Source organism: Ruegeria sp. BF8 (assembly GCF_056538625.1).
In genome coordinates this window covers 1,288,794-1,401,003 of sequence record NZ_JBQFTL010000001.1, presented here as the reverse complement: position 1 = coordinate 1,401,003, position 112,210 = coordinate 1,288,794, and the positions used below count along the sequence as shown (strand labels likewise).

At 60.9% G+C, this 112,210-nt stretch carries 110 protein-coding genes and 3 tRNA genes (2 of these 113 only partly in view); 63 read left to right on the top strand and 50 right to left on the bottom strand.

Annotated elements, in window-relative coordinates; genetic code table 11:
• From ACR0LD_RS06975 to ACR0LD_RS06965, 3 genes are all read right to left on the bottom strand, one after another.
• Positions 1-744 carry the 5' portion of a TRAP transporter small permease subunit gene (locus ACR0LD_RS06975; RefSeq protein WP_480636152.1) on the bottom strand. It extends 99 nt beyond the left edge of the window, so the window shows 744 of its 843 coding nt (coding positions 1-744); it begins with the start codon at positions 742-744; its stop codon lies off the left edge, out of view.
• 16 nt (positions 745-760) lie between these two features.
• Positions 761-1,930 (bottom strand): mandelate racemase/muconate lactonizing enzyme family protein, encoded by a 1,170-nt coding sequence (locus ACR0LD_RS06970; RefSeq protein ID WP_480636150.1) that lies wholly within the window; start codon positions 1,928-1,930, stop codon positions 761-763.
• Between the two features lie 78 nt (positions 1,931-2,008).
• Entirely contained in the window at positions 2,009-3,022 is a 1,014-nt protein-coding gene (locus tag ACR0LD_RS06965) for a TRAP transporter substrate-binding protein (RefSeq protein WP_093961716.1), read from the bottom strand.
• A gap of 198 nt (positions 3,023-3,220) precedes the next feature.
• Between ACR0LD_RS06965 and ACR0LD_RS06960 the strand changes: the two genes are divergently transcribed.
• On the top strand, positions 3,221-3,871 hold the full coding sequence (locus ACR0LD_RS06960) for a GntR family transcriptional regulator (RefSeq protein WP_170389667.1): 651 nt from the start codon (positions 3,221-3,223) through the stop codon (positions 3,869-3,871).
• On the opposite strand, the gene denD is transcribed toward ACR0LD_RS06960, so the two are convergent.
• Both denD and ACR0LD_RS06950 read right to left on the bottom strand, forming a co-directional pair.
• Positions 3,868-4,836 (bottom strand): D-erythronate dehydrogenase, encoded by a 969-nt coding sequence (gene denD / locus ACR0LD_RS06955; protein WP_480636147.1) that lies wholly within the window; start codon positions 4,834-4,836, stop codon positions 3,868-3,870. The genes ACR0LD_RS06960 and denD overlap by 4 nt on opposite strands.
• Positions 4,833-5,717: an NAD(P)-dependent oxidoreductase gene (locus ACR0LD_RS06950; protein ID WP_480636145.1), complete on the bottom strand. Its 885-nt coding sequence runs from the start codon at positions 5,715-5,717 to the stop codon at positions 4,833-4,835. Before ACR0LD_RS06950 ends, denD begins: the two co-directional genes overlap by 4 nt.
• Positions 5,718-5,911: 194 nt before the next feature.
• Between ACR0LD_RS06950 and ACR0LD_RS06945 the strand changes: the two genes are divergently transcribed.
• From ACR0LD_RS06945 to ACR0LD_RS06930, 4 genes are read left to right on the top strand one after another with little or no spacing between them, the layout of a single operon-like run.
• Entirely contained in the window at positions 5,912-6,670 is a 759-nt protein-coding gene (locus ACR0LD_RS06945) for an SDR family oxidoreductase (protein WP_170366877.1), read from the top strand.
• The gene (locus ACR0LD_RS06940; protein ID WP_480636143.1) at positions 6,667-8,463 is read left to right on the top strand and encodes an IlvD/Edd family dehydratase; all 1,797 of its coding nucleotides are present in this window, start codon (positions 6,667-6,669) and stop codon (positions 8,461-8,463) included. Before ACR0LD_RS06945 ends, ACR0LD_RS06940 begins: the two co-directional genes overlap by 4 nt.
• An 11-nt stretch (positions 8,464-8,474) precedes the next feature.
• Positions 8,475-9,323 carry a fumarylacetoacetate hydrolase family protein gene (locus tag ACR0LD_RS06935; protein WP_480636141.1) on the top strand — a complete coding sequence of 283 codons (849 nt, stop codon included), beginning with the start codon at positions 8,475-8,477 and terminating at the stop codon, positions 9,321-9,323.
• Positions 9,316-10,239 (top strand): 2-hydroxyacid dehydrogenase, encoded by a 924-nt coding sequence (locus ACR0LD_RS06930; RefSeq protein ID WP_480636139.1) that lies wholly within the window; start codon positions 9,316-9,318, stop codon positions 10,237-10,239. The genes ACR0LD_RS06935 and ACR0LD_RS06930 overlap by 8 nt, the downstream gene beginning before the upstream one ends.
• Positions 10,240-10,256: 17 nt before the next feature.
• Here ACR0LD_RS06930 and ACR0LD_RS06925 read toward each other — a convergent pair whose 3' ends face one another.
• The 4 genes from ACR0LD_RS06925 to ACR0LD_RS06910 all read right to left on the bottom strand — a co-directional run bounded on the left by ACR0LD_RS06925 (position 10,257) and on the right by ACR0LD_RS06910 (position 16,017).
• The gene (locus ACR0LD_RS06925) at positions 10,257-11,258 is read right to left on the bottom strand and encodes a HupE/UreJ family protein (RefSeq protein WP_480636137.1); all 1,002 of its coding nucleotides are present in this window, start codon (positions 11,256-11,258) and stop codon (positions 10,257-10,259) included.
• Entirely contained in the window at positions 11,255-12,085 is an 831-nt protein-coding gene (locus ACR0LD_RS06920) for a peptidyl-prolyl cis-trans isomerase (protein WP_170389682.1), read from the bottom strand. Before ACR0LD_RS06920 ends, ACR0LD_RS06925 begins: the two co-directional genes overlap by 4 nt.
• A gap of 149 nt (positions 12,086-12,234) precedes the next feature.
• Positions 12,235-14,160 (bottom strand): DUF3604 domain-containing protein, encoded by a 1,926-nt coding sequence (locus tag ACR0LD_RS06915; protein ID WP_244952398.1) that lies wholly within the window; start codon positions 14,158-14,160, stop codon positions 12,235-12,237.
• Between the two features lie 195 nt (positions 14,161-14,355).
• Complete coding sequence (locus tag ACR0LD_RS06910) at positions 14,356-16,017, bottom strand: Na/Pi cotransporter family protein (protein WP_480636135.1); 1,662 nt, start codon at positions 16,015-16,017, stop codon at positions 14,356-14,358.
• A 169-nt stretch (positions 16,018-16,186) separates the two neighbouring features.
• Between ACR0LD_RS06910 and ACR0LD_RS06905 the strand changes: the two genes are divergently transcribed.
• On the top strand, positions 16,187-17,020 hold the full coding sequence (locus ACR0LD_RS06905) for a DeoR/GlpR family DNA-binding transcription regulator (RefSeq protein WP_480636133.1): 834 nt from the start codon (positions 16,187-16,189) through the stop codon (positions 17,018-17,020).
• Between the two features lie 137 nt (positions 17,021-17,157).
• Here ACR0LD_RS06905 and ACR0LD_RS06900 read toward each other — a convergent pair whose 3' ends face one another.
• The 3 genes from ACR0LD_RS06900 to ACR0LD_RS06890 all read right to left on the bottom strand — a co-directional run bounded on the left by ACR0LD_RS06900 (position 17,158) and on the right by ACR0LD_RS06890 (position 19,840).
• Complete coding sequence (locus tag ACR0LD_RS06900; RefSeq protein WP_480636131.1) at positions 17,158-18,135, bottom strand: oxidoreductase; 978 nt, start codon at positions 18,133-18,135, stop codon at positions 17,158-17,160.
• 139 nt (positions 18,136-18,274) lie between these two features.
• Positions 18,275-19,156, bottom strand: a complete 882-nt coding sequence (locus ACR0LD_RS06895; protein WP_480636129.1) for an AraC family transcriptional regulator — start codon at positions 19,154-19,156, stop codon at positions 18,275-18,277.
• A gap of 255 nt (positions 19,157-19,411) precedes the next feature.
• Entirely contained in the window at positions 19,412-19,840 is a 429-nt protein-coding gene (locus ACR0LD_RS06890; protein ID WP_480636127.1) for an RrF2 family transcriptional regulator, read from the bottom strand.
• 105 nt (positions 19,841-19,945) lie between these two features.
• On the opposite strand from ACR0LD_RS06890, the gene ACR0LD_RS06885 reads away from it, so the two are divergent.
• The 6 genes from ACR0LD_RS06885 to ACR0LD_RS06860 are packed head-to-tail and all read left to right on the top strand — an operon-like array spanning position 19,946 to position 24,628.
• Positions 19,946-20,425 carry a hemerythrin domain-containing protein gene (locus ACR0LD_RS06885; RefSeq protein ID WP_254437057.1) on the top strand — a complete coding sequence of 160 codons (480 nt, stop codon included), beginning with the start codon at positions 19,946-19,948 and terminating at the stop codon, positions 20,423-20,425.
• Between the two features lie 12 nt (positions 20,426-20,437).
• Positions 20,438-20,971, top strand: a complete 534-nt coding sequence (locus ACR0LD_RS06880) for a DUF2478 domain-containing protein (protein WP_480636125.1) — start codon at positions 20,438-20,440, stop codon at positions 20,969-20,971.
• Positions 20,972-21,010: 39 nt separating this feature from the next.
• On the top strand, positions 21,011-21,547 hold the full coding sequence (gene ubiT, locus ACR0LD_RS06875; RefSeq protein ID WP_254435634.1) for a ubiquinone anaerobic biosynthesis accessory factor UbiT: 537 nt from the start codon (positions 21,011-21,013) through the stop codon (positions 21,545-21,547).
• Positions 21,544-22,542 carry a ubiquinone anaerobic biosynthesis protein UbiU gene (ubiU, locus tag ACR0LD_RS06870; protein ID WP_170357486.1) on the top strand — a complete coding sequence of 333 codons (999 nt, stop codon included), beginning with the start codon at positions 21,544-21,546 and terminating at the stop codon, positions 22,540-22,542. Before ubiT ends, ubiU begins: the two co-directional genes overlap by 4 nt.
• A 4-nt stretch (positions 22,543-22,546) precedes the next feature.
• On the top strand, positions 22,547-23,458 hold the full coding sequence (gene ubiV / locus ACR0LD_RS06865) for a ubiquinone anaerobic biosynthesis protein UbiV (RefSeq protein ID WP_170366887.1): 912 nt from the start codon (positions 22,547-22,549) through the stop codon (positions 23,456-23,458).
• 9 nt (positions 23,459-23,467) lie between these two features.
• Positions 23,468-24,628, top strand: coding sequence for an NnrS family protein (locus tag ACR0LD_RS06860; protein ID WP_480636122.1), 1,161 nt, complete (start codon positions 23,468-23,470; stop codon positions 24,626-24,628).
• Here the strand turns inward: ACR0LD_RS06860 and ACR0LD_RS06855 are convergent.
• The 14 genes from ACR0LD_RS06855 to ACR0LD_RS06790 form a co-directional block, all read right to left on the bottom strand.
• Entirely contained in the window at positions 24,616-25,713 is a 1,098-nt protein-coding gene (locus ACR0LD_RS06855) for a M56 family metallopeptidase (protein WP_170357489.1), read from the bottom strand. The two genes, ACR0LD_RS06860 and ACR0LD_RS06855, sit on opposite strands and share 13 nt — an antisense overlap.
• Positions 25,700-26,095, bottom strand: a complete 396-nt coding sequence (locus ACR0LD_RS06850; protein ID WP_170339764.1) for a BlaI/MecI/CopY family transcriptional regulator — start codon at positions 26,093-26,095, stop codon at positions 25,700-25,702. The genes ACR0LD_RS06855 and ACR0LD_RS06850 overlap by 14 nt, the downstream gene beginning before the upstream one ends.
• A 68-nt stretch (positions 26,096-26,163) precedes the next feature.
• On the bottom strand, positions 26,164-26,433 hold the full coding sequence (locus ACR0LD_RS06845; RefSeq protein ID WP_370797609.1) for a DUF2160 domain-containing protein: 270 nt from the start codon (positions 26,431-26,433) through the stop codon (positions 26,164-26,166).
• Between the two features lie 146 nt (positions 26,434-26,579).
• Positions 26,580-27,377, bottom strand: coding sequence for a carbohydrate ABC transporter permease (locus ACR0LD_RS06840; RefSeq protein WP_170339760.1), 798 nt, complete (start codon positions 27,375-27,377; stop codon positions 26,580-26,582).
• Positions 27,374-28,237 carry a carbohydrate ABC transporter permease gene (locus ACR0LD_RS06835; RefSeq protein WP_005983941.1) on the bottom strand — a complete coding sequence of 288 codons (864 nt, stop codon included), beginning with the start codon at positions 28,235-28,237 and terminating at the stop codon, positions 27,374-27,376. Before ACR0LD_RS06835 ends, ACR0LD_RS06840 begins: the two co-directional genes overlap by 4 nt.
• Positions 28,234-29,310 carry an ABC transporter ATP-binding protein gene (locus ACR0LD_RS06830; protein ID WP_480636119.1) on the bottom strand — a complete coding sequence of 359 codons (1,077 nt, stop codon included), beginning with the start codon at positions 29,308-29,310 and terminating at the stop codon, positions 28,234-28,236. The genes ACR0LD_RS06835 and ACR0LD_RS06830 overlap by 4 nt, the downstream gene beginning before the upstream one ends.
• Before the next feature lies 1 nt (position 29,311).
• Entirely contained in the window at positions 29,312-30,361 is a 1,050-nt protein-coding gene (locus ACR0LD_RS06825) for an ABC transporter ATP-binding protein (RefSeq protein WP_480636117.1), read from the bottom strand.
• Between the two features lie 93 nt (positions 30,362-30,454).
• Complete coding sequence (locus ACR0LD_RS06820; protein WP_170357493.1) at positions 30,455-32,194, bottom strand: ABC transporter substrate-binding protein; 1,740 nt, start codon at positions 32,192-32,194, stop codon at positions 30,455-30,457.
• 319 nt (positions 32,195-32,513) lie between these two features.
• Positions 32,514-32,588 (bottom strand) — tRNA-Glu (locus ACR0LD_RS06815).
• 24 nt (positions 32,589-32,612) lie between these two features.
• Positions 32,613-32,687 (bottom strand) — tRNA-Glu (locus ACR0LD_RS06810).
• A gap of 109 nt (positions 32,688-32,796) precedes the next feature.
• The gene (gene recJ / locus ACR0LD_RS06805) at positions 32,797-34,539 is read right to left on the bottom strand and encodes a single-stranded-DNA-specific exonuclease RecJ (RefSeq protein ID WP_480636115.1); all 1,743 of its coding nucleotides are present in this window, start codon (positions 34,537-34,539) and stop codon (positions 32,797-32,799) included.
• Positions 34,540-34,608: 69 nt separating this feature from the next.
• Entirely contained in the window at positions 34,609-35,592 is a 984-nt protein-coding gene (gene glpX, locus ACR0LD_RS06800; RefSeq protein WP_170403815.1) for a class II fructose-bisphosphatase, read from the bottom strand.
• 72 nt (positions 35,593-35,664) lie between these two features.
• Complete coding sequence (locus tag ACR0LD_RS06795) at positions 35,665-36,951, bottom strand: homoserine dehydrogenase (protein WP_170339748.1); 1,287 nt, start codon at positions 36,949-36,951, stop codon at positions 35,665-35,667.
• Positions 36,952-37,083: 132 nt separating this feature from the next.
• The gene (locus ACR0LD_RS06790; protein WP_480636112.1) at positions 37,084-37,332 is read right to left on the bottom strand and encodes a hypothetical protein; all 249 of its coding nucleotides are present in this window, start codon (positions 37,330-37,332) and stop codon (positions 37,084-37,086) included.
• A 100-nt stretch (positions 37,333-37,432) separates the two neighbouring features.
• Here ACR0LD_RS06790 and ACR0LD_RS06785 point away from each other — a divergent pair, with 100 nt between their 5' ends.
• Positions 37,433-38,020, top strand: coding sequence for a TetR/AcrR family transcriptional regulator (locus ACR0LD_RS06785; RefSeq protein WP_170363720.1), 588 nt, complete (start codon positions 37,433-37,435; stop codon positions 38,018-38,020).
• Positions 38,021-38,051: 31 nt separating this feature from the next.
• Here the strand turns inward: ACR0LD_RS06785 and ACR0LD_RS06780 are convergent, their stop codons facing one another.
• The gene (locus ACR0LD_RS06780; RefSeq protein WP_170368282.1) at positions 38,052-38,963 is read right to left on the bottom strand and encodes a pirin family protein; all 912 of its coding nucleotides are present in this window, start codon (positions 38,961-38,963) and stop codon (positions 38,052-38,054) included.
• A 158-nt stretch (positions 38,964-39,121) separates the two neighbouring features.
• On the opposite strand from ACR0LD_RS06780, the gene ACR0LD_RS06775 reads away from it, so the two are divergent.
• Entirely contained in the window at positions 39,122-39,592 is a 471-nt protein-coding gene (locus ACR0LD_RS06775; RefSeq protein ID WP_170339740.1) for a hypothetical protein, read from the top strand.
• Positions 39,593-39,595: 3 nt separating this feature from the next.
• On the opposite strand, the gene ACR0LD_RS06770 is transcribed toward ACR0LD_RS06775, so the two are convergent.
• From ACR0LD_RS06770 to ACR0LD_RS06760, 3 genes are read right to left on the bottom strand one after another with little or no spacing between them, the layout of a single operon-like run.
• Positions 39,596-40,180, bottom strand: a complete 585-nt coding sequence (locus tag ACR0LD_RS06770; protein ID WP_170357497.1) for a TadE/TadG family type IV pilus assembly protein — start codon at positions 40,178-40,180, stop codon at positions 39,596-39,598.
• Positions 40,167-40,673, bottom strand: a complete 507-nt coding sequence (locus tag ACR0LD_RS06765; protein WP_254429306.1) for a TadE/TadG family type IV pilus assembly protein — start codon at positions 40,671-40,673, stop codon at positions 40,167-40,169. The genes ACR0LD_RS06770 and ACR0LD_RS06765 overlap by 14 nt, the downstream gene beginning before the upstream one ends.
• A gap of 50 nt (positions 40,674-40,723) precedes the next feature.
• Entirely contained in the window at positions 40,724-42,493 is a 1,770-nt protein-coding gene (locus tag ACR0LD_RS06760; RefSeq protein WP_480636109.1) for a pilus assembly protein TadG-related protein, read from the bottom strand.
• Between the two features lie 328 nt (positions 42,494-42,821).
• Between ACR0LD_RS06760 and ACR0LD_RS06755 the strand changes: the two genes are divergently transcribed.
• The 9 genes from ACR0LD_RS06755 to rpoD all read left to right on the top strand — a co-directional run bounded on the left by ACR0LD_RS06755 (position 42,822) and on the right by rpoD (position 54,890).
• On the top strand, positions 42,822-44,252 hold the full coding sequence (locus ACR0LD_RS06755) for a Glu/Leu/Phe/Val family dehydrogenase (RefSeq protein WP_093961747.1): 1,431 nt from the start codon (positions 42,822-42,824) through the stop codon (positions 44,250-44,252).
• A gap of 93 nt (positions 44,253-44,345) precedes the next feature.
• Positions 44,346-45,251, top strand: a complete 906-nt coding sequence (locus tag ACR0LD_RS06750; protein ID WP_480636107.1) for a hypothetical protein — start codon at positions 44,346-44,348, stop codon at positions 45,249-45,251.
• A gap of 134 nt (positions 45,252-45,385) precedes the next feature.
• Positions 45,386-46,639: a sarcosine oxidase subunit beta family protein gene (locus tag ACR0LD_RS06745; protein WP_480636105.1), complete on the top strand. Its 1,254-nt coding sequence runs from the start codon at positions 45,386-45,388 to the stop codon at positions 46,637-46,639.
• A gap of 53 nt (positions 46,640-46,692) precedes the next feature.
• Positions 46,693-46,956, top strand: a complete 264-nt coding sequence (locus ACR0LD_RS06740; protein WP_149776784.1) for a sarcosine oxidase subunit delta — start codon at positions 46,693-46,695, stop codon at positions 46,954-46,956.
• Positions 46,953-49,886, top strand: coding sequence for a sarcosine oxidase subunit alpha family protein (locus ACR0LD_RS06735; RefSeq protein ID WP_480636103.1), 2,934 nt, complete (start codon positions 46,953-46,955; stop codon positions 49,884-49,886). The genes ACR0LD_RS06740 and ACR0LD_RS06735 overlap by 4 nt, the downstream gene beginning before the upstream one ends.
• The gene (locus ACR0LD_RS06730) at positions 49,879-50,424 is read left to right on the top strand and encodes a sarcosine oxidase subunit gamma (protein ID WP_170357502.1); all 546 of its coding nucleotides are present in this window, start codon (positions 49,879-49,881) and stop codon (positions 50,422-50,424) included. Before ACR0LD_RS06735 ends, ACR0LD_RS06730 begins: the two co-directional genes overlap by 8 nt.
• A gap of 33 nt (positions 50,425-50,457) precedes the next feature.
• Positions 50,458-50,754 (top strand): hypothetical protein, encoded by a 297-nt coding sequence (locus ACR0LD_RS06725; protein ID WP_170357503.1) that lies wholly within the window; start codon positions 50,458-50,460, stop codon positions 50,752-50,754.
• 80 nt (positions 50,755-50,834) lie between these two features.
• The gene (gene dnaG / locus ACR0LD_RS06720; RefSeq protein WP_480636101.1) at positions 50,835-52,787 is read left to right on the top strand and encodes a DNA primase; all 1,953 of its coding nucleotides are present in this window, start codon (positions 50,835-50,837) and stop codon (positions 52,785-52,787) included.
• A 114-nt stretch (positions 52,788-52,901) separates the two neighbouring features.
• Positions 52,902-54,890, top strand: coding sequence for an RNA polymerase sigma factor RpoD (rpoD, locus tag ACR0LD_RS06715; protein ID WP_170357505.1), 1,989 nt, complete (start codon positions 52,902-52,904; stop codon positions 54,888-54,890).
• Positions 54,891-55,077: 187 nt separating this feature from the next.
• On the opposite strand, the gene ACR0LD_RS06710 is transcribed toward rpoD, so the two are convergent.
• Positions 55,078-56,055 carry a helix-turn-helix domain-containing protein gene (locus tag ACR0LD_RS06710; RefSeq protein WP_480636099.1) on the bottom strand — a complete coding sequence of 326 codons (978 nt, stop codon included), beginning with the start codon at positions 56,053-56,055 and terminating at the stop codon, positions 55,078-55,080.
• A 454-nt stretch (positions 56,056-56,509) separates the two neighbouring features.
• Here ACR0LD_RS06710 and ACR0LD_RS06705 point away from each other — a divergent pair, with 454 nt between their 5' ends.
• The 4 genes from ACR0LD_RS06705 to ribD all read left to right on the top strand — a co-directional run bounded on the left by ACR0LD_RS06705 (position 56,510) and on the right by ribD (position 59,035).
• Entirely contained in the window at positions 56,510-56,911 is a 402-nt protein-coding gene (locus ACR0LD_RS06705; RefSeq protein ID WP_170363710.1) for a hypothetical protein, read from the top strand.
• A gap of 22 nt (positions 56,912-56,933) precedes the next feature.
• Positions 56,934-57,347, top strand: a complete 414-nt coding sequence (locus ACR0LD_RS06700; protein WP_170340078.1) for a secondary thiamine-phosphate synthase enzyme YjbQ — start codon at positions 56,934-56,936, stop codon at positions 57,345-57,347.
• 120 nt (positions 57,348-57,467) lie between these two features.
• Positions 57,468-57,938, top strand: coding sequence for a transcriptional regulator NrdR (gene nrdR / locus ACR0LD_RS06695; protein ID WP_039534475.1), 471 nt, complete (start codon positions 57,468-57,470; stop codon positions 57,936-57,938).
• Positions 57,935-59,035, top strand: a complete 1,101-nt coding sequence (gene ribD, locus ACR0LD_RS06690; protein WP_480636096.1) for a bifunctional diaminohydroxyphosphoribosylaminopyrimidine deaminase/5-amino-6-(5-phosphoribosylamino)uracil reductase RibD — start codon at positions 57,935-57,937, stop codon at positions 59,033-59,035. Before nrdR ends, ribD begins: the two co-directional genes overlap by 4 nt.
• A gap of 9 nt (positions 59,036-59,044) precedes the next feature.
• On the opposite strand, the gene ACR0LD_RS06685 is transcribed toward ribD, so the two are convergent.
• From ACR0LD_RS06685 to ACR0LD_RS06675, 3 genes are all read right to left on the bottom strand, one after another.
• A complete protein-coding gene (locus tag ACR0LD_RS06685; RefSeq protein WP_480636094.1) occupies positions 59,045-61,045 on the bottom strand; it encodes a capsular polysaccharide biosynthesis protein in 2,001 nt (666 codons plus the stop codon).
• 3 nt (positions 61,046-61,048) lie between these two features.
• Complete coding sequence (locus ACR0LD_RS06680; RefSeq protein WP_315901692.1) at positions 61,049-62,182, bottom strand: polysaccharide biosynthesis/export family protein; 1,134 nt, start codon at positions 62,180-62,182, stop codon at positions 61,049-61,051.
• 92 nt (positions 62,183-62,274) lie between these two features.
• Positions 62,275-63,573 (bottom strand): capsule biosynthesis protein, encoded by a 1,299-nt coding sequence (locus ACR0LD_RS06675; protein WP_480636091.1) that lies wholly within the window; start codon positions 63,571-63,573, stop codon positions 62,275-62,277.
• A 152-nt stretch (positions 63,574-63,725) separates the two neighbouring features.
• Here ACR0LD_RS06675 and ACR0LD_RS06670 point away from each other — a divergent pair, with 152 nt between their 5' ends.
• The 5 genes from ACR0LD_RS06670 to ACR0LD_RS06650 all read left to right on the top strand — a co-directional run bounded on the left by ACR0LD_RS06670 (position 63,726) and on the right by ACR0LD_RS06650 (position 66,948).
• Complete coding sequence (locus ACR0LD_RS06670; protein ID WP_480636089.1) at positions 63,726-64,313, top strand: riboflavin synthase; 588 nt, start codon at positions 63,726-63,728, stop codon at positions 64,311-64,313.
• Between the two features lie 116 nt (positions 64,314-64,429).
• A complete protein-coding gene (gene ribB, locus ACR0LD_RS06665; RefSeq protein WP_480636087.1) occupies positions 64,430-65,551 on the top strand; it encodes a 3,4-dihydroxy-2-butanone-4-phosphate synthase in 1,122 nt (373 codons plus the stop codon).
• A gap of 2 nt (positions 65,552-65,553) precedes the next feature.
• Positions 65,554-66,105 (top strand): 6,7-dimethyl-8-ribityllumazine synthase, encoded by a 552-nt coding sequence (locus ACR0LD_RS06660; RefSeq protein ID WP_170508683.1) that lies wholly within the window; start codon positions 65,554-65,556, stop codon positions 66,103-66,105.
• A complete protein-coding gene (gene nusB, locus ACR0LD_RS06655; protein WP_149776798.1) occupies positions 66,102-66,584 on the top strand; it encodes a transcription antitermination factor NusB in 483 nt (160 codons plus the stop codon). The genes ACR0LD_RS06660 and nusB overlap by 4 nt, the downstream gene beginning before the upstream one ends.
• Before the next feature lie 67 nt (positions 66,585-66,651).
• The gene (locus ACR0LD_RS06650; RefSeq protein ID WP_170508682.1) at positions 66,652-66,948 is read left to right on the top strand and encodes a hypothetical protein; all 297 of its coding nucleotides are present in this window, start codon (positions 66,652-66,654) and stop codon (positions 66,946-66,948) included.
• A gap of 141 nt (positions 66,949-67,089) precedes the next feature.
• Here ACR0LD_RS06650 and ACR0LD_RS06645 read toward each other — a convergent pair whose 3' ends face one another.
• Entirely contained in the window at positions 67,090-67,623 is a 534-nt protein-coding gene (locus tag ACR0LD_RS06645) for a hypothetical protein (RefSeq protein ID WP_170508681.1), read from the bottom strand.
• On the opposite strand from ACR0LD_RS06645, the gene ACR0LD_RS06640 reads away from it, so the two are divergent.
• A complete protein-coding gene (locus ACR0LD_RS06640) occupies positions 67,624-68,415 on the top strand; it encodes a PIG-L family deacetylase (RefSeq protein WP_170366913.1) in 792 nt (263 codons plus the stop codon).
• Between the two features lie 349 nt (positions 68,416-68,764).
• A complete protein-coding gene (locus ACR0LD_RS06635; RefSeq protein ID WP_170357518.1) occupies positions 68,765-69,196 on the top strand; it encodes an MmcB family DNA repair protein in 432 nt (143 codons plus the stop codon).
• 2 nt (positions 69,197-69,198) lie between these two features.
• Here ACR0LD_RS06635 and ACR0LD_RS06630 read toward each other — a convergent pair whose 3' ends face one another.
• On the bottom strand, positions 69,199-69,387 hold the full coding sequence (locus tag ACR0LD_RS06630) for a DUF6324 family protein (RefSeq protein ID WP_093961768.1): 189 nt from the start codon (positions 69,385-69,387) through the stop codon (positions 69,199-69,201).
• A gap of 70 nt (positions 69,388-69,457) precedes the next feature.
• On the opposite strand from ACR0LD_RS06630, the gene ACR0LD_RS06625 reads away from it, so the two are divergent.
• The 7 genes from ACR0LD_RS06625 to ACR0LD_RS06595 all read left to right on the top strand — a co-directional run bounded on the left by ACR0LD_RS06625 (position 69,458) and on the right by ACR0LD_RS06595 (position 76,505).
• Positions 69,458-69,949, top strand: a complete 492-nt coding sequence (locus tag ACR0LD_RS06625; protein ID WP_480636084.1) for a GNAT family N-acetyltransferase — start codon at positions 69,458-69,460, stop codon at positions 69,947-69,949.
• Between the two features lie 47 nt (positions 69,950-69,996).
• Positions 69,997-70,073, top strand: a tRNA-His gene (locus ACR0LD_RS06620).
• Positions 70,074-70,437: 364 nt separating this feature from the next.
• Positions 70,438-71,421 carry a glycosyltransferase family 2 protein gene (locus ACR0LD_RS06615; protein ID WP_480636082.1) on the top strand — a complete coding sequence of 328 codons (984 nt, stop codon included), beginning with the start codon at positions 70,438-70,440 and terminating at the stop codon, positions 71,419-71,421.
• A 5-nt stretch (positions 71,422-71,426) separates the two neighbouring features.
• Positions 71,427-72,362: a hypothetical protein gene (locus ACR0LD_RS06610; protein WP_480636080.1), complete on the top strand. Its 936-nt coding sequence runs from the start codon at positions 71,427-71,429 to the stop codon at positions 72,360-72,362.
• Complete coding sequence (locus tag ACR0LD_RS06605; RefSeq protein WP_480636079.1) at positions 72,359-74,353, top strand: hypothetical protein; 1,995 nt, start codon at positions 72,359-72,361, stop codon at positions 74,351-74,353. The genes ACR0LD_RS06610 and ACR0LD_RS06605 overlap by 4 nt, the downstream gene beginning before the upstream one ends.
• A 164-nt stretch (positions 74,354-74,517) precedes the next feature.
• Positions 74,518-75,522: a glycosyltransferase family 2 protein gene (locus ACR0LD_RS06600; protein WP_480433931.1), complete on the top strand. Its 1,005-nt coding sequence runs from the start codon at positions 74,518-74,520 to the stop codon at positions 75,520-75,522.
• Between the two features lie 173 nt (positions 75,523-75,695).
• Positions 75,696-76,505 (top strand): hypothetical protein, encoded by an 810-nt coding sequence (locus ACR0LD_RS06595; protein WP_480636076.1) that lies wholly within the window; start codon positions 75,696-75,698, stop codon positions 76,503-76,505.
• A gap of 18 nt (positions 76,506-76,523) precedes the next feature.
• Here the strand turns inward: ACR0LD_RS06595 and ACR0LD_RS06590 are convergent, their stop codons facing one another.
• Positions 76,524-76,826 (bottom strand): DUF6476 family protein, encoded by a 303-nt coding sequence (locus tag ACR0LD_RS06590; protein WP_093961773.1) that lies wholly within the window; start codon positions 76,824-76,826, stop codon positions 76,524-76,526.
• On the opposite strand from ACR0LD_RS06590, the gene ACR0LD_RS06585 reads away from it, so the two are divergent.
• Complete coding sequence (locus ACR0LD_RS06585; RefSeq protein WP_480636074.1) at positions 76,825-77,868, top strand: RluA family pseudouridine synthase; 1,044 nt, start codon at positions 76,825-76,827, stop codon at positions 77,866-77,868. The genes ACR0LD_RS06590 and ACR0LD_RS06585 overlap by 2 nt on opposite strands.
• A gap of 124 nt (positions 77,869-77,992) precedes the next feature.
• Positions 77,993-78,889: an RNA polymerase sigma factor RpoH gene (gene rpoH, locus ACR0LD_RS06580; RefSeq protein ID WP_170339682.1), complete on the top strand. Its 897-nt coding sequence runs from the start codon at positions 77,993-77,995 to the stop codon at positions 78,887-78,889.
• A 60-nt stretch (positions 78,890-78,949) separates the two neighbouring features.
• Here rpoH and ACR0LD_RS06575 read toward each other — a convergent pair whose 3' ends face one another.
• Entirely contained in the window at positions 78,950-80,128 is a 1,179-nt protein-coding gene (locus ACR0LD_RS06575; protein WP_480636072.1) for a dipeptidase, read from the bottom strand.
• Positions 80,129-80,275: 147 nt separating this feature from the next.
• On the opposite strand from ACR0LD_RS06575, the gene ACR0LD_RS06570 reads away from it, so the two are divergent.
• Genes ACR0LD_RS06570 through ACR0LD_RS06560 form a run of 3 tightly spaced genes read left to right on the top strand, consistent with a single transcriptional unit; the run spans position 80,276 to position 82,461 of the window.
• Positions 80,276-81,250: a Gfo/Idh/MocA family protein gene (locus ACR0LD_RS06570; RefSeq protein ID WP_170366921.1), complete on the top strand. Its 975-nt coding sequence runs from the start codon at positions 80,276-80,278 to the stop codon at positions 81,248-81,250.
• A gap of 57 nt (positions 81,251-81,307) precedes the next feature.
• Positions 81,308-81,577 (top strand): DksA/TraR family C4-type zinc finger protein, encoded by a 270-nt coding sequence (locus ACR0LD_RS06565; protein WP_093961778.1) that lies wholly within the window; start codon positions 81,308-81,310, stop codon positions 81,575-81,577.
• On the top strand, positions 81,574-82,461 hold the full coding sequence (locus tag ACR0LD_RS06560) for a DMT family transporter (protein ID WP_480636071.1): 888 nt from the start codon (positions 81,574-81,576) through the stop codon (positions 82,459-82,461). Before ACR0LD_RS06565 ends, ACR0LD_RS06560 begins: the two co-directional genes overlap by 4 nt.
• Before the next feature lie 18 nt (positions 82,462-82,479).
• Here the strand turns inward: ACR0LD_RS06560 and ACR0LD_RS06555 are convergent, their stop codons facing one another.
• The 4 genes from ACR0LD_RS06555 to ACR0LD_RS06540 all read right to left on the bottom strand — a co-directional run bounded on the left by ACR0LD_RS06555 (position 82,480) and on the right by ACR0LD_RS06540 (position 85,871).
• The gene (locus ACR0LD_RS06555) at positions 82,480-82,716 is read right to left on the bottom strand and encodes a hypothetical protein (RefSeq protein WP_170339106.1); all 237 of its coding nucleotides are present in this window, start codon (positions 82,714-82,716) and stop codon (positions 82,480-82,482) included.
• Complete coding sequence (locus tag ACR0LD_RS06550; RefSeq protein ID WP_170371431.1) at positions 82,713-84,533, bottom strand: M3 family oligoendopeptidase; 1,821 nt, start codon at positions 84,531-84,533, stop codon at positions 82,713-82,715. The genes ACR0LD_RS06555 and ACR0LD_RS06550 overlap by 4 nt, the downstream gene beginning before the upstream one ends.
• A gap of 70 nt (positions 84,534-84,603) precedes the next feature.
• Positions 84,604-85,581, bottom strand: coding sequence for an alpha/beta fold hydrolase (locus tag ACR0LD_RS06545; RefSeq protein WP_480636069.1), 978 nt, complete (start codon positions 85,579-85,581; stop codon positions 84,604-84,606).
• Positions 85,581-85,871 carry an SCP2 sterol-binding domain-containing protein gene (locus tag ACR0LD_RS06540; protein WP_480636067.1) on the bottom strand — a complete coding sequence of 97 codons (291 nt, stop codon included), beginning with the start codon at positions 85,869-85,871 and terminating at the stop codon, positions 85,581-85,583. Before ACR0LD_RS06540 ends, ACR0LD_RS06545 begins: the two co-directional genes overlap by 1 nt.
• A gap of 68 nt (positions 85,872-85,939) precedes the next feature.
• Between ACR0LD_RS06540 and ACR0LD_RS06535 the strand changes: the two genes are divergently transcribed.
• The 6 genes from ACR0LD_RS06535 to ACR0LD_RS06510 all read left to right on the top strand — a co-directional run bounded on the left by ACR0LD_RS06535 (position 85,940) and on the right by ACR0LD_RS06510 (position 91,794).
• A complete protein-coding gene (locus ACR0LD_RS06535) occupies positions 85,940-86,509 on the top strand; it encodes a tetratricopeptide repeat protein (RefSeq protein WP_254439758.1) in 570 nt (189 codons plus the stop codon).
• A 20-nt stretch (positions 86,510-86,529) separates the two neighbouring features.
• Positions 86,530-89,331, top strand: coding sequence for a helicase-related protein (locus tag ACR0LD_RS06530; RefSeq protein WP_480636066.1), 2,802 nt, complete (start codon positions 86,530-86,532; stop codon positions 89,329-89,331).
• 6 nt (positions 89,332-89,337) lie between these two features.
• Positions 89,338-89,709 carry an RNA-binding S4 domain-containing protein gene (locus tag ACR0LD_RS06525; RefSeq protein ID WP_170357533.1) on the top strand — a complete coding sequence of 124 codons (372 nt, stop codon included), beginning with the start codon at positions 89,338-89,340 and terminating at the stop codon, positions 89,707-89,709.
• Between the two features lie 66 nt (positions 89,710-89,775).
• Complete coding sequence (fdxA, locus tag ACR0LD_RS06520; RefSeq protein WP_093961788.1) at positions 89,776-90,114, top strand: ferredoxin FdxA; 339 nt, start codon at positions 89,776-89,778, stop codon at positions 90,112-90,114.
• 282 nt (positions 90,115-90,396) lie between these two features.
• Positions 90,397-90,906, top strand: a complete 510-nt coding sequence (locus tag ACR0LD_RS06515; protein ID WP_093961789.1) for a CarD family transcriptional regulator — start codon at positions 90,397-90,399, stop codon at positions 90,904-90,906.
• A 126-nt stretch (positions 90,907-91,032) separates the two neighbouring features.
• A complete protein-coding gene (locus tag ACR0LD_RS06510; protein WP_170357534.1) occupies positions 91,033-91,794 on the top strand; it encodes an ion channel in 762 nt (253 codons plus the stop codon).
• Here ACR0LD_RS06510 and cobS read toward each other — a convergent pair.
• Complete coding sequence (cobS, locus tag ACR0LD_RS06505; RefSeq protein WP_170442424.1) at positions 91,791-92,555, bottom strand: adenosylcobinamide-GDP ribazoletransferase; 765 nt, start codon at positions 92,553-92,555, stop codon at positions 91,791-91,793. The two genes, ACR0LD_RS06510 and cobS, sit on opposite strands and share 4 nt — an antisense overlap.
• Before the next feature lie 79 nt (positions 92,556-92,634).
• Between cobS and cobT the strand changes: the two genes are divergently transcribed.
• Positions 92,635-93,648: a nicotinate-nucleotide--dimethylbenzimidazole phosphoribosyltransferase gene (cobT, locus tag ACR0LD_RS06500; RefSeq protein WP_480636063.1), complete on the top strand. Its 1,014-nt coding sequence runs from the start codon at positions 92,635-92,637 to the stop codon at positions 93,646-93,648.
• 27 nt (positions 93,649-93,675) lie between these two features.
• Here the strand turns inward: cobT and ACR0LD_RS06495 are convergent, their stop codons facing one another.
• Together ACR0LD_RS06495 and ACR0LD_RS06490 are read right to left on the bottom strand one after the other, a co-directional pair.
• Positions 93,676-95,553 carry a monovalent cation:proton antiporter-2 (CPA2) family protein gene (locus ACR0LD_RS06495; RefSeq protein WP_170433157.1) on the bottom strand — a complete coding sequence of 626 codons (1,878 nt, stop codon included), beginning with the start codon at positions 95,551-95,553 and terminating at the stop codon, positions 93,676-93,678.
• Positions 95,554-95,572: 19 nt separating this feature from the next.
• The gene (locus tag ACR0LD_RS06490) at positions 95,573-96,028 is read right to left on the bottom strand and encodes an Lrp/AsnC family transcriptional regulator (protein ID WP_093961793.1); all 456 of its coding nucleotides are present in this window, start codon (positions 96,026-96,028) and stop codon (positions 95,573-95,575) included.
• 145 nt (positions 96,029-96,173) lie between these two features.
• Between ACR0LD_RS06490 and hppD the strand changes: the two genes are divergently transcribed.
• The gene (gene hppD / locus ACR0LD_RS06485) at positions 96,174-97,271 is read left to right on the top strand and encodes a 4-hydroxyphenylpyruvate dioxygenase (protein ID WP_480636060.1); all 1,098 of its coding nucleotides are present in this window, start codon (positions 96,174-96,176) and stop codon (positions 97,269-97,271) included.
• Between the two features lie 61 nt (positions 97,272-97,332).
• On the opposite strand, the gene ACR0LD_RS06480 is transcribed toward hppD, so the two are convergent.
• The gene (locus ACR0LD_RS06480) at positions 97,333-99,363 is read right to left on the bottom strand and encodes a hypothetical protein (RefSeq protein WP_480636059.1); all 2,031 of its coding nucleotides are present in this window, start codon (positions 99,361-99,363) and stop codon (positions 97,333-97,335) included.
• A 164-nt stretch (positions 99,364-99,527) separates the two neighbouring features.
• Here ACR0LD_RS06480 and ACR0LD_RS06475 point away from each other — a divergent pair, with 164 nt between their 5' ends.
• Positions 99,528-100,223 carry an SIMPL domain-containing protein gene (locus tag ACR0LD_RS06475; protein WP_480636057.1) on the top strand — a complete coding sequence of 232 codons (696 nt, stop codon included), beginning with the start codon at positions 99,528-99,530 and terminating at the stop codon, positions 100,221-100,223.
• Positions 100,224-100,225: 2 nt separating this feature from the next.
• Here the strand turns inward: ACR0LD_RS06475 and ACR0LD_RS06470 are convergent, their stop codons facing one another.
• The 3 genes from ACR0LD_RS06470 to ACR0LD_RS06460 form a co-directional block, all read right to left on the bottom strand.
• Complete coding sequence (locus tag ACR0LD_RS06470) at positions 100,226-100,936, bottom strand: GNAT family N-acetyltransferase (protein WP_480636055.1); 711 nt, start codon at positions 100,934-100,936, stop codon at positions 100,226-100,228.
• Between the two features lie 6 nt (positions 100,937-100,942).
• Positions 100,943-102,235: an O-acetylhomoserine aminocarboxypropyltransferase/cysteine synthase family protein gene (locus ACR0LD_RS06465; protein WP_480636053.1), complete on the bottom strand. Its 1,293-nt coding sequence runs from the start codon at positions 102,233-102,235 to the stop codon at positions 100,943-100,945.
• Positions 102,236-102,307: 72 nt separating this feature from the next.
• A complete protein-coding gene (locus tag ACR0LD_RS06460; protein ID WP_480636051.1) occupies positions 102,308-103,303 on the bottom strand; it encodes a hypothetical protein in 996 nt (331 codons plus the stop codon).
• A 151-nt stretch (positions 103,304-103,454) separates the two neighbouring features.
• Here ACR0LD_RS06460 and ACR0LD_RS06455 point away from each other — a divergent pair, with 151 nt between their 5' ends.
• From ACR0LD_RS06455 to preA, 3 genes are all read left to right on the top strand, one after another.
• Positions 103,455-104,087, top strand: a complete 633-nt coding sequence (locus tag ACR0LD_RS06455) for a cupin domain-containing protein (protein WP_480636049.1) — start codon at positions 103,455-103,457, stop codon at positions 104,085-104,087.
• A gap of 160 nt (positions 104,088-104,247) precedes the next feature.
• On the top strand, positions 104,248-105,582 hold the full coding sequence (locus ACR0LD_RS06450; protein WP_170357545.1) for an NAD(P)-dependent oxidoreductase: 1,335 nt from the start codon (positions 104,248-104,250) through the stop codon (positions 105,580-105,582).
• Positions 105,583-105,651: 69 nt separating this feature from the next.
• A complete protein-coding gene (gene preA, locus ACR0LD_RS06445; RefSeq protein WP_170368317.1) occupies positions 105,652-106,956 on the top strand; it encodes an NAD-dependent dihydropyrimidine dehydrogenase subunit PreA in 1,305 nt (434 codons plus the stop codon).
• 44 nt (positions 106,957-107,000) lie between these two features.
• Here the strand turns inward: preA and ACR0LD_RS06440 are convergent, their stop codons facing one another.
• Entirely contained in the window at positions 107,001-107,609 is a 609-nt protein-coding gene (locus ACR0LD_RS06440; RefSeq protein ID WP_093961802.1) for a TetR family transcriptional regulator C-terminal domain-containing protein, read from the bottom strand.
• Positions 107,610-107,780: 171 nt separating this feature from the next.
• On the opposite strand from ACR0LD_RS06440, the gene ACR0LD_RS06435 reads away from it, so the two are divergent.
• The 5 genes from ACR0LD_RS06435 to ACR0LD_RS06415 all read left to right on the top strand — a co-directional run.
• A complete protein-coding gene (locus ACR0LD_RS06435) occupies positions 107,781-109,031 on the top strand; it encodes a Zn-dependent hydrolase (protein WP_480636046.1) in 1,251 nt (416 codons plus the stop codon).
• Positions 109,032-109,103: 72 nt separating this feature from the next.
• Positions 109,104-110,558 (top strand): dihydropyrimidinase, encoded by a 1,455-nt coding sequence (gene hydA / locus ACR0LD_RS06430; RefSeq protein WP_170339070.1) that lies wholly within the window; start codon positions 109,104-109,106, stop codon positions 110,556-110,558.
• 51 nt (positions 110,559-110,609) lie between these two features.
• Positions 110,610-111,407 carry an ABC transporter ATP-binding protein gene (locus tag ACR0LD_RS06425; RefSeq protein ID WP_480636044.1) on the top strand — a complete coding sequence of 266 codons (798 nt, stop codon included), beginning with the start codon at positions 110,610-110,612 and terminating at the stop codon, positions 111,405-111,407.
• A complete protein-coding gene (locus ACR0LD_RS06420) occupies positions 111,407-111,838 on the top strand; it encodes an N-acetyltransferase family protein (protein ID WP_480636042.1) in 432 nt (143 codons plus the stop codon). The genes ACR0LD_RS06425 and ACR0LD_RS06420 overlap by 1 nt, the downstream gene beginning before the upstream one ends.
• On the top strand, positions 111,835-112,210 hold the beginning of the coding sequence (locus ACR0LD_RS06415; RefSeq protein WP_170439566.1) for an ABC transporter permease. The gene runs 542 nt beyond the window's last position; only the first 376 of its 918 coding nucleotides appear in the window; the start codon lies at positions 111,835-111,837; the stop codon falls past the right edge of the window. Before ACR0LD_RS06420 ends, ACR0LD_RS06415 begins: the two co-directional genes overlap by 4 nt.

The following is a 112,210-nucleotide window of genomic DNA, read 5'->3' as shown; positions in this document are numbered from 1 at the left end:
CAGAACGGCCTGCATGGCGACCAGGGTGATCACGATCAGGACCATGGGCTGCAACGTCGCCGGGATCGGCGGGTTGAAGGCCGAGCCATATAGCTCCCATTTGTAGAGTTTGTTGACGAAAACCTGCTGATAGCTGCCGTAGACCAGAAAGAACGCGAACATCACGATCAGGATGGTCGAGATCGTGTCGAACACCCGCTGCAACCAGCGAGGAACCGCATCATACAGCAGAAAGATCCGGATATGGCTGCGTTGCTGCATGGCATAGTAGCCGGACATCAGGAATACGAAGCTGGCGAACCACAGCGTCATCTCGTTGGCCCATTCGGTCGGCTTTTCGAGGATGTAGCGCATGAAGACTTCGTACAGCATCACCACCGTCATGATGGCGATCATCATCATCGTGACCCGGCCGATGAACAGGGCGAAGCGGTCCATCGCAGCCGTACCCTCGTATTCCATCGCGGCCGGCTGGACGGTCTTGGTTCCGATCACCGCAAGGATCGGCAACAGTATAAGCGCGCCGATATCGACAATATCGACAAATCCGCCGAAAACCCCGGTCATTTCGGGCGTCACGTCGCTGCGCAGATAGATTTCCGTTACCTGGCTTTTCAGAGATTCGGACGTGTAGGGCAGCCAGTCCAACAGGAAGGCCGGCAGATGCCAGACGAGCCAACTGGCCGTCGCGACGAAGGCGAGCGGGATGAGCCACTCCAGTATTCCGCCTGAGTTTTTTTGCATCACGTAGCCCTCGTCCTTATCCGTCGATCCGGTGGTGATCGATAAATTCCAGGTCCGGCTCGACGCCCAATCCGGGGCCGGTCGGGATCGTCACGCGGCCGTTGTTGGCCTTGACTTGTTTCTGTATCTCCAGCGGAACGGTCAGCAGATCGTCGCGGAATTTGTTGTCCGTGGTGTCGAATTCCAACATCGGTTCCCACGGGTGCAGACCGCCCGGCATTGCCGGCATTGCCGCGAGCAGATGCAGGTTGGTAGCCACAGCAACCGCACTTCCCCAGACGTGATTGACGACCGGGGTGAAGTGCGCGTGGCACAGCGCAAGTACCCGCAGATACTCAGAGATTCCGCCCAACGCGCACACTTCGGGCTGAGCGATATCGACACTGCGGTTTTCGAGAAGCGCGCGCCATGCCCAGCGATTGAACACAGCCTCGCCGCCGGAGATATTGACCTTCAGCCCCGCGCGCAGTTCGCGATAGCCGTCAAGATCCTCAGGGGCCACCGGTTCTTCAAACCAATAGGCGTCAAGCTCTTCCAAGGCACGGCCCACATAAAACGCGTCCGAGGTCGTGTAGGCATGATTTGCGTCGACCATGAAGGGGAAGTCTTCTCCAACCCCGCGACGCACCGCCTCGCAGAGCTGCACGTCCGGTTTGGGTCCGAACCCGGTCTTCATCTTGGTGGCGACAAACCCCATGTCCTTGATCGTTGCGGCTTCGTCCTTGAACCGGGCGGCAAGGTCGGCGATCAGCTCATCCCGCAGCATCATCCCGTAGCCGTAGCAGGGAACGCTTGTCCGATGCGCGCCGCCGATGAGTTTGTGCAGCGGCAAACCGGCCACCTTGCCGACGATGTCCCAAAGGGCGATGTCCACGCCGGACAGCGCCTGTATCGGCATTCCGCCTTGCCCATGATCTCGCAGAAGGTTGTACACCTTGTGCCAGATCACGTCCTTGTCCAAAGGGTCCAGCCCCAGAACCATCGGCTGAATGACCTGTTCAACGATGGATTTGTTGGCTCTTGCTACGTTGCCGGGGCCAAAACACTCTCCCCAGCCGGTCACGCCTTCGTCGGTTTGAACCTCGACCAGATGGGTTGTGCGCTTGTCATAATACTGCTGCGAATACCCCAGGACTTCGGGCATCTCGTACTGCAGTACATGGCTGGTGATCTTGGTGATTTTCATGAAATGCAGGGTCCCGGGCACATTCGGAGAGGCCGTCAGCACGGCCTTTCCGATTGTCGTTGAATGGCCGAAGCCCGATTATTGCATTGCGCCCAGATCGCGCAGGAAGTTGATGTGGCTTTCCAACAGCGCCTTGGCCTCTGGGGTCGTGGCGAACTCGGTCCACCCGACCTGAACGGCTGCGCGGTAGGCGGCCAGATCTTCCGGCGACCACTCATACAGCTGAACGCCTTTGGCCTTCAGGTCCTTGGCGGTCTGAGCGTTCTGCACTTCGTTGATCGTCGCATTGTGCAGCGCCAGACTGTCCATCGCGACTTCCATGATCTTTTTGTGATGTGCAGGCATCGCGTCCCAAACGTCCTTGCGGCAGGCCAGGTGGTCTGCGGGCATCGAGTGGAAGCCGGGATAGTTCGTGTGACCGGCGATTTCGTACAGACCCAGCCCCACGTTGTTGGTCAGGTTCGCAGCATCCGCGCCGTCGATGATGCCGGTTTCCAGAGCGGTGAAGATTTCGTTGAAGTCCATCACGATCGGCGATGCGCCCAGCTCGGCAAAGACCTTGGTGGCCAAGCCCGGGGGCGAACGGAATTTCCAGTCTTTGAAGTCATCGACCTTGGCGATCGGCTTGGTCGAGGCCAGCGATTCCGGTCCCGGGATCCACCAGCCGATGAATTCCATGTCGTAGCCGTTGTACAGGTCATTGACCGCATCTCTGCCGCCACCGTGCAGCAGCCATGCCATTTGCTGATAGGGGTTCTGGTAACCGCCCAGCAGATCGCCCGCGAACTGGAAGGCCGGGTTTTTACCGGTTTGATAGCCGCCGCCGGTCATGTCGCAGTCGAGGATGCCTGTCGCCGCGGCATCGAAGGTTTCGACCGATTTGACCACCGAGGACGAGTAGAACATCTCGACTTCGATCTCGCCGTTCGACATTTCCTGGATGTCTTCGACGTATTTTGCCGCCATCTGCCCGGACAGCGTCTCGGGCGAGAAATGGGTTTGAATTCTCAGCTTGGTCGTTTCAGCCACCGCGAAACCGGCCGCCATCGTCGTTGCTACGGCCGCAACAGCCGCTGTCTTGACTATTTTCATATTGTCCTCCCAGACGTTGAGCAGTGCGCCGGGTAGGAGATCTTGCCGCCTCCCTTGTCGACACGCTGCTAGACGTTAAGCGGTCGAATCGAATGCAACAAGTAAAATATGAAATTTTCAAGAATTTCGAGATTATTGCAATAAATCGAAAATATGATTAGGACACTAAGTGGCCAGACCTGAAAGGTGCAAACCGGAATGAATGAAGAAGTAGATATTTATCAGCACCTTAAAATGCGTCTGATCTCGAACGGATTCGAGCATGGTGCCAAGGTTCGGGCCGAAGAGTTGCGCAAGGACTATGGGTGCTCGGCCAGCACGGTTCGCGAAGTTCTTTTTCGTTTGTCATCGGTGGGTTTGGTGGACTTTCAGGAGCAGAAGGGCTTTCGCGTCCCGAAGCGTTCGCCGCAAAAACTGATCGAGCTGACCCACATCCGCGTTTTGCTGGAGGGAGAAGGCACCGCAATGTCGATCCGCAACGGCGGGGTGGATTGGGAAGCCAGACTGACCGCGGCGCATCACAAACTGAGCCATATCGAAAAGCGCATTCATGCCACCGACGACCCCAGCGAGCTGATCGAGATCTGGTTTGCCTCGGAAAAGGAATTCCATCAAACGCTGATCTCGGCCTGCGGATCGGAAACGTTGAAGCAGATGCACGGCCGAATTTACGCGCAATTCCGGCAGCAGCTGATGGTGGCGGACCGGCGGTTCGAGTTCATCTCAGAGAACATCCGGCATCACGCCGACATCCTCGAGGCCGCATTGTCCGGCGATGAGCAACTGACCAAGCAGAAGATTCATGACCACCTCAAGCGCCACCTTACAGGCAAGACGATGGGCGACTAAGCGCGGAAGTCATCCTCAAGATAAGCGCGGATGATGTCTTCAAAGCTCGACTCTGCGCGGAAGCCCAGCTCAAGCGCGCGGTCGGTTTGAAAGTCGCGTGGCCAGCCTTTGACAATGCGCTCTATGTCCGGGTCGGGAACATGCTTTATCAGGTTGACCGCGTCTTGACCGGCGACAGTGCGCAGAGCTTCGATCTGTTCGGCGACCGTACAACTGATGCCGGGCATGTTCAGGGCGCGCCGGTCGTTCAGCAGCTTCGTATCAAGATCGGCCGCGCGGGTCAGAAATCTTGCCGCTGCCCGAGGGCTGGCGTGCCAGTGGCGAACGGTGTCGTCGACCGGCAGAACCGCCTCAAGCCCGTTCAGGGGCTCTCGAATGATACCCGAAAAGAAGGAGGAAGCGGCGGCATTTGCCTTGCCGGGCCGCACGCACAGCGTCGGCAGCCGCAGGGAGATGCCGTCGATGTATCCTTTTCGACTGAAGTCGGAAATCATCAACTCGGACGCAGCCTTCTGCGCCCCGTAGCTGGTCAGAGGGGCGCACAGGAATTCATCGTCGATCCTTACGGGGAAAGGGGCGCCAAAGACGGCTATGGACGAAGCGAAGACCAGCCGCGGGCGGTAGGCGCCGCTGGTGGCGTCATGCTCGTCCTTCAATGCGTTCAACAGTGCCCAGGTCGTCATCAGGTTGACGTCCCAACCAAGGCCAAAATCAGCTTCTGCCTGACCCGAGACAATCGCGGCCAGATGAAAGATCACGTCAGGGCGCTGAGCGGCCAGAAGCTTGGCCGAGTTTGGGACCGCGATGTCGCCAACGGTTTTTTCTCCCGGTGCACCCTCGGCCGGAAATGAAAGGTCGAACAATGATACACGGGCGTCCGGGCCAAAGGTCTGTTCGGCCGAAATGTGATGCGCCAGTTTCTGCCCCAGCATTCCACCGCCGCCGATGATGAGGATATGCGTCACGACATGCCATTCCGTTTTCTGAGTTCGAGGTAGAGCGCAGAATGATCCAGCCCGGCCCCATCCATTTCGTTTATCAGGTATTCGAACCGGTCGCGTACGGCTTGCGTATTGGGCAGTTCCAGGCCCAGACCGCGCGCCTCAGCCAAGGTGTTGTCCAGATCCTTCAGCTGAAACTTCGAGAGTCCGCCGGGAACGAAGTCCCGGTTGGACATGCGTTCCCCGTGCTGCTGCAGGATCACGCTGTCGGCAAACCCACCGCGAAGCGCGGCGCGCAAAGCAGCCGGGTCTGCGCCACCTTGTTCGGCCAGCAGGGTTGCCTCGGCAACGGCGGAAATCGTGACGGCCACGATTGTCTGATTGGCTAGTTTGCACAATTGTCCGGCGCCGCTGGGGCCGACATGCACGGGGCGCCCCATGGCGGACAGGATTGGCAGTACCTCCCGCATGACCTTCTCGTCGCCGCCCACCATGATCGCCAGCGAGCCCGCCTCGGCCCCCTTGGTGCCACCGGAGACTGGGGCATCCAGATGCCGCAGGCCGAGGGTTTCGAGTTGGGCAGACTGCGCGCGGGCATGTTCAGGCTTGGCACTGGACATGTCGATCCAGACGGCACCAGATTTCAACTGGTCGCAAAAGGAAGGGTCTTCCAGCAGCGCGCCGGTTGCGTATCCGTCGGCCAGCATGGTCACGATCACATCGGCTTGGGAAACCGCGTGGGCCGGAGTGTCCGCAACCGTGGCACCTTGGTCCGCCAATGGCCGTGCCTTTTCGGCGCTACGGTTCCAAACGGTCAGGGGAAAGCCTGCCGCAAGCAGGTTTCGTGCCATCGGCGCCCCCATTAGGCCGGTGCCCAAAAGGGTCACTTTGCGCTGTTCACTCATGCTTGCTTGTCCTCCTTCGGGCCGCACCACGCATGGTTATAGCCAAACCAAAATCTCTGTCATACGCTAACGGCATCAAGTTCCTGCGCCAAAGCCTGTCGCGTTTCCGTGCAGAATTTTTTGGTGCTGCCCGGTCGCACTCGGGCCCGGGGTCCTGGTGTTTGATCGCAAGTAGTGAAAGGTAAATTTTACATATGTCAGAAAGACTTGTGGGGAAGCGCGTCCTTGTGACGGCCGCCGGACAGGGTATCGGTCGTGCCAGCGCAATTGCAATGGCGCGCGAAGGGGCGCAGGTGTTTGCGACGGATATCAACCTCGAAAACCTTTCTTCGATTCGGTCCGAGAATCTCGAAAATATCGAAATTTTCGAGATGGACGTCACCGATGACGCCAGCGTCGCTCAGGGGGCTGAGCGGGCAAATCCGGACGTGTTGTTCAACTGTGCGGGCTTCGTGCATCACGGGACCATCCTGGACGCCACCGATGAAGAGTGGGATTTTGCGATGGACCTCAACGTGCGGTCCATGATGCGCACGACGAAGGCTGTGCTGCCGGGGATGGTCGAACGGGGCGGCGGCTCGATCATCAACATGTCTTCCGCTTTGGGGTCGATCATCGGCGCGCCCAACCGCTTTGTCTATGGCGTGACCAAAGCTGCGGTTGTGGGGCTGACGAAATCGGTTGCGGTTGATTTCATCACGAAGGGCATCCGCTGCAACTGCATCTGCCCCGGAACGGTCGACAGCCCCAGTTGGCGCGATCGGGTCGAGGCTTTGGCCCAAGAGCTGGGCAGCAGGGAAGAGGCCATGGCGCAGTTCGTGGCTCGCCAGCCCATGGGCCGCGTCGCCAAGGCGGAAGAAATAGCGGCACTGGTCGTCTACCTGGCAAGCGATGAGAGTGCTTTCACCACAGGACATACACACATAATCGATGGGGGGTGGTCAGGCCAATGACGAAGATAACAAAGGACGATCTGCGGTCGCGGAAATGGTTCATGAACTCGGACAACCTCGAGATGACCGCGCTGTATCTGGAGCGGTATCTCAACTACGGCCTGACCCGCGCCGAGCTTCAATCCGGCAAGCCAATCATCGGCATTGCGCAAACGGGTAGCGATCTCAGCCCGTGCAACCGCCACCACCTGGAATTGTCCAAACGTGTGCGCGACGGGATCATCGCGGCTGGTGGCACGTGCATCGAAATTCCGGTGCACCCGATTCAGGAAACGGGTAAGCGGCCCACTGCCTCGCTGGATCGCAATCTGGCCTATCTTTCGCTGGTCGAGAGCTTGTTTGGTTACCCGATCGACGGCGTGGTGCTAAACATCGGTTGCGACAAGACCACGCCGGCGCTGTTGATGGCGGCCGCCACCGTCAATATCCCCGCAATCGCTCTGTCGGTCGGCCCGATGCTGAACGGCTGGTGGAAGGGTGAACGCGCGGGGTCGGGAACCGTGATCTGGAAGGCTCGGGAAGACCTTGCTGCCGGTGAGATCGACACTGATGAGTTCATGGAAATCGCGGCGGCTTCGGCGCCTTCGGTTGGCTATTGCAACACGATGGGAACGGCGACCACGATGAATTCCCTGGCCGAAGCCTTGGGAATGCAACTGCCCGGGTCCGCCGCGATACCAGCCCCGTACCGGGAACGCGGACAGATCAGCTATGAAACCGGAAAGCGCATCGTCGAGATGGTGTGGGAGGATCTGCGCCCAAGCGATGTCATGACGCGGGCGGCATTTGAAAATGCGATCGTCATCAACTCGGCGATCGGTGGATCGACGAACGCGCCGATCCATTTGAATGCGATCGCCCGGCATCTTGGCGTTCCTCTCAACAACGATGACTGGCAAAGCCTGGGTCACGACGTACCGCTGCTGGTCAACATGCAGCCGGCCGGAAAATACCTTGGAGAAGATTACCAGCGCGCCGGCGGTGTCCCTGCCGTGGTCGGTGAGTTGATTGATGCCGGATTGCTGCCCAACCCCGATGCGCTGACGGTCAACGGCCGGTCGATGGGCGAGAACTGCCGGACACGCCGGTCGCTGAACGACGACGTGATTAAGCCGGTGAGAAATCCGGTCAAGCATCAGGCCGGGTTCATCAACCTCTCGGGCAACCTGTTCGAAAGCGCGATCATGAAGACATCGGTGATCTCGTCCGCTTTCCGCGAGGCCTACCTGTCGAACCCGGATGACCCCAATGCATTCGAGGGCCGGGCGGTCGTTTTTGACGGGCCTGAGGACTTTCATCACCGCATCGATGATCCGGCAGAAAACATCGATGCAGACTGTATCCTGATCATGCGCGGGGCCGGACCCAAAGGTTACCCGGGCGCGGCCGAGGTGGTGAACATGCGGCCGCCCTCATACCTGTTGAAACAAGGGGTCGATGCGCTGCCCTGCATCGGTGATGGGCGCCAGTCCGGCACGTCCGGAAGCCCGTCGATCCTGAACGCCTCGCCCGAGGCGGCCGAAGGCGGCGGGCTGGCGCTGGTGCGAAATGGCGACCGGTTGCGCATCGATCTGGGCAAAGGGACGGCGGATATGCTTGTTCCGCTGGAGGAGCTGCATGAACGCGCCCGCGAACTGGAAGCTGCAGGTGGCTATTCGGTCCCGCCCGACCAGTCACCGTGGCAGGAGATCTTCCGCGAGAAGGTCGATCGTCTGGATCGCGGCATGACGCTGAAGGGCGCCGACAAATTCAGGGACATCGCGCGGCAATTCCTGCCGCGGGACAATCACTAAAAGGAACCGAAATGAAACTTGTTCGCTACGGAGCCGCAGGGTCGGAAAAGCCTGCGTTGGTCGACTCTGCGGGTCAATTGCGGGATTTGTCCGCCCATGTCACCGATATCACCGGTGAAACGCTGGGCGACGCCGTGCTGGACAGGCTGCGCGCAATTGATCCCGAAAGCCTGCCGATTGTTGAAGGGGATCCGCGGATCGGAGCTTGCGTGGGCAAGATCGGAAAATTTCTGTGCATCGGACTGAACTACTCGGACCATGCTGCCGAAACGGGCGCGGATATTCCCAAGCATCCGATCCTGTTCTTCAAGGCAAATTCCGCCATCGTGGGGCCTTATGATGACGTTGTGATGCCGCGCGGGTCCACCCATACCGATTGGGAATGCGAGTTGGGTGTGGTGATCGGGAAAACGGCGAAATACGTCTCCAAGGCCGATGCTTTGGACTATGTCGCCGGTTATTGCATCGTCAATGACGTGTCCGAGCGGCATTTCCAGACGCAACTGACCGGACAATGGACCAAGGGCAAGTCCTGCGACACGTTCGGTCCGACCGGTCCGTGGCTGGTAACCCGCGATGAGGTTCCCGATCCTCAGGCGCTGGGCATGTCCCTGGATGTGAACGGCCAGCGGATGCAGACCGGAAACACGGCCACCATGATCTTTACGGTTGCCGAGATCATCGAGCATCTGAGCCAGTTGTTCACCTTTCATCCCGGTGACGTGATTTCGACCGGCACACCGCCCGGGGTCGGCATGGGGATCAAGCCCGATCCGGTCTATTTGAAGAAGGGCGACGTGATGGACCTGAGGATCGACGGGCTGGGTTTGCAGCGGCAGAAGGTCAGTCAGGATGACTGAGCTGTTGCAGATCGGCGGGATTACCGACCGGATGAAAGATCGGCTGTCCGCCGCATTTGATATTCGCCGGCTGGACGATTTTGATGCCGCGCGCATCACCCATGTGGTCACGAACGGACATGACGGCGTGCCGCCCGACCTGATGGCCCAACTGACAAACCTGAAGATGATCAGCGTCTATGGGGTTGGATATGATGCGGTCGATGCAACGGCTGCTGCAGCCCGCGGAGTTGTCGTCACACACACACCGAATGTGCTTAACAACGAGGTCGCAACCACCGCCGTTCTGCTGATGCTGGCCTGCTACCGAGAGCTTGTGCGCGACCATGAATACGTCCGATCGGGGCGATGGGAAACAGAAGGCAATGCCCCTTTGACCCGATCAGCCGACAATCAAAAGGTTGGAATTCTGGGGCTTGGCCGCATCGGCCAGGCGATTGCCGACAAACTGGCGCCGTGGTCGCCCGAAATCTCCTATCACACCCGCAGTCCCAAGGATGTGCCATACCGATATTTCGACAATCTGGTCGACATGGCCAAACACGTGGATGTGCTGATTTGCATAACACCGGGCGGGCCGTCGACCAACAAGCTGGTCAACGCCGAAGTGATGCAGGCGTTGGGGGCCGGGGGCACGCTGATCAATGTCAGCCGAGGGTCCGTCGTTGACGAGGCGGCTTTGATTGAAGCGCTGCAAAGCGGTGCGCTGGGCTGGGCGGGGCTGGATGTTTTCGAGGATGAACCTCGCGTTCCACAAGCGTTGCGCGAGTTGCTAAACGTGGTTCTGTTGCCGCATGCGGGCAGTGCTACTGTCGAAACGCGTGCCGCGATGGGCGACCTGACGGTCGACAATCTGTTGCAACATCTCAAGGACGGATCGGTTCTGACCGCCGTGCCGGAATGCAAAGATCTGTGAATTGACCGCTTGGGCGCTCAGAACCCGTTGACCCGCTCGATCAGCCAATAGAGCGATATGCACCCGATGGCATAGCCTGTCACCGGGGTGGCCAAGTGGGTCACCCAATCGGCGTTCCGTGGTGCGATAAGGCGCCACATCGCAATCAGAAGCGCGAGCACTGCGATAAAGGCAAGCTGACCGGCCTCGACGCCGATGTTGAAAGCCAGCAGCGCTGCAGGGATCTCTTGCGAAGGCAGGCCGATTTCAGCCAGAGCACCGGCAAAGCCAAGCCCATGCAGCAGGCCGAAACTGAAGCAGACGATCCACGGGTATTGCTCGGATAACCGCAGCTCGCCCTCTTTGTGCCTCAGGATTTCCAGAGCAAGGAATACGATGGACAAAGCAATAACGGCTTCAACGGGGCCGGCGGGCACGTTGAGAAACCCAAGCGTCGCCATCGCCAGCGTCAGCGAATGCGCGACTGTGAACGCGGTTATCGCACCGACCAACCGCCATGGGTTCCGCACCAGAACAAAAAGCGCAAAAACGAACAACAGGTGGTCCCAGCCGCCCAAAATGTGTTCGAACCCAAGCAGAAAGTAGCTGCTGAAAACCGACCAGATCGTAGGCTCCGCCGGAACCATCAATTCGGCCTCATCAGGCGTAAATCTGAGCGTCACGGGTTCAGTGTTCAGCGGTCGAACGCGCAGCAAGACATCGTTCTGCTGGCGCTCCAACCCGTCTATGGCCACAACATGGCCCGCGATTTCGGCATCACATTCTGCAATCCAAGAAGACACCCAAGCCTGGTTTTCCGCTGTTGGCTCCGGGCCATTTGCCGGCGCGCAATGGTCGGGCAGAACCGCATCGATCTCCATGGGTTGTCCGTTCACGTCGGGAATACGCCAAAGGATTCTCCAAGTGCCCGGCGCCAGTTCGTTCAGGTCCAGATAGCCGGGGTCAAGCGCGTGTGCTCGGCCGAATTGCGGAACCATGCCCAGCCAGAAACTCAGCAGAACAAAGAAGACCGTCTTCACGAGCCGCCCTCTGCGGATTCGGGTGTCTCGACACGGTACTGGGCGGCGAGGCTTTCGTATTGAGCCTGCGCCAGGTCCTGAGCCGTCGCCCTGCGCCAATCGTTCAGAACGGAGTCGTAGATCTCGGCGAGCGGCGGAAGATAACCGGGCTTTGCTTCGGTCACGCGGACAAGATGTTGCCCGTATCCCGAGTTGATCGGACCGATCCAAATCATCGGCTCGCTCCCGTCAAGCTGTGACGCAAACCCGCGACCAAAGGTTGTGTCGATTGCACCCGCGGCTGTCAGTGGCATCGACCGCGCCAGCAAGGACGAAACGCCAAGGCTGGACCAATCCGCGCCACCGTTCAGCGCCTGCAGAGTATCGTCGACGACGTCCGGGTCTGGGGCATCACCCAGATAGATCTGATCAAACGCGATCAGGGTAGGGGTCGTGAAGCGGTCTGCGTTCTGGGCCAGATGCTCTTCTAAAACAGCCTCCTCGGGGGCGACCGAGGACGCAATTGCGGTAGTCAGAAACTCCATTTTTCGGGCAAGGCGGGCCCGGATCACCTGATCACCACGGTCCAAGCCCAGCTTTCGGGCCTCGCGCACAAGAATTTCTTCGCGGGTCCAGGAATCGATCAGCGCCTGCAACTCGGCGTCGGTGGGTTGGCGTTTCCAGCTGGCCTCGAACCGTGTTCTCAAAAGCGCGATGTCGTCGCTGTCAATTGTGATCGTTTCGGCCTCTTCCGGGGGCTCGGCCTCGTCGGATACAAGATAGAACCAGCCGAAAATGGCCAGCCCGATCAGAATGAAATGGAACAGCGGTTCTTTGTAAAAGCGCATGAAAGATCTGACCTGCTGGCAATTCGATACCCGATCGTTGATCCCAACGGCCCGTCATGTCAAATCGCCGATTTCAACTTGGGTGAAGATGTTGCAGCAACGACCCCGGCCCAAGGGCGCGATCCCGCGCCCCCGGTTTCGGTCTTGGTTCATTCGCTGGCAGGCGTGTACCAGATCGGTGACGAATACGCACGTTCCTGATGGATCAACTGGGCCTCGGCCGGCAGATCGATTCCAAAACGAAGCTTGTCGTACAGCACCCAGCGCGGGGTCGGGATTTCCAGAACCCGCACGTAGTAGAATGCCCGCGCGTTGGGATCGAAGTCGGGATCCGTCCAAACGGTCACCAATTCCGATGCGCCGATCGAGTTGCTCCAGCTGGCGGTATCCAGATCGACGGTATTGCCGACTTCGGGAAGGTTGCCATTGGCATCCAGCGCACGATCGTCGGACCAGGCCACGTTGTAGACCTTTTCCTGAAGCGCGCCGTCTGCATCCAACCAGCCCTTGACGACCTGAACTCGATCAAGGTTCGCACCGACGGGGTCACGCAGCGCGCCGATCAGGAAAGTCGGTGCGCCTTCGCCCTCGGGCGGACGCAGGTCACCGCCCATCGGCACCCCTTTGGTGTATCCCACATCGGCCACCAGACGCGTCAGCAGGTCGGACTCATCGAAATCCCATCCGCCGAAGAAACGAAGCCCGATGCGAGGCCCGGTCGTGGCGTATGTCTCGCGCCGCTTGAACGCGTCGAAAATGGCCGAGCGCGTATTCTCGGACGCCCAGACTGCGGTGTAGCCCGATGCGACCAGCGTATGCCCCTCAAAGGCGCCCAGATCGCTTTCGACAAAGGGGTGCAAAACGCGCGTGGCCGACGGCTCGGCACTTACGGATTTGCCGAAATAGTTGTCTTCCTCGGCCGTGGCCAGCGACGTATGGCTGTCCGTCGCGCCGCCCATCCCGAACTTGTAGGGGTTCACGCCGAATTTTTCTTCAAGCATCAGCCCACGCTTCAGCGCCTCACGCGCATATTCGCCGGCCAGCATGTCATCAGTTTTCAGCTCGGAGATATCGAGGTTCCCGACATCCCAGTTTTCATAGTCGGCAAATGGGTCGTCAGGGCTGAGATAGGGATGGGCTTCGCCGTCACCCTTGATCTGGGTGACCTCGTAATGCGGTTCCCACTTGGCGCGGTTCTGTACGTATTCCTCATCCACCTTGCCGCCGTGATAGGTGTCTTCGGTCGGGAACATCCAGCCGTTCGACAGATTGCCGTTATGCGCGAAGGCAACGGCACGGCCTCCGGTCTTGGCCTGGTACTCCTCGAGCCACTCGTAAAGTGCCTTCGGATCCGTGTTCCCATAGGGCGGCTGCGTGACCGGCGGCACCATCTGCAACGCACGGATCGGGCCATCGCGCAGCATGACGTTTCTATGCAGGTTGAATCCCTTGGGCACCGAGGTCCATTCGAAACCGATGAACGCTGTGAAATTGCCCGGGTCGTTGTGCCGTTCTGCGGCCATCACGATATGTTCCCAGGTAAACGCAAAGGCGTCCGCTCCGGGGCTGTATGATTCAAGCAGGTCTTCCGGAAGGGTCATCTGCGAGAAATTGGAAATGATGTCGAACGCCGCTTTGGCAGCTTCGTCTCCGCCCGCAGAGTACCCTTCGTACCATTCCAGACCCTTGGGATGTGCCAAGACCCCCGGCTTTCCGGCCTGCAGGTCCGGGGCAAACCCCATCAGGTCGGTGTGATCCGTGAGAACCATCCAATCCAGCGGGCGCGCAAGCCGAACCGGTTGTCCTGTCGACGAGATGACCTGTTGGCCTTTCGCAAATCGCCAGGCGTCATCCGGCAGCAGCGTGTTCCCGAACGTTCCGGCGTCCAGTGACAACCCGGTGTGCAGGTGCGTGTCCCCCCAAAGAGGGCGCTCCGGGAATGTCCGGTTGGCATAGGGCGAGAACGGACGCTCGGCAAAGGTTCCCTCTGCGGCTTCTTTGGTCGGCACAGCGTCGGCGAGAACGCCTGCCGGGCCGAGTGTCAGCAGCATTGAACAGACGTATAGTCGCAGCATGAGAACCTCCCAATTCAACAGCTTCGAATTCAAAGAAACGGTTTTATGTCATAACATTCTGATATGACGATAGCATGTGGGTGGGGCCAACTGTCAATTCTGCCGGGTTCAGGAAGCCAGAAAAGCCTTGTAATCACGGAAGGGCGGGAGCCTTAGCTGCCGGTCTAAAAAAGTACAATCCGAAGAATGCTGTGACTAAGGCGCGTCCGAGATTATCCGCGGTTTGGCCAGGCGGCTTTCCAGAAGATCTCCCGTCTCTTCGGCGATCGGGTAGGCCACAAAGGCCAGCGCCGCGTTGATTTGCTTCAATAGGCGCAGCGTCTCCTGGTGGATATTGGTTGTTTCGATGCTGGCCGGACCCCGACTTTGCAGGCGCTTCAGGTGGCGCTCCTGCAGGTATTGCTCTTCAATCCGGATCCGATCCTTTTCGGCCACCAATTGGCGGGCCGCCTCAGCGTCGCCGGTGGTCAGAATGCTCAGAGCCAACTGGCCGTTCGTTGTGATCTGATCGTGGAACTGTTCAATGTCGGTCAGACCTTCCTTGGAAAATGTGATGCCCTCGTCAGCCATTTTCTTCGCCAGGGCCACAAGGTTGACCGCGATCCGGTCGGCGGCCTCTTCAAGGTTGTTGGCCATCGACACCAGCTCGAGTGTCTTTTTCTCCTGCTGAGGTGTCAGATCGCCTTCCCGCAGGCGCGAGACGTAGATTTTGATATCAAAATGCATGCGGTCGACATCGTTTTCCCGCAATTCGATGGTGCGGGTAAGTTCGGGGTCCCAGTTCCGGAACAGGTGAATGGTCGGCACCAGCATCGCCTGAACCGTTTCAGCCATGCGCAGCAGTTCGCGCTGTGCGCAGGCCAGCGCCAGAGGCACGTGGTCCAGTGCGCTGGGGTCCAATGCTGTCACGTTGTCGGCGGTGATGCTGGAGTGGCGGGGAACGAACGTGTCGGCCAACCGGATCAGCAGGTTGGTGAATGGCAGCGCAACGACCAGAAGGGCGACATTCATCGCAATGTGCAGCATCACCACCTGTTGACCGGGCGCTGTGCCGAACGCGGATATGTTCAGTACGCCGGTCAGCAGCAGGGCCAGCGCCACCAAAGTGACACAGGCCCGAGCCACCAGGTTGGCAAGGACGATCAACTTGGCCGGGCGCTCCTGAGACCAGAGCAGGGCGAATGAGATCACGGCGCCACCGAGATTGGCACCGATGACCAGTGCGGCGGCCACCGTGCCGCCAACCAGTGCTGACGCCGCGAATGTGGCAAAGGTCAGCACCGCGGCAAGGCTGGAATGCATGAGCCACGCCAGAATTGCGCCGACCACATAGGCGCTGATCAAGTCGCTTTGAAAATATGCAGCAATGCTTTGAACGATTGGGCTGGCCCCGATTGGCACTGTGGCTTCGCGGATCATTCCAAGCGACAACAGCACCAGGGCAAAACCGATGGTGATGCGCCCGATTTGTTTCGTCCGCCGTCGACCGGCTTTCAAAAACACCACGACGCCGACCAGCAATGCGAATGGCATCACCGCCTGGACGGGCAGGGTCAGCACCTTTGCCATCAGGGCGGATCCCACCTCTGCCCCCAGCAGCAGCGCAAGGGCCGAGGGTGGGGCCAGCATGCCCGATACCGCAAATCCGGCTCCGATCAAAGCAACCGCAGTCGAACTTTGCATCAGCATCGCTGCCATACCGCCGCCCAATGCAGCGGACATTCGATTTTCAGAAAGGATTTTCAGGCCGCGTTTCAACTCGGGCAGGAACGCTCGTTCCACTCCGGTCCGGATCAACCGGACAGACCACAAAAGCAGGGCGACGCCGGCCGCCAGATGGGTGGCCAGCACGATCATGCGTTCAATACCTTGTTTGCGCTGCGCCGTTGCATGGCCAACATTTTGCCTTCCACAATGGGGTGAGTCCGACGATTTTCATCACCAGTTTGAGGGTAATGCAACAAAATATTTGCAAAAATGAGGCAAACGCCACAAAAGTTGATTGTCGTCTAGCCGGGGCAATGAGATGTCAAAGGCCAAAACTCGTCAGAAACACAGCAAGAAAGGGCGGGATCGGCTGAAAAAGTCCGATCGTCGCCAACGTATCCTGCTTGAACTCAAGCTGCGCCCGCATGTGCGCATCAGTGATCTGGCCCGCAGTTTCGACGTATCCACCGAGACCGTCCGCAGGGATTTTGACGCGCTGGCCGAAGATGGCCTGATTGCGCGTGCGCACGGTGGCGCGTCGGCGCCGGTACAAGGGCATTATCTCAGTCTGGACGAGCGCAATGCGGCCCGGGTTGCCGAACGCGAGCGGATCGGAAACGCCGCCGCTGGCCTTGTGCGTGAAGGTGAGACGGTCATGATCGACTCGGGCTCGACAACCGCTCAGCTGGCGCGCTCATTGGCATTTCGCGACATACGTTGCACTGTCATCACGAATTCGATTCCGGTGGCCGTGACACTGGGCGGCAGCGCGGCCGAGGTGATTGTTTGCCCCGGTGCTTATCTTGCCGCCGAGGCTGCCGTCGTTGGTTACGAAACGCTGGAGTTTCTGGGCCGGTTCAACGTCGATCGCTGCATGATCGGCGCGTCGGGATTGTCCGATGATGGCCCCAGCGAGCCGATCGGTGATATCGCCGCTGTCAAACGCGCGATGCTGGGCCGTTCTGCGGAACGTCATCTTCTGCTGGATGCCCAGAAGTTCAATCAGAAGCAGTTGCACAAAGTGTGCGAACTGTCGGATTTGGACACGTTGATCGTCGACACGGTCCCGCCAAGCCAGTTGGCTGTGGCGCTGAGCGTGGCAGATGTCGAACTGTTGATCGCCGATCCTGCGCCCGAGCAGGCTTTGGCCTGAACCGTTGAGGTCCAGCCCGGGCCGGGACCGGCAGCGCAGAGGGCCAGGGGGCGAAATTGCGGTCTAAAACCTTGGCGCTGCCTTATCCCTAAGAAGCGTAGTCCGGCCGGGATCATCCCGACCGGATTGCGTGGGTATCAGGCCTCTTGCAGTAACCGTTCGCTTATGTCCCACAGCTTTTCGGCTGATGCGTCATCGCAGGCATGTGCGTTGACCCCAAAATATCGGGCCGTCGGGCTGTTGGGGTCGGTCGGGGCAGCAATGTCGGCGTCCTCGCAATACACTCCTGGTTTGCCAACCAGCTTTGGCGAAGTCGCCGCCCAAACCGTTGTTGACGCGCCCTGTTCGGGCGTCTTGAAACCCTCCTTGGCCAATGCGGACGGCTCGCCATCCTCGTTCAGCCAACCCAGTGCGATCATCTCTTCCTTCGGCAGGTGCCGTTGCAGAGGGGTGAATATCCCACCGGGATGTACCGAAAACGCCAACCCGCCGGTCGCTGCCAAACGGCGGGACAGGGCGTTGGCAAACAACGCATTTGCGGTTTTTGCTTGGCCATAGGCCTGCCATTTGTCGTAGTCCGTCTTTTCGAACTGGATATCATCCCAATGCACGTCGCAAATCTTGTGTGCGGTCGAGGAAAGAGCAACGACCCGCGCGCCCGGCGTTTGCTCCAAAAGCGGCAGCAGCAACTTGGTCAGGGCAAAGTGGCCCATATGGCAGATACCGAATTGGGATTCCCAACCGGGTCCAACACGGGCCTCGGGGCACGCCATGATCCCGGCGTTGTTGATCAGCAGATCCAGGTTTTGCAGGTCGCTGGATACCGTTTCGGTAAACCGTCGGACCGAACCAAGATCCGCCAGGTCCATCGGTGCGGTTCTGACATTGCCATCCACGCTCGCCAGGCTCTCTTGCGCTTTGGCTTCCGAGCGTACCGGAACGATCACCGCGGCCCCCTTGTCGGCAAGGGCGCGGACGGTTTCGAGGCCAATACCGCTGTAGCCACCGGTTACGATTGCGGTCTTTCCGGTCAGGTCGATATCGGCCAGCACTTCGGCCGCCGTGCTTTTTGCGTGAAATCCAGAATTTGTAGGAACTTGGTCGGGAACTGCCATCAGGTATCCTTGCGATTTCGGGGGCAACATCGCCCGGTTGCATCATGGATGAACCTAACCTGTCCGCCTCGGGTGGGACACAGAGCTTCCTCCTCAACTCTTGCTCGATTCTCCGAAACCCAAGAGCAAAGCGTGCAGCTCAGGTCACGTGATCCCGGGTCAGTTCTCGGGGCGGAAAGCCAAATTTCTTGGCGAACTCACGGCTGAATTGGGCCGGGCTTTCATACCCAACTGCATGCGCAACACTCGATACAGGCGTTCCCGTCTGCTGAAGCAGTTGGAAGGCCTCGGTCAGGCGTAGGTCTTTCTGGAACTGCAGCGGACTGTTGGCCGTCACCCGTTTGAAAGCGTCATAGAATACCGACGCGCTCATGCCCGAGATCGCGGCCAAGTCCGAGGCTTTGATCGTCGAGCGGTACTCTTTGCGGATATGCGCGATTGCCTTGGCGACCTGGTTGGCCTTGCTGTCCGCGCGGATGATACGGCGCAGCGCGCGCCCTTTGTCGCTGCGCAGAACCCGGAAATATACCTCGCGGACGGCGGCGGCCCCCAGCGTTTGATCTGCGATCGGATCTCGGCGCAGACGGAAAAGACGTATAAATGAATCAATAACTTCCGCGTCGGCCTGACCGCTTTCCAGGGCCGGACCCGCATCGTCCAGCGAGGTGCCGCCCATGTCGGTGTAGACGCCCCGCAATACGCGCATGTCGATGCCGATATACAGGGCGATGTAGGGGTTTTCGGGCGAGGCATCCACAAGGCCCGAGACCATTGGCAGGGCGCTTCCCACGACAATGACGTCCCCTGCGTCATAACGGACATGCTCGGTTCCGTACTGCACCGACTTGCTGCCCTGAAGCACCAGCCCGATCATGGGCTCAACGACCGAGCATGACGGGCGTTTGGATTGGCGCGTCTGGGCCAATACCATGTCCCGCACACCACAGGGCCAAAAGCCGTCATCCAGCTGGGCCTCGGTAATCAGCGCCTTGGCGTCGTCAAGGAGTCTCTGCAGTTCCAATGGGGTCTCTCCGGCCAGTCTGCCAAGACTACAACCTGCATTTTTCCGCACAAGAGTTTTGGTCTGACATTCGGAGGATCAGGCAAGTCCGCCGGAGAAACAGCTGACTGAATTTCCAGAGGCGTGCGGTTGACCGTCGCTGCCGAGATTGGGGGGCATCTGATCTGACCGGTCTAAGCACAAAGGTAACAGTGGTCGCAGCCTGATTGGTTCTAAGAGAACCCAGGCGAATTGTCCGAAGGGGCAGACCGGCTGCTATTCCGCCGCCGAAATCTCCCACGGTGGGCGATAGATGCAATCAGCCAGTGTTGCCCGGTTCAGGTCGTCAAAAAACGCTTGCTCGGCTTGCTTCAGCCGATCCTTCAAAAGGCAGCATGGAGTCAGAGTGCACGCACTGCCATCGGCCGAGAAACACTCAACGATTGGTTGCCCGGTCTCCAGAGTGCTCACTACGTCGCCCAAGCGGATGTCCGACGCCGGGCGAGACAGGACGGCCCCGCCGCCACCGCCCCGTCGCGTTTTGAGGTATCCGGCATTGGCCAATGCTGAAATGACCTTGGCGAGATGGGCGCGTGACACCTTGAATTCATCCGCAAGTTCGCCAGTTGAGAACGGGCGGTCCGGGCTGCCAGCCAGCCGCATCAGAATGCGGAGACCATAGTCAGTGAATGAGGTGAGGCGCATGGTCGCGTTTTCCAATCGGTATTTTCTATGCGTATTAGCAAAACAGAATGCGCAAATCAAATTCCGATTCGGGGTGCTCGGGTCGTGAACCTGAAAGCACGGACCATGACGAACTTCGATATGCACGAAGCTGATCTTGAGACAGACGCTCTGATTGATCACATCCTCACACGGTATCACGAAACACACCGGACCGAGCTTGAACAGCTTCAACATCTTGCCGAACGCGTGGCCTTGGTTCACCGAGACGACCCCCAAGCCCCCCGAGGGTTGGTCCGCGCGCTGGCCGAACTGGCGGCCGAAATGGAAACGCACATGGCAAAAGAAGAGATCGTCCTGTTCCCCGCCATGCGCATGGGCGGCATGGAAGGGATCGAAAACCCGATCCGGGTTATGCGCGCCGATCACGATGGCCACGCCGAGAGTATCGCTCTGATCCGGCATGTCACCCTTGACCTGACACCGCCCGCACATGCCTGCGGGTCTTGGCGACGGCTTTACGATGGGCTGCGGAACCTTTTGGCGGATATTGACCGGCACATGATGCTTGAAAACCAGGTCCTGTTTCCACGGTTCGAACGGTAGAGGGGATCAATCATGCTTCTTGCAGGTGTCGACGCAAGTGAGGCAGGCGGAACGGATCATTTGCTGGCGACAGTGGCCGCGCGATTGCAGGAAGAAGGTCTGCGCTTGCTCGGAGCGTTGCGTGTGAACATTCCGGATACTGGCGCCCAGTTTTGTGAGACAACGCTTGGACTGCTGCCGCATGGTCCCAATATCCGGATCACGCAGGATCTGGGTTCGGGCTCAGGCGCGTGTCGCATGGATGCCGGTGCGATCGAGGACGTGGTCGGCATCGCGACCGCTCGGTTGCAAGATGACGGTTGCGATATCGTTCTGCTGAACAAGTTCGGCCTCAGCGAGGCCGAGGGCCGCGGATTTCGCACCCTCATAGCCGAGGCCTTGGCGCGAGATACTCCGGTCCTGATCGGCGTGAGCAAAACCCATCGCGCCGCCTTCGATCAGTTTGCCGGTGGAACCGCCAAGCTCCTGCCGCCCCTTGAGGGCGTTGTTGTCGAATGGTGCCGATGCTCCGTCGCGCAAGGCCGAAACACGGCGGCACCGGGTTGAACCCGCACAAATACAACAGCCAAACGGATGAGGCAGTACATGCAGCATATGGTGAGCCCAACACAGACATCGAACAGGCCAAGGCCGCCGGGACAGGCAGTCGTCTCGCGTTTGGCCTGCTTGGCGGTTCAGCCCATTCTCGCGCGTGTGGTCCGTAGGGTCGCGCAGGAACATCCTGCGCTGTTTGCCCGACTTGGCCCGTATCAAAGCGCCGATTTCCTGATCGACCCGATCGAGCTGCCGTTCGCGCTGCATCTGCGTCCAGATCCTCAGAACCTGAGCTTTCGTGCCGTACCGCGGTCGATGCTGCCTGACGCAACAGCCATTATCCGAGGGCGGTTCCTGCTGCTGTTGGAGCTGGTTGATGCGGAACAGGACGGCGACGCGGCCTTTTTCTCGCGCGATTTGGAGATCACAGGAGATACCGAGGCCGTCGTCCGTTTGCGCAATGCATTGGACGACATGGATGGATCCATCGCTCAGGAGGCTGCGGACATGTTCGGCCCGCCTGGCCGCGCGATCCTGTCCCGGTTGCGCCGAAATTACCAAGAAGTAGAAGGAGCGACTGCTTCATGAGCCTCGCCGAATTGATATGCCCCGCCGGAACTCCCGCTGCCCTGCGCACAGCGGTCGATGCCGGGGCCGACGCCGTCTATTGCGGCTTTCAGGACGCCACCAACGCCCGAAATTTTCCGGGGCTGAATTTCACGCCGCAGGAATTGGAGGAGGCGGTCGCTTATGCCCATGCCAAGGGTGCCAAGGTCCTTCTGGCACTCAACACTTATCCCCCGGCGGGCAAGGTCGACCTTTGGCGGCACGCTGCCGACACCGGTGCGCGGATCGGCGTTGATGCCTTCATCGTGGCTGATATGGGCGTGGCCGACTACATCGCCCGAACCCATCCACAGATGCGCTTGCACCTGTCGGTACAGGCTGCAGCGTCGTCACCCGAGGCGATCCGCTACTATTGCGAGAATTTCGGTGTCAAACGCGTGGTCCTGCCCCGTATTTTGACCATTCCCGAGATCCGGCAGATCCGAAAAGAAATCCCCTGTGAGATCGAAACCTTCATCTTCGGAAATCACGGTCTGATGGTCGAAGGGCGCTGCAGCCTGACGAACTATCTGACCGGGCAGTCCACGAACCTCGATGGCGTCTGTTCGCCGGCGTCCGACGTGGAGTACGTGCGCGATGCCGATGGTTCGATGTCATCGAGGTTGGCTGGCTTTACCATCGACCGGTTCGGGCCAGATGAGAAGGCCGGTTATCCGACGATTTGCAAAGGCCGCTATCAGGTCGCACATCGTCCGGACGGGTACTATGCGTTCGAGGAACCGATCAGCCTGAACCTGGCCCGCCTTCTGCCTGAGTTGATCGATGCCGGGGTGCATGCGTTCAAGATCGAAGGGCGGCAAAGGTCCAAGAGTTATGTCCGGTCCGTGGTGTCTGCATTTCGAAACGCTGTCGACGATATCCGGGCGGGTCGCGAAGCGGATATCGGGAACCTCGTCGCACTGACCGAGGGTCAGAAACAGACGCAAGGCGCTTTTGCCACGAAGAAATGGCGGTGAAACGATGACGAAACTTACATTGGGCCCGATCGCCTATCACTGGTCGGCCGACCAACGCCGGGATTTCTATGCGCGTGTCGCCGACGAAGCTCCGGTGGATGAGGTCTATCTGGGCGAGGTCATCTGTTCAAAACGCGCCCCGTTCCAAGAGGCTGACCTGCCGTCCATCATCGAAAGGCTCGAACGGGCGGGCAAAAAGGTGATTTTGTCCTCCTTGGCCGAAGTGATGCTGAAGCGAGAGCGCAAGGCCACCGAAGACCTGTCTGAGATGGAGTCGCCCGAGATCGAAATCAACAACGCTGCGGGACTGTATGCACGCGGTACGCGACCGCATCGCATCGGCCCATTCATGAATGCCTATAACGAGGCCACAATCCGCTGGATGGCGTCAAAGGGGGCGACGCATGTCTGCCTGCCCACCGAGTTGCCAGCGCCCTCGATCGCCGTCGCGGCGCGAATGGCGCGCGACTTGGGTCTCGGGGTTGAAGTGCAGGTCTTTGGCCGGGCGTCGCTGGCCGTTTCGGCGCGGTGCTATCACGCGCGCTCGCACGGGCGGACAAAGGACAATTGCCAATTCGTCTGCGAAGAAGACCCCGACGGGATGCCACTGCGTACGAGGGATGAGCAGCCGATCCTGCGCATCAACGGGATCCAGACCCAATCCGAAGGGTATCTGATCCTGCTGCAGGAACTGCCCCAACTGGTTGCCGATGGTGTGAGCCATCTGCGATTGATGCCTCAGGCCGTGGACATGGTCGCCGTCGCCGAGGTTTACCGGGCGGTGCTGGATCAAAGCATGTCGACCGAGGCGGCCGAAGCCCGGTTGCGGCAGGTTTGTGCAGATACGCCGTTCAGCAATGGGTTCTATCACGGTCAAGCCGGCTATCGCAGGATAGCCCAGGCGTCCCTTGCATGATCGGAAACCATGCTGTCCTCGCCTCATCGGATAATGTTTCCTGCGGCGGGGGCGGCTGCCCTTCTGGGGGTGAGCGGTCTGTTTCTGGGGCAGGATTTCATCACCCATTGGTCGCCGTTGCCGGGGCTGTACGCCTGGCATGCGCATGAGATGTTGTTCGGCTTCGTCGGCGCGGCATTTGCGGGCTATTCGCTGACGGCGATGCGCAGCTGGTCGGGGGGCGATTCTGTCTCGCCAACCGGCACATTGTTGCTGTTTGCGATTTGGGCGATGTCCCGGTTTGCCGCCATCGGTGCGCTTGGGGGCGAACCCATGTTCATCGTCCCAATGGGCACGGCGTTCTTGCTCTTTCTCGCCGGTCGTCTCGCTTGGGCTGCACTGCGCGAGCCCGCGGTTGCCGGAGGGCTTCAGGCGCTTTTCGCCCTTTTGTTGTTCATCTGCCAGATTGCCTTTCTAACTGGGTCTGCGCCGTCCTTCTCCTCAGTTTTGCTTGTGGCACTTTTAGTGTCGGTTGTCGGTGGGCGCATGATCGCTGCTTTCACATGGAATTGGACGCACCAAAGCCCAACCGCCGCGCAAAAGTTTCGGTGCGCGAGGGCATTGGGGGACGCTTCGGCGGCAGCTCTGGCTTTGACTGCGGTGCTTTTCGGACTTGTTTCCGTCGCCGATGGTCCGCTTATCGGCGTCCTTCTTGTGATCTGCACCGGGTGCGAAGGTGGGCGTCTGTGGCTCTGGCATTCAACGGCAGTTCTTCAGGATGGATTGCTGGCGATGCTTCATATTGCCTTTGCGTGTTTGCCCGCTGGTCTGTCCCTGTTGGCGGCTTCGCTGTACTTCCCCGACTTGCTGGCGGCCCATGATGCGTTGCACGTTCTGACGGTCGGAGCGGTCAGCTGCGCGATCTATGCCGTAGCTGCCCGTGCGGTCGCGCGCCGTTGCGGCCGGCTGCGCCCCAGCGCGATCGATAGTATTGGATATGCTTTGCTGTGCCTTGCCGCGGTTTTGCGGGCGTCCTCTGCAGACGTGCCCGCGGCCCTGGCTTGGGGAGCATGTTGGGCAGTGTTCCTCTGGCGGCACGTCCAAGCGTTGGGCCGCCCGCTCGAGCGACCCGTGTTCAGCGGTCGGGCCAGCAACAGGATAGATCCGGGCGTCGCCGATCAGTTGCCCTGATTGCGTGCCTCGAGCCGTTCAAGGTTCACGACGGTCGACAGCATCAGCCGGTCATGGCTCCAGTCCTGAGTCTGGCGGATCGTGGCTGCACCCAAGGCCAGGAGAACAGCGAACAGCAGGGCTGAACCCAGGAACATTGCCGGCAACGGTGCCGAGAACGAGGGCGCATCGGCCAGCGCGATCACGCGCTGTTTCAGAACCCGTTTGGCCTTGCCACCAGAGACCAGCGCCACGTTCAAAACCCGTGGCCGGCCTTGTGCGACGGTGCGGGCGCAATAGCTCAGCAGGCAATCGGTATAGTCGCGCGCGTCGATCCCGCGCCGGGTGACGACGGACTGGTCGCAGGCCAGTTCGCGCAATCGGCTGAACTGGTATTTCAACACCCAGTAGGCAGGGTTCCAGAACAGCAGCGGTCGCAAGGCCTCAAACGCAATCTCCCATTCGACATCCCGGGCGCGAACGTGCTGCAATTCATGCGCCAGGGCAAATCGCAGTTCACGGGGGGTGTCCAGTAGATGGCTGGGCAGAACAACGTGGCGACGACGCGCCCCGCGCACGGCAAATGGAACCGTGATCCGATCGGACAAGCGGATGTCCACGTTGGCCGAACGCCGCCACAGGAAGCTTGAAACCACCGTATCGCGGATCGCCAGCGCATCCCGGACGGTGCGGACCAGCATCCGGAGGGCGGCCAGGGCCAGCAGCACCAGCACGGCCGTCACAAGGGCGCTTTGTCCGGACAGAACCGTGTCGACCCAACGTTCGCGCGTGTTCAGCAGAGCTTCGAATTGTGTGGCCGGCATCGCGATTTCACCGCGCAAATACGCCGCTACCGCAATATCACCGATGGAAACGGCCTGACCCGGCCAGAAAAAACCGGCGGCTGCCGTGACCCCAAGGGCCAGAACAGGGCTGAGCATGACGCAGACGCAAAGAACCTTCAGCACGCGCAGCTGTGTCATGTAGTCGTGCCGCAGACGCGTTCGGGCCACGGCCATGCGGGCGCACAACCAGATGAGTGCTGAAAGAACCAGCACCACGTTCAGGTCGAGAAATACATCGAGAACCGGTTTAACCGCTGTCATTTTGCAGTCTCCTCTCTACCAGTGCTCGAATTTCCTCCAGATCAGCTTCGGTCAGGCCGGCGTCGTCGACAAGTCGTGCCACCAGCGAGGCCGGGGTGTCATCGAACAACGTGCGGGACAGGTTCTGCAGCGACCGCGCCTGATAGGTGTCCTTCTCAAGCAGCGGGCGGTAGATCAGGGTTTTGCCATTCTTGCGGCTTTGGACAAATCCCTTTTCATCCAGGATACGCAGGATCGTCGCGCCCGAGGTGTAGGCTAGGTTCCGCTCGGGCGGCAGCCGGTCCAGCACGTCGCGCACCGAGCCTTCGCCAAGTGCCCAGAGCTCGTTCATGAACTCCAGTTCGACCTCGGTCAGCAGATTTCCTGTCTTTCTCTTTCGCATCGGTCTCGGTGTCACCATTTTGCCTGTTATGCTTGCCAGACAAGCATCCTTTCGCGGTTACGCAAAGCCTAAACTTTCCAGAAAACGAAAATGCCCCAGCCGATCGACAGGAAAAGCGGGGTCCAGACCGGTTGGCCGACCAGCCCCAGCCACGCCAGAAAGATGTAGGCCGAACCCAGCAGGGTGATGAACAGCCGGTCGCCCAACGTGGTGGTCAGGCCCAGCACGCCCCGGCGTTCGATCCCGTCGCGGAACTTGACCACCTCGAGCACGCCGATCAGGGCGATGGCTGAGAAGATGCCCACGAAAACCGCCAGCGTTGCCGGGGTCCAGGCCATCCAGAAATCGGGCCACAGCGGGTCGGTCCATGAAAAGCCCTTGGGTTCTTCCTGACCGACATTGCCCCAGCCGGCCTTGGCTTGCGCCAGCGCCGAGGACGGGGCGAGCAGGGAGAGGGAGAGAAGGAGTTTGCGCATGTCGAACCTCATACACGTCCCATCGCGAAGCCGCGCGCGATGTAGTTGCGGACAAACCAGATGACGATGGCGCCGGGGATGATGGTCAGGGTGCCGGCGGCGGCCAGCAGGCCCAGCTCGTAGCCGGCGCTGGACGCGGTACGGGTCATCACGGCGGCGATGGGTTTGGCCTCGACCGCTGTCAGGGTCTTGGCCAGCAGCATTTCCACCCACGAGAACATGAAGCAGAAGAACGCCGCCACGCCCACGCCCGCCTTGATATTGGGCAGGAAGATCGTGACGAAGAACCGGGGGAAGGAATAGCCGTCGACATAGGCGGTTTCATCCAGCTCTTTCGGGATGCCGCGCATGAAACCTTCCAGGATCCACACCGCCAGCGGTACGTTGAACAGCGTGTGCGCCAGCGCCACCGCCAGGTAGGTGTCGAACAGATGGATCGACGAATACAGCTGGAAGAAGGGCAGGGCGAACACGGCCGCCGGGGCCATGCGGTTGGTCAGCAGCCAGAAGAACAACTGTTTGTCGCCCAGGAACCGATAGCGCGAGAACGCGTAGGCCGCAGGCAAGGCCACGCAGACCGATAGCACCGTGTTGATCGTCACGTAGGTGATCGAGTTGATATAGCCCCAATACCACGTCGGATCGGTGAAGATGGTGATGTAATTCTCCAGCGTAAAGGTCTGGGGAAAAAGGGAAAAGCCTGACAGGATCTCGTTCGTGGTCTTGAAGGACATCGCCACCAGCCAATAGATTGGCAGCATCAGGAACGCGATATACAGGATCGGGATGAGAGACCGCTTCTTCATTGCGCGTCATCCTTTGTCATGAGGGTGTAGAAGACCCAGGAAACCAGCAGCGTGATGGCGAAATAGATCAGGCTCATCGCGGCCGCGGGGCCAAGGTCGAACTGTCCCAGCGCGATCTTCACCAGGTCGATCGACAGCAGAGTGGTCGAGTTGCCGGGGCCGCCCCCGGTCAAAACGAAGGGTTCGGTGTAGATGTTGAAACTGTCCATGAACCGCAGCAGCACCGCGATGGTCAGAACCGTCTTCATCTTGGGGAGTTGGATATAGCGGAACACGGACCAGGGGCTTGCCCCGTCGATCTTGGCCGCCTGGTAATAGGCGTCAGGGATCGAAACCAGACCAGCATAGCACAGCAGCACCACCAACGAGGTCCAGTGCCAGACATCCATCACCACGATGGTGATCCAGGCCGACAGCGGCTGTTGGGTCATGTCATAGTTGATGCCCAGCACGTCGTTCAGGAAATACCCCAGCAGGCCGATCTTGGGCAGGGTGAAGATGTTCCACATCGAGCCGACCACGTTCCACGGGATCAGCATCGGCAGGGCCATCAGGACCAGGCAGACCGGCACCCAAAAGCCCTTGCGCGGCATCGACAAGGCCACGATGATGCCCAGCGGCACCTCGATCATCAGGATCAGCGCGGTGAACAGGAACTGCCGCCCCAGCGCCGCCTGGAACCGGTCGGACCGCAGGATCTGTTCGAACCAGCCCAGCCCTTCCCAGAAGAACTGGTTGTTGCCAAAGGTTTCCTGCACCGAGTAGTTGACCACCGTCATCATCGGCACCAGCGCGTTGAACGCCACCAGCGCCAGCACCGGCAGGACAAAGAACCACGCTTTCTGGTTTTCCGTTCTCATCGGGCGCGCTCCTCGGTTGCGATCCAGCCGTCGCGATACACGCGCGTCTGTTCAGGTTTGAATTTCAGAAAGACTTGCGATCCGGGCTCGGGGGGCGCGTGTTCGGTCACCGCCTTCAACGCGGTGTTGCCGACCATGGCACTGACCACAAAATGCCGGCCGATATCGGCCACCTTGGTGACATGGGCCGGAATGCCCTCGGGGCCGAAACCCACATATTCGGGCCGGATGCCCAGATCTGTGCGGCCGCCACTGCCGCTGACCGGACCTTCCAGCGCCACCTCGTGCCCTTCGAACAGGGCACGATCGCCGCGGGCTTCGCAGGGCAGAACGTTCATGCCGGGCGAGCCGATGAAATGGCCCACGAACGTGTGCTGCGGGCGTTCGAACAGCTCGACCGGGGTGCCGATCTGGACCACTTCGCCTTCCTGCATCACCACGACCTCGTCGGCGAAGGTCAGCGCTTCGGTCTGGTCGTGGGTGACATAGATCATCGTCGCCTTGACGCGCTGGTGCAGCTCTTTCAGCTTGGACCGCAGCTTCCATTTCAGATGCGGGTCGATCACGGTCAATGGCTCGTCGAACATCACCGCGTTCACGTCGTCGCGGACCAGACCGCGCCCCATCGAGATCTTCTGCTTGTTGTCCGGGCTGAGGCCGCTCGCGCGGGTGTTCAGCATGTCGGTGACATCCAGCATCTCGGCGATCTCGTCGACGCGGCGCTTGATCGTCGCGGGATCGACGCCGCGGTTCTTGAGCGGAAAGGCCAGGTTTTCGCCCACGGTCATCTTGTCGTAGATCACCGGGAACTGGAACACCTGCGCGATGTTGCGCTGATCGGGGGGCAGGGCGGTCACGTCGCGGTCGTCGAACAGGATCTGCCCCTCGGATGGGGTCAGCAGCCCCGAGATGATGTTCAGCAGCGTGGACTTGCCGCAACCCGACGGCCCAAGCAGAGCATAGGCCCCGCCATCACGCCAGGTTACGTCGATTTCCTTCAGCGCATAGTCCTGTGGGCCTTGCGGCGATGGCATGTAGCTGTGTTTGAGGTTTGCAAGCTTGATCTGTGCCATGTCAGGCCACCCTTTTGCCGTCTTGGCCGAAATACCGGCAATGGGCCGGGTTCATGTAGAATGTGTGGTCCTCGCCCACCTGATAGGGGTGGACCCCTGCGGCCAGAGACACCCAGGCGTCCTCGCCATGTTGGAAATGCGCGCTGGAGTCGGACCCGGAGAGCTCGGTCACGATCACGCGGCCGGTCAGTTCAACGTCGGCGTCAGAAGCCTTGAGCGGAGTAACACGGTGCGGACGCACGGCGACCATGTATTCGCCATCGGCAATTCCGGACACAGTCCATCCACCTCCGCCAGCCAGGCGCGCTTGGGCACCGGCGACCGTGACGCGGGCCACGTTGATGGGCGGGTCAGAAAACACCCGCGCGGCGGCGAGGTTTTCGGGATTGCGATAGATGTCCGCCGTCGGGCCGAACTGGGTCACGCGGCCGTCTTCCATCAAGGCGGTGTAGCCGCCCAGCAGCAGCGACTCTTCGGGTTCGGACGTGGCATAGACGACCACGGCGCCGCGCCCGGCGAACAGCTCGGGCAGTTGCTCGCGCAGTTCCTCGCGCAGCTTGTAGTCCAGGTTGGCCAGCGGCTCGTCCAGGAACACGGCGCGGCTGTCCTTTGCGATGGCGCGGGCCAGTGCGGTGCGCTGCTGTTGGCCGCCCGACAGTTCGTGTGGACGACGGTGCAGCATCGGGCGCAGTTGCAGCAGGTCGGCGGCTTCTTCCACGCGGCCTTCGATCTCGGATCGCGCCATTCCGGCCACGCGCAGCGGCGAGGCGATATTGTCGAATACAGTCATATGCGGGTAGTTCACGAAGAACTGGTGCACGAGGCTGATCTTGCGTTTTTGTGTGCTCAGCCGGGTCACGTCCTGCCCATCCATCAGAACTTTGCCCGAGGCAATCGGATCCAGGCCGGCCATCATCTTGATCAGAGAGGTCTTGCCCGACCCGGTCGCGCCCAGCAGCACGTTGAAATGGCCGGTCTGCAGCGTCAGGGACGTGGGTTTGATATGGGTAACGGTGCCGACCCGCTTGGTTGCGTTTTGTAGTTCGATCATGTCCGTGGGTTCCGATCCCGCAGCGCGTGGCAACGCTGTTTGGTCTTGGTTGGTAAGGGGCGCCGGTACCGGCGCCCCCCGGGGAGTAGTGGCTTACTGGGACTGCCAGCGTGCCACCAGTTCGTCGTAGTTGACGGTCTGGCCTTGCGGCTTCTCGTTCTCCAGCTTGGCTTTCGGCGCGCCCGGCTTCTCCAGCCAGAAGGCCGGATCCTGCGGTTCGTTCAGGCGCGGACCACAGCCGCCGTAGACGCCGGCGCTTTCATCCGCGGCCTGCATGCGGGCCATGGTGATGTCCATCTCTTCAGCCAGACGGTCCATCGCCTCTTGCGGGGTGAAGGCGCCCGAGTTCACGTCACCGATCTGCTGCCACCAGATTTGGGCCAGCTTCGGATAGTCGGGAACGTTGATGCCGGTCGGCGACCACGCCACGCGGTCGGGCGAGCGGTAGAACTCGACCAGGCCACCCAGCTTGGATGCGCGTTCGGTGAACGACTCGTGGTTGACCGAGCTGTCGCGGATGAAGGTCAGACCCACATGGGACTTCTTCACATCGACAGTCTTGGACGTCACGAACTGAGCGTACAGCCACGCGGCCTGTGCCCGATCCGACGGGGTGGACTTCAGGAAAGTCCACGATCCCACATCCTGATAGCCAACCTTCTGGCCTTCTTCCCAATAGGGGCCATGCGGGCTGGGCGCCATCCGCCACAGCGGGTTGCCCTCATCATCGACGGTATTGTTGCCTTCGGACTTGGGCTTGACCATGTCGGCGGTAAAGGCCGTGTACCAGAAAATCTGTTGGGCCACGTTGCCTTGCGACAGGGCGGGCAGCGATTGGTAGAAGTCGTAGGACGCCGCACCCGGAGGCGCATAGGCCCGCAACCACTCGTCCCATTTGCGGATCGCGTAAACGGCCGCCGGGCCGTTTGCGGCACCGCCCCGCGACACCGAGGCGCCGACCGGGTTACAGGTGCCCGCTTCCATGCGGATGCCCCATTCGTCGACGGGTACACCGTTCGGCTCGCCCTTGTCGCCGGCACCGGCCATCGACAGCCAGGCGTCGGTCATCCGCCAGCCAAGATCAGGCGCGCGCTTGCCGTAGTCCATGTGGCCATAGATCGCGACACCGTCGACTTCCTTCACGTCATTGGTGAAGAACTCGGCGATATCCTCGTAGGCAGACCAGTTGACCGGAACGCCCAGATCATAGCCGTATTTTTCCTTGAATGCGGCCTTGTTGGCTTCGTCATCGAACCAGTCCTTGCGGAACCAGTACAGGTTGGCGAATTGCTGGTCGGGCAGCTGGTACAGCTTGCCGTCGGGACCGGTGGTGAACTGGATACCCATGAAGTCATCCAGGTCCAGCGTCGGCGAGGTTGTCGCCGCCCAATCACCCGCCATCATGTCCGACAGGGGATAGGCCAGTTGCAGGCGCGAGTGCGTGCCGATCAAGTCACTGTCGTTGACATAGCCGTCATACAGGTTCCGTCCGGTCTGCATCTGCGTCTGAACGGCCTGAACGACCTCACCTTCACCCAGGATCTGGTGGTTGACCTTGATGCCGGTGATTTCCTCGAACGCCTTCGTCAGAACTTCGGATTCATACGAGTGGGTCGGGATACCTTCGGACAGAACGTTGATCTCCATCCCGGCATACGGTTCGGCAGCCTTGATGAACCACTGCATTTCCGCCATCTGCTCGTCTTTCGACAAGGTGGATGGTTGGAATTCATCGTCGACCCAGCGCTGTGCTGCGGCTTCGTCGGCCCAAACAGGACCGTGCCCCGCAATGACGGCAGCCGCCGCCACTGCGGACAAAAGATGTTTCCGCATCTTTCTCCTCCCAAAATTTATGGTTCTCCGGCGCGAACCGGATGACGAACAGCATCAGCGATTTTTCGCGAGTCTGTCAAACTAAAAAATTAGTAAATGGCGAAATTGGCCTGTTCGACCCAACGAATTCAACGACTATAGAATTGAAAATATATGGTTTTTATCCCACCCGACGTGGCGTCATCGGCTAGGCGAAAAGAGCATACCAATGACGCTTCGTTATGGATTTTTTGGCGTCACCGCTTGGTCGAGCTGCAAATCTGGATGCAGAAAGTCGCCGCAGTGGTAGCGCGCGATTTGCGTTTCTCGGGGGTGAAAATGGCAGCCCGTAGGGGAATCGAACCCCTCTTTCCAGGTTGAAAACCTGGCGTCCTAACCGATAGACGAACGGGCCACGTCAGCATTGCCCAAGCACAAGTGGCAGCCCGTAGGGGAATCGAACCCCTCTTTCCAGGTTGAAAACCTGGCGTCCTAACCGATAGACGAACGGGCCACGCTGGCTTGTGGAGGGCCTTTTACGGATTACGCCCCCCACCCGCAAGACGAAAAACGCACGGCCAGGAAACTTTTTTGCGGGTCAAAAAAGGCAGTGGCGTCAGCGGTCAATTTGCATCGGCCGCGTCTTCCAGGCGCAACTGCACGCTTTGCCTTCCACCCCATGTATTGACCTCGAGCCGACCGGCAAAATGGAACCGCGCGCCACCGTGATTTGACAGCCTTTCGCCCATCGGTCCGTCAAAGGCACCAAATGCAATCGCGTCCAGCCCACCACCCATTCCGTCCGACAGCGACAGCTTCAGATGGGTATCTCCGACCCGCTTGGCAAAGCGGACCTGCAGGTCGGGCATTGCAAATCGAGGGGCAGGGGCCCCGGCGCCAAATGGGCCGGCCTGCTCGATCTTTTCGATCAGATCAACCGAGGCCGCCCCGGGCATCAGCGCACCGTCCAACTTGAGGTCGGCAGGACCGGCTTGGCCCGCCCCCTGTTTTGCCAGCAACTCCGAGAGTCTCTCCATCGCCGGTTCCAGCTGGTCGCGCATCACGGTCAGACCTGCGGCCATCTTGTGACCGCCGCCCTTGACCAACAAACCCTCGGCGGCCAACCGGTGGATTGATGCACCAAGATCGACACCCGAGACCGAACGGCCCGAGCCTTTGCCTTCGTCACCGTCGAAACCAATCACGACGGCGGGACGGTTCGACGCCTCTTTCAGGCGAGCCGCCACGATCCCAACGACGCCGGGATGCCAGCCGTCACCTGCAGCCCACACCAGCGGCGCATCCAGTCCACGTTCTTCGGCCTGCGCCAGCGCCGCGGCGCGGACCGCATTTTCGATGTCGCGCCGTTCGGTGTTCAGGTCATCAAGGCGCCGGGACAAGGCCTCGGCCTCGGTCACCGAGTCGGTGCTGAGCAGCCGCGCGCCCAGGTCTGCCTGTCCAACCCGGCCGCCTGCATTGATGCGCGGCCCAAGCAGAAAACCCAGATGGTAACTGTTGGGCGCCGAATCCATACGCGCCACTTCGGACAGCGCAACCAGGCCGGGGCGTTGCCGCTGCCCCATCACTTTCAAGCCCTGCTGAACAAGCGCCCTGTTGACCCCGATCAGAGGTGCCACGTCTGCCACGGTCGCCAGCGCGACCAAATCCAGCATCGCCATCAGGTCCGGGCCTTGGGCGTTGGCCTCGCGCAGTTGGCGCCCGGCCTCAACCAGCATCAGAAAGACCACGGTTGCTGCACACAGATGGGCCAGGTCACCGCTTTCATCCTGGCGGTTGGGATTCACCACCGCCACGCAATCCGGCAGCGTTTCGGCGCCCAGGTGGTGATCGAGAACGATCACATCAGCCCCCTTGGCTGCGGCAATTGCTTCGTGGCTGAGCGTGCCGCAGTCCACGCAGATGATCAGATCATGCGTTTCAGCAAGCTGGCTCATGGCGGGGGCGTTGGGGCCATAGCCCTCGTCGATACGATCAGGCACATACAAGGTCGCCTGAAGCCCCATCTGCCTGAGCCAAACCAGCAACAGGGCTGCCGAGCTGCCGCCGTCGACATCATAATCGGCGAAAACGGCGATGCGCTGGTTGTCCCGCACCGCTTTCAGGAACCGCGTTGCCGCGATCTCCATGTCGCGCAGGCTGCGAGGATCGGGAAGAAGGTCGCGCAGTTTTGGAGATAAAAAGCTCTCGGCCTCCATCGGTGGGACACCGCGCCGTGCCAGCACGTGGCACAGGGGGCGGGGCAGGTCGGTCTGCTGGGCCAGCATCTCGGCGGCCCGGTCCAATTCAGGCGATGGACCAATCCACCGGCGGCCCGTCAACGACTGTTCAACACCCAGAAAGCTCAATCCACTTCTCCTGAAAAGGGCCGAATCCTGTCGGACCCGGCCCTTGAACGGTTGTGTCTGCGGGGTCCCTCAGCCTTCGACATGCGGCCAAATGGGGGTGCGGTAGGACATGCGCCGCACCGATCCGGTTTTCGAGCGCATCAGCAGGGTCGTCGTCTCGACCCAACCCGGTTCCCGCTTGATCCGCGGCAGCAGCGACCCGCCGGTGACACCGGTCGCCGCAAAGATCACATCTGCGGTGACCATCTCGTCGCGGGCATAGACACGATCCAGATCGGTAATACCGGCTTTGGCCGCCCGACCGCGTTCGTCATCATTGCGGAACATCAGGCGTCCAAAGATCTGGCCACCCATGCATTTCAGCGCGGCGGCCGCCAGAACGCCTTCGGGCGCGCCACCCTGGCCCATGTACATGTCGATGCCGGTCGTCTCGGACTCGGCACAGTGCATGACGCCTGCAACGTCACCGTCGGTGATCAGGCGGATCGCAGCGCCGGTTTCGCGTACCTCGGCTATCATCGCCTCATGGCGCGGACGTTCCAAAATGCAAACGGTAATGTCCTCGGGGGTGCAGCTTTTGGCCTTGGCCAGTGCTTCGACCCTTTCCCGCGGGGACATGTCCAGTGTCACCACGTTCTCGGGGAAGCCGGGGCCGATCGCCAGCTTGTCCATGTAGACGTCTGGCGCGTGCAGCATCGAACCGCGCGGACCCATCGCGATGACGGTCAAGGCGTTGGGCATATCTTTTGCGGTCAGCGTCGTACCCTCGAGCGGGTCCAGAGCGATGTCCACGCCCGGGCCGTTGCCGGTGCCGACCTCTTCGCCGATATACAGCATCGGCGCTTCGTCGCGTTCGCCTTCACCGATGACTACCACGCCAGCGATATCCAGCAGGTTCAGCTGTTCACGCATCGCGTTGACCGCGGCCTGGTCGGCGGCTTTCTCGTCTCCGCGTCCGACCAGCGAGGCCGAGGCCAGAGCGGCCTGCTCAGCCACGCGCGCAAGTCCAAGGGACAGAAGGCGGTCGTTGAAATCGATTTTGGCAGCGCTCATGCGATGTAATCCTTTGGTAAAGCGAAGACGTCCTGACTGGCATAGCCTGCTCGTGGCGCAGGCCGCAAGGGTTCAAACCTGCTCGATACGCAGAGCTACCGGTTCGCCCGCAACCACATCCGTGGTGCGCAAGTCCTCCAACGCAACGTCCAGCGTGGCGCGTGTGGTCTTGTGTGTAACGATCAGTACCGGTGCCGTGTCCTCGGCATGTGCGTATTGGCGCATCCGGTCGATTGAAACGCCGGCATTTCCCAGAATCGCGGCCACCTTGGCCAGCGCACCTGGTTTGTCCAGCAATGCAAGGCGCAGATAATAAGGGGCAGGCAGGCCGGTGATTGCGGGCTTGGAGTCGACCAGCGACGTGGCGGGTTGACCAAAGGTGGAAATCCGCAGGCCCCGAGCCAGGTCGCAAACATCCCCCATCACCGCACTGGCCGTCGGGCCTTCGCCAGCGCCGGGTCCGCGCAAAACGATCTGTTCGACGGCGTCGCCCTCAATGACCACCATGTTGGTGCCGCCTTCCAGCTGCCCCAAAGGCGAGTCACTGGGTACCAGGCAGGGTTGCATCCGTTGTTCAAGCCCGCGCGGCGTGCGCTGCGCAACGCCAAGCAGCTTGATGCGGTAGCCCATATCGTCGGCCTGATGGATGTCGTCCAGGCTGATATGCTGAATGCCCTCGATCTCGATCCCGTCGAAATTCGGCTTTGTTCCAAACGCGATCGAGGCCAACAGCGCCAACTTGTGCGCCGCGTCGATGCCGCCAACGTCAAGGTTGGGATCCGCTTCGAGATACCCCAACTGAGCGCACTCCTCGAACAGGGCGTTGTAGCCCAATCCCTGCGACTGCATTCGGGTCAGGATATAGTTGCAGGTGCCATTCATCACGCCCATGACGCGCTTGATGTCATTCCCGGCCAACCCTTCGGTAAGGGATTTTATGACCGGAATTCCTCCGGCCACGGCGGCCTCGAACCGGATCACGCGGCTCGCGGCTTCGGCCTGTTCCGCCAATGCCTGGCCGTGAATGGCCAGCAGCGCCTTGTTTGCGGTGACCACATCCTTGCCGCTGGCCAATGCCGCCTCGACCGAGGCCTTTGCCGGGCCATTTTCACCCCCCATCAGCTCGACGAACACATCGATGTCGTCGCGCTTGGCCAAGGCCACAGGGTCGGTTTCCCACGCGAAGCCGGACAGGTTCACCCCGCGATCTTTGGCGGCGTCGCGCGCCGAAACGGCAACGATCTCGATCGGACGACCAGTGCGTGCTTGGAGCAATTCGGCATGACGGCGCACGATCTTGACGACGCCCACACCCACGGTTCCCAAGCCAGCAATTCCAAGCCGTAGCGCCTGTGTCATTCCGTGGGTTCCTTTCCGCTCGAAGTCTGCCTGTTGGACGCAAGGTCCTTTGTCGGCTGCCATAGCTGGTTCAACGCGGCGGCGCAATCCGTCAGGGACAGAGTTGTTGCGCAGTGGGCGAGCGTACGGGGCTTACTGGGTCTCGGCGTTCTGGAGTGCCTGTGCCTTTTGCGACAGCCGCTTGGCCCGTTGTTCCAATTCTTCTTCCACGGCGGCTGCCTCATTCACCGGGTCGACGGGCGGCACGTTGACCTGGGTCAACGGGATCAGCTTGGGGTACGGCGCGGCCTTTACCGAGGCCGCTTCGCTTCCCTCCAACTCGGGAATATCTGCGCACGCGGCCAAGAGAAGCAGCGGCAGGATGACGGAAACAGCTTTCATTTCGCGACCCGAACAGTGAGGAACCTGAACGTGATGCACTTTTTGCATGAACGGTTCAAGCGGGGTTCTATATGAACGTACGTTCATATACGATGGATCCATGGCACGTACTCAAGGCTCTCATTCCGATATCACCGGGCCCCGCATTCGCGAGGCCGCCCTGGGATTGTTTGCACGGCATGGCTATGCCGCTGTTTCCATGCGTCAAATCGCGGGGGAGGTCGGAGTGCAGGCCGGCGCGCTCTACAATTACACTCCGGACAAGCAAAGCCTTCTGTTCCGCCTGATGCAGGACCACATGCAAGAGCTGCTGGCGGCCTATGAAGCGTTGGATTCACAGGCGGATGCATTGGGCGCCCTGCGGCAATTCGTGGGTTTCCACATCCGGTTTCACATGCAGCGGCCGGACGAAGTGTTCATCGCCTATATGGAGCTGCGAAATCTGACGCCTGAAAACTTCGCCGAAATCGAAAAGCTGCGCCGACGGTATGAGGATGCGTTACAGAGCATCCTGCTGGCCGGCCAGAAGGACGGTCTATTCTCTGTTCAGGATGCGAAGATCGCGACGCTAGCGGTGATTGCCATGCTGAATGGTGTCATGACGTGGTACAGGGCCGGTGGACGGCTTTCGCTGGACGAGGTCGAGCAGATTTATTGGGATATGGTACGCAAGGCGGTCGCGGCCTGATTGGCCGCGCCACGTTACCGGTTGTCTGGAGTCAGTGCGCCGGCTTGATGAAAGTACCGTTGCGCAACTCCCGAAACGCCTGCTCGAGTTCGGCGCGCGTGTTCATCACGATCGGGCCATGCCATGCTACCGGTTCATTGATCGGCGCACCCGAGATCAACAGGAATCGCACGCCTTCAGGCCCGGCCTGAACGGTTATTTCGTCTCCGGTGCCAAACCGCACCAGCGTCCGGTTGCCCGACATGTCGCGAATGTTCAGCTCTTGCCCGGCGACTTCCTTCTCAAGCAGAACACCGGTCGGCTGCGAGGCGTCGGCGAAAGCGGCCTGCCCATCGAAAACATAGGCGAAAGCACGGCGATAAGTATCTATCTTGAATGTCTTTTTCACCCCTGCAGGAATCGATACGTCCAAGTATTGCGGGTCCGCGGCGATACCGTCCACCGGCCCGGTCTTACCCCAGAACTTGCCGACGATGACCCGCACCGTGGTGCCATCATCATCGATCACTTCAGGAATGTCCTTGCCCTGAACGTCCTGGTACCGAGGAGCCGTCATCTTTTGAGCCGAGGGCAAGTTGCCCCACAGCTGAAACCCATGCATCTGCCCGGATGCATTTCCCTTGGGCATTTCCTGATGCAGAATTCCGGACCCCGCCGTCATCCACTGGACGTCTCCGGCACCCAGTTGGCCGCTGTTGCCCAGCGAGTCGCTGTGATCGACGGTTCCCGACAGCACGTATGTGATGGTTTCAATGCCGCGGTGGGGATGCCAGGGAAAGCCGGCCTGGTAGTCCTGCGGGTGCTCGTTGCGGAAGTCATCAAACAAAAGGAAAGGATCCAGTTCGGACGGATCCTGAAATCCAAAAGCGCGGTGAAGCTTTACACCAGCGCCTTCCATCGTCGGAACGGCCTTGCGGGTTTCGAGTGTTGGTCTGAGCGACATTTGGATCTCCTGTCTCTGGACCAGTTATCTAATTTTCGCTGAAGTACGGTCAATTCGCGAGAAAGCACTGCCTCTGTGCAAAATTGCGCCGGGTGAGTCTTGGCCTGTTGCTTGACGCTGAAAGCGGGTATGGGGGGCAGGCAAAGGCGGAGTTGGAAATGCAAGAAGACGTACTGGCAACGATTCAGGCTTCATCGGCACGGCGGTGGATGGGCGTGGGAATGCTCGTCACCGTGGGCGCGTTCGTGACTTATGTCGCCCTGGCCGCACCGCCCGCGCCGGAATGGCAGCTGTTCCTGTTCGTGGTCGGAGGTGGCGCGCTTTGGCTTGCGCATCGCGTCTGGCATGCGACCGCGGACCGGATCGAGCTCACGCGCACGGAATTGCGGACAGGCAGCGGCAAGCTGATTGCCGAGGTTGGTGAAATCGAAGGGGTGGATCGGGGTGTGTTCGCCTTCAAACCGTCAAACGGCTTTCTGCTGACGACCCGTAGCAAACGGGGCAGGGCTTGGGCCCCGGGCCTTTGGTGGCGCGTCGGGCGACGTATTGGCGTCGGCGGCATGACGTCCGCCGCTGAGACCAAGTTCCTGTCAGAAATGCTTTCCGCGATGCTGGCCGAGGCCGAATAGCTCTCAGCACCCGCCCGGTGCGTCGATCTTGTCGTAGACGCGCGGGTGGGTGAATACGAAATTGTCCATGGCAAATTCGTTTTCGCCGTATCCGATGCGGAAGGGACGGCGATAGAAGTCCTTCACTTCGACCAGGATCATCTTGCCGTTGTCCGGCATGATGGGCAGCTTGTCCCGGATTTCGCTGATGGTGCCATCGGTCCACGCCTCAAAGCTTTCGCCGCGAATACAGGACCACTGCACATAGTGCCGGTCATCCGGCAGGTCGAAGCGAAGGAACGAGATGCGCATCGACACGTCGGAGCGGTCCGACATCATCTGCTGCAGCAGGTCGTACAGCGTATCCATGTAGGTCGCGTTGATGTCATTGCGTTCGCGGGAAATGACGTCGGCGATCGCATAAGACGCCTTGAGATTCCGCGAGCTCTGCTTGTACCCGTCGAAGAACGTATAGGACGCACACATGCCCCAGAAGAGCAAGGGATAGATCATCACGGCCTCGACACTGATCACGCCGGATTCCTTGCGCGAAAACCGTTTCAGATACCGGACAGCCAGCGGGAAGATTGAGCGATCAGGTCGGTTCATAGACAAACACCGTTGTTGCGTGCAGTTCGTACATACCGTTGGGCTTTTTCCGCGCGATGGCGCCCAGAATGGTACCCCACCACAGCGGCTTTACCTCGACGCAGGCGCGGACGATCATCAGTTCGTCCGACGTGCCGGGCTCGAAGATCTGGCTGTTGCGGATCGTTGCCGGGGTATCGATGCAGTAGGGGTTGGGATCCAGCGTGGTCCCAATAAACGGATCGACGCGGGTCATTTCCAGGATCAGGTTTTCCTTGCACTCAGGAATGTAGCCTGCCTTGTCGCAGACGATGTCCTTCAACAGAGTGTGGGTCCAGCCATCCTGAACGTTGGTGGTATACTTGTCGAGGTTGTTCAGGCGAACGTCGCGGATCGTTTCGTCCAGACCACGCTCGAGATTGGCGTGGTTGAAGGCCCCGATTCCGACTTCGACGGCCGAATAGGTCGTCATGATGAAGATGGGGAACCAGAAGACGAACTCGATCGTCGCCATCCCATCTTCTTTCCGCCGGAACGTGCGGAATTGATGAAGCAAACGCTTGATCATTGGGTCAGCCTCAAATTGCGGATGGTCGATCCGATCGATGCAAATACGTCGACGATTTCGTCACCGGTCGCCTCGTAGTAGGCGCCATCATCGCTTTTGCAGTCTTTCAGAAGGGCCTTGCCCTGATCGGGAGCTTCGAAAGCGATAGTGAAGACTACGATGCCATTGGCGCGAGCGGCGGCACACATTGCGCGCGCGCGCGGGTCCTTGGTGCCCGACCCGATCGAAGTGACCGCGTTGTTGTACCAGGTGTTGCCTTTCGTGCTCCCCAGCGCTTCGCGGAACAGGTCGCGGATCGCGCGACGGGTCGTGCGTTCCCAGACCTGAACCCAGGTCAGGTTGACCGATGTCGCGGGGTCGCCATTGTTGTCCAGAACAGTGCGGGTCTCGCTTCTGCTGTAGTCAAAGTTGTAGCAGACGCCGCCGGACCGGTAGGTGCACCGATAGACAGTATACTCGTCGTTGCCATAGGGATCGTCCTGCCAGATCTCGCGACCCCAGTACCAACCCTTGCTGCTGTCCCATTCGGTATAATCGACATCGTGCCAGAAGTACTTCTCGGTCTCGTAGTCATAGGTCGAATAGGTGGACTTTTTGGCATTCCACCACAGAATGGACGCACCCTCACGGTAGGGGTCGTTTACCATGTACTGAGTGGTGTTCGCGCCGTCCGTCATCAACACCAGAACCTTCATCGAGTCGTTGCTGGAGTAGCTGTTGGGACGGGTGGCGAACTCTGCAGGCACTTCATCACCCGCCAGACGTGCGATCACCGGCTGAATGCTTTCGTCAAGCAGGGCAAGACCCCATTTCAGACCGACGTCGATCGACGTGTTTCCGCCGGCAGTAAAGCTTTCGATGTGATCTTTGAGAACCTGCGGATCCTTTTGCAGGACCGAGACCTCACGGTTGGCGAGTTCGTCACAGACTTCGCTGTAGACGTAGCCGTTGCTGGGGCGCCGGTCATAGGTGCTCCACGGCGTGAAGTGCAGTGTGCGTTGGCGGATCGTATCGGGGTCCAGCGCGGTGGTGTTGAACTCGCTGCTGGTGAAGTTGATGCAGTTTGCCCGGTTATTGGTGCCGGTCGTGCTGAATTCGTCCATCAGATAGTCGGGCAGCGACACCTGAGTTGCGTAGGGGATGATCGAGATCGACAGCTTCCCGTCCTCGGTCTTGTCCGCCATCTCTTGCACGAAGTTTTTGGCCGCCACTTTTAGGTTGGCCAGGCGATTGTAGCTGTTCATCGAGCCAGAGACGTCGAGAACCAAAGAAATCTCAACGTCATCAATGGCTTCCTCGGCAACGCTGGTTGCCGCGCTCACGATCGAGTCAACATCCCACCACTGCATGAAGTGCATGCCGACATCCATCTGGGCGCTCGCTTCGACCTTGCGGTAGCCTTCGATCGTAACGGCGGTCGCGCCGCAGACATTGGGTTCCACGATCGGGTCACCAACCAGGTACTGGTCCAGGCCTTCCTTCGCGAGGTAGTCGACAACCACGTCCTTGGGGCAAAGGTCCTGATCCAGGTCGGCAGCCGCCAGTACGGCGCGGTCCAGAGCATATTGCAGGCGCGCACGTTCGCGATCGTACCGCATAACGTCCACGGCGAAGCCCGCCGCGGTGAAGATGATCATCAGAAGGAAGAGGGCGAAGATGGTCATCGTCCCGCTTTCCGAGGTCACGAAAGACTCGACGGCGCCCCGGCAGCGGTCTGCCTGGCGCGGTTTCTCCGACCGGGTCGATGTCCATTCAAAATTGCGCATAACGAAATCCTTTTGCCGGCCAAAAGCAGCGAAGCCAGTTCTTCGGAACTTGAATAATTTAGATGTGGATCGTGGCGAGAATTGGGCGTGATCGTCACTATGGTGCTCTTTTTGAATGAAAATCGGCGGCAGTCTGGCCGGGAAGGGCATCTTTGTTTCGTTGCTCGGGACAATTTCCGCAAATTGTAAACGCCCGCGACTCGGCTCGGATGGTCGAAACGCGCTGTTCATAAATTGATGAAAAAAAGTGCAAATCGCGATTGCAGCTGCTTGCCAAGGGTGCGACAAAACGTCATGACGCTCGACGTCAACCGGCATGGAGGATTTTATGACGGCCATCAAGGAACCCAGCTTTCGGGAGAGTGTAGATCTGATGTTCAACAGGGCGGCTGCCCTGATGGATCTTCCGCCCGGGCTTGAGGAAAAGATCCGGGTCTGCAATGCGACCTACACCGTTCGGTTTGGCGTGCGTCTGCGGGGGCAGATCCATACTTTCACCGGCTATCGCTCGGTTCATTCCGAGCATATGGAGCCGGTAAAGGGCGGTATCCGCTATGCGATGGCCGTGAACCAGGACGAGGTCGAGGCGCTTGCTGCGCTGATGACCTACAAGTGTGCTCTGGTCGAGGCGCCTTTCGGCGGGTCCAAGGGTGGCCTACGCATCGACCCGCGCAAATACGAAGAGCATGAGCTGGAGCAGATCACCCGCCGTTTCGCCTATGAGTTGGCCAAGCGCGACCTGATCAACCCGTCGCAGAACGTCCCGGCCCCCGACATGGGCACGGGCGAGCGTGAAATGGCTTGGATGGCTGACCAGTACGCGCGGATGAACACCACAGACATCAACGCGCGGGCCTGCGTTACCGGCAAGCCGTTGAATGCCGGCGGCATCTCGGGCCGGGTCGAGGCGACGGGGCGTGGCATCCAATATGCGCTGCGCGAATTCTTCCGGCATCCGGAGGACGTCAAGAAGGCTGGCATGTCAGGCTCGCTGGACGGCAAGCGGGTCATCGTTCAAGGCCTCGGCAACGTCGGCTATCACGCGGCCAAGTTCCTGAGTGAGGAAGACGGCTCTCTGGTTGTGGGCATCATCGAACGTGACGGTGCGATCTATAACCCCGAGGGGATCGACGTCGAAGCGGTTCACCAGTGGATCGTCAAACATGGCGGTGTGAACGGCTACCCGGATGCGACGCACACCGCCGAGGGCACTGCTGTGCTGGAAGAGGAATGTGACATTCTGATCCCGGCCGCGCTGGAGGGCGTGATCAACCTGTCCAATGCCGAGCGCATCAAGGCGCCGTTGATCATCGAGGCCGCGAACGGTCCGGTGACCGCCGGGGCCGACGAAGTGCTGCGCAAGAAAGGCACCGTGATCATTCCAGACATGTATGCGAACGCTGGCGGTGTGACGGTATCGTATTTCGAGTGGGTCAAGAACCTCAGCCACATCCGTTTTGGCCGGATGCAGCGCCGTCAGGAAGAGGCGCGGCACGAGTTGATCGTGAAAGAGCTGGAGCGGTTGGACCGCTATCTTGGCGATGCATGGTCGATGTCTCCGGACTTCAAGGCCAAATACCTCAAAGGCGCGGATGAGCTTGAGTTGGTGCGCTCGGGCCTGGATGACACGATGCGCATCGCCTACCAGGCCATGAGCGAGGTCTGGCACGATCGCGACGACGTCGATGACCTCCGCACCGCGGCATACATCGTGTCCATCGACCGTGTCGCCAAGAGCTATCGGGCCAAGGGCCTCTGACGTCTCGGAAACCGGGCAATCGGGCTTTGACAAAAAGTCCGGTTGCCGCACATCCTGCGCTGGAGTTCAGGCAGTGAAACCAGCGAGGATCTCATGCAAATTACCCGTTCTGTAGCTTGGGCCGCGGCGATAGGATCCGCGACCCTGGCGCATGCGACTGCTGCCATCGCCCAACCCCGGCAGGGATGGACGCCGACTGTGGAAGGGTTGGCTGTCTATCAGGGCAGCGCCGATCTTGAGGACGGCGGTAATTTCAGCGCATCGCGCGCGTTTCTGCGGGCAGGCGGCATTTACAGCTATGGTGACGGGTCCTTTGTGGGTTTGCTGGCGAGTTTCGGTCAGTTTTCCTACGATTTCGGGTTGCCCGGAAACCAGCCGTGGGACGACATCCGCGACATTCGCCTGAGCGTTCCATTGCGTTTCACTCTGGACAACGGGGCTGCGGTGATCGTCTCGCCCCAATTGAGATGGGACTATGAGACCGGCGCCAGTGCCTCGGACGGCTTCACCTATGGTGCCTTCGCCGGCATTTCATGGGCGGTGAACTCCAATCTGCGCATCGGCCCGGCATTTGGCGTGTTCTCCGAGGTTGGAACCAATGATCTCGAAGTCTTTCCCGCGCTTCTGGTCGACTGGACCTTTGCCGAGCGCTGGCGTCTGAGCACCGGGCGCGCGTTGGGGGCCACTCAAGGCCCCGGGGTCACGCTGGAATACAAGGCTTCGGAAAGTGTCAGCGTGGGGCTTGCCGTTCGGTCCGAGAGGGTCCGCTTTCAGTTGAACGATAACGGGTTGGCACCGGGCGGCGTAGGCGAGGACAGCAGCATCCCGGTTGTTCTGTCGGTTGAATACGCGCCAAACCCCGGAGTTTCGCTGTCGGCATTTGCAGGCGCCGAGTTTGACGGCGAGTTGCGCCTCGACAACGCGGCAGGGCAAGAGGTCAGCCGGCAGGGCTATGATACCGCTCCGATCGTCGGCTTTGCCTTCCGTCTGCGGTTCTGAGGGCGATTTCGTTTGCGACGGGTTTGGTCGCGCGTTGACAAGTTCTTGTCGAAAACGGATGCGGAGCCCCGAGCCCGGATTGCTACTCCTGTTGGAAGTTGGTTTGATGCCAGCAAACCCGCAGGGAGATCTGAATGCGCTTTTCCGGCTTTCGCGTCCTGAAGGAAGGACTGACGGGCAACAAGGGTTGGACGGCGCATTGGCGTGATCCCGAGCCCAAAGCCGAGTACGACATCGTCATCATCGGCGGTGGGGGGCATGGTCTCAGCACCGCGTATTATCTGGCGAAAGAACACGGCCTGACAAATGTCGCCGTGCTGGAAAAGGGTTATATCGGCGGCGGCAATGTGGGGCGCAACACGACGATCGTGCGCGCCAACTATTTTCTGCAAGGAAATTCCGAGTTCTATTCACATTCCCTCAAGCTGTGGGAGGGGTTGGAAGAGGACCTGAACTACAACGTGATGCATTCGCAGCGGGGCATCATCAACCTGTTCCATTCGGACGGGCAGCGGGACGCGGCCGCGCGCCGGGGCAACATGATGATCAGCCAGGGCGACGATGCCATCCTGCTGGACCGCGATGCACTGCGCGAGATGCTGCCCTATCTGAACTATGACGATCTGCGCTTTCCCATCTATGGCGGTCTGTACCATCCGCGTGGCGGCACGGCCCGGCATGATGCCGTGGCCTGGGGCTATGCCCGCGGGGCGGACCAGCGCGGGGTGGATCTGATCCAGAATTGCGAGGTCACCGGCATCGACATCGAAAACGGCGCCGTGCGCGGGGTGCAGACGACGCGCGGGGCGATCCGGGCCAGGAAGGTCGGGATCGTGGTTGCGGGCCGGTCCAGTCAGGTCGCGGCGATGGCCGGGATGCGTTTGCCGATCGAAAGCCACGTGCTGCAGGCCTTCGTGACCGAAGGGCTGAAGCCCTGTATCGACCATGTCGTGACCTTCGGCATGGGGCATTTCTACATCAGCCAATCCGACAAGGGCGGGCTGGTGTTCGGCGGCGACCTGGATTTCTATGCCTCCTACGCGGCGCGGGGCAATCTGCCGACGGTCGAAAGCGTGATGGAAGCCGGCGTGGCCCTGATGCCGATGATCGGCAAAGCCCGGGTACTGCGGTCCTGGGGCGGGATCATGGACATGTCGCCGGACGGGTCGCCGATCATCGACCGCACCCCTATCGACGGGCTGTACCTGAACTGCGGCTGGAACTACGGCGGGTTCAAGGCGGTTCCTGGCTCGGGCAACGTGTTTGCCCACCTGATGGCCACCGATCGGTACTACGAGAACGCGACAGGGTTCCGGCTGGATCGTTTCCGCACCGGGCGCGGGATCATCGATGAAGAGGGCAAGGGCTCTCAGCACAATCTGCATTAGGGGCGGGCCGGGATGTTTCGTTCGAATATTTGTGAAAGCCAGGAGGCGCGGCCATGAGGATCACCTGTCCGTATTGCGGCGAGCGCGACCGCCGCGAGTTCTACTATCGCGGGGCCGCCGTCGATCTGGACCGGCCCGCCCCGGATGCCGGGCCTGACGCTTGGGACGATTTCGTCTATCTGCGCGACAACCCCGCGGGCGAGACGCGGGATCTGTGGTATCACGAGGGCGGCTGCGGCGCATGGATCGTCGTGACACGCAACACGCTGACCCACGAAATTTCGGCGACCGAACCTGCGTCCGGGGGCAAACGATGAGGGTCGCTGGCAGGGGGCTGATCGACCGCGGCACACCGGTCGAGTTTTCCTTTGACGGAATCCGGTATTCGGGCTTTCAGGGCGACACGCTGGCCTCGGCGCTGCTGGCCAATGGCGTGCGCCTGATGGGTCGGTCGTTCAAGTATCATCGCCCGCGCGGCGTCCTGACCGCCGGCAGCGAAGAACCGAATGCGCTGGTCACCATCGGCCGAGGCGCCGCGCAGGACCCGAATGTGCGGGCCACGATGCAAGAGATCTATCTGGGCCTCGAAGCGCGCAGCCAGAACCGCTGGCCCAGCCTGAGTTTAGACGTGATGGCGGTGAACGATCTGGCCGCGCCCTTCCTGGGGGCGGGCTTCTACTACAAGACCTTCATGTGGCCCCGCAGCTTCTGGGAGAAGCTGTACGAGCCGATGATCCGCCGCGCCGCGGGGTTGGGCGCGCTGTCCGGGCAGGCCAACACCGACAGGTATGAAAGTGCCTATGCCTTCTGCGATCTGCTGGTGATCGGGGCTGGTCCGGCGGGATTGATGGCCGCCCTGACGGCCGGCCGGGCCGGGGCGGATGTCATTCTGGCCGACGAAAGCAACCAGATGGGCGGGCGTCTGCTGGCCGAGAGGCTCGAGGTGGATGGCAAGCCGGGTCACGTCTGGGTGGACGAGGTTCTGGCAGAACTGCGGGCGATGGAGAACGTGCGGCTGATGACCCGCACGACGATTGCCGGCGTCTACGATCAAGGCACTTTTGCCGCGCTCGAACGGGTCTTGCACCATACGGGCGACCGCGCCGCCGGTGCGCCGCTGGAAACCTATTGGCGGATCGCCGCCCGCCGCTCGGTTCTGGCGGCCGGGGCGCTGGAACGCCCGGTGGCGTTTCGAAATAATGACCGGCCCGGCATCATGACCGCCGGTGCCGTGCGGGCCTATCTGAACCGCTGGGGCGTCGCGACCGGCCGGAGTGTCACGATCTTCGGCAACACCGATGACATCCACCAGACGGCCCGCGACCTGTTGGCCGCCGGGGTCCACGTTGCCGCCGTGATCGACAGCCGCCATGACGGGCCGGTGTCGACCGACTATCCGGTGCTGCGCGGGGCGCAGGTCTGTGGCAGTTCGGGGCGCAAGGGGCTGGAGTCGATCACCGTGCGCCGCGCCAGCGGAGAAGAGCGCATTCAGACCGACTGCCTGGCGATGACCGGCGGATGGAACCCCTCGGTCCACCTGACCTGCCACATGAACGGGCGCCCGACCTGGCGGCGTGACATTGCCGCCTTCGTGCCCACGCCGGGCGCCGTGCCCGGGATGCGCCCGGCCGGGGCCTGCAACGGCGCGTTCTCGACCGCGGCTTGTCTGAGCGAGGGCATTTCGGCTGCGACCGAGGCGCTGGGTGATCTGGGCCTTAAGGCGTCCAAACTCGAGCCGCCGCAGGCCGAGGATCAGCTCTATGAAATCGCGCAGCTGTGGGCGGTGCCGGGCAAGGGGCGCGCGTGGCTGGATTTCCAGAACGACGTGACCGTCAAGGATGTCAAACAGGCCGCGACCGAGAACTTCCGCTCGGTCGAGCACATGAAGCGTTATACCACGCAAGGCATGGCCACCGATCAGGGCAAGAACTCGAATGTCGCGGCGCTGGCCATTCTTGCGGATGCCACCGGGCGGGCGATCCCCGAGACCGGAACCACCACCTTCCGCCCGCCTTACGCGCCGATTGCCATCGCCGCGCTGGGCGCGGGGGCCGAGGGGGCGGGGTTCAAGCCGCAGCGCTTCACCACCTCGCACAAGGCGTCAGTGGCGCGCGGGGCGCCGATGGTCGAGGCCGGGCTGTGGTATCGGCCCAGCTATTTCCCGCAGCCGGGCGAGACCACGTGGCGCCAGTCCTGCGACCGCGAAGTGCAGATGGTGCGCACGGCGGTCGGCGTGTGCGATGTCTCGACCCTGGGCAAGATCGACATTCAGGGGCGCGACGCCGCGCAGTTTCTGGATTTCGTCTATACCAACACGTTTTCGACACTGAAGGTCGGGCGCGTGCGCTATGGGCTGATGCTGCGCGAGGACGGGTTCGTCATGGATGACGGCACCACCGCGCGATTGGGTGACAGTCATTTCCTGATGACCACCACGACCGCCGCCGCTGGTGACGTGATGAAGCATCTTGAATTCGTGCGTCAGGGTCTGCGGCCCGATTGGGACGTGTCGCTGGTTTCTGTGACGGAGCAATGGGCGCAATTCGCCGTGGCCGGCCCCAAATCGCGCGAGGTGCTGAACGGCCTGCTGGACACCCCGCTGGATGATGCTGCGTGGCCGTTCATGGCCTGCGGGCCGGTTTCGGTTCTGGGGGTGCCGGGGCGTCTGTTCCGGATCTCGTTCTCGGGCGAACACGCCTACGAGATTGCGTTGCCTGCGCGGTATGGGGCCAGCCTGTTCGACATCCTGACCCGACAGGCCGAGGCGCTGGGCGGTGGCCTCTATGGGATGGAGGCGCTGAACGTCCTGCGGATCGAGAAGGGGTTCATCACCCATGCAGAAATCCACGGGCGGACGACGGCCTTTGACATCGGGATGGGCCGGATGGTGTCGCAGAAAAAGGACTGTATCGGCAAGACCATGTCCGAACGCCCGGGGCTTGAGGAGCCGGGGCGCGAGCGGTTGGTCGGCCTCAAACCCATCGGGGAAAGCCGCCAGTTGCTGGCCGGCGCCCATCTGTACAACGAAGAGGACGCGCCGGTGCGCACCAACGATCAGGGCTATGTGACCTCGGTCTGCTACTCGCCGACGCTGGGCAGCATGCTGGGGCTGGCGTTTCTGGCCGATGGCCCCGACCGTCATGGCGAGATCGTCAAAATGGTCGATCATCTGCGCGGCGTGACCACGCTGTGCGAGGTGACTGACCCGGTGTTTTTTGACCCAGAGGGAGAGCGTGTACGTGGATAAGCTGATTGCCCAGACCCTGTGCGACGGGCTGCTGCCGCTGACCATCGGAACGGTCTCGGTCACCGAGGTCGACCCGGGCGCGATACATGCGGTTTCGGCCTTTCAAGGGCAGGCCAAATCGCTGTCCGAGGCGATGAAGGCGGCGCATGGCATGGCGCTGCCGGCCCCGAACCGGGCCACCGGGAAGTCGGGCGCGCGGGCGGTCTGGTTCGGCCCGGGTCAGGTCATGCTGATCGGCTCCACGCCGGACCCGTTGCTGTCCGCCCACGCCGCGGTCGTCGACCAGTCCGATGCCTGGGCCGTGGTGCGGCTTGAGGGCGACGGGGCCGAGGATGTTCTGGCCCGTCTGGTGCCCGTCGATCTGCGCCCGCAACAATTCAAGCGCGGACATACGGCGCGCACGCTGCTGTTTCACATGACGGCGTCAATCACTCGGGTTGGCGAGAAAGCCTTTCAGATCATGGTGTTCCGGTCGATGGCCACATCGTTGGTGCATGATCTGCAGAGGGCAATGGAAGGTGTGGCAGCACGCGGTTAGACTGTTGCAAAGAACTGATTCCAAGGGGACCTTATGCTGCGCATCGCACTTGCCGCCACACTGCTTGCCACACCGCTGGCTGCCGCTGAAACCAAGGAGCAAAGCTGCCGCTATCAAGCAGACGTTGTGGCGGCGGTACAAAAAGCCCGTCTTGATCGCGTGAAAGAACGGGACGTTCCGGAAGCGGTGGCCGAGGCCGGCCCAACCTGGCCCGAGAACTACAACGCTGCGATCCCGTTGATCACACCGTGGGTCTATGAGCAGAAGATGCGCGACATCCGCAAAAAAGACCTTGGCGCCGCCTGGATGGAGCTGTGCCTGCAGCAGTAATCCACAGGGCCGCGAATTGGCTGTGGACAAAGGCCTGCCGCGCCCTTGGCGGGCGGCCCGGTTTCTGCCATGTATGACACATGTCTTTGCCCCCTGGATTTCTGGATGAGCTGCGCACCCGTCTGAGCCTGTCTCAGGTCGTCGGACGCAAGGTCATGTGGGACAATCGCAAGTCCAATCCGGGCAAGGGCGACATGTGGGCGCCATGCCCGTTCCATCACGAAAAAACCGCCTCGTTCCATGTGGATGACCAGAAGGGGTTCTATTACTGCTTCGGGTGTCACGCCAAGGGCGACGCGATCAGCTTTGTGAAGGAAACCGAGAACGTCTCGTTCATCGAGGCGGTCGAGATCCTGGCGCGCGAAGCCGGATTGCCGATGCCCGCGCGCGACCCAAAGGCGCAGGAAAAGCAGGACCATCGGGCGCAATTGGCCGATGTCATGGAGCAGGCGGTACAGTTCTTTCGCCTGCAACTCAAGACCGGGGCAGGGGCCGAGGCGCGCGCCTATATGGACCGCCGCGGTCTGGACGCTCAGGCGTTGGATCGCTGGGAAATCGGGTTTGCGCCCGATGGCTGGCAGGCGTTGTGGGACCATCTGCGCGGCAAGAACGTGGCCGAGGACCTGATCCTGGGCGCCGGTCTGGCCAAGCCGTCGAACAAGGGCAAAAAGCCCTATGACACCTTCCGCAACCGCATCATGTTCCCGATCCGCGATCCGCGCGGCCGGTGCATCGCGTTCGGCGGGCGGGCGATGGACCCCAATGACAACGCCAAGTATCTGAACTCGCCCGAAACCGCGCTGTTCGACAAGGGGCGAAGCCTCTACAACCACGGACCAGCCCGTCAGGCGGCGGGCAAGGGGCAACCGCTGGTCGTGGCCGAGGGCTATATGGATGTGATCGCCCTGTCTGAGGCAGGCTTCGGCGCCGCCGTCGCGCCGCTGGGCACCGCGATCACAGAACACCAGTTGCACATGCTGTGGCGTATCGCCGATGAGCCGATCATCGCGCTGGATGGCGACACGGCAGGCCTGCGCGCGGCGATGCGGGCCATCGACCTGGCGCTGCCCCTGCTGGTGGCCGGAAAGTCGCTGCGGTTTGCCCTGATGCCCGAGGGCAAAGACCCCGACGATCTGCTGCGCGCCGAAGGCCCGGAGGCGGTTCAGGCGGTGCTGGACGCGGCCATTCCGATGGTGCGGCTTTTGTGGCGGCGCGAGACCGAGGGCAAGGTGTTCGACAGCCCCGAGCGCAAGGCGGCCCTCGACAAGGCGCTGCGCGAAAAGATCCAACTGATCCGCGATCCCTCGATCCGGTCGCATTACGGGCAGGAAATCAAGGACCTCCGCTGGCAGCTTTTCCGCCCGCAGCGGCAAGGGGCAGGGGCTCGAAACTGGCAGCCGAAAGGCAAATGGCAACCGCCAAAACCGTCGGCAACGCCCGATGCGCGGGCCTCGTTCCTTGCGTCCTCGGAGAATGCGGATATCCAACTGCGTGAAGCGGCAATCCTTGCGATTGCAATCCTGAACCCCGAGGTGGTCGTGCAATTCGAGCACCAACTGGAAGAGATGGAATGCCTGAACCCCGATCACGCGGCCCTGCGCGATGCGATCCTGCGGCACGCGATCGACGATCCCGACAACCTCAGAGAGCACATTGTTCAGTCTTTGGGGCCGGCCCCTCTTGAAAACCTGCTGGCCCTTCGCCATGTCGCTGTAATCCCCTGTGTGCACAAACCGGGCGACGTCGAAAAGGCACAGATGACTCTGGCCGAGGAACTCGCAAAAATCAAAGCGCTCCGGGGGCTGGATGCCGAGATTGCCGAAGCCGAAGAGGAGTTGTCCGATCTGGCGGACGAAGCGTTGACGTTCCGGTTGGCCCAGGCCGCCGAAGAACGCAACCGCGCAAGCCGCAGCCAGAACGAGGACAGGGCCATTTTCGACATTGCTGACAACGGGGCGCGAATCAATCGTGACGAGAAAGACGCGTTTCAGGCGATCATGTCCGGCATCAAGTTCGAGCGGAAACGCCGCTGAAGTGGTGTTTTCATAAAGCACTGGAAAAGAAAAACGGGTAAACGGGTGGCCGAATCACTTCTACGCGCTAATGATTCGGTTCCATCGAATCACCCATCCCTGCAGGAGCACTGAATGGCCGCCAAGGATACCAACGAGGAACGGAAGTCCGACGACCAGGAACAGGAAATCTCGCTGGACATGAGCCAGGCCCAGGTCAAGAAGATGATCGCCGAGGCTCGCGAGAAAGGCTACATCACTTACGATCAGCTCAACCAGGTCCTGCCGCCGGATCAGGTCAGTTCGGAACAGATCGAGGACGTGATGTCGATGCTGTCCGAGATGGGCATCAACATCATCGAAGACGAAGAGGCCGAAGAGGAAGAGCAGAAGGGCTCGACCGATCTGGTCACCACCGACAGTAACCGTGAGGTTGCGCTGGCCGGTGCGCAAACCGAAAAGCTGGACCGGACCGATGACCCGGTGCGCATGTATCTGCGCGAGATGGGGTCGGTAGAACTGCTGAGCCGCGAGGGCGAAATCGCCATCGCGAAACGGATCGAAGCCGGTCGCAACACCATGATCCTCGGGCTTTGCGAAAGCCCGCTGACCTTCCAGGCGATCTCGATCTGGCATGACGAACTGTTGTCCGAGGACATCCTGCTGCGCGATGTCATCGATCTGGAAGCGACGTTCGGCAATCAGATGGACGAGGATGGTGACGTAGAAGAGCCGGTGGTGGATACTTCGGCTGTCACGGCCGCCAAGCCCGCCAAGGACACGGGTCCCGAACTGGATGCCGACGGCAACCCGATTGCCAACGACGATGACGATGATGAAGACGATCAGGCGAACATGTCTTTGGCCGCGATGGAAGCGGCACTGAAAGATCAGGTTCTGACTCAGCTTGAGCGGATCTCGACGGATTTCGCAAAGCTCTCGGAGATGCAGGACAGCCGGATCTCGGCAACTCTGAACGAGGATGGGTCGTTCAGCGACAAGGATGAGCAGACCTATCAAAAGCTGCGCGCCGAGATCGTTGAACTGGTGAATGGCCTGCATCTGCACAACAACCGGATCGAAGCCCTGATCGATCAGTTGTACGGCATCAACAAAAGGGTGATGTCGCTGGACAGCGCCATGGTGAAGCTGGCCGACCAGGCCCGCATCAACCGCCGTGAGTTCATTGACGAGTATCGCGGTCGTGAACTTGATCCCAACTGGCTGTCCGACATGGCCCAAAAGCCGGGTCGCGGCTGGCAGATGTTCATCGAACGCTCGTCCGACAAGGTCGAAGAACTGCGCAACGACATGGCGCAGATCGGTCAGTATGTCGGTCTGGACATTAGCGAATTCCGCCGCATCGTGCAGCAGGTCCAGAAAGGCGAGAAAGAGGCGCGTCAGGCCAAGAAGGAAATGGTCGAGGCCAACCTGCGCCTGGTGATCTCGATCGCCAAGAAATACACCAACCGTGGCCTGCAATTCCTTGATCTCATTCAGGAAGGCAACATCGGCCTGATGAAGGCGGTGGACAAGTTCGAATACCGCCGTGGCTACAAGTTCTCGACCTATGCGACCTGGTGGATCCGTCAGGCGATCACGCGCTCGATCGCGGATCAGGCGCGCACCATCCGTATTCCGGTGCACATGATCGAGACGATCAACAAGCTGGTGCGGACCGGCCGCCAGATGCTGCACGAGATCGGCCGCGAGCCGACGCCGGAAGAACTGGCCGAAAAGCTGCAGATGCCGCTGGAAAAGGTCCGTAAGGTGATGAAGATCGCCAAGGAGCCGATTTCTCTGGAAACTCCGATCGGGGACGAGGAAGACAGCCAACTGGGCGATTTCATCGAGGACAAGAATGCCGTGCTGCCGCTGGACAGCGCCATTCAGGAAAACCTCAAGGAAACCACCACGCGTGTACTGGCCTCGCTCACCCCGCGCGAGGAGCGTGTTCTGCGGATGCGTTTCGGCATCGGCATGAACACCGACCACACGCTGGAAGAGGTTGGTCAGCAGTTCAGCGTGACGCGCGAACGTATCCGGCAGATCGAAGCCAAGGCCCTGCGCAAGCTGAAACATCCCAGCCGAAGCCGAAAGCTGCGGTCCTTCCTGGATCAGTGATCAAAAAGGCGCCTCGACCGAGGCGCCTTTTTTCATTTGAGCTGCGGTTTGGTTCACGACGGCCAAACGTGAATTCAGTTTGGCGGGAATTCGCAAGTGGTCAGAGCTTTCGCGGACCATATCGCTTGTGTCCACTCATGGGACAGGTCGGGGCGAGGCGGCAACGCTGATGACCCCCGGCCGCTTGTCAGGCAAGCATTCTGCGCCGGGACTTATCCTTGTACGCGCTGGGAGATTGCCCGGTCCAGCGTTTGAAGGCAGTCGAAAACGCCGCCTGGTCTGCGTAGCCAAGGCTGTATGAGATCTCAGATAGGCTCATGTCGTTCTTCAGAAACGTTCTGGCGAGGTCACAGCGCAGGTCGTCGACAATTTCGCGAAAGCTGGTGCCTTCCTCGGTCAGGCGCCGACCGAATGTCCGCGGGCTCATGCCCAGATCCTTGGCGACCTGTTCGGCGCGGGCGATGGCTCCCGGAAGCGATTGGGTGATCCGCCCTTCGACCCGCGACCGCAATGTCTGTTTTTCGTCACTGTTTTCACGCAGAAGACGGTCACCATATTCCATCAGGTGCTGTCGCAAGCTGGGGTCGTAGGTCGGGACAGGCACGTCGAGCGTTGATTGCGGCAAAATGATCTCGAGCTTTTCCGCGCCAAACACCACCGGGAATTTGCCGAGTTTGGAATAGTCTTCCTCTCGCGCGCCGACCTTGTGCTGAAACCGTAGTTCGATCGGTTGGATCGGGATCCCCGTCAGAGCACGCAGGCGGGCAATGCAGGCAAACATGAGGAACTCGGTTCGCCGGTGGTACCGCGAAAAGCTTGGGTCCTTCCACCTGGCCTCGATGGTTGCCGAATTTCCGGACTCATGCAGCCTCACGGCGATGGCCGGATCAATCAGCCGGTGGAAGTAGTTGGCGTTCTCCAGTACCTGCCGGAGATCCCGGGAATACTTGCTGATATAAGCGGTCAGGCTAGAAGTTGCGCTGAACTGCAAGCCCGTTCGCGCGCCGAACAGGATGTCGTTGAGTTCATCGCAAGCGTGGCGGGCAAACAAGGCCTCGCTATGGGCACTGTACAACTTTGCAGGCGGCGCGAGGTCTTGCGCACTCAGCCCGCTTTTGGCGAGGACTCGAACGACCGTATCAATATTCCCTGCCTGATCCTGCAACGCGGACGCCAGCAGCTGAATTCTGGCGATATCGACTTGCATGCCACGCTCCGGAACCCACTGAATTGGCCGGATTATGTAGCGAATTTTGTCATTTGCATAGTTTTTGTGAGGTGACCGTTTCCACACAGGGTCAGACACGGCGCACTTACGTGCACCGGAAATGGCTTCAGATCACAAAGACGTGGCCGGGCAAAGAAAGACTCGATGGTACGGCCGTCATAGATCAGCCGCGTGCCGGGTCAGTCCCGTGGGGATCGGGCAGAGCCGAAGGATTTGGTCACACCAACCGATCTGTGGCTCCCCGGCACACATTGAATGCATGTCCCAGTTCCCCGGACGCAAGGCACCACTCGCGTGCGCACTGTTCCTGAAATCATCGTGAACGACGCTGTTCTGGGCTTGGTGAAAAACTAGGCTATGATGCGTGTCGAAATCAGGGAAGATATTTGCAATGAAACATATTCTGACATGCGCCGCGTTGGCGGCAATGGTTGCAGCCGCTCCGGTCGAGACTGACGCCGCCCCGAACGGGTACCGGACCGAGCCGATGAACAGCACCGATTTTGAGGTCATCCCCCGCGCCCGGCAGGACGTTGATGGGTATTGGTGCGCGGCGGCGGATTTTGCTCGGCGCAAACTGGGGGCCGGCTGGCAGCAGCGGATTTACGTTTTGCGCGGCTATGGGCCCAGTGTGACAACCGGGCGTCGGACCGCCGTGCAGTTTTCGATCAAACCGCCGACAGGCGGCGTGCCACAGCAACCCAGCGTAGTGGTTTCTGGATTTCAACCGGGCTACAGCATGTCGGTCCAAGGTGCGAATGCCCGGTGCAACGTGCGCCCATTCTTCAACTGACGCAAACAGGGCCACCCGGTTGATGCAGGCCGAATTCACCATCGAAACCCGAGGGCAGGGGCTGTACGAGTTCACCTCCGACATCCGTGACTGGCTGTCCTCAAGTGGGGCCGACGGATTGCTGACGCTGTTCGTCCGCCACACATCCTGTTCACTCTTGATACAGGAAAACGCGGATCCCGAGGTTCAGACGGACCTGCAGGCATTTTTCTCGCGGTTGGTTCCGCCCACAGATCATCCGTCGATGTCTTATCTGAAACATACGTATGAAGGGCCCGATGACATGCCGGCCCATATCAAGGCGGCTATGATGCCGGTCTCGCTTTCGATCCCGGTCCGACGTGGGCAACCTGCCTTGGGAACATGGCAGGGTATCTACCTGTTCGAACACCGGACCGCGCCCCATGTTCGCCGAGTTGCGGCGCATTTTGGGTGACCCTGTATATAGCGGTTGAAATTTCCGACTACCCAAACTCTAGCGGCTGCCCTATAGTTGTGGATAAGTTGGCCACAGCGCTGACAAAAAGAGGCGGAACAAGGGACGAGGAGACGGCGGATGCGCTGCCCGTTTTGCGGAAATATCGATACTCAGGTCAAGGACTCACGTCCGGCAGAAGATCACGTGGCCATCCGCAGGCGTCGGTTCTGCCCCGCATGCGGGGGCCGTTTCACCACCTATGAGCGGGTCCAGTTGCGCGACCTCGTGGTTATCAAGACAAATGGCAAACGCGAGGATTTCGACCGGGACAAACTGGAACGGTCAATCCGAATTTCGATGCAGAAGCGCCCGATTGATCCGGACCGCATCGACCAGATGATATCCGGCATCGTGCGGCGCTTGGAAAGCATGGGTGAGACCGACATTCCGTCCAACAAGATCGGCGAGATCGTCATGGAAGCTCTGGCGCGGATCGACACCGTCGCCTATGTTCGCTTTGCGAGCGTATACAAGAATTTCCAGGCGGCCGATGATTTCGAGGAGTTCGTCCACGAACTGCGCCCGCCGCAGCCATCGACTGACGAGTGACCGAAACAGACAAGCGATACATGGCGCTGGCCCTGTCCTTGGGGCGGCGCGGACAAGGATCTTGCTGGCCCAACCCCGCGGTCGGATGCGTTCTGGTGAAAAACGGCCGGATCGTCGGGCGCGGGTGGACGCAGCCCGGCGGTCGCCCTCATGCGGAAACCGAGGCTCTGGCCCAGGCCAGCGAACAGGCGCGTGGCGCGACCGCTTATGTCTCGCTGGAGCCATGTTCGCATCACGGCAAAACGCCACCTTGTGCCCAGGCTTTGATCGACGCCGGAGTGGCCCGTGTGGTTTCGGCGATCGAGGACAGCGATCCGCGCGTCGCGGGCCAGGGTTTTGCCATGTTGCGCGATGCCGGGATTGAGGTCACGACCGGGGTTCTGAGCGATCAGGCGGCAATGGATCACGCGGGCTTTTTCATGAAGACCGAGCAAGGCCGACCCTTCGTGACGCTGAAACTTGCCAGCAGCTTTGATGGACGGATCGCAACCGAGACCGGGCAGAGCAAGTGGATCACCGGCCCCGAGGCCCGCCGGGCGGTGCATGCCATGCGTGCGCGGCACGATGCGGTGATGGTCGGCGCGGGCACCGCGCGGGCCGACGATCCTTCGCTGACGGTTCGTGATCTGGGTATCGACCGGCAGCCCGTGCGTGTCGTGGTTTCACGTCACCTCGAATTGCCTTTGCTCAGCCAGTTGGCCCGAACCGCCTCTGATATTCCCGTTTGGTTGTGCCACGGCCCGTCGCCCGATCCCGAGCGTGCCGCGGCGTGGCAGGGACTGGGCGCGCGGCTGATATCCTGCGCTTTGCAGGATCACCGGATCGATGCTGCAGACATGCTCCACCAATTGGGGCAGGCCGGTCTGACCCGGGTTTTCTGCGAGGGGGGCTCGGCTCTGGCCGCGTCCCTGCTGGCAAATGATCTGGTCGACGAGTTGGTCGGTTTCAGCGCGGGCTTGGCCATCGGGGCCGAAGGCTTGCCCGCCATTGGCGCCATGGGGCTTGAGGACCTGGGCGACGCGCCTCGCTTTGCGCTGGTCGAAACCCGGGACTTGGGTGGCGATGTTCTGCATGTCTGGCGCAGGCCAGTGCGCTAGCGGCGAGCCCTAGCGCCACAGGTTCGCATGTGTCGCGAAAGCCCCCTGAAGCTTGGCCAGCAGCCGGATTGCCGGCCCAGCAGGTGAAATCGGGCCCTGCGCCAAACGTTCTGCGACAACCTCCGCCGGGCAGGCATCGCGAGTGACTGGATCGAAATACCGTGGATAGTCGATGAGCGTGGCGTAGGCCAGGCCCAGCACCGTCGGTCGCGCGCCTCGGCGTGCCGGGACCGATCCAAGGTCCGTCGTCAGACCCCAGCCGGCGTAGAACGGGGCCCCAAGCGTAGTGACCTTTATCCCGCGCAGCAGAGCTTCGAACCCAAGCAGTGAGGTCATAGTCCAGACCTCCTGAACCTCCGGCAGAACCAGTGCCGGGTCGACCTCGTAGAGGACGACATCGGCCAAACCCTCGGCGTCTATTCGACCGTCCCGAAGCCCGGCCTCAACATCCGGATGCGGTTTGTAGATCAGAACTGCGTCGGGATTGGCCGCGCGAACGGTGCTCAGCAACTCGAGATTTGTGCGGACCGTGCTGGTGCCCAACCGGATCGAGGCGTCATCCTCTACTTGGCCAGGTACAAGAATACGGTGCCCGTCCGGTAGGGGCGGGCAACTGCCGCCCGTATTGTATTTGCTTAGTCCCGCCGCGGTGAGTTGCGTCACCAGGCGGCGTATCCGTATCTCCTGATCGGGTCGCAACTCTTCGCGAGCGGTGATCAGTTCTTCCAGACGGCTGGGTCGGGTGGGGTCGTAGTAAATTCCAAGGTCGTCGGTCACCAGTGAAAGCGGCGGCACAAGGTTGGCCCCCAACCCGCGCGAGCGCAAAAAACCGTCTTCGACGCGGACCACATCTTCGGCTTCCAGATCACGATTGGCCCAGTCCATATGCGGCCTGTCGGACGCCGAGGGCCGTTCCGGCACGAAACGGACTTTTTTCCACTTCCCGAAGGTTTGCTGGATATGCCTGCGTTTCCACAAGCGCATTCCAGATGCTGTCCAGCCGTGCCTGTCCTGTCTCCAGGCGCGGCTCTGGGCCTCAAGCGTATCCAGCACCGTTTCCAGCTCACACAGCTGGTCGCGATACGGATCGTACCACGTCGGGTACAGTATCATGGCGGCAGCGAATAGTTGAGCGCGGGTCAGATTGCGCTGCCGACGCGGCAGAGGCATCTCGTCCTGCGTCAGACCCCACCCGGCATAGAAGGGTTGCCCAAAAACCCTAGGTTTGTGACCGGCCAGAATGGCCTCAAACCCCAGTTGCGAGGACAGGGTATAGACCCCAATCGCGCCTTCCAGCAACGACCAGGGGCTGATCTGATCCGCCAACAGGGAGACGCGGTCAGTTTCGTCATCCGCCGAGAAAAAACCGCGCCGATGACCCTGCAGTGTTTCCGGGTGGGTCTTGATGATCACACGCGCGCCGGGGTTTTCCTCTTGGGCCATGATCAGCATTTCGAGAAACCGCGCAGGGTCGCCCCGGCTTGCCGTAACCGCCGCATCGCCCTGTATCTGATCGACAACGAGCACATAGCCCGGATCCGGGGGTGCGATATCCGGGTCGCAGGCCGAATACTTGCTCAGATGCGATTCCTTCAGCCGTGCGATCGCGCCGCGCGCCCGATCCAGCAGGGCGGTGTCATCCAGCGGGTGCGTGGCCAGCAGAGTTTCGAGGTCCGAAGGCTGTGACGGATCGAAATGCATCGCACGTCGTTCCAGAAGCAGGCCCAGCGGCGGCTCGCGATCGCGCCCCGGCAGCAGGGATCGAAGGAATGCATCCTCGACCCGCAACAGCGGGATATCCCGGTCCTTTGCAACTCGGGTTCCGCGGTGCGCGGTCGGGCTTTCGCCCCAGATGCCCACCATATCGCCCGAACGCGGAAGCCCAACGCGAATGTCGAATCCTGCCAGCGACAGGATGCGTCGGACCCTGCGTTGGGTCAGAAACCCGCCATTGTAGACATACAGGCGCGTTCGATCCTCGGCGTCCGCAGTGTCGGCGCCGGGATTCATGCCTCAGTTTCCGGTCAGCGTGGCGACGTTTGCAACGGGTGTCAGACCACCGGCAATCAGCGAAATCGACTTGGTCCACTGTGCATAGGGGGCTTCGGTCACGTAAATCGTGTCGTCGTCGCGGATCACGAAATCACGTGCTACAAACAGACCGTTGGGCGCCGTGAGGTTCAGCAGGTAGATCACGCGTTGTTCGCCCTGAAGGTTCGGCTGGCCCAGCACTTTGCGTGCGATATCTTCACGTTCGTCCCTCAGAACGAAGATCCCTGTGGGATCTGAGGACAGCGATTGCAAGCCGCCGACCTGCGCCAGTGCTTCCAGCGCGGACAGATCCTGACTGTCGAAGGCGACCCGGGATTGCCCACCCGTGGCCCCCAGCGCGATATACGACCGGGTGTCCTGTTCGACCAGGATGCGATCACCGCCACGCAGTGCGATGTCGGTTTCAGGATTGCGGAACAGATCGTCATACCACACGGTGCCACGCTGATTGCCGCGGATCACCGTGACCAGCGCAATATCCGGGGCGACCGCCACGCCGCCGGCCCTGGCAAGCATCGTCGAAAGCGTGCGGGTCGGGCGCTCGATCGGGTAGATGCCAGAGGCACCGATCGTACCGGTTACCGAGACCGTCGCACCGTCACCCGCCACGCGGCGGATCTGAACCTGCGGATCAGGCGTCTGCTCGCGCAGCTTTTCCGCAATCAGCGAGCGTAGCTGCTCGGGCGTGTTGCCCGAGGCGCGCAAGCGGCCGGCATAGGGCACGAAAATAAAGCCTTCGCTGTCGACCTGAACCTCATCGAGATTGGTCGATGGGCCGGTTTCACCAGCCAGCAGACCGTCGTCGACGTTTTCCCAGATGGTCAGGCCAAGCACGTCGCCGGGACGAATGGTGTCGGATGTTACGCTTTGTGCTGACCGGAAGGCAGGGGGAAAGCCAAACTGTGGAACCGCAGAGGTGACGTGGGCCACCCGGTCATCAACTTCGACCACGTGGGCGTTGCCGCCATTGACTGTCGAGCCCGCCAGAATTTCGGTTTTGTTCGGCCCTGCCTTGGGCAGTTGGCACGCTGTCAGTAGGCCAATGGCTGCAACAAGGGACAACCCTCGTATCCATCGAGTAGGGAAACGCTGCACTGCCGAAATACCTCGAGTTTCGTATGTAGTCTTTTGGTTTGCGGTCAAACTAGCGGTTTCATACTTCAAGTTCCAGCCAGCGAAGCACCGTGTCATTCAACGATTTTCAACTGTGGCGTGATGGTCGCGATTCCGGTCAGCGCGGCCTGATAAGGGTCGCGAGCCTGCAGCATCATGTCAGCAACCCGCCGCAGCAATTGGCGCCGTCCGCCGCGCGAGTAATACCCGCCCGGCACCTGGCTGGTTTCCAACAGGAATTGGCGGTATGCTCGATAGGCTTCCGTGTCCGGTTTTTGCGGGTGCCTGAAAAATTCGTCAATCGGTTGATGCGAGACCAGTTCAGGCTTGTCGTAGACCGACTTGCCGAAGATACGCAGAGGGATGCCGCGCCACAGAGCCTGCTGTCCGGCGGTGGAGTTGATGGTCAGGGCCGAGCTCGCGTGATCCAGAAGGCGCGCCAGCTTTCCCCCTGGCACGTAATGCACGCGATCCGAAATGCCCAGTTCGCGCGCAAGTGCTTGGACGCGTCTTCTTAGCGGCTCGCGCTGGTTCTCAAGGGGATGTTCCTTGATGACCAGGCGGTGGTGGGACGGAGCGCCCTTGGCGAACCCCTCCATCACCGGGGTGATGAAATCGGCCATGCATGAAAAGTCTGAATGCGCCTGGACCGAACTGTCGTGCCCCAGTTGCAGCAGCACCAGATGATAGGGGAACCCGCCGCGCCTTACGCGCCAGGTGGCGAGAACGCGCTGCAGTCGATGGATCGGCATGAGCGCCAAACGTTTGAAATACAGTTTGAATTCCTTTGAGACAGGCACTTCTCGGTGCGGGCGGAAATTACGGTACCCACGGTTCGCACACAGAACGAACCAGTGGTACAGTGCGCCGTAGAAAATGTGGTGCCGCATATCCCCCCAATGTGACGGGGGTGGGGGCGTTTTGGCGCCCGAGCTTTGCAATGCTTGCTGCATCTGGGCGATTTCCAGATCCATCAGGCGAGAATGTCCGTTGGACCCATTGCGCTCGTAGGTGACCCACCAAGGTCGAAGGTACCCTTCCTCGAACACATGAACACGGATGCCGTGGTGCCGCGCCGTACGGATCGCGTCGGCGTGCATCGGGCGAACATCGCCATAAAGCACGATGTCGGTAACACCGCGCGACAGGATAATGTTCGTAAGGGTTTCCGGCCAGTCGTCGGGCCGGCCCCGATAGGGGATATAACTGGTGCGATCGAACCAAAACGCCTGGTCCCCGGCATTGAACCCGACACGCCACACCTGCGCGCCAGCCGCGCGCAACATGCGACCCAGGCCGCTGAAGAACGGCCCATGCGGCCCCTGCAAAAACAGGAATACGCGACTGTCGGAGTTGTCCTTCGGTTGCCTCATGCCAGATGCTCGAATTCTGGTTGCCCGTGTTTTATTGAACAAACTATGCCTTTTTGCGGCCAGCCGGGCAAGGCAGGGCTTGCTCCGCCCGCCACTTGGCCTTACCTCGGCGTGGATTGCATGGCACAGCTTAGGCGCAGAGGGTTAACGGAATGTTTACTGGGATCGTCACCGATATCGGCACAATCATCGAGTTGGAGCAGCAGGGCGATCTGCGTGCGCGCATCCGGACAGGCTATGATACATCCGGCATAGATATTGGTGCGTCGATCGCCAGCGACGGGGTTTGCCTGACAGTCATCGCGCTGGGTGATGACTGGTACGATGTTCAGATCAGCGCCGAGACCGTTTCCAAAACCAATCTGGACGGCTGGAAGGTGGGCTCAAAGGTCAACCTTGAACGGGCCTTGAAGGTGGGTGACGAATTGGGTGGCCATATCGTTTCGGGACACGTGGATGGCGTCGCCGAGATCGTCGCGATGGCCGAAGAAGGAGACAGCACCCGCGTGACCCTGCGCGCGCCCAAGGATTTGGCGCGCTTCATCGCGCCAAAAGGCTCGGTTGCTCTGAACGGCACTTCGCTTACGGTCAACGATGTCGACGGTTGCGATTTCGGGATCAACTTCATTCCCCATACCAAAGAGGTGACGACCTGGGGCGCGGCCAAGGTCGGAGATCGGGTCAATCTGGAAATCGACACGCTGGCCCGGTACGTGGCCCGTCTGGCCGAGGTTTCGTGATCGCCAGCAAAGAAATTGCGTCGCGTTAGATACGGCCCACTTCGTTTGCGGACTGGCCTTTGCGCGCGCGCTGGTCTATCCCGCGATGCAACACCTGCTCTGTGAAAGGCTGCCCCATGAGCTTTGAAACACCCGGACCGGTCGAGGCCCAGCTGCGCGACGCGATCAGCCCGATCGAAGAGATCATCGAAGAGGCGCGCCAAGGCCGGATGTATATCCTGGTTGATCACGAGGATCGCGAGAACGAAGGTGACCTGGTGATCCCGGCGGAATTCGCCGATGCCGGAGCGATCAATTTCATGGCCACCCATGGCCGCGGGCTGATCTGCCTGCCGATGACGGCCGAGCGGATCGACCGTCTGGGCCTGCCGATGATGGCCGTGAACAACTCGTCGCGGCACGAAACCGCCTTTACCGTTTCGATCGAGGCGCGCGAAGGCGTCAGCACCGGGATCTCGGCTGCCGATCGGGCGCTGACCATCGCCACCGCGATCAACGAACAGAACACCATGGCGCATCTGGCCACGCCGGGGCATGTCTTTCCGCTGCGCGCCAAGCGGGGCGGGGTGCTTGTACGCGCCGGCCACACCGAGGCCGCCGTGGACATTTCGCGCCTGGCCGGGCTGAACCCCTCGGGCGTGATCTGCGAGATCATGAAGCCCGACGGCACCATGGCCCGGCTGCCCGATCTGGTTGATTTCGCCAAGGAGTATGGGCTGAAGATTGGCACCATCAGCGACCTGATCTCGTACCGTGCGCGCCACGACAATCTTGTGGTCGAGACCGCGCGCCGGATGGTCACGTCGGAATATGGCGGCGAGTGGGAGATGCGGATCTTCACCGATCAGACCCACGGGATCGAACATGTGGTGATGATCAAGGGCGACATCAGCACGCCCGAGCCCGTTCTGACCCGCACCCATGCGCTGCACGAGGCTTCGGACATTCTGGGCCTTGGTCCGAAGTCGCCGCAGGAACTGCCGCGCGCGATGGAAAAGATCGCCGCCGAAGGGCGTGGTGTGGTCTGCCTGTTCCGCAACCCGCGCAACTCGCTGTACGCGGCCGAGGACGAAGGCCCGCGCACCATCAAGCAAACCGGTCTGGGCGCGCAGATCCTGTCCAAGATGGGCATCAAGGAACTGGTGCTGCTGACCGACTCGCCGCAGACGAAATACCTGGGTCTGGATGCCTTTGGCCTGTCCATCGTCGGGACCCGCTCGATTCTCAAGGATGACTGAGCATGGCTGAGCAAGACAAACACGGCGTTCTGCCGACCCCGAAATTCGATGACCCGGTCAAGCTGCTGATCGTCGTGGCCCCGTTCTATCGTGCCATCGCCAACGACCTGGTTCGCGGCGCCAAGGCCGAGATCGAGGCCGCCGGCGGCAGTTGCGAGGTGGTCGAGGTGCCCGGTGCGCTCGAGATTCCGACCGCGATTGCCATGGCCGACCGCCAGTGCAACTTCGACGGCTATGTGGCGCTGGGCTGCGTGATCCGGGGCGAGACCACGCATTATGAAACCGTCTGCAACGACTCGAGCCGCGCGATCCAGTTGCTGGGCCTGCAGGGGCTTTGCATCGGCAACGGCATCCTGACGGTTGAAAATGACGCGCAGGCCGAAGTACGCGCGAATCCGGAAAAGATGAACAAAGGTGGCGGCGCGGCGGCTGCGGCCTTGCATCTGATCGCGCTCAGACGTAAGTGGGGCGCTTCGAAAAAGGGCGTCGGATTCAAGCCGCCGTCCGAGTCCATCCTCGTGGCGGGCGACAGCAACGGATCAACGACAGCATGACCCAGACAGACACGCCGAAACCGGCAAACCGGAAACGCCTGATGAAATCCGCCGCGCGGCTGTATGCCGTGCAGGCGCTGTTCCAGATGGAGCAGTCGGGCCAGACGACCGAGCAGGTGGTCAACGAGTTTCTGGATCACCGGTTCGGCGCGGTCTACGAGGGCGACGAGATGTTGGAAGGCGACAGCACGCTGTTTCGCAAGCTGGTGGATGATGCTGTGAACTATCAGGCGCCGATCGACCAGATGACCGACCGTGCGCTGGTGGCCAAGTGGCCGATCTCGCGCATCGACCCGACCCTGCGGGCACTGTTCCGCGCGGCCGGCGCCGAGCTGAGCCAGAGCGACACGCCGCCCAAGGTGGTCATCACCGAATTCGTCGACGTGGCGCGTGCCTTCTTCCCCGAAGGAAAAGAGCCGAAATTCGTCAACGCGGTACTGGATCACATGGCCCGCGAGGCCAAGCCCGAGGCGTTCTGACGCGCCACGGGCGATTTTACCCGGCATGAAATTGCCCTAGACTCCTGTCGTGTGAAGGAGGTGCGTCATGCCGAAACTGATCCGTCTTTACATCACCCAGGTCGCGCTCGGCTTTGTGATCTCGGCTGTGTTTGTCGCGGTGCTGATGCTTTTGAACGTGGCCAACCTGCGTCACCTCATCACCGGGTCCGACATTGGCTTTATCGCGCTGATCATGATCTGGTTCATGAACGGGATCGTCTTTGCAGGCGTCCAATTCGCCTATGCGATCATGAGCATGGCCGAAAAGCCCAAAGGCCCGCGTGGAGGCACGCCGGTCGCGGTCAAGTTGGAACCCGTGCGCATTGAAGCGCGCCGGTCGTGACAGGTGGTTCCTGGCGCTTGCAATTGGTCTGCCCCTGACATTTGATGCGCAAGCGTATCGTATTGTCCATGAAAGACCGTTTCCTTGACCAAGCCAAGTTATGAAGACGTCATCAATTCGCCGGCGTTTCTGGATGATCTGTCAAGTTTGAATCAGGCGATTACGGACGGGCTGAAACAAGCAGGCGAGCCAGTCGCGATCAATGGAAACGTGTGCTATGCACACATGCAAGAAAACTTTCACAAATCCGACCTCGCGCCATCGATGGAGCCGAAACGGCGTACTCTTCACCGGCTGGCACAGGAAAGCAATTGCTTTGCCGAGGTCGGAGTGGCGGGCGGCCACGCGGGTCTGTTGGCGCTGCACTCGAACCCCGGTTTGAAGTATATCGGCATCGACCTTGGGCAGCGTTTGCGCGCCTCGTGGCCGCCGGTCGACATCTACGTGCCGATCGCATTCCGATGGTTCGAAAACCGTTTCCCGGATCGCGTGAAGTTCTACCTCAGGCCAGCGATCGAAGGGCTTGAGCATGCGGTTCAGGATCGGCCGTTCGGCCCGATCGACCTGTTGCACTTGGATGCGCAGAAGAACAGCAGGGTCGCCGAGCTGGATGCGGTCTGGTCTGGCCTGGCTGACAGATGCTACTTGATTCAGGGAGACAACCGAAACGGCCATGTGCAGACAAGCTCGGCCCGTTTGGTCCAGCAAGGGCGCGCGCGGCCGGTCAACCTGATTGGACCGGAAACCCTGCACAGCGCGAATTTCGGCCTTTTGGAGACTGGTCCGGGCGTGGCGCGCAACGCACTCAGCCTGGACGGGCTTGCCCATCAGCGCATTCTCGTGTGCGTGTGCCATCAGGATGATGAAACGCTGTTTGCCGGCTCACTTCTGGCGCATCTCAAGGAGCGTGCCGAAGTTGTCGTTGCAAGCTTTTTCCGGCCTGCATCCAACCGTCGAGACACCAATACGCGCGAGGCCGCGATGCAACAGGTGTGCGACCTGATTGGTGCCACCCGGGTGCAACTGCCCTTTGCGGTCGAAAGTGATTATCCAAGGCTGCGCCGTTTTATTCGCATGCCAACCGGCGATGGCATGCCAGAACCTGAAATCGTCCGGCCATTGCGCCGCCATCCGTTGTTTGGACTGTTATCCGGATCCGCCTATGCGTTGATGAAGCAGTTCGCGCCGACAACCGTCATCACTCACAACCGAGTTGGCGAATACGGGCATGTCGAACACGTACTGTTGCATCATGCGGTCAGGCAGGCATCTGCACGGTACACGGACGCCCAGATGTTGACGTTTGGATTCAACCTGCCAGCGGCAGATTTGACTGTGCCAAGCCTGCCGGATCAAAAAAACAGGATGTTTGACTGCTATATGCCGCAGTGGAACGGGCGCAGGCTTTATGATTTTGCTCTGGATGACGAAACCTTCGCACGGGTCGATCCGCAAGAAATCCCCTGATCAGAAGGCGGCGGGACCACCAGGCAACCGTGCGGTTTTGATTCCCGAGGACCTGTATGTACAGGTGGGCGCCAGGTAAACGGGCCAGGACCCGAACAGAGCCAGCTCCCTCGGAATTGCTTAAGGCCACCGGAATGCTACCAGTCACGAGAAGGGCAGAACCCGCCAAGCGCCTAAGTAGGGCGCAACACTCAGTTGCACAAGGGGCATGCTCAACAGTTTTTGGTCTGGGTCGTGCGGAAGTTGATTGTAGGGGCAAATCTTGGGCATGCGGGCCGGGTCAGATCCGGGATGATGATCAAAACCTGCCAACTTGACAATTTGTTCACTAATTGTTCACACTCTGCGCATGACAGTTGAACTTCAGCCCGGACAAAGACTGGCCAGGGGTGTCTCTAGACACCTAGTGACGCACGGCTTTGTTTCGATTGAGGAATTCGTCCCGACCCGCGGGTTGCGCGTTGACGTCATGGGGTTGGGGCCAAAGGGCGAGCTTTGGGTGATCGAGTGCAAGTCAAGCCGGGCCGACTATATGTCCGATTCGAAGTGGCAGGGTTATCTGGACTGGTGCGACCGCTTCTTCTGGGCGGTGGACACGGACTTTCCCACCGAGCTGCTGCCCGCTGAAACCGGACTTATCATTGCGGATGCTTATGACGCCGAGATCATCCGCATGTCCCCCGAGACCAAGTTGGCCGGGGCAAGACGCAAAAAGATGATCCAGAAATTTGCCATGGACGCCGCGCGACGGTTGCACGGCCTGCGTGATCCGCGGCTTTGATTTCAGCCTTTGACGGCGCGTGCGGCTTGTGCTGCGGCGCGGATCTCGTCGGCGATTTCCTCGGCTTCTTCCGGGTCGAAATCCATGGGGATTTCCAGCTCGCCCGCCTCGATGAACAGGCGTACCATTCCATGGTCGGTCGGACCGATCTGAAGGTTCGCTTCGATGTCACGTTCGGTATTGATGCCCATTCTCGCCTCCGGGGACTGAGCGTTTCTGCTAGCCTGCAACGCAATGGGAATCAAGCGGAGTGTGTGGCCGATGCTGCAAGGGGACAATGCTGAGATCCGGCCGTTTCGCGAAGATGACCGCGATTGGCTGGTCGAGCGCCACGGAACACTTTACGCGCGGGATGAAGGATTTGACGAGAGCTTCGCTCCGCTGGTGGCCCGTATTCTGGACGAATTTGTCGCCGGGCATGATCCCCAACGCGAGAGGGGATGGATCGTTGAAAGTGACGGAAAGCGCCTTGGTAGTATTTTCTGTGTCGCGCTGGATGAAACCACCGCCAAACTGCGCCTTTTTCTGCTGGAACCCGACGCGCGGGGCAAGGGACTTGGGGCGCGGCTTTTGATGACATGCATGGATTTTGCACGATCCGCGGGCTATGCGTCGATGGTGTTGTGGACCCACGAAAGCCACAGGGCTGCCTGCAATCTGTACCAAGCGCATGGATGGCGCCTGACCGACAGCAAACCGGTTCATTCCTTCGGCGTCGATCTCATCGAACAAAGCTGGTCAATTCGACTTTAAGGCTCTTGCAATCCCCGAACGCGTTCGTTAAATCGCCCCTCACGAGTGCCGCCTTAGCTCAGTTGGTTAGAGCGCTGGATTGTGGATCCAGAGGTCCCCTGTTCAAGCCAGGGAGGCGGTACCATCTCCCCTCGACAAGACTGCTCGTCCGCCGCTTTTGACGTGCGCTGTTTTTCCGTTAGTAGGGTTGGGATTAACGAGGCCGGTCGCAAGAGATTTGCGGTGCAACTGGCGGAATTAGTTTGGTTTTTACTGGTCCCTTTTACGCCGTAACCCAAAATTCTGGGATTATTTGAGAGGGCAATCGACTCCAGATGGGACCTGTTGTCTGCTTCCGTGGTGCTTAGGGCGCTTGCGTCCGAAGGTCGGTTACACGTGTAGCGGTGCACCAGTGGGCCCAGACATTCCCCCGTATGGAATTCGACCCTCGCAGCATTGGTGCGCTTTGTGTAAGAAGAAGGTCAAAGGCAGTTCGGGAACAGGCGTAAATGTCTCAGACCATTACCGTATTCACGACGATGAAAAACGAAGGCCCCTACATGCTGGAGTGGGTCGCATTTCATCGGACTTTGGGCGTCGATCACTTTGTGATCTTCACCAATGACTGCGAGGACGGTACCGACAGAATTGCACAACGGCTTGAGCAGATGGGTTTGGCCTCCCACGTCCCAAATGCTGTGCCTGAGGGTGGAAACCCCCAGCACCAGATGCTCCGGCGGGCACGGCGACATCCCAAGGTCAAAGAAGCCGACTGGCTGATGTGCCTTGATGTCGATGAGTTTTGGAACATTCGATGCGGCGACAACAGTTTCGCGGCCTTGATTGATGCCGTCGAACAGAAGGCGGGACAATCAGTGGACGCCATTTCGTTCGCATGGCGGTTGTTTGGGACGTCGGGCAATATCAGTTTTGACGACACGCCCGTGACACGGTCTTTTTGCATGGCCGATCAGGAGTTTCCCTATCATTCGGGTCGCGCATATGGTCTGAAAACGCTGTTTCGGAACAATGGCAAGTTCACTCGGTTCGGTCCGCACAGACCCAAGGGCATTGAAGAGGGCAAAGAGGCCGAGGTCGCATGGTCGGACGCGGGCGGAAATCTGTTTCCGGCCCAGAATGTCGGTTGGCGCGCCTGGCGGAATTTCGATCATTCCTTCGGAAGGCTCCATCATTATTCCGTTCGATCTCTGGATGGCTTTCTTATCAAGCGGGACCGGGGGCGGACCAACCACGTAAAGGTGGATCAGGGGCAATCCTACTGGTCGGACATGAATGCAAACAAGGTTCAGGACACCTCGATCCAGCCGATCGCCCAGCGTGCAGCACCGTTGCTTGACGAACTCAAATCGAATCCCGAACTGCGCGAATTGCACGAACGGGCCTGCGACTGGCACCGCGCCAAAATCGCCGAAATCAAGATGCGCCCCGATTGGGTGGAGTTCCGGTCTTGGCTGGCCGACAATCTGGTGTGACGGCCATGGCGGACGACCTGACCAAAGCGCAGCTGCAACCTGACCACCCGGATCGGAAGACCGGCTATGAACGCATTCTGACCGATCCGCCTCCGCCTTGGTTTGTCGAGATTTACCCCGGCGGGGACGGGACGGGGTTTCTGCAAAAGCTCGACCGTCACTCGGTTCTCTTCCACCAGCGTGACTCGGCGCGGCTGGTCATTAGTTTTGACAATATTGCAAATGCCAATGACCTGTCCTTTGCCCGCGAGCCGTGGGGCTGGAAGTTTTTCCGGGACGAGGGATGGTCCCATCTGGGCGTGATCGCCCGCACAAAGGCATGGTATCGCGACCCCGAAATCATCGGTTATTTCGAGGACAAGGCGCGCGAGGGGTTTTTTGACCAGTTCGATCAGGTCGTGTTTGCCGGAGCGTCCATGGGAGGGTTCGCCGCGTTGACCTTCTCGGCGCTGGTGCCGGGTGCGATCGTCATTGCTTTCAATCCTCAGACCACATTGGACGAGCGGAGGGTCCCTTGGGAAACTCGCTATCGGTTCGGTCGTGTCCAAGACTGGGATCTGCCGCTGAGTGACGCTGTCGATACCGTTCAGGCCGCCGCCCGGGCCTATGTGTTTTACGACCCGTTTTTTGACTTGGACAGGCAACAGGTCACACGGCTGCAGGGCGGCAATGTCGTTCTTCTAAAAACCTGGTTCGCCAACCACTTCGCCGCACCAATGCTGCGGAAACTCAATCTTTTGAAGCCGGTGATGCAGCAGGCGATGCGTGGGACCCTGGAGCCGTCCGAGTACTACAAGATGATGCGTGCCCGCCGGAGATTGCCGATCTACATGCGCGGCATTGAAGCCGTGGGCGAAGAACGTCACCCAAAGTTGGTAATGGCCGCCCGCCAGCGGTTCCGGGCCATGCGCCGGGCTATGGCGGCAGGGGACGCGTCATGACGCCCAAACGGGGCGTGTTCATAGGCCAGCGCAAGGACCGCATGGGTGCCCGACTGCTGATGATGCTGACCTGCATACGCCTGGCCGAGGATTTCGACGCGGATTATCGGGTCAACTGGTTTCCACCGGGGGCTGATGCCCCCGAACTGGACAACCCGGAAGAGCTGTTCGATCCCGAATGGATCAAGTCTCAATTTCTGGATCAGAAAACTCACGATCGGCTGGCGAAGGATGCGCTGCCGGTCTGGAACTTTTTGGGCGACGCGACGCCCGATCGGCTGATGGCGCATCTGGCTGCTGGCCGTTCGGTCTTGGTCGAAGAGGGGTTTGAGGTTCTTGCCTTTCCTTGGGAGGATATTGAGGCGATCCGCCCGCGCTACCGCGAGTTCATTCACCGTATCGGGTTCACTCCGCATATCCGGCACATCATGGAGCTTGCCGATGCAAGGCTCTCGGGGCAGGGCGTTTCTGCCTACCATATCCGGCGCGGTGACATCCTGAACGCGCTGCCCTGGAAGCACACCACTTGGCCGGCAAAGGTCGAGCCGGAAGAACTCTACGATATGCATCTTTCCAAGAGGCTGGACCGGCCCGCGATCATGTTCTCGGACCAGCCCGAGCTGATTGCGCGGTTTCAAAAGCGTTATCCGAACCTGATGCAGATGTCCGACATTGCGAACCTGTCGGGAATGACCCGAGCACAGCGCGACTTTCTCGAGCTTTACGCGATGTCCCGGGCCGAGCAGGTGATCGCTCCGTTCATCTCGGCTTTTTCCATGGCGGCCGCACGGATATCTGGGCAGCAAAGACTGGTATTCCGCGATGTCCTGACCGAGGCCGAACTGGACGAGGCGAACGAAAACGTCATCCGGCGCGTCGCGCAAGGACCCGAGACTTTTCTGAACCCGTCCGAGGCCGCCCATGTCTATGCCAAGGCCGCGCAATACCTGTGCGCCCAGGATCGGTGCCAAGAGGCTTATGATCTGGGCCAGCCGATCCTCGATGCCGGGGCGGACAACGCTTTTCTGCCCCTGCTGCAGGCGTTGAACGCGTTCTATCTGGGCAAGTGGAAGGAAAGCGAGCAACTGGCCCGGGACGGGTTGGAAAACCCGCATCTTTGGCCCGAAGATCACGCGGTTCTGACCGCATTGCGGGGGGCCATTCTTGGCGCCAGAAAGAAACGCTGGGCTGCCGGGCGCCATTTCGCAAAAGCGTTTTGGGCCAAGCCGTTGCGACCCGATGTTGTGGTTTTGGGTTCGCGCATGCTGTACCGCGACCAACTGCCCGTTCGACTGTTTCCGCCCGTGGATTGGGCCCTGCAGCGCAGGCTGCGCCAACGTCGGTTTCCGCCGTTCAACAACCTGTACCTTGTCCAGCACAAGGTGATCGTGAGGGCGCCCTGCAATTTCGACATGATCCTGCTTGATTGGTCCGATCTTTCCCTGGACCAGCGCGCCAGGCGGCTGCAGGACAGCGGTCCGCGCCTGCAAGCTTTGTGGGCCGGGCTGACTGCGATCGACGACGTGCCGGAACAGGACCCCGCTGTGGAAAGCCTGTCATCGTTGCTGCAATGGCGTATGGGCGAGGTTGCCGTCGAGACGGCAATTGATGCCGCCCGGGACGTGGTTCTTCGGTGCCCTGACAACCCCCTGTACTACAAACGTCTTGCCGAGCTCTATGCGGATGCAGGTGACCGACGTCAGGCGCGATTGACTATGGCCGAGGCGCTGGCTTGTGACCCTGACAGCGCGTTTCTGGTTTTCGCGATGGGGCAACTCTTGGCGCGCATCGGCGCCGAAGAGCAGGCCGAGGCGCAGATCCTGCACGCGGCCGAGCTGGACGACATCACCGCCGCCATTCAAGGGGCCGCGGGTCAGATTTGCCTGAAGCGCGGCGAAAAACAGCGGGCGCAGGTGTTTCTGCAACGGGCCAAGGCGTTGTGTCCAACCTACAAACGTTTTTCCAACCAGCTCAAAAGGGCAGAGGGGTAACATGCGGGCCTTTCACGATATCCAGCACCATTCAGGGTCATCTGTGTGCAAACACGCCCAAGGTTTCGGCTTGGTCATCGCCTGCAATGGAATTATTCTGGCGGGCAAACACTGGTCTTGCGTGCCCGCGTCCGGCCTGCATGGCACCAAAAACTGAGGCAAAAATGGTCGATCAGCCCCCCCGCTTTGTCAGCGTTACCCCGATGAAGAACGAAGGCCCGTTCGTTCTGGAATGGGTCGCGCACAATCAGGCTATTGGCATCGACCAGATGGTCGTGATGACGAATGACTGCACGGACGGGTCGGATGCGCTGCTCGAGCGGCTCGACCAGCGCGGGGTTCTGATCCATGTGGACAACAATTCCCGCCGCGCAACAAGCCCTCAGAAACGCGCGTACAAACGCTTTTTTCAGATGGACATCGCGGGGCCTGAAGACTGGGTGATCGTGATCGACGCCGACGAGCAAATCAATGTAAAGACGGGTGACAACACGCTGAAATCATTGGTTGATGCCGTGCCGGATGCCAAGATGATTTCAATGACCTGGCGGTTGTTCGGCAATGCCGGAGTGGTTCAATACGAAGACAGGTTCCTGTCCGACCAATTCCGCCGTGCTGCCCCCGAGCGCAAACCCAGACCGGCGCAGGCATGGGGATTGAAGACGATGTTCCAGCGGCACTTGTGGGATGTGATCGGTGTTCACCGCCCCAAACGTCCGACGGTCGACCGCATGGAAGACTGCCACTGGTACAATGGTTCGGGCCAGCCAATGCCCGAGCGGTATTTTACAAGCAGTTGGCGGTCGGCGCGGGACTCGGTCGGATATGACCTTGTGCAGCTCAACCACTACGCTCTGAAGTCCTGCGAGAGCTACTTGGTCAAGAAAGTGCGGGGACGGGCTCATCACACGGGCGACAGCCTGGGCTTGGAGTACTGGAACATCATGAACCAGAATGCGGTGGTCGAGACATCGGTCGATGCGATTGCCGCGCGCAAGCGGGACTGTTTCGACGACCTGATGTCGGACCCCGAAACGGCCCTGCTGCACCGCCAGTCCTGCGAATTGCACCGCAAACAGATATCGGAACTGCTGGGCACGTCCGAGATGCAGGAGTTGATGCATCAGATGACCGCGCAGGCCGACGCCGTTACACGAGGCGCAACCTGATGCTGTGGTTGCATTTGGGGATGCCGAAGACAGGGACGACGGCATTGCAGTCCTATCTGCGCAACAATGCGTCGGCCTTGTCGGATTCCGGGCTCAGATACATGGAGGCCGGACGTCGCAGACCGGAAGGGGACGATCGCCCCAAGGTCAGCCATAATCTGTTGGCGTTCCACATGAACCAGTCCGCAGAACCAATGGACAAGTACCGTGAGGCCGTTGCGCGCGAGTACGAGGCACATGGCAGCAAGGCCTGCCTGATGTCGTCGGAAATGTTCTACTCGGCCGATCTGGAACGGCTTGCGCAGCTCTTCACCGAAATACCCGCACGCGAAATGCGTGTGGTATTCTATTGCCGCCGCTACTCCGATTTCTTTGAGGCGGATTACAAGCAGCGGGCCAAAAATGGCCGTTTGCCAGCCGACGGTTCAGCCTTGATTCGGGACCGGCTGGCGAAGATCAAGGCCGAACCTCACTCGGTTTCTTTTTCCGGCGCGGTTTCGCGTATCCGCAACGCGTTCCCGGGTGTAACGGTTGTGCCGGCACTCTATGACCGCGACGAAATGTTAAATGGCAATATCGTCGATGACTTCCTGAACAAACTGGGCGTGTCGCGACCGGGAGGGGAGGCTGCCAGTGAGCCTGCCAATCCAACACTTTCCCGCGCTGCAAGTGAAGCCTTTGGCGTCGTCACGCGAGCCATCGGGCGCAAGCGCAGCCGCCAACTGCGTCGCCAAGTACCCAAAGAACCCATCATGTTCCGGCACCATGACGTTCTGGAACCCGAGGAACGGGCATGGCTTGATACCTATTTGACCGAGGCCGACGAAGGATTTCGGGCTGAATTCTTTCCCGACCGGGACACTCTGTTCAAACCGGTCTGGCTGAGCCCGGACGAAGTCAGGTTTCGTCGTGATGCGCCGGACGAGATCGTTGCGTTCAAGCAGGCTGCAGAAATCGTGTTCAGAATAGCCTTGGGTGAATAGGCTGGCGGCGCCAAAGGCTCAATCAAGCGAGATCTGCTGTCGTTGCTTCCCGGTGGTCTTGTCGAAGATCAGGATGCGGTTGTCATCGGTCACCACGGCGAACCAGTTGTTTCCGATGGTCACGGCTTGGGCCTTTGCACCGTCTGGCAGTTCGATCTGATCGGGCAGGGTGGGGGTTCGGTCGGATAGACGGATGACAATCAAGGCGAATGTCACTAGAACCCCGCCAATCATCACCGCGGTCAGCAGCATGACCATGCGGCGCAGAAGGCGCAACTGAGGCGTTTCCTGCGGTTCTTGGGGATCTGAAGGGACAGTCATGGGCACCCGGCAAATAGACTTCGTTATCGCGGACGCTCCGCCGCCCCGCCTTGATAAGGCGCTTTCGCGGGATGTGCCAGCAGATGAAAACCTGTCGCGTACCCGGCTGGCCCGGCTGATCGAAGAGGGCGCGGTTCTGGTCGACGGCAAGGTCGTGCTCGACGCCAAGGCCAAAGTGCCGGAAGGCGCCGTTGTGTCCATAACCGTCTCCGAAGCGGACGAGAGTCACATCGGGGCCGAAGACATTCCGCTGGACATCGTGCATGAAGACGCTGACCTGATCGTGATCAACAAGCCTGCGGGCATGGTCGTCCACCCGGCACCGGGATCGCCCAACGGAACTTTGGTGAACGCCCTGCTGCACCACTGTGGCGAGGAATTGTCGGGGGTAGGCGGGGTCAAGCGGCCGGGCATCGTGCACCGGATCGACAAGGATACCAGCGGATTGCTGGTGGTTGCCAAATCGGACGCCGCCCACCAGGGGCTGGCGGCCCAGTTCGAGGCGCACAGCGTCGAGCGCTACTATCGTGCGGTCTGCTATGGCGTTCCGGATGCCAATGACCCGCGGCTGCGCGGTGTCAAAGGCGTGAGTTTTGAGCCCGGCAACGTGATGCGAATCACAACGCAACTGGCCCGGCACAAACATGATCGGCAGAAACAGGCGGTGTTTTTTCATGGCGGGCGCCATGCCGTGACACGTGCGCGCGTCGTTGACGTGTTCGGAAAACCCGGCGCGGTATCATTGATCGAGTGCTGGCTGGAAACCGGACGCACCCACCAGATCCGGGTGCACATGGCACATGCGGGCCACGGCTTGGTGGGCGACCCGGTCTATGGCGGCAAGCGCAAACTGTCGGCCCGGTCGTTTGATGCAGACGCTGCGGAGGCGGTGCGTGCGTTCCCGCGCCAAGCCCTGCACGCGGCGGTCCTGGGCTTTTTTCATCCCGTTTCCGGCGAGGAAATGCGTTTTGAGGCAGCATTGCCGCAAGATATCGAGGCACTCATCTCGGTTCTGAAACAACCTGCAAAGTCTCGTGACTAAGACTTTCTTAGCTTTCCTTTATCGTTCCTTAATCCCAGACTGTTAACACCTGCTCTTGAATGGTCCTGAACGTGGCCCCATATCCATGTTAAGGGCGTAAACATTTGTCCAAGGGACGTGATACATGGCAAATTACAAAAATCTCCCCGTGCCTACGCCAGAAGGTGGGCTGAACCGGTATCTGCAGGAAATCCGCAAATTCCCCCTGCTGGAGCCGGAAGAGGAGTACATGCTGGCCAAACGTTGGGTCGAAGAGCAGGACACCGAAGCGGCGCACAAGATGGTGACATCGCATCTGCGGCTGGCCGCAAAGATCGCCATGGGCTATCGCGGCTATGGTTTGCCGCAGGCCGAGGTGATTTCCGAGGCCAATGTGGGCCTGATGCAAGCCGTCAAGCGGTTCGATCCGGAAAAAGGCTTCCGTCTGGCGACCTATGCGATGTGGTGGATCCGCGCCTCGATCCAGGAATACATCCTGAGATCCTGGTCGCTGGTGAAACTAGGCACCACCTCGGCGCAGAAAAAGCTGTTCTTCAACCTGCGCAAGGCGAAGGCACGGATTGGCGCGTTGGAGGAGGGCGACCTGCACCCGGACAATGTCAAGCGGATCGCCAATGACTTGGGCGTGACCGAAGAAGAGGTCATCAGCATGAACCGCCGCATGTCGGGTGGGGACGCGTCGCTGAACGCCACGGTCGGGTCCGAGGGCGAAGGCACCATGCAGTGGCAGGACTGGCTGGAAGACGAAGATGCCGACCAGGCCGGCGATTATGAAGCCCGCGAAGAGCTTGAGGTGCGCCGCGAGTTGCTGACCGAGGCGCTGGACGTCCTGAACGACCGCGAAAAGGACATCCTGACCCAGCGCCGGTTGATGGATCAGCCCGTGACGCTCGAGGAACTGAGTACGCAGTACAATGTCAGCCGCGAACGCATCCGTCAGATCGAGGTGCGCGCCTTTGAAAAGCTGCAGAAAAAGATGCGTGAGTTGGCGCGTGAAAAGGGCATGCTGGCCACCGCCTGATCACGGCAATCCGATGAACAAGCGGCCCGGGGAACCCGGGCCGTTTTTTCTCGCCACGTCCTACTGCAGCTGTTGGCGGAATACCCGTACCATGTTTTCGCCCATGACCTTGCGGATCTGAGCTTCGGTCAGGCCCTCGTCCAACAAGGCCGAGGTCATCGCCGCCAGTTCCGATGTGTCGAATGCGGTCTCGACCGAGCCGTCATAGTCGGACCCCAGTGCCACATGGTCTTCCCCGACCGTCTCGATGGCTGCCTTGATCATTTTGGCAATTCCCGCCGGGGCGATGTCGCCGCAAGTGACGTCGGCCCAATATCCCATCCCGATGACACCGCCGGTCGCGGCGATTTCCTTCATCAGGTCATCGGGATAGTTGCGCTTGACCGGGCAGAACCCGTGAAGACCGCCATGGCTGACGATCAGCGGCTCGTCGGTCATGCCCAGCACGTCGCGCGCCACTTGCGGGCTGGAATGGGCCAGGTCGATCACCACAGGGCGCTTGGCCAGTTCGGCCACCACCTGCCGTCCGAATTCGGTCAAGCCCGTGTTCCCGGTGCCGTGCAGCGAGCCGCCAAGTTCGTTGTCAAAGAAATGCTGCAGCCCGAAAACCCTGTGTCCCGCATCGAATATCGGGTCGAGATTGGCCAGATCGCCCTCCAGCGGATGGGCGCCTTCGATCCCCAGAATGCCACCCACGACCTGTTCGCCGCGCGCGCGGGCGTCGAGCACCGCATCCAGATCCGCGCGGGTCTTGATGACCTTGAGATGTCCGCTTGAGGCGGCCTCGAACCGATGCAGTTTCTCGGCCTGATAAATCGCGCGTTCTTTCAAGCTGTCCCAGGTGCGCAGCGGCCAAAGCTGACCTATCGCCAGCAGGGTGATGTTGTCGAACGCCTCGGCCGAGTTTGCCTCGTAATTCTGCCCGGCCGGTGATTTGGTCACGGCGGTGAACACCTGCAGGGCCACGTTGCCTTCGATCAGCCGGGGAATATCCACCTGGCCGCGGGTTCCGCGCTCGGTCAGGTCGCGGCTCCACAGCAGCGGGTCGGCATGCAGGTCGCCCACGATCAGGGTTTCGTGCAGGGCAGCGGCAGTGTCGGACACCGGATATGGGTCGTGGTCGATCACGTTGTTGCGCGCGTTTTCGACATATGGCGGCACTACCACGAAAAATATCACGGCCCCGATGACGACCACAGCCGCCGTGAGGCCTACCAGCCATTTCAGAAATCTTCTCACGTTAGTCCCTCCCGTTTGTCATGCGCAGATTACGGGTGTCCCGCGCACAGAAAAGCCTGACTTGGCGTCGCTTGGCTGATACAGAAGGCGCAACAGATGTTGGCGCAAACATTTCAGCGCGGAACATGGTCAAATACGGAGGAAACCATGCACAATCCGGTTCAATGGGGCATTCTGGGGGCGGCGAAATTCGCACGCCAGTTCATGGGTCCGGCGATCCATGCGGCCTCGGGCGCGCGTTTGTCTGCTTTGGCGACTTCGGATCCGGCGAAAGCCGGTCCATTCCAGGACTTCTGCCCGGACCTTACGGTCTTTGACGACTATGACGCGCTACTGGCTTCGCCCGAAATCGAGGCGGTCTATATCCCTCTGCCGAACCACCTGCATGTGGAATGGAGTCTGAAAGCGCTGGACGCTGGCAAGCACGTTCTGTGTGAAAAGCCGATGACCATGCGCGCCGAGGAGTTCGACGCTCTGATCCACAAGCGCGACCAGACCGGGCTGCTGGCGGCCGAGGCCTATATGATCGTGCACCACCCGCAGTGGCAGCATGTGCGCGACCTGATCGCCGAAGGCGCCATCGGAGATCTGGTGCATGTCACGGGCGCATTCAGCTTCGACAACCGCGCGGACACAGGCAATATCCGCAACCGCGCCGAAACCGGCGGCGGCGGGCTGCGCGACATCGGTGTCTACGTCATCGGGTCGGCCCGTTTTGCGACGGGGCAGGAACCGGACACCGTGCAATCGGCCATCCGCTGGGAGGATGGCATCGACGCGTTCACCGAAATCCGCGCGCAGTTTCCCGGCTTTACCTATTCGGCCTATGTCTCGATCCGAATGCATCCGCATCAAGAAATGGTCTTTCACGGCGAGCGCGGCCTGATCCGCCTGACCGCGCCGTTCAACGCGCGAGTGTTTGGCGAGGCCCGGGTCGAGCTGCATCGCCCGGGGCTTGAGGTTCTGGTGCGGCGCTTCCCGGCCGACGATCACTACAAGCTGCAGGTCGAGGCGTTTTGCCGGTCCGTTCGCGCGGGCGACGAATACCCGTGTCAGCTCGAATTCTCGCGCGGGACGCAGGCGATGATCGACCGGGTGTTAGACGGCGCAACGCCGCTCTGACTTGCGTGATCAGCCGCCCCACGCCTAAACTGGTGAGCACCTGAACAGGAGGGGGCCATGGCCGGAGGTTGGGCGCGCGACGGCGCTGTAAGTGAACAGATCGAGGCTTCGATTTCAGACGAGCTGGCACGGATGCAGGCAAAAAAGCGTCCGGTCGGTGAAAGCCTGACCCATTGTGCAGAGTGCGAAGAACCGATCCCCGAAAAGCGCCGACTGGCGATCCCCGGGGTCAAGCTGTGCCTGGATTGCCAGCAAGAGCGTGATGGTGCTTTCAAGGCCCGCGGCGGTATCAATCGGCGCGGCTCCAAGGACAGCCAGCTCAAGTGAAGGGGCCCGGCAAAGACGGCGGTTCCCTTTTTCAGAATGGCTTGTTTCTTGGGTTCATGGCCGCATTTCTTTGGGGCACGCACAGCGTCATCGTGCGCTACCTGACCGGAGATCTGGGTGGCATGCAAATTGCCACAACTAGGCTGTTCATAGCTGCTTTGGCCATCTACGGCATGTTGCGTGCGATGAATGCGCCGGTTTCCGTCCAGCTCCGGGATTGGAACTTCCGTCTTGCGGTTTTGGCGACCGTCATCAACTATATTCTGTTTCATATCGGGCTTGAACACACCGGTGCAGGCAGCGCGATGGTGTTGGAAAATACCGCGCCGTTCTTTGTTTTGGTTTTCTTGTATTTCTTCGCCGACACCCCTGTTGGAAAAACCGATGTTCTGGCGACCCTTCTGGCCATCTTGGGGGTCTTTCTTACGGTTTTCCGCGATTTCGAAGGCGGCGGGGACCCGGTTCTGGGGGATATGATGGAAATTGGGGGCGGGGTCAGCTGGGCGGTGTTCCTGATCGCCAGCAGTCGGGCCATGCGCGCGTCGAAATCGACGGCCGAGCGTCTGAATTTCCTGTTTGGTGTGTTCCTGTGCTCGGCCGTAATTCTGCTTCCGCTGTCCGTTTTTGCACTGCGGATGCCATCCGGCAGCGATTTGGTGTTTTTGGTTTTGCTGGGCGTTTTCCCGACTGCGTTGGCCTACTACCTTTGGTACGAGGCCGCCGCGCGTGTATCGACGTTGACCGCGACCCTTTTGTTCGCCGCCTCGGTGGTGTTCACCTTCGTCAATTCGGCAATTTTTCTGGGGGCACCGATCACCCCAATGGCTGCGATTGGGGCGGGATTGATCGTATTCGCGGTGTTCCTCACGACCAGAAAAAACTAGGCGACAGCCGGAACGGGGTTATCGGCGGCGCCACCAGCGCCGCAGCAGGTTGACGTCCATGGCGGCAACCATGATGCCCAAGGGGATCATCCAAAACCCCAGAACAGGAAGGAAGCCGAAGACGCCTGCGACGATCAACAAAAGTCCCACGACAAACCGCAGCCCCCGCGGGACATTGCGGCGGATCCGGGCGAGAACAGGGCGCAGGCGGTCCTTGATGGCCCGCCAGCGCCCCTTGTCGGTTGGGTCTGTCACCCCTCCAGGGCCTCCAGTTCGTCGATCATCCCCGAGATCATCGACAGGCCCTTGTCCCAGAATTTCGGGTCGCTGGCATCCAACCCGAACGGGGCCAGCAGCTCTTTGTGGTGCTTGGAGCCGCCCGCGCGGAGCATCTCGAAGTACTTTTCCTCGAACCCGTCCGCGCCGCTTTCATAGACCGAGTAGAGCGCGTTCACCAACCCGTCGCCGAAAGCATAGGCGTAGACATAGAAGGGCGAATGAACAAAGTGCGGGATATAGGCCCAGAAGGTCTCGTACCCGTCCATGAATTCAAACGCCGGGCCAAGGCTTTCGGCCTGAACGCTCATCCACAGGGCGTTGATGTCGTCCGGCGTCAGTTCGCCCTCGCGGCGGGCGGCGTGCAGCTTGCATTCAAAGTCGTAGAAGGCGATCTGGCGGATCACCGTGTTGATCATGTCCTCGACCTTGCCGGCCAGCAGAACCTTGCGCTGCTCGGGCGTTTCGGCCTGATCCAGCATCTTGCGGAAGGTCAGCATCTCGCCGAAGACGCTGGCGGTTTCAGCCAGCGTCAGGGGGGTCGAGGACAGCATCTCGCCCTGACCGGCGGCCAGCACCTGATGCACGCCGTGGCCCAACTCGTGCGCAAGTGTCATCACGTCGCGCGGTTTGCCCAGGTAGTTCAGCATCACATAGGGGTGCACATCGGTCACGGTGGGGTGCGCGAAGGCGCCCGGGGCCTTGCCCGGTTTCACCGCCGCGTCGATCCAGCCTTTCGAAAAGAACGGTGCTGCAATCTCGGCCATGCGGGGATCGAAAGCGGCATAAGCCTCCATCACGGTCTTCTCGGCGTCCTCCCACGACACGGTGCGGGTGTCTTCCATCGGCAGCGGCGCGTTGCGGTCCCAGACCTGCATCACATCCAGACCCAACCATTTGCGCTTGAGCTCGTAATACCGGTGGCTGAGCTTGGGATAGGCGGCCACCACCGCCTCGCGCAGGGCTTCGACCACTTCGGGTTCGACATCGTTCGCCAGGTGCCGCGCGGTCTGCGGGGTCGGCATCTTGCGCCAGCGATCGATGATTTCCTTTTCCTTGGCCTGCGTATTGTGGACGCGGGCAAAGGTTTTGACGTTGTCTTGGAACACGCGGGCCAGTTCGCGGGCCGCGGCCTCGCGTTTGGACCGGTCCTGTTCGGTCAGCAGGTTCAGGGTGCCTTCGATGTTCAGCTCTTCACCGTTCACGGTAAAGGTCAGCCCGGCGATGGTTTCGTCGAACAGCCGTTCCCACGCGTCGCCGACCACCCCCAGATCATGCAGGAATTTCTCCAGCTCGTCCGACAGTTGATAGGGCTTCATCGCGCGGATGCGGCGGAAGACGGGCTCGTACCGGGCCAGGTCCGCGTTGGCCTTGAAATGAGCGGCCAGCACGTCGTCGTCGATGCGGTTGATCTCGAGCGTGAAGAACACCAGCGGCGTGGTGAACAGCGTGACCTTCTCCTGCATGTCCGACAGGAACTTGGCGCGCTCGGCATCGGTGGTCAGTTGGTAATAACGCAGCCCGGCAAAGGACATGATGCGCCCGGCGACGGCGTTGATCTTTTCGTTGCGCTGGACACAGGTCAGCAGGCCCTGCGCATCCAGATCGGCCAGCTTGCCTTCGTAATCGGCGGCAAAAGCCGCGCATTCCTGCTCCAGCCACTCAAGATCGCGGGTCAGTTCCGGCGCGTCCTGTCCCTTGTACAGATCGTCCAGGTTCCATTCCGGCAGGTTGCCAAGATTGTCGGCGCCGCCACCGGCATTTGCGTCTCGGACGGGGAAGGGAAGCTCGTGCATGGAACACCTCGATTGTCTGCGTTGGATCACATCTAGGCGCAGGGCGCGCGGATCACAAGCAGCCGAGGTGTCAGCGCGTCATCGCAAGCTCGGGCGTCTGCCCGTTGGCGGCGGCCGAGAAATGCGCGGCCATCTCCTCGAACACCGGGCCGCGGACCTCGGGCGGTTCCATCATCACCTCGTGTTCGCCGCCGGGGATCTCGACCAGTCGTCCGCTGGGCCAGTTCGCCATACGCGCCCGGATCGCCTTGCGGTCCACGATCTGCTCGTGGCTGCCAAGATAGGTCAGACAGGGAATGTCGGGGGCGGTCTGCGCCATCAGCCAGGCGCATTCGTCCAGTGCCTCGCGTAGCCAGATGGTCGACGGCGCACCCAGGGCCAGTTCGGGATGCGCTTTCAACTGATCCTGCATCATCCGGTACATCCCGGGATCGCGGGTCAGTGCGTTGCCCGCGAAAGGCTGGATCAGAACATAGCTTTCCAGTGACGTGGTCGGAGGCGTCTTTTCGCCCAGCCCGATCCGCGGCCCCCAATAGGCGGTCAGACGGCTGAGCGGTTTCATCAGTGGGGTAAAGAAAATGCCCCACATCGGGCCGGTGAAGGCACAAGAGGCAAACAGGCCGGTTTCCAGAACCGCGCGCATCCCGATGGCGCCGCCCATCGAATGGCCGATCACGTGCCAGGGTTTCGGCAGGCCAAGCTGCTCGGCCAGTTTCAGCGTTTCGCGCACGTCCTGCTGATAGTCGGTAAACTTGTCCACATGGCCAACGCGCGGATCTTCCAGCAATCTGTCAGCCAGACCCTGTCCGCGCCAATCCACGGCCAGTACAGCAAAGCCGCGTTGTACGAACTCACCCGCTGCATTGCCATATTTTTCAATATATTCCGTGCGGCCGGGAAAGATCATCACCGTCCCGGTCGCCTCACCTTCGGGGCGCCAGTGGCCCACGCGAATGCGTGTGCCGTCGCTTGTGGTCAACCAGTGCGCGGCGCCGCCGGCGGGACCGCCGGCCACATCTTCAAAGAACGGGGCCGGCGACAAATCCATCAGGCCAGCACCGAGGCAAGCTTCATGGCAACACCCATGTCGCCGTCGATGCTCAGCTTGCCGGCCATGAACGCACCCGTGGGGTTCAGCTCACCGCTGAGGATCTGCTCGAACGTGTCCGCGTCGGCGCTCAGGGTGACTTCGGCGTCCTCGTCGCTGACCCGCGCGCCATTTTCGTCCAACACGATCGAGCCGAGGTCGGCGATGGCGAATTTCGCCGACGAATCGAAATCGCCGCCCGACAGTTTTTCGTTCAGCGCGGCTGCCGCTTTTTCAAGAGTGTCGCTCATGGTCTTCCTCATTTGTTAGTGCGCCGTGAATGGACATCCGCGGTCGCAACGCTACACTGATCATTGTTATGAGCATTGCAATCAACAATCTCAAAGGTACCGTTGCGGCATTTGCCCTCCTAGTCATGTATTCCACCACTGGGATTGCGCAACAGGCCGATTTGCGGGACGAAGCCGAGCTGCTGCGTCAGCTTTCCGAAGCGTCGCCCGAGCAGGCAGCCGGTCTGGATCGGCAACTGCAGTCGCTGTGGTCGCAATCAGGGTCTGCCTCGGCTGATCTGCTGCTTGAGCGCGGACGCGAAGCACTGGACGAGGGCAATGTCGAAGCCGCGTTGGACCATCTGACGGCACTGACGGACCATGCGCCCGATTTCGCAGAAGGTTGGCATGTGCGCGCCTCCGTGTTTTTTGGGCTGGAGCGGTTCGGCATGGCGGCCGCCGATCTTGAGCACGCGCTTGCGTTGAACCCGAACAATTACGAAGCCATCTACGGGCTTGGCCTGATCTTTGAGGTGCTGGGTCAGCCCGAACAGGCCTATGACGCCTATTCCCGCGCGCTGGCTATACATCCCCATCACGAAGAAGTAACCAATGCCGTGAATCGGCTGAAACCGCAGATTGCGGGCAAGGCGCTTTAAGGTCCGGGCAGGGGGCAAAGGTGAACGGGGCATCCCGAATCGTGGCCGTACTTGGCCCGACCAACACAGGCAAAACCCACTATGCCATCGAACGCATGCTGGGGCACCGGACCGGTGTCATCGGCCTGCCGCTGCGGCTGCTTGCGCGCGAGGTCTATGACAAGATCGTCGCCATCCGCGGCCCCTCGGTGGTGGCTCTTGTGACGGGCGAGGAACGCATCGTTCCGCCGCGCACGCAATACTGGGTCTGCACGGTCGAGGCGATGCCCGAGGGAATGGGCACCGATTTCGTGGCCATCGACGAAATCCAGCTGTGCGCCGACCCCGAGCGCGGTCATGTCTTTACCGACCGGCTGCTGCGGATGCGTGGGACGCACGAGACACTTTTTCTGGGTGCCGACACGATGCGCGGCCCGATCGCGGCGCTGGTGCCGCAGGCGCAGTTCGCCCGGCGCGAGCGGATGTCGCAACTGGTCTACACCGGGTCCAAGAAGATCAGCCGCATGCCCCCGCGCAGTGCCATCGTCGGGTTCTCGGTCGAGAACGTCTATGCCATTGCCGAGCTTCTGCGGCGGCAAAAGGGTGGGGCGGCCGTGGTCATGGGCGCGCTCAGTCCGCGCACGCGGAACGCGCAGGTCGCGCTGTACCAGAATGGCGAGGTCGACTATCTGGTCGCGACTGATGCCATCGGAATGGGGCTGAACCTCGATGTGAACCACGTCGCGTTTTCGTCCCTGTCCAAATTCGATGGCCGGCGCATGCGGCCGCTGGCCCCGAACGAACTGGCCCAGATCGCCGGGCGCGCCGGGCGCGGCATGTCGGATGGCACCTTCGGCGTGACGGGCGAGGCGTCGCCGCTGGACGAAGGCGTGGCGCAGGCCATCATGGACAGCCGGTTCACGCCGATGAAAAAGCTGAACTGGCGGAATGCCGCCTTGCGGTTCGGCTCGGTCGATGCGCTGATCGACTCGCTCGAGGCCAGCCCGGACAACGAGCATTTGGTCAAAGCCCGGCCCGCAGACGACCTGAACGCGCTCAAGTCGCTGGCCCAGGTGCCCGAGGTTGCGGCCCGTGCCAGCGATGGTCCGTCGATCCGCCTGTTGTGGGATGTTTGCCGAATCCCCGATTTTCGAGGCATCAGCCATGCGGAACATGCCAGCCTGCTCGAATCGATCTTCGGACATCTGCACGAACGCGGCACGATCCCCGAGGATTTTCTGGCGCGCCAGATCCGCCGGATCGACAGAACCGACGGCGATATTGATGCACTGTCCAAAAGGTTGGCATATATTCGCACGTGGACATATGTTGCGCAACGAAACGGCTGGGTGCGCGACGAATCCCATTGGCGCGCGGAAACCCGCGCTGTAGAAGACAGGGTGTCAGACGCTTTGCATGAATGTCTGACGCAAAGATTTGTGGACCGGCGTACATCTGTTCTCTTGCGCCGGCTCAAACAGAAGGAGGCCCTTTTGGCCGAAGTGAATGACAAGGGTGAAGTGACCGTCGAAGGCGAATTCGTCGGTCGTTTGGAAGGGTTCCGGTTCATCCCGGACAAAAGCGCGCAGGGAACCGAGGCGAAAGCGCTCAAATCGGCCTCACTGCAAGCACTCGCGCCGCAATTCCATCTGCGTGCCGATCGCTTCTACAATGCGCCCGATACCGAAATTGATTTTACCGATCAGGGTGGCCTGATGTGGGGCGAATATGCCGTGGGCAAGCTGGTTGCCGGGGCCGAACCGCTCAAACCGATGGTCGAAGTGTTCGTGGACGAGGCCGCAGGGCCGGAGGTTGAGCAGAAGGTGCAGCGCCGCCTGCAACACTTCATCGACCGCAAGATCGCGGCGCTGTTCGAACCCCTGCTGAACCTGTCGCGCGACGAAGAATTGACCGGGTTGGCCAAGGGATTTGCCTTCCGTATGGTCGAGGCGTTGGGCATCCTGCCGCGCGCCGGAGTCGCACAAGAGGTCAAGGACCTGGACCAGGACGCCCGTGGCGCGCTGCGCAAGCACGGCATCCGGTTCGGCCAGTTCACCATCTTCATGCCGCTGCTGCTGAAACCTGCCCCGACGCGCCTGCGTCTGGTGTTGTGGGCCCTGGCAAATGGACTTCAGGAGTTTCCCGAAGCGCCGCCGCCGGGCTTGGTGACGGTGCCCGTCGCCAAGGGCGCGCCCGAGGGCTATGACACCATGTGCGGCTACCGCAATGCGGGCGAGCGTTCGATCCGTATCGACATGTTGGAGCGTCTGGCCGACATGCTGCGCGCCGAAGACAGCCGCGGCGGTTTCGAAGCCAAGGCGGACATGTTGTCGATCACCGGTATGACGCTGGAACAGTTCGCCGACCTGATGCAGGGGCTGGGCTACAAGGCCGAGCGCGGTGAACGGACCAAGATCAAGCCGGCTCAGATGACCGAGCAACCACCGGCGGCAACTGCCGAAGCTCCGGCCGAGACCACCGAAGCAGAGGCGCAGTCGGATGTGGCCGTCGCCACCGAGGCGCCAGCCGAGGCTACTGACAGCGCCGAGGCTGAGGCCGAGGCCACGGCCGCAGACCCGGCATCGGACGAACCCGAAGTCGAGGTGTTCTACACCTTTACCTGGGGCCGTCAGGCCAACCGGGGGCCACGTGGTGACCAACGGCAGGGTCGGGGCAAACCGGGCGGGAAGCCTCGGGATGGTCGCGGCAAGCCGCAGGGCAAGAAGGGTGGCAAGCCGCAAGGGGCCAAGACCTTCTCGTCCCGGCCGCCCAAAAAGGAAAAGGCGATTGATCCCGACAACCCGTTTGCCGCTGCGCTGATGGGTCTGAAGGACGGCAACTGATCGCTGATGGCCGACGCACCGGCCAAGCTGCGGATCGACAAGTGGCTGTGGCATGCGCGGTTTTTCAAGACCCGCAGCCTGGCCGCCAAACAGGTCAACGCCGGGCATGTGCGCATCAACGGTGACCGGGCCCAGAAGCCGGCGCAAACCGTCGGGCCCGGTGACGTTCTGACTTTCGCTCAGGGGCGGGTTATTCGCGTGGTTCAGGTCGAAATCCTGGGCGCGCGACGCGGCCCGGCGACCGAGGCGCGGACGCTGTACACGGATTTGACTGAAGAGAAGGATAATCCGCCACAAAATCCGGGTTTCGAAGGAAAAGGTCGTCCGACCAAGAAGGATCGGCGCGCGCTTGATCTTTCTCGCACCCCCAAGGGCTGATCTTCTCTTGAAGATGGGGGCAGACTGAATTAGCTAGTCGCCCAAACCTCTGACGGGAATTGGACCATGACCTACGTTGTCACCGAGAACTGTATCGCCTGCAAATACACCGACTGCGTCGAGGTATGCCCGGTGGATTGCTTCTATGAAGGTGAAAATACCCTGGTCATCCATCCGGATGAATGCATCGATTGCGGCGTGTGCGAGCCGGAATGCCCGGCGGACGCCATTCGCCCGGATACCGAACCGGGAATGGAGCAGTGGGTCGAATTCAACCGCAAATACGCGGAACAATGGCCGGTTATCGTAACCAAGAAAGACCCGCTTCCGGGCGCCGAGGAGCGCGACGGTGAAGAGGGCAAGATGGAGAAATACTTCTCCGAGGCACCGGGCGAGGGCGGCTGAGCGATTCGGGTCGCAAAGCCCGTAAGACAGCTGTAAGTTTTTGCCTTAATGCGCTGAAAAAAGTCACAAATTCCGAGCCGAAGGCCCCGTCCGCTTTCAGGTGTCTTAATTTTGTGATATACTCATGTGGCAAATGATGATCGAGATGGGGACGACTCCGTAAGTATGCTCACTTTGGAGTTCTGAGTTTTTGACATGTAATCAGCCTGACAGGGGTCGCGGGTGACCCCGGTTAGGTTTTTTGTCGCTTTTTTCCCGCTCTGCAACCAAGGAAACACGTGCATGACAAAGTCGAAGAAGCTTGAGTTCCGTCCGAACGACTATGTTGTCTACCCTGCACATGGGGTCGGGCAAATCATATCGATTGAAGAACAGGAAGTCGCTGGATACTCGCTCGAGCTGTTCGTCATCTCATTCGAGAAAGACAAGATGACCCTACGGGTGCCGACCAACAAGATCACTGAATCCGGTCTGCGCTCGCTCAGCTCGCCCGATGTGATCAGCCAGGCGATGAAAACGCTGAAGGGTAAAGCCAAGGTAAAGCGTGCCATGTGGTCGCGCCGGGCGCAGGAATACGAACAGAAGATCAATTCGGGTGACCTGATCTCGATCGCCGAGGTGGTGCGTGACCTGCACCGCACCGACGACCAGCGTGAGCAGAGCTATTCCGAGCGTCAGCTCTATGAAGCCGCGCTTGAGCGTCTGACGCGCGAAGTTGCGGCCGTGTCCGGTTCGGACGAAATCGCAGCGGCCAAGCAGGTGGACGAAGTCCTGACCTCGCGCGCGGCCTGATCGGGCTTTGAAGCAACACCAAAGGGCCGCTCTGGTTTCAGAGCGGCCTTTTTCATGCCCGATCGCTTGGTTCGCGCCGCCTTTCCCGCTAATTTCCCAGTCATTGGAACCGTATACGGGTCAGTCATGAAGCAGACGGTCAAGGCACTCTATATCGGCAGAGGGGCGGTTTCGGTCTGGTTCCGGTACTGTCTGATCCTGTTCGACCTTGCCTCGATCGTGTTTTTCGTGGCGACGGCGAACATTCCGCACGGCCCCGGATTGATTGCAGTCAGCTGGGCGGTGGGGCTGATCATTCTGCTGGATTTCTCGGCTCGGATGTGGATCGCGAAAGACCGCAAGAAGCTGCTGTTCAAAATCTACACGCTTGCGGATCTGGTCGTGATCGCCTCGCTGATCCTTGACCCTTTCCTGACCGGCAGCCTTGCGTTCCTGCGGATTCTGCGTGCGCTGCGGCTGATCCATTCCTATCACCTGTTGCATGATCTGCGCCGCGACAGTGAGTTTTTCCGAACCCACGAGGATGCGGTCATCGCTGCCGTGAACCTGCTGGTGTTCATTTTCGCAACATCCACCGCCGTACTGGTTTTCTATATCCCCGAGGACAGCCAGACCCCGTATATCGATGCGCTGTATTTCACGATGGCGACACTGACCACGACGGGTTTCGGCGACATCACACTGAACTCTCCGGGCGGCAAGCTGTTTTCGGTCTTCATAATGGTGGTCGGTGTGGCGCTGTTCGTGCGGCTGGCTCAGGCCATTTTCATGCCGCAGAAAGTACGCCACAAATGTCCCAATTGCGGGCTGTTTCGGCACGACCCGGATGCCGTACACTGCAAGCATTGCGGTGAGACACTACGGATCAAGACCGGCGGTGTCGGCTAGAGCAGGGCGGCAACGGCCAGCAGGAAAGCAACCTCGGACAGCTGTTGAGAAGCCCCCAGGATATCACCGGTCTGACCGCCAATCTTGGTTTTGGCTATGATTGCCAGACCCACGGTTGCGGCTACCGCACAGGCGACGGGCAGAAGGGCGGTCCAGCCCAGAAGAGCCAGAGAGAAAACGAAAGCCAGCCCGAGACCGGCTGCAACCGACAAAGGCGGAGGAGCGCCGACGCTATGGCTCAGCCCGCTGCCGCGGGCGTTCGGTAGGCCCGCCATCAATGGTGGCATCACCGCACGGGAAAACACAGCCGCCGCCAGTATTCCGGCCGGACTTCCTGCCGCCAGTAGTGTTGCGACCGCCGAGATCCTGAGCAGTTGAATGACCAACAAGGCCAACACCCCGTAGGTGCCGATATGGCTGTCCTTCATGATCTCGAGTCTGCGTTCGGGTGTATATCCGCCCCACAGCCCGTCCGCGGTGTCGGCCAGCCCGTCCTCGTGCATGGCTCCGGTCGCTGCGATCAGAACGGCGACAGCAAGGACTGCGCTGACTGTCCCGGAAAGGCCCACGGCCATCGCAGACCAGCCTACGGCACAGCCCAAGCCGCCAACAACCAGCCCGGCCGCAGGAAAGGCCCAAGCGGCTTTGGACTGTCGCTCGAAGAGCGATTTGGGCAGCACGGGCAATGGCAGCCGCGTCAAAAGAACCAGAACCAGCGGCACGTCCCATGGCGAAAAGGTTCGAGTGTCGTTTTTGTGCACTTGCGCGCCTTTCGAGGGGTTGTTGCTTTGCCTGCTTCGGTTAAACACGCAGGACCACTCCGATGCAACGAGGCTTTGAATGCTGCCTGAACTCAATGATCTGAATACCTTCCGCGACGCACTGCGCAATGCTCCGGGGCCGGATGAGGCTGCAAGGCAAGGGGCTGCCGACCGCAACGGACAGCTGACCAAGCCGCCGGGTGCGTTGGGCCGACTGGAGGATCTGGCGATCTGGTATGCCGGTTGGCGTGGGGATGCCCGGCCGCAGATCGAGGCGCCTCAGGTGATTGTCTTTGCCGGCAATCACGGCGTGACGGCGCAGGGGGTCTCGGCCTTTCCGCCCGAGGTTACGGTTCAGATGGTCATGAATTTCGAGCACGGAGGCGCGGCCATCAACCAATTGGCCAAAGCGGCCGGGGCCAAGATGACGGTACACGCGCTGGACCTGGATCGGCCGACGGCCGACTTCACAAAGGCCCCGGCAATGTCCGAGGACGAGCTTCTGACCGCTTTGCAGACCGGCTGGAACGCCGTTGACCCCACCGCAGACCTTCTTGTCGTTGGCGAAATGGGTATTGGCAACACCACCCCTGCAGCGGCCATCGCCTGCGCGTTGTTCGGCGGAGAAGCCGCTGATTGGACCGGGCGTGGAACCGGTGTGGACGATGCGGGCCTTGCCAACAAGACGCGCGTCGTTGCCGAAGGTGTTGCGCTGCACGGAGCATCTGACGACGGGCTTGAGATCCTGCGGTGTTTGGGAGGGCGCGAGATCGCGGCCATGGCAGGGGCCATTTCAGCCGCCCGAATTCTGCGCATCCCGGTCATTCTGGATGGGTTCATCTGCACCTCGGCTGCGGCTTGCCTCGATCGTCTGGCGCCGGGAGCGCTGGACCATGCCGTTGCTGGCCACCAGAGTGCGGAAAGTGCGCACGCGTCCATGCTGACCAAGCTGGACAAAGCGCCCTTGCTGAGCCTCGGGCTGCGGCTGGGCGAAGGGTCGGGGGCCGCGCTGGCCATCAATATCCTGAAAAGCGCCGTCGCTTGCCATTCGGGTATGGCCACCTTTGCCGAAGCCGGTGTGTCGGACGGTTGAGCTCGGCTGACCCGGGATATCCCCGGGTCAGGCTGACTTCTTTTCGTTCTTTTCGGCCAGTTCCAGCAGCGCAGTCTCCAGGTCCTTCTCCAACTCGCGCGCGCGTTCGATGTACTTTTTGTTCTCGGCCGTCGGCATGCCGGGAACCCAGAGTTCGGCCAATTCGCGAATTGCCTGCCGATCGTGGTGATAGAAGGTCTGCTGTGCTTGCGCGGCCTCGTATTCGCTCAAACCAATGTTCTCCAGCACATAACGCCCGGCCCGCAGAGAGCTGTCGAACAGCTCACGCACGATGTCATCAGCGCCGGCCTGATACAGCTCGTACACATGGGTCCGGTCATGCGCGCGGGCGACGATGTGAAGGTCGGGGCGCTGCCGGCGGGCGTAGCCGACCAATCGGGTCACTTCCTTGCGGTTGTCCATCGCGGCCACCAAAACGGAAGCCTTTTCAAGGCCCGCAGCCCGCAGCAATTCGGGACGCGTCGGATCACCCAAGAATCCTTTGACGCCGAACCGACGCATCAGCTGGATCGTTTCGATATTGTGGTCCAGCACCACCGTCTTGAACCCGCTGGCGCGCACCAGCCGGTTGACGATCTGTCCGAACCGCCCAATTCCCGCAATGATGACGGGACCTTTTTCGTCTATTTCCTCGGGTTCAACCTGGGGTGAGTTGTCGCGGATGTGGCGCGAAAGGTAGTCATAGATGATGAACAGAAGCGGTGTGATCAGCATGGTCAGGGCAATGATCATCAACAGCTTCTGCGACAGGGCCGGGGGAATGACATTCTGCTTGGTCGAAAAGGCCAGCAGCACGAAGCCGAACTCACCCGCCTGAGCCAAACCCAGCGTGAACAGCCAATGGTCGCGGCCGCGCAACTTGAATGCACGACCAACGGCATACAGGATCAGGCCCTTGACCAGGATTACCAGCAGGGCCAGGCCGATCAGGTCGAACGGGTCGTTGAAAAAGTACCCGACGTCGATCCCGGCCCCGACCGTGATGAAGAACAGGCCCAGCAGCAATCCCTTGAACGGCTCAAGGTCGCTTTCCATCTCGTGCCGGAACTCGGAACTGGCCAGGACGACGCCAGCGAGGAAGGCGCCCAACGCCGGGGACAGGCCCACCAGCGTCATCAGGAACGAGATCCCTACTACGATCATCAGGGCCAACGCCGTGTACATCTCGCGCAGGCGGGTGGTGTGGATGAACCGGAACAAGGGACGGGTCAGGTAGACGCCTACCACGATCACGAATGCGATCGCACCCAATGTCACCAGCGTCACCGCCCATCCGGGCAGGCCATCGACCAATGACAACGTATGGTGCGCGTCGCCGTGCCCGTCGCCGCCGCGCGTGATTGATCCGTCATCCTCGATGAAGATGCTGGCCGGCATGGCCAGCAGTGGCAGAAACGCCAGGATCGGAATCACGGCGATATCCTGAGTCAGCAGGACCGAGAACGTGGATCGCCCGCCGTTTGTGCGCATCAAGCCCTTTTCCGACAGCGTCTGCAGCACGATGGCGGTTGATGACAGGGACAGTGTCAGCCCCACGGCCAAGGCAACTGACCATGGTTGACCCGTGTAGAAGGTAACTGCTGCAATCACGACCGTAGAGAGCGAGATCTGCAGTCCACCAAGCCCCAACAACCGGTGCCGCATATCCCAAAGTGCGCGGGGTTCCAGCTCGAGCCCGATCAGGAACAGCATCATGACGACGCCAAATTCCGCGACATGCTGCAAGTCTTTGGTTTCCGCGCCCACGAGCCCAAGGATCGGACCGATGGCGATGCCGGCGGCAAGATATCCGAGGACAGACCCCAGCCCAAGTCGCGCCGACAGGGGGACGGCGATCACGGCGGCTGCCAGATAGATCGAAGCCTGGTACAGGAACTCGTTCATCTTCTTCCTTTCCTTGCCGTCAGGTCGGCAGCGGAGCGTCGCGTTTCAGCTGGTCCATCACGATCTGGCTTTGCACCCGTGCTACCGCAGGATGGGGCAGTATCACCTCGTGAAGCAAGGTGTTGAGCGCGGAAAGATCCTCGCAATAGACATGTAGCAGATAGTCTGCCTCGCCAGTCATCGTCCAGGCGCTGGTGATTTCCGGGCGGGTTTCCACCATGCGCGCAAAACTGGATGATTGTTCGGGGCCGTGGGTGCCGAGGTGAACTTGAACGAAGCCCTGGACCTGCAGGCCAAGTTTGCGCGGGTCAAGCCGAGCTGCGTAGCCGGTGATATAGCCCTCGGCCTCCAGCCGCTGACGGCGGCGCCCGGCTTGACTGGGGGACAGGTTCAGCATCTCACCCAACTGATGTGCGGTCAGGTGCGCGTCTTTTTGCAGCGCGGCCAGAAGGCGAGTATCGGTTGCGTCCAGCATGTGCGGAGATTCTCACATTTTTCGGGGTCTGGTGCGGAGTTTTCGCAGGCTTCTGTAGTTTACATGAAAAGAATGCGCAAAAACAGCGCTGAAAAAGGCGTATTCTTGAATCAGCAAAGAATTTCCTGTTTCAAGAGGACAAGCCATGGGCCCTTTCCCGCACAACGCCCCGAAATCCGTGATCAGCGCCGAGAACCCCGCCGGCACAGATGGGTTTGAATTTGTTGAATTCGCGCATCCCGAACCGCAGGAGCTGCGCGACCTGTTCGCCAAGATGGGTTTTGAAAAGGTTGCGCACCACAAGACCAAACCGCTGATCGAGCTGTGGCAGCAGGGCGATGTGACCTACATCCTGAACGCGGACCCCGACAGCTTTGCTGCGAAATTCGTGGAAGAGCATGGCCCCTGTGCCCCGTCGATGGGCTGGCGTGTCGTGGATGCGCAAAAGGCCTATGACCATGCCGTGTCGAAGGGGGCCGAACCCTATGATGCGGCCGACAAGACCATGGATGTGCCCGCGATCAAGGGTATCGGCGGGTCGCTGATCTATTTCATCGACCAGTATTACGAAACCTCGCCCTACAATCAGGAATTCGAGTGGCTGAAGCAGTCCAAACCGCGCGGCGTCGGTTTCTATTACCTCGATCACCTGACGCACAATGTCTTCAAGGGCAACATGGACAAGTGGTTCAGGTTCTACGGCGATCTGTTCAACTTCCGCGAAATCCGCTTCTTCGACATCCAGGGCAAATATACCGGCTTGCTCAGCCGTGCATTGACCTCGCCCTGCGGCCGTATCCGGATTCCGATCAACGAAGACCGCGGCGAGACCGGTCAGATCGTATCCTACCTGAAGAAGTACAAGGGTGAGGGCATCCAGCACATCGCCGTCGGCAGCGAGAACATCTATGACTCGACCGATGCAATCGCCGAACGAGGGCTGAAGTTCATGCCCGGTCCCAACGATGCCTATTATGATATGTCCTTCGACCGCGTGAAGGGCCATGACGAGCCGATGGATCGCATGAAGAAGCACGGCATCCTGATCGATGGTGAAGGCGTGGTGGACGGCGGCGAGACCAAGATCCTGCTGCAGATCTTCTCGAAAACCGTGATTGGTCCGATCTTCTTCGAGTTCATCCAGCGCAAGGGCGATGACGGCTTTGGCGAAGGCAATTTCAAGGCTCTGTTCGAATCGATCGAGCGCGAACAGATTGAATCCGGAGAGATTTCTGCCGCCTGAAGAAGACCCAGAATTTGGAACCCGGCCTACCGGGTTCCAATTTTCTGAAACGCGGCGCGCTTTACCCGCGCGGCATCTTCAACGTGACGTTGCGGCCGCCTTTCTGATAACGAAGCTCGCTGTCGCCAATCGCGACGACTTTGCCGCCGTCAATCCGATCTCCGACTTTCAGCTTCTTGTACCGACCGCTTGGTAGCCGGACCAAGGCACGCCGATTGGCCGGCGTACCGTAAACGCCGATCAGGTTCAGACGCCGCAGATTCAATGCATTGTCAATCGTGGCTTGGCGCGCCACCGAGGCCCGGCTGGGTATCTTGGGTGCGACGGTTGTGGGTTTGAACGATCCCGCTTCATCGTCATCCGCCTTTGCTACCGCTGCGGTCGACCCCAGAGTGGCTGAGCCGGTTGTTGCTTTTCGGGCCGCCAGAGCGGCCACGGTCGACGGACGAACGCGGGGGCGAGGGACGCGCACCACGGCCAATGCGGTGGGCGTGCGGTCCACAGCCTCGCGCTCTTGGATCGACGCCGGCCTGGATTTCGGGCGGATAACCGCCAGCTCGTCCACCGTCCGGCCGCCCAGCTGCCCACGCTCAAAGTTCTCAACCAGCGTTTCCGGGCGCAGGCGCGGACGCAGACCAGCCAGCCTTGTGTCGTCGTCTGTGGCAGTCGGGTCGGTTTCGAACCTGACCGGCACCTGGGGCGGAACCGATGAAGGGCGGCCGAGGAACACGAGGATGCCGTCAGGGTTCAACGTCCCCTCGGGTGTCGGAGTGACAAGGCCACGGTCATCAAGGTCAAAACGACTGCCCGCGGCATTGGGCAGACCGACCGTGGCCACGGGCTCGTCGGTATCAAAGCTCTCTTCGGCCGGAAGCGCCACGGCATCCTGCGACAGCTCCGCGTGATCGACGGACGACAGGTATACGTCCTCGGGCACCTCGGGGTCTGGCACCGGCAGCGGATCGGGCGCGGTGATCGTCAGGCCAGAGGTTTCTTCGAAGTCCTCCACACTTTCCGGATCGCGTTCGACCTGCTCGACGGGCGAGGGCGAAACATTCAATGCTTCCAGAATTGCCTGATCCGTCGGCGTCAATTCGGGGGGCGTGGGTGTCTCCGGCTCGACCAGGGGCGTGCTGGCTTCAAATGTCAGGTCTTCGTCGGCCAATGCCTCAGGGTCGGGCGTGTCCTCGGGCTGAGGAGCGACTTCTGCAAGTCCTTCAGCTTCGGTCTTGGTCAGCGGTGGTGCGGCGATAGAAACTGGCGCAGGTGCCGTTTCGACGACCGGCGCAGTCGCCACAGGGCTGCCAGTTTCGTCTGACCCTGACCAGATCAATGCGACAACGGCCAACACGACGGCGCCCGCCGCAGCGGCACCAATGTAGCGAACCGGTATGCCGGAGTTTGATGCCGCAGGATTCTGTGAGGCGGTTTCAGTCGCTTCTATCGGCGATACGAATACGTCCGGCTGAGCCGGGTCAGCAATCGGATGCGCCTGAGGCGAGGGGGCCGGATCGGGTTCCGATGCCTGCGAAGCTTGAGGCGCGGGATCTGCGTCCTCGGCCGGCGCGACAGTATCAATCTCCTCGGCCGGTGGCTCGGGCGGCTGTGTGACGGATGTCGCGCGCTCAGCAAACTCGAACTCTCCGGTACCGGTCCAAGGCGCATCGGGGGCCAGTGTTGCAGCGAACCGAACAGGCACGAACCCGTAGCGACTGGCAAAGGCTCGGGCCTCGTCTATCGTCTCTTTCGCCACGGCAGCGACCAGAAGATCCGACCCATCCGCACGGAGGTCGTACATCAACTCGGCAATCTCGCAGCCCGTGGCCTGAGCCAATTCCGCCTCGACCACTTGCGTCACGTCGGAGTCGTCTGTGCTGGTGACCGTGAGGTAGCGCACGTGGTCCGAAGGAATCACGACCGTACAGCTGAGATCATTGGCCAGCGCGAAACCTCGACCGCGAAGCTCGTTCAACTGTTCGGAAAAATCCGGCGCGTCCAGTGATACGGTGCCGATGCCAAACCATTCGTCATCCGAATAGTGCAGCAGAGTGATCCCGTTATCCGAAAGAGACAGCGCAAAAGCGGGTTTCATTATTCAAGGGTGCCGTAATTGTCTGAACCAAAGCAAACGCCCTTGCGTCCGCGCACCGAGATTAAAGCAGGAACCCGCCGAGGGAAAGGAAAAGGCAAAATCTCCCCTTGTCCGGCGAAGGCTTGCCAACCCATCTTTGATCTCAGAAAACAGGAGAGATCACATTGAAGACATTTGCTTTTTTGGCGGCGCTATTGGCGGCGACAGTTGCCGTGGCCGCCCATGCGGAAGAACGTCGCATCCAGGTTTACGGAACCGGAACAGCCGAGGCCGCGCCGGATATGGCAACCATCACGGTGGGGGTGACAAATCAAGACGCGCAGGCTTCCGCAGCAATGCAGGCGACCTCGGACGCGGTTGCCACCGTCCTGAGCCGCCTGAGTGAGATGGGGATCGAATCGCGCGACCTGCAGACCCGCGATCTGTCCCTGTCCCCGGTCTGGTCCGGACGGGGCAACGCGGATGGCGAAGCACCGAGGATCACGGGCTTCGTTGCGTCGAACCGTGTGTTCGTGCGGGTCAGAAATCTGGATGATCTGGGGCAGATCATGGATGCGGTCATTCAGGATGGTGCGAATGATTTTGGTGGTTTGACCTTCACAGTTCAGGATCCCAAGCCGCTTGAAGCGAAGGCGCGCGCCCAAGCCGTCGCCGATGCGACAGCCAAGGCCGAACAATTGGCTCAGGCCGCCGGTGTCACCTTGGGTTCAGTCGTGTCGATCAACGAGCAGGGAGGGGGCATTCGCCCAATGCCCCAGATGCGCGAGATGGCCATGGCCGATTCGGGCGGGGTACCGGTCGCCGGTGGCGAGGTTTCGGTTTCGGTCACCGTGTCGATGGAGTTCGACATTTCCGAGTGACCTCAGCTTTCGCTGCGGGCCGTCAGCGGTTTCCGCTGTTGGCCCGTGGCATCGAAATTCTCAGGTGACAGCCAGGTTTCGAACGCCTGCCGGATGCGTGGCCAGTCCGTGTCGACGATCGAAAACCACGCCGTGTCGCGGTTGCGCCCCTTGTAATGGGTGGCTTGCCGAAATTCGCCTTCGAAGACAAAACCCAGCCGTTCGGCGGCCCGGCGCGACGGGGCATTCAGCGCATCGCATTTCCATTCGTAGCGGCGATAGCCCAACTCATCGAACACGCGGCGCATCATCAGAAACATCGTTTCGGTCGCGACCGGAGTGCGCTGCATCAGCGGCGAAAAGTGGATGTGTCCCACCTCGATTGCGCCGGCATTGCGGTCGATACGCAGGTAGGACGCCATCCCGACGGGCTGTCCGTCTTGGTCCAGAACCGTGTGGAACAGCGGATCGTCCCCTGTGCAGGTTTGGGCCAGCCAGGCGGCGAACCCAGCTTGCGAGTCGAACGGGCCGTAGGGCAGGTAGGTCCAGTTGCGGCCGTCGGTATCGGCGGCAAACGCCCGGAACAGGCCGGGCGCATCCGCATTCACATCCAAGGGCACCACGCGGCAAAACCGCCCCTTCATGGGCGCGCGCGGTGGGGCCGGGCGCGGGAACTCCCCAGCAACCGGCAGGCCCACCGGCTGGCCCAATGCGTTGATCCTGTGCCCCGGCATTTTGGACTAGGCGCAGGCCTTGGACAGCGCCTGATCGAGATCGGCGATCAGATCGTCGGCATCCTCGATCCCGATCGAGACCCGTACTACGTTCGGCCCGGCGCCGGCGGCCTCTTGCTGTTCGGGGGTCAGTTGCCGGTGCGTGGTCGAGGCCGAATGGATGATCAGCGACCGCGCATCGCCCAGGTTGGCGACGTGGCTGAAGATTTCCAGCGCGTTCACCAGCTTGACGCAGGCGTCATAGCCGCCCTTGACCGCAAAGGTGAACAGGGCCCCTGCGCCTTTGCGGTAATGCTTCTTGACCCGGTCGTGATAGGGCGACGAGGGCAGGCCTGCATAGGTCACATAGTCCACGCGGTCGTCTTTCTCGAGCCAGGCGGCGATCTCTTCGGCGTTTTCGACATGGCGCTGCATGCGCAGGCTGAGCGTCTCGATCCCCATCAGCGTGTAATGCGCTGCCTGCGGGTTCATCGTCATGCCCAGGTCGCGCAGGCCAACGGCGATACCGTGGAAGGTGAAGGCCAGCGGGCCGAAGGTTTCGTGGAACTTCAGGCCGTGATAGGCAGGCTCCGGCGCGCTGAGCGAGGGAAACTTGTCGCTGGCGGACCAGTCGAACTTGCCCGAATCCACGATGCAGCCGCCGGTGACCGTGCCATTGCCGGTCAGGTACTTGGTTGTCGAATGCACGACCAGCGTCGCACCATGCTCGATCGGGCGGCACAGATAGGGCGTGGCCGAGGTGTTGTCGACGATCAGCGGAATGCCGGCGGCGTCGGCCACATCGGCCAGCGCGCGGATATCGGTGACGTAACCGCCCGGATTGGCGATGGACTCGCAGAACACCGCGCGGGTGTCGTCGTCGATGGCGGCCTTAACCGCATCCAGATCATCGGTATCGACGAATTTGGCCGACCAGCCAAAGCGCTTGATGGTCTGGCTGAACTGCGTGACCGTCCCGCCATACAGCCGGGTCGAGGCGACCACGTTGCAGCCCGGCCCCATCAGCGGGAACAGCGCCATGATCTGGGCCGCGTGACCCGAAGAGCAGCACACCGCGCCAACGCCACCTTCCAGCGTCGCCACCCGTTCCTGCAGAACTGCCACCGTGGGGTTGGTCAGGCGCGAGTAGATATAGCCGACCTCTTGCAGATTGAACAAAGCGGCCGCGTGATCGGCATCGCGGAACACATAGGCCGTGGTCTGATAGATCGGGGTCTGGCGCGCGCCGGTCGCCGGGTCGGGGCGGGCGCCCGCGTGAATTTGCAGCGTATCAAAACCATAGGTGGGGCCGTCGGACATCCGTCACTCTCCTGTTGGGTATATGCGTTGCAGAATCTCTAGGCGATTGCCGGGCCCGGCACAATGTCCGCGTCAGCGCAGCCACAGCCCCTTGTTCTTTATGACCTTGCGGATGGCCTGCTCGCGTTGGGGCAGGTTGTCCCGGTCGAACATGGCGCGGATCTTGGCGCCCTTGCCCTGATAGACCAGCCGTTTCAGCGGGTCATAGTTCTTGAGCACCTTCTTGACCTTGTTGGGCGCGGCAACGGTTTCCAGCACCTCGACCACCCGGTCGCTTTCGCGCGCATAGAGCAGCGGGAACAGGCGATAGTGGCAGCTGACCGAGCCATCCAGCAGGCCCGAGGGCAGAACATCGCGCCCGCCGCCAAGCGCGTGGATGACCAGCGGCAGCGCCGCCTGGTCCAGCCACGGGTCCAGGTTCTGGCCGGTCAGGGCAGGGATCTCTTCATCCCGGATGGTGCGGGCATAGTCCAGAAACCGTGCGCCGAATTGTCGGGGGCATTTGTAGAAGAAATACCCCGCATTGAAATACAGATACCGCCGCCAGTATTCTGCCGGTTGGGTCGGGTCGATCGAGCTTTGGAAATCCAGCCCGAACCGGTCATAGAGCGCCCGCCAGATTCCGTCGAACCCCGGCCCGTACAGGGTCGGCTTGGGCCAGGTGCCCTCGACCTTCTGCGATGCGCCGGGCCGGTCGAAATCGAACGGCACCGCGGCCAGGTCGCCGGTGATCAGCGTGTCGGTGTCGAAGAACACGAAGGGCTCACCCTCGGGCAGGGCGGCCAGCGCCTCGATCTTGTTGCCGTAGGGATAGCTTTCGCCGAACACCTCGGACGAAAAGGGTAGGATCTCGGAATCGAGCTGTTTCAGCGCCTTCAGAACGTCCTCGTTGCGGATGCTCGGGTCCTGGTTCCAGCGCGGGCCGGGTTGCGGAACGCCCACGAACAGGCGGCCCGAGAATCCGGGCGCGGAATGGCGCAGCGAGGCGGCAAACAGGACGGCTTCGTATTGCAGGCGGTTGTTCTGCCCGATGATCAGGATGTTGAATTTCTGCCGGTCTGCCTGCATCTGCGCCTTCCGTTCGAGGCGCTTGCCCGCCCCTTGCCGTTGGTTTCGACCTACAGCATCGCTGAACCTGCGTCAAAACCGTTAACGCCGCGTGTTTGAAATCGGGTTCGGCACGCCCATGTTGATGGGGAGGACCAGACAGGAGCGCGACATGCGGATCAATGCAGATTTCACCCAGCGGGTGGCGGTTCACTTCGACCAGACCGAATGGGTGGCCTCGCCAGCCGCCGGGGTCGAGCGCAAGATGCTGGACCGGATCGGCGACGAGGTGGCGCGCGCCACCACCATCGTGCGCTTTGCCCCCGGCAGCGCCTTTGCCGCCCACACCCATGACGGGGGCGAGGAATACCTGGTTCTGGACGGCGTGTTCCAGGACGAGACCGGAGATTTCCCGGTGGGCAGCTATGTCCGCAACCCGCCGACCTCGTCGCATACGCCATCGGCCAGCCAGGGCGCGACGATTCTGGTCAAACTGCACCAGTTCGACCCGAACGACCGAACCACCGTGCGCCGCTCGATCAACGGTGCGGACCAAGTGCCGCTGTTCAAGGACGACCATGAAGCGGTCGAAATGCGCAGTTGGCCGCCCGGTCAGGTCGTACCGATTGACGCACCCGGCGGGGCCGAGGTCTTTGTGATCGACGGCGGTTTCACCGAACAAGGCGAGGATTTCGCGCGATGGGACTGGCTGCGTCTGCCGCCCGGAACGCGCACCGAATTGCGGGCAGGACCGGATGGCGCCCGCGTCTGGATGAAGTCAGGCCACCTGTCCGGCATGGTCTGAGGCCGGTTTCGCCTGAAAAACGGGCAGATGCCGCCAAAAAACCGGGTCATTCGGCCCGGTTTTCGCTTTTTTGACCATTTGGCAAATTTTACCAATTGATAAAATTTTTGTTTGTGGCAAGCTGGTCTCAATAACAAACATATCTACAGGGAGTAGAGTGATGGCACAGGGCCAGATGGCACCCGGCATCGTCGCCGGGCGGCTTTCCAGCGATGAGCTGACCTCGAATTTCACCGATCTGCATCCGCCTCTGGCGCCGCACGAGGCCGCCGTGGCCGCCGATCGGTGTTATTTCTGCTATGACGCGCCGTGCGTGACGGCCTGTCCGACCGATATCGATATTCCGCTGTTCATCCGGCAGATTCAAGCAGGACAACCGGAGTCGGCGGCGAAGACGATCCTCGATCAGAACATCCTGGGCGGCATGTGTGCCCGTGTGTGTCCGACCGAAACGCTGTGCGAGGAAGCCTGTGTGCGCGAAACGGCCGAGGGCAAGCCGGTCGAGATCGGGCGCTTGCAGCGGTATGCGACCGACACGCTGATGCAGGCCGGTGTGCACCCGTTCACACGCGCGGCCCCCACCGGCAAGACCGTTGCCGTAATCGGGGCAGGGCCGGCGGGGCTGGCCTGTGCGCATCGGCTGGCGATGCTGGGCCATGACGTGGTGATCCATGAGGCGAAACCCAAACCCGGCGGGCTGAACGAGTACGGGATCGCCGCATACAAGGCGACCAATGACTTTGCCCAGGCCGAGGTGGACTGGCTGCTGAAGATCGGCGGCATCGCGATTGAAACCGGCTCGGTTCTGGGCGACACCATCTCGTTGGACGGATTGTTGGAGGCCTACGACGCAGTCTTCCTGTCAATCGGCCTTGCAGGCGTCAACGCCTTGCGCGCGCAAGGGTCGGACAAGGACGGCGTCAGGAACGCTGTCGACTTCATCGCAGATGTTCGGCAAGCATCCGATTTGGCAAAACTGCCGGTAGGCCGAAACGTGGTGATTATCGGCGGTGGAATGACGGCCGTGGATGCCGCGGTGAAATCCAAGCTGCTGGGGGCCGAACATGTGACCATCGCCTATCGCCGCGGTCGAGACGCAATGGGCGCCAGCCGCTACGAACAGGATCTGGCGGCATCCCACGGTGTCCGAATTCTGTGCAACGTTCAGCCGGTGGCAATTCACGGAAACGGAGCGGCGGCCGAGATCGAATTGGAGTATACTGCCACCGTAGATGGCACGTTGACCGGCACGGGCGAAACCATTCGACTGCCTGCGGATCAGGTTCTGAAGGCGATCGGTCAGACCTTGGATGGTGCTCCGGAAGGGTTGGAACTCGACGGCAACAAGATCGCCGTTGACGCAACCGGGCGCACCTCGGTTCCCGGGGTCTGGGCCGGCGGAGACTGTGCCGCGGGCGGCGAGGATCTTACCGTGACCGCCGTGGCCGAGGGCCGCGATGCCGCGATGGACATTCACGCCAGCCTGAGTGCCTGAGCAGGGCGTCGGCGCGTGAATATGTGTGACAAGACGAAGATGCATCTTCGCATCAGGGAGGCCGGATAAATGGCTGATTTGAAAACGAACTTTCTGGGTATCGAAAGCCCCAACCCCTATTGGCTGGCCTCGGCGCCGCCGACCGACAAGGAATACAACGTCCGGCGTGCCTTCGAGGCCGGATGGGGTGGCGTCGTGTGGAAAACGCTGGGGTCCGAAGGACCGCCGGTGGTCAACGTGAATGGCCCCCGGTACGGGGCGATCTACGGGGCCGACCGGCGTCTGCTGGGCCTCAACAACATCGAACTGATCACCGACCGGCCGCTCGAGGTGAACCTCGAGGAGATGGCCCGCGTCAAGGCGGATTACCCGGATCGCGCGCTGATCGCCTCGATCATGGTGCCGTGCGAGGAGGAGGCGTGGAAAGCCATCCTGCCGCGTGTTGCCGAAACCGGCGCCGACGGGATCGAGCTGAACTTCGGCTGCCCGCACGGGATGAGCGAGCGCGGTATGGGCTCGGCCGTGGGGCAGGTGCCCGAATACATCGAAATGGTCACCCGCTGGTGCAAGAAATACTATGACCGTCCGGTGATCGTGAAGCTGACGCCCAACATCACCGACATTCGCAAGCCGGCGGCTGCAGCCAAGAACGGCGGGGCAGACGCGGTGTCGCTGATCAACACGATCAACTCGATCACCAGCGTCAATCTGGACACGTTCAGCCCAGAGCCCTCGATCGACGGCAAGGGCAGCCACGGCGGCTATTGCGGCCCGGCGGTCAAGCCCATCGCCCTGTCGATGGTCTCCGAGATCGCCCGTGCCGAGGCGACCCAAGGCCTGCCGATCTCGGGCATCGGCGGGGTGACCACATGGCGCGACGCGGCCGAGTTCATGGCGCTGGGCTGCGGTACGGTGCAGGTATGCACCGCGGCGATGACCTATGGGTTCAAGATCATCGACGAACTGACGGCGGGCCTGTCGCAGTGGATGGACGAGAAGGGCTACTCCGACGTCTCCGAAATCGTCGGGCGCGCCGTCCCGAACGTGACCGACTGGCAGTATCTGAACCTGAATTACGTCGCCAAGGCCAAGATCGATCAGGATCAGTGCATCAAGTGCGGCCGCTGCTATGCGGCCTGCGAGGACACCAGCCACCAAGCCATCTCCATGTCGTCCGACCGCGTGTTCGAGGTGATCGACGAAGAATGCGTGGCCTGCAACCTGTGCGTGGATGTCTGTCCGGTCGAGGGCTGTATTTCGATGGTGCCGATGGCGGCGGGTGAGGTCGATCCGCGCACCGGCAAGGTGGTGCAGCCTGACTATGCCAACTGGACGACCCACCCGAACAACCCGATGGCCAAGGCCGCCGAGTGACCGGCGTCAGATCACGCAAAAGGGGCCGCGCTGCGGCCCTTTTTTCATGGGGTCAGCAGTTTTCGATAAAGGGTGTCGATGAAGGGCGCGGCGCCTTCGAACGGGTCTTCGTCGCCCAGGATCGCGCGCACCTGAACATCGAAATCCGCATAATGCTGGGTCAGCGCCCAGATCGAAAAGATCAGGTGATGCGGGTGCAGGCGTGCGATTTTGCCCTGGTCCATCCAGTGCGTCAGAACGGCCGCCTTCTGATCGACCAGCGCTTTCAGATCGTTCGACAGGGCGTCATGGATACGGGGCGCGCCCTGCACCAGCTCGTTCGCGAACAGGCGGCTTTCGCGCGGCAACTCGCGGCTCATCTGCAGCTTGCGCTTGATGTACGAGAGGATCTCCTCCATCGGCTCGCCGTTTTCGTCAAGGTCGTGCAGCGGCGCCAGCCAGGTGTCCAGCAGGCCGGACAGAAGCGCGGTGTGGATCGCCTCTTTTGACGGAAAATAATACAAAAGGTTCGGCTTGCTCAGCCCGGCCTCGGCCGCGATCTGATCGACGGTCGCCCCGCGAAACCCATGGGCCGAAAACACGTTCAGTGCGGCCTCGAGAATCGCGGCGCGGTTCTTTTTCTGAATTCGGGTCGGGGCGCGGTCTTTGGGCATGTATGCGGGGCGTCTCTTTTTCGAACAAGCAGGTGTTGAATATGCCGATTTTTGCATCGGTGCGATGCAATTTCTTGACTGATGTCGAACCCGTGATAGCGTGAGTTTGACCAGATGGTCAAATCAAGACACCAAAAGCGAGCCTAATCGCAAGCAACAGGGAAGACGAACATGGCAGCTCCGGCGCAGAATCTCAGGATCAATGGCGACAGGTTGTGGGACACCCTGATGGAGATGGCCGAGATCGGCCCGGGCGTTGCCGGCGGCAACAACCGCCAGACCCTGACCGACGAGGATGCCGAGGGCCGAGCGCTGTTCCAGAAATGGTGCGAAGAGGCCGGGTGCACCATGGGCCTTGACCAGATGGGCAACATGTTCGCCATGCGCCCCGGCACCGACCCCGATGCGCTGCCGGTCTATGTCGGCTCGCACCTGGATACGCAGCCGACCGGCGGCAAGTATGACGGGGTGCTGGGGGTTCTGGGTGCGCTCGAGATCATTCGCACCCTGAACGATCTGGGCATCAAGACCAAACACCCGATCGTGGCCACCAACTGGACCAACGAAGAGGGCACCCGCTTCGCCCCCGCCATGCTGGCCTCGGGCGTGTTCGCGGGGATGCACACGCAGGATTGGGCCTATGACCGCGAGGATGCCGAAGGCAAGAAATTCGGCGACGAATTGCAGCGAATTGGCTGGCGCGGCGACGAAGAGGTCGGGGCCCGCAAGATGCATGCTTTCTTTGAGCTGCATATCGAACAGGGCCCGATCCTCGAGGCAGAGGGCAAGGATATCGGCGTCGTCACCCATGGGCAGGGCCTCAGCTGGACCCAGGTGACCGTGACCGGCAAGGACGCGCATACCGGCTCGACCCCGATGCCGATGCGCAAGAATGCCGGGCTGGCGATGGCGCGCATTCTCGAAAAGGTGGACGAGATTGCCTGGTCGCACGCGCCCCATGCCGTGGGGGCTGCCGGGCATATCGACGTCTATCCGAACTCGCGCAACGTGATCCCGGGCAAGGTGGTGTTCACGGTCGATTTCCGCTCGCCCGAGTTGGACGTCATCAAGGACATGGAGAACCGCCTGCGCGTCGCGGCCGAGGACATCGTGGATGAATTGGGCCTGCAGGTCGAGTTCGAGAAGGTCGGCGGGTTCGACCCGGTGAAATTCGACGAAACCTGCGTCGCCGCCGTGCGCAACGCGGCCGAGCGGCTGGGCTATTCGCACACCAACATCATCTCGGGCGCGGGGCACGATGCCTGCTGGATCAACCGCGTGGCGCCGACCGCCATGGTGATGTGCCCCTGCGTGGATGGCCTGAGCCACAACGAGGCCGAGGAAATCAGCAAGGAATGGGCAACCGCCGGGGCGGATGTGCTGTTCCACGCGGTCGTCGAAACAGCCGAGATCGTGGAGTAGCCTTGGCCGCGCGCCCCCGAATCCGCCGAAAACCAACAGAGGCGCAACAGACGCGCCCGCAGGGAGTTGAACATGAGCACAGTCATCAAGAACGGAACCGTCGTCACTGCGGATCTGACCTACAAGGCCGACGTCAAGATCGAAGGCGGCGTGATCACCGAGATCGGGCCGGATCTGAAGGGGGACGAGCAACTGGACGCGACCGGCTGTTATGTCATGCCCGGCGGGATCGATCCGCACACCCATCTGGAAATGCCGTTCATGGGAACCTATTCCAGCGATGACTTCGAAAGCGGCACCCGCGCGGCGCTGGCCGGCGGCACGACCATGGTGGTGGATTTTGCGCTGCCGAACCCGGGCGAAAGCCTGCTGGATGCGCTCAAACGCTGGGACAACAAATCGACCCGCGCAAATTGCGACTATTCCTTCCACATGGCCGTGACGTGGTGGGGCGAACAGGTGTTCGACGATCTGAAAACCGTGATCGAACAGCGGGGCATCAACACGTTCAAGCATTTCATGGCCTACAAAGGCGCCCTGATGGTCAATGACGACGAGCTGTTCGCCTCGTTCAAGCGGCTGGCCGAGCTGGGCGGGATCGCGATGGTCCATGCCGAGAATGGCGACGTGGTGGCCGAGTTGCAGGCCAAGCTGTTGGCCGAAGGCAATACCGGCCCCGAGGCCCATGCCTATTCGCGCCCGCCGCAGGTCGAGGGCGAGGCCACCAACCGCGCCATCATGATCGCCGACATGGCCGGGGTGCCCCTCTATGTGGTGCACACCTCGTGCGAAGAGGCGCATGAGGCCATCCGCCGGGCCCGGATGCAGGGCAAGCGCGTCTGGGGCGAGCCGCTGATCCAGCACCTGACGCTGGACGACAGCGAATATGCGCATCCCGATTGGGACCACGCCGCGCGCCGGGTGATGAGCCCGCCGTTCCGCAACAAGCAGCACCAGGACAGCCTGTGGGCGGGGCTGCAGTCAGGCTCGCTGAGCGTGGTGGCCACCGATCACTGCGCCTTCACGACCGAGCAGAAACGGTTCGGCGTGGGCGATTTCACCAAGATCCCGAACGGGACGGGCGGTCTGGAGGATCGGATGCCGATGCTGTGGACCCACGGCGTGGCGACCGGGCGGCTGACGCCGAACGAATTCGTGGCCGTGACTTCAACAAACATCGCCAAGATATTGAATTGCTATCCGAAAAAGGGCGCAGTTCTGGTGGGCGCAGATGCCGATCTGGTGGTGTGGGACCCGGACAAGACCAAGACCATAAGTGCGGCGACGCAGCAGTCGGCGATCGACTACAACGTGTTCGAGGGGCACGCGGTCAAGGGCCTGCCGCGCTTTACCCTGACCCGTGGACAGGTCGCGGTGCACGATGGCGAGATTCGCACGCAGGAAGGCCATGGCAAATTCGTCGCGCGCGAGGCCAACACCACCGTGAACAAGGCGCTGAGCACCTGGAAAGAGCTAACCGCCCCGCGCCCGGTTGAACGGTCGGGCATCCCGGCGACGGGGGTGTGATGCGCGAAGGTTTCAGAACGGGCAAAAAAGCCAAAACTTCAAGGCAGTAGGATGACATCGGAAAGCAATACCCAGCCCGTGATCGAGGCAAAGAACCTCGACCTGACCTTCCAGACCAATGACGGACCCGTGCACGCCCTCAAGGACGTGAACCTGGCGGTCGACAAGGGCGAATTCGTCAGTTTCATCGGCCCTTCGGGCTGCGGAAAAACGACCTTCCTGCGCTGTGTCGCTGCGCTGGAAACGCCTACGGGCGGCACGCTGACCGTCAACGGCATGACCCCGGACGAGGCCCGCCGGAACCGGGCCTATGGCTATGTGTTCCAGGCGGCGGGCCTGTACCCGTGGCGGACCATCGCCAAGAACATCAAACTGCCGCTCGAGATCATGGGATATTCGGCTCAGGAACAGGAAGAACGTGTAAAGAACGTTCTGGAACTTGTTGATCTAGCAGGGTTTGGTGCAAAATACCCCTGGCAGCTGTCGGGTGGAATGCAGCAACGAGCCAGCATCGCGCGGGCGCTGGCTTTCGACGCCGATATCCTGTTGATGGACGAGCCTTTCGGCGCGCTGGACGAGATCGTGCGTGATCACCTGAACGAACAGCTTCTGGCGTTGTGGGCGCGCACCGGCAAAACGATCGGTTTCGTCACCCACTCGATCCCCGAGGCGGTGTATCTGAGCACCAAGATCGTGGTCATGAGCCCGCGCCCCGGGCGGATCACCGATGTGATCGACAGCCCTCTGCCCAAGGAACGGCCGCTGGACATCCGCGACACGCCGGAATTCATCGAGGTCGCGCATCGCGTGCGCGAAGGGCTGCGCGCCGGGCATGGGGACGATGTGTGATGGGCAGGTATGACATCAGACGCGCGACCGAGGCGGATGTGCCAGCCTGCGCGGCGGTGGTCTCGGCCTGGGTCCGTCAGACCGAGTGGATGACGGATGAACTGCCCCAACAGGAATTGGAGGCGCTGATCGCACAGGCCTTCCCGGACCGCGAGATGTGGGTCGTGGGCGAACCCGTCGATTGCTACATGTCGGTCGATCCCGCGGCGCGGAAGGTCGGCGCGCTGTATTGCCTTCGGACCGGGCAGGGCATCGGCAAGCGCCTTCTGGATCGGGCAAAACAGGGGCGCAGCTTTCTGTGGCTGACGGCCCATCAACCGAATGCCGCCGCGCAACGCTTCTATCGCCGCGAGGGGTTTGTCGAAACCGGGACCGAGGCCGCAACGCCGCCCGAGACCGTTCCCGTGGTGCGGATGGAGTGGCACGCATGAAGCAGCTTGTTGCCGTTCTGACCGTTTTGCTGGCCATCGTCGTTATCTGGTACGCGGCCTGCATTCCGATGAACATCAAGGGCGTCCTGACCGAACAGGAACGCGCCGGGGCCGAAGTGGTTCCGCCTTCGGCCAAAGACCGCCGCGACATGGGGGAAATCGGTCTGGCGCTGCGCAACAGCTTTGCCGTTCCGGCGACTTGGGCGCAGGATCGGCCGCGTCTGCCTGCGCCGCATCAGGTGGGCATCGAGCTGTGGGAGACCACGGTTCAAAAGAAGATCACCTCGAAACGGTCGCTGGTCTATCACGGCTGGGTGACGCTCAGCGCGACGATTCTGGGCTTTGCCATCGGCACGGGGCTGGGCATCCTGC

Excerpts from the sequence above, each read along its gene's own strand:
- ACR0LD_RS06970 (WP_480636150.1), bottom strand. The coding sequence starts at position 1,930 with ATGAAAATCACCAAGATCACCAGCCATGTACTGCAGTACGAGATGCCC.
- ACR0LD_RS06965 (WP_093961716.1), bottom strand. The coding sequence starts at position 3,022 with ATGAAAATAGTCAAGACAGCGGCTGTTGCGGCCGTAGCAACGACGATG.
- ACR0LD_RS06960 (WP_170389667.1), top strand. The coding sequence starts at position 3,221 with ATGAATGAAGAAGTAGATATTTATCAGCACCTTAAAATGCGTCTGATC.
- ACR0LD_RS06950 (WP_480636145.1), bottom strand. The coding sequence starts at position 5,717 with ATGAGTGAACAGCGCAAAGTGACCCTTTTGGGCACCGGCCTAATGGGG.
- ACR0LD_RS06945 (WP_170366877.1), top strand. The coding sequence starts at position 5,912 with ATGTCAGAAAGACTTGTGGGGAAGCGCGTCCTTGTGACGGCCGCCGGA.
- ACR0LD_RS06940 (WP_480636143.1), top strand. The coding sequence starts at position 6,667 with ATGACGAAGATAACAAAGGACGATCTGCGGTCGCGGAAATGGTTCATG.
- ACR0LD_RS06935 (WP_480636141.1), top strand. The coding sequence starts at position 8,475 with ATGAAACTTGTTCGCTACGGAGCCGCAGGGTCGGAAAAGCCTGCGTTG.
- ACR0LD_RS06930 (WP_480636139.1), top strand. The coding sequence starts at position 9,316 with ATGACTGAGCTGTTGCAGATCGGCGGGATTACCGACCGGATGAAAGAT.
- ACR0LD_RS06920 (WP_170389682.1), bottom strand. The coding sequence starts at position 12,085 with ATGCGCTTTTACAAAGAACCGCTGTTCCATTTCATTCTGATCGGGCTG.
- ACR0LD_RS06915 (WP_244952398.1), bottom strand. The coding sequence starts at position 14,160 with ATGCTGCGACTATACGTCTGTTCAATGCTGCTGACACTCGGCCCGGCA.
- ACR0LD_RS06910 (WP_480636135.1), bottom strand. The coding sequence starts at position 16,017 with ATGATCGTGCTGGCCACCCATCTGGCGGCCGGCGTCGCCCTGCTTTTG.
- ACR0LD_RS06905 (WP_480636133.1), top strand. The coding sequence starts at position 16,187 with ATGTCAAAGGCCAAAACTCGTCAGAAACACAGCAAGAAAGGGCGGGAT.
- ACR0LD_RS06900 (WP_480636131.1), bottom strand. The coding sequence starts at position 18,135 with ATGGCAGTTCCCGACCAAGTTCCTACAAATTCTGGATTTCACGCAAAA.
- ACR0LD_RS06890 (WP_480636127.1), bottom strand. The coding sequence starts at position 19,840 with ATGCGCCTCACCTCATTCACTGACTATGGTCTCCGCATTCTGATGCGG.
- ACR0LD_RS06885 (WP_254437057.1), top strand. The coding sequence starts at position 19,946 with ATGACGAACTTCGATATGCACGAAGCTGATCTTGAGACAGACGCTCTG.
- ACR0LD_RS06880 (WP_480636125.1), top strand. The coding sequence starts at position 20,438 with ATGCTTCTTGCAGGTGTCGACGCAAGTGAGGCAGGCGGAACGGATCAT.
- ubiT (WP_254435634.1), top strand. The coding sequence starts at position 21,011 with ATGCAGCATATGGTGAGCCCAACACAGACATCGAACAGGCCAAGGCCG.
- ubiU (WP_170357486.1), top strand. The coding sequence starts at position 21,544 with ATGAGCCTCGCCGAATTGATATGCCCCGCCGGAACTCCCGCTGCCCTG.
- ubiV (WP_170366887.1), top strand. The coding sequence starts at position 22,547 with ATGACGAAACTTACATTGGGCCCGATCGCCTATCACTGGTCGGCCGAC.
- ACR0LD_RS06860 (WP_480636122.1), top strand. The coding sequence starts at position 23,468 with ATGCTGTCCTCGCCTCATCGGATAATGTTTCCTGCGGCGGGGGCGGCT.
- ACR0LD_RS06855 (WP_170357489.1), bottom strand. The coding sequence starts at position 25,713 with ATGACAGCGGTTAAACCGGTTCTCGATGTATTTCTCGACCTGAACGTG.
- ACR0LD_RS06850 (WP_170339764.1), bottom strand. The coding sequence starts at position 26,095 with ATGCGAAAGAGAAAGACAGGAAATCTGCTGACCGAGGTCGAACTGGAG.
- ACR0LD_RS06845 (WP_370797609.1), bottom strand. The coding sequence starts at position 26,433 with ATGGCCTGGACCCCGGCAACGCTGGCGGTTTTCGTGGGCATCTTCTCA.
- ACR0LD_RS06840 (WP_170339760.1), bottom strand. The coding sequence starts at position 27,377 with ATGAAGAAGCGGTCTCTCATCCCGATCCTGTATATCGCGTTCCTGATG.
- ACR0LD_RS06835 (WP_005983941.1), bottom strand. The coding sequence starts at position 28,237 with ATGAGAACGGAAAACCAGAAAGCGTGGTTCTTTGTCCTGCCGGTGCTG.
- ACR0LD_RS06830 (WP_480636119.1), bottom strand. The coding sequence starts at position 29,310 with ATGGCACAGATCAAGCTTGCAAACCTCAAACACAGCTACATGCCATCG.
- ACR0LD_RS06825 (WP_480636117.1), bottom strand. The coding sequence starts at position 30,361 with ATGATCGAACTACAAAACGCAACCAAGCGGGTCGGCACCGTTACCCAT.
- ACR0LD_RS06820 (WP_170357493.1), bottom strand. The coding sequence starts at position 32,194 with ATGCGGAAACATCTTTTGTCCGCAGTGGCGGCGGCTGCCGTCATTGCG.
- glpX (WP_170403815.1), bottom strand. The coding sequence starts at position 35,592 with ATGAGCGCTGCCAAAATCGATTTCAACGACCGCCTTCTGTCCCTTGGA.
- ACR0LD_RS06795 (WP_170339748.1), bottom strand. The coding sequence starts at position 36,951 with ATGACACAGGCGCTACGGCTTGGAATTGCTGGCTTGGGAACCGTGGGT.
- ACR0LD_RS06790 (WP_480636112.1), bottom strand. The coding sequence starts at position 37,332 with ATGAAAGCTGTTTCCGTCATCCTGCCGCTGCTTCTCTTGGCCGCGTGC.
- ACR0LD_RS06785 (WP_170363720.1), top strand. The coding sequence starts at position 37,433 with ATGGCACGTACTCAAGGCTCTCATTCCGATATCACCGGGCCCCGCATT.
- ACR0LD_RS06780 (WP_170368282.1), bottom strand. The coding sequence starts at position 38,963 with ATGTCGCTCAGACCAACACTCGAAACCCGCAAGGCCGTTCCGACGATG.
- ACR0LD_RS06775 (WP_170339740.1), top strand. The coding sequence starts at position 39,122 with ATGCAAGAAGACGTACTGGCAACGATTCAGGCTTCATCGGCACGGCGG.
- ACR0LD_RS06770 (WP_170357497.1), bottom strand. The coding sequence starts at position 40,180 with ATGAACCGACCTGATCGCTCAATCTTCCCGCTGGCTGTCCGGTATCTG.
- ACR0LD_RS06765 (WP_254429306.1), bottom strand. The coding sequence starts at position 40,673 with ATGGCGACGATCGAGTTCGTCTTCTGGTTCCCCATCTTCATCATGACG.
- ACR0LD_RS06760 (WP_480636109.1), bottom strand. The coding sequence starts at position 42,493 with ATGCGCAATTTTGAATGGACATCGACCCGGTCGGAGAAACCGCGCCAG.
- ACR0LD_RS06755 (WP_093961747.1), top strand. The coding sequence starts at position 42,822 with ATGACGGCCATCAAGGAACCCAGCTTTCGGGAGAGTGTAGATCTGATG.
- ACR0LD_RS06750 (WP_480636107.1), top strand. The coding sequence starts at position 44,346 with ATGCAAATTACCCGTTCTGTAGCTTGGGCCGCGGCGATAGGATCCGCG.
- ACR0LD_RS06745 (WP_480636105.1), top strand. The coding sequence starts at position 45,386 with ATGCGCTTTTCCGGCTTTCGCGTCCTGAAGGAAGGACTGACGGGCAAC.
- ACR0LD_RS06740 (WP_149776784.1), top strand. The coding sequence starts at position 46,693 with ATGAGGATCACCTGTCCGTATTGCGGCGAGCGCGACCGCCGCGAGTTC.
- ACR0LD_RS06735 (WP_480636103.1), top strand. The coding sequence starts at position 46,953 with ATGAGGGTCGCTGGCAGGGGGCTGATCGACCGCGGCACACCGGTCGAG.
- ACR0LD_RS06725 (WP_170357503.1), top strand. The coding sequence starts at position 50,458 with ATGCTGCGCATCGCACTTGCCGCCACACTGCTTGCCACACCGCTGGCT.
- dnaG (WP_480636101.1), top strand. The coding sequence starts at position 50,835 with ATGTCTTTGCCCCCTGGATTTCTGGATGAGCTGCGCACCCGTCTGAGC.
- rpoD (WP_170357505.1), top strand. The coding sequence starts at position 52,902 with ATGGCCGCCAAGGATACCAACGAGGAACGGAAGTCCGACGACCAGGAA.
- ACR0LD_RS06705 (WP_170363710.1), top strand. The coding sequence starts at position 56,510 with ATGAAACATATTCTGACATGCGCCGCGTTGGCGGCAATGGTTGCAGCC.
- ACR0LD_RS06700 (WP_170340078.1), top strand. The coding sequence starts at position 56,934 with ATGCAGGCCGAATTCACCATCGAAACCCGAGGGCAGGGGCTGTACGAG.
- nrdR (WP_039534475.1), top strand. The coding sequence starts at position 57,468 with ATGCGCTGCCCGTTTTGCGGAAATATCGATACTCAGGTCAAGGACTCA.
- ACR0LD_RS06685 (WP_480636094.1), bottom strand. The coding sequence starts at position 61,045 with ATGAATCCCGGCGCCGACACTGCGGACGCCGAGGATCGAACGCGCCTG.
- ACR0LD_RS06675 (WP_480636091.1), bottom strand. The coding sequence starts at position 63,573 with ATGAGGCAACCGAAGGACAACTCCGACAGTCGCGTATTCCTGTTTTTG.
- ACR0LD_RS06670 (WP_480636089.1), top strand. The coding sequence starts at position 63,726 with ATGTTTACTGGGATCGTCACCGATATCGGCACAATCATCGAGTTGGAG.
- ribB (WP_480636087.1), top strand. The coding sequence starts at position 64,430 with ATGAGCTTTGAAACACCCGGACCGGTCGAGGCCCAGCTGCGCGACGCG.
- ACR0LD_RS06660 (WP_170508683.1), top strand. The coding sequence starts at position 65,554 with ATGGCTGAGCAAGACAAACACGGCGTTCTGCCGACCCCGAAATTCGAT.
- nusB (WP_149776798.1), top strand. The coding sequence starts at position 66,102 with ATGACCCAGACAGACACGCCGAAACCGGCAAACCGGAAACGCCTGATG.
- ACR0LD_RS06650 (WP_170508682.1), top strand. The coding sequence starts at position 66,652 with ATGCCGAAACTGATCCGTCTTTACATCACCCAGGTCGCGCTCGGCTTT.
- ACR0LD_RS06645 (WP_170508681.1), bottom strand. The coding sequence starts at position 67,623 with ATGGCCGTTTCGGTTGTCTCCCTGAATCAAGTAGCATCTGTCAGCCAG.
- ACR0LD_RS06635 (WP_170357518.1), top strand. The coding sequence starts at position 68,765 with ATGACAGTTGAACTTCAGCCCGGACAAAGACTGGCCAGGGGTGTCTCT.
- ACR0LD_RS06630 (WP_093961768.1), bottom strand. The coding sequence starts at position 69,387 with ATGGGCATCAATACCGAACGTGACATCGAAGCGAACCTTCAGATCGGT.
- ACR0LD_RS06625 (WP_480636084.1), top strand. The coding sequence starts at position 69,458 with ATGCTGCAAGGGGACAATGCTGAGATCCGGCCGTTTCGCGAAGATGAC.
- ACR0LD_RS06615 (WP_480636082.1), top strand. The coding sequence starts at position 70,438 with ATGTCTCAGACCATTACCGTATTCACGACGATGAAAAACGAAGGCCCC.
- ACR0LD_RS06610 (WP_480636080.1), top strand. The coding sequence starts at position 71,427 with ATGGCGGACGACCTGACCAAAGCGCAGCTGCAACCTGACCACCCGGAT.
- ACR0LD_RS06605 (WP_480636079.1), top strand. The coding sequence starts at position 72,359 with ATGACGCCCAAACGGGGCGTGTTCATAGGCCAGCGCAAGGACCGCATG.
- ACR0LD_RS06600 (WP_480433931.1), top strand. The coding sequence starts at position 74,518 with ATGGTCGATCAGCCCCCCCGCTTTGTCAGCGTTACCCCGATGAAGAAC.
- ACR0LD_RS06595 (WP_480636076.1), top strand. The coding sequence starts at position 75,696 with ATGAACCAGTCCGCAGAACCAATGGACAAGTACCGTGAGGCCGTTGCG.
- ACR0LD_RS06585 (WP_480636074.1), top strand. The coding sequence starts at position 76,825 with ATGGGCACCCGGCAAATAGACTTCGTTATCGCGGACGCTCCGCCGCCC.
- ACR0LD_RS06590 (WP_093961773.1), bottom strand. The coding sequence starts at position 76,826 with ATGACTGTCCCTTCAGATCCCCAAGAACCGCAGGAAACGCCTCAGTTG.
- rpoH (WP_170339682.1), top strand. The coding sequence starts at position 77,993 with ATGGCAAATTACAAAAATCTCCCCGTGCCTACGCCAGAAGGTGGGCTG.
- ACR0LD_RS06570 (WP_170366921.1), top strand. The coding sequence starts at position 80,276 with ATGCACAATCCGGTTCAATGGGGCATTCTGGGGGCGGCGAAATTCGCA.
- ACR0LD_RS06565 (WP_093961778.1), top strand. The coding sequence starts at position 81,308 with ATGGCCGGAGGTTGGGCGCGCGACGGCGCTGTAAGTGAACAGATCGAG.
- ACR0LD_RS06550 (WP_170371431.1), bottom strand. The coding sequence starts at position 84,533 with ATGCACGAGCTTCCCTTCCCCGTCCGAGACGCAAATGCCGGTGGCGGC.
- ACR0LD_RS06545 (WP_480636069.1), bottom strand. The coding sequence starts at position 85,581 with ATGGATTTGTCGCCGGCCCCGTTCTTTGAAGATGTGGCCGGCGGTCCC.
- ACR0LD_RS06540 (WP_480636067.1), bottom strand. The coding sequence starts at position 85,871 with ATGAGCGACACTCTTGAAAAAGCGGCAGCCGCGCTGAACGAAAAACTG.
- ACR0LD_RS06535 (WP_254439758.1), top strand. The coding sequence starts at position 85,940 with ATGAGCATTGCAATCAACAATCTCAAAGGTACCGTTGCGGCATTTGCC.
- ACR0LD_RS06525 (WP_170357533.1), top strand. The coding sequence starts at position 89,338 with ATGGCCGACGCACCGGCCAAGCTGCGGATCGACAAGTGGCTGTGGCAT.
- fdxA (WP_093961788.1), top strand. The coding sequence starts at position 89,776 with ATGACCTACGTTGTCACCGAGAACTGTATCGCCTGCAAATACACCGAC.
- ACR0LD_RS06515 (WP_093961789.1), top strand. The coding sequence starts at position 90,397 with ATGACAAAGTCGAAGAAGCTTGAGTTCCGTCCGAACGACTATGTTGTC.
- ACR0LD_RS06510 (WP_170357534.1), top strand. The coding sequence starts at position 91,033 with ATGAAGCAGACGGTCAAGGCACTCTATATCGGCAGAGGGGCGGTTTCG.
- cobT (WP_480636063.1), top strand. The coding sequence starts at position 92,635 with ATGCTGCCTGAACTCAATGATCTGAATACCTTCCGCGACGCACTGCGC.
- ACR0LD_RS06495 (WP_170433157.1), bottom strand. The coding sequence starts at position 95,553 with ATGAACGAGTTCCTGTACCAGGCTTCGATCTATCTGGCAGCCGCCGTG.
- ACR0LD_RS06490 (WP_093961793.1), bottom strand. The coding sequence starts at position 96,028 with ATGCTGGACGCAACCGATACTCGCCTTCTGGCCGCGCTGCAAAAAGAC.
- hppD (WP_480636060.1), top strand. The coding sequence starts at position 96,174 with ATGGGCCCTTTCCCGCACAACGCCCCGAAATCCGTGATCAGCGCCGAG.
- ACR0LD_RS06480 (WP_480636059.1), bottom strand. The coding sequence starts at position 99,363 with ATGAAACCCGCTTTTGCGCTGTCTCTTTCGGATAACGGGATCACTCTG.
- ACR0LD_RS06470 (WP_480636055.1), bottom strand. The coding sequence starts at position 100,936 with ATGCCGGGGCACAGGATCAACGCATTGGGCCAGCCGGTGGGCCTGCCG.
- ACR0LD_RS06465 (WP_480636053.1), bottom strand. The coding sequence starts at position 102,235 with ATGTCCGACGGCCCCACCTATGGTTTTGATACGCTGCAAATTCACGCG.
- ACR0LD_RS06460 (WP_480636051.1), bottom strand. The coding sequence starts at position 103,303 with ATGCAGGCAGACCGGCAGAAATTCAACATCCTGATCATCGGGCAGAAC.
- ACR0LD_RS06455 (WP_480636049.1), top strand. The coding sequence starts at position 103,455 with ATGCGGATCAATGCAGATTTCACCCAGCGGGTGGCGGTTCACTTCGAC.
- ACR0LD_RS06450 (WP_170357545.1), top strand. The coding sequence starts at position 104,248 with ATGGCACAGGGCCAGATGGCACCCGGCATCGTCGCCGGGCGGCTTTCC.
- preA (WP_170368317.1), top strand. The coding sequence starts at position 105,652 with ATGGCTGATTTGAAAACGAACTTTCTGGGTATCGAAAGCCCCAACCCC.
- ACR0LD_RS06440 (WP_093961802.1), bottom strand. The coding sequence starts at position 107,609 with ATGCCCAAAGACCGCGCCCCGACCCGAATTCAGAAAAAGAACCGCGCC.
- ACR0LD_RS06435 (WP_480636046.1), top strand. The coding sequence starts at position 107,781 with ATGGCAGCTCCGGCGCAGAATCTCAGGATCAATGGCGACAGGTTGTGG.
- hydA (WP_170339070.1), top strand. The coding sequence starts at position 109,104 with ATGAGCACAGTCATCAAGAACGGAACCGTCGTCACTGCGGATCTGACC.
- ACR0LD_RS06425 (WP_480636044.1), top strand. The coding sequence starts at position 110,610 with ATGACATCGGAAAGCAATACCCAGCCCGTGATCGAGGCAAAGAACCTC.
- ACR0LD_RS06420 (WP_480636042.1), top strand. The coding sequence starts at position 111,407 with ATGGGCAGGTATGACATCAGACGCGCGACCGAGGCGGATGTGCCAGCC.